The 108,583-nt window shown below is 55.9% G+C and carries 103 protein-coding genes, 4 tRNA genes and 2 riboswitches; of the genes, 45 read left to right on the top strand and 62 right to left on the bottom strand.

Features of this window, described 5'->3' with window-relative positions; translation table 11 throughout:
* The first annotated feature begins 405 nt into the window (after window positions 1–405).
* Both EYR88_RS16380 and EYR88_RS11325 read left to right on the top strand, forming a co-directional pair.
* Window positions 406–537, top strand: a complete 132-nt coding sequence (locus EYR88_RS16380; protein ID WP_262198769.1) for a hypothetical protein — start codon at window positions 406–408, stop codon at window positions 535–537.
* 22 nt (window positions 538–559) lie between these two features.
* On the top strand, window positions 560–1,306 hold the full coding sequence (locus tag EYR88_RS11325; RefSeq protein ID WP_131089737.1) for a nitronate monooxygenase: 747 nt from the start codon (window positions 560–562) through the stop codon (window positions 1,304–1,306).
* Window positions 1,307–1,324: 18 nt separating this feature from the next.
* Here EYR88_RS11325 and panC read toward each other — a convergent pair whose 3' ends face one another.
* The 13 genes from panC to dacB form a co-directional block, all read right to left on the bottom strand.
* On the bottom strand, window positions 1,325–2,182 hold the full coding sequence (gene panC / locus EYR88_RS11320; RefSeq protein WP_242632563.1) for a pantoate--beta-alanine ligase: 858 nt from the start codon (window positions 2,180–2,182) through the stop codon (window positions 1,325–1,327).
* A 19-nt stretch (window positions 2,183–2,201) separates the two neighbouring features.
* A complete protein-coding gene (locus EYR88_RS11315) occupies window positions 2,202–3,068 on the bottom strand; it encodes a DUF2520 domain-containing protein (protein WP_131089735.1) in 867 nt (288 codons plus the stop codon).
* Window positions 3,069–3,070: 2 nt separating this feature from the next.
* Window positions 3,071–4,429, bottom strand: coding sequence for a PH domain-containing protein (locus tag EYR88_RS11310; RefSeq protein ID WP_131089734.1), 1,359 nt, complete (start codon window positions 4,427–4,429; stop codon window positions 3,071–3,073).
* On the bottom strand, window positions 4,426–4,923 hold the full coding sequence (locus EYR88_RS11305) for a PH domain-containing protein (protein ID WP_131089733.1): 498 nt from the start codon (window positions 4,921–4,923) through the stop codon (window positions 4,426–4,428). Before EYR88_RS11305 ends, EYR88_RS11310 begins: the two co-directional genes overlap by 4 nt.
* On the bottom strand, window positions 4,892–5,353 hold the full coding sequence (locus EYR88_RS11300) for a DUF3180 domain-containing protein (protein WP_131089732.1): 462 nt from the start codon (window positions 5,351–5,353) through the stop codon (window positions 4,892–4,894). Before EYR88_RS11300 ends, EYR88_RS11305 begins: the two co-directional genes overlap by 32 nt.
* A complete protein-coding gene (gene folK, locus EYR88_RS11295) occupies window positions 5,350–6,183 on the bottom strand; it encodes a 2-amino-4-hydroxy-6-hydroxymethyldihydropteridine diphosphokinase (RefSeq protein WP_131089731.1) in 834 nt (277 codons plus the stop codon). The genes EYR88_RS11300 and folK overlap by 4 nt, the downstream gene beginning before the upstream one ends.
* Window positions 6,170–7,072, bottom strand: a complete 903-nt coding sequence (gene folP, locus EYR88_RS11290) for a dihydropteroate synthase (protein WP_131089730.1) — start codon at window positions 7,070–7,072, stop codon at window positions 6,170–6,172. The genes folK and folP overlap by 14 nt, the downstream gene beginning before the upstream one ends.
* 7 nt (window positions 7,073–7,079) lie before the next feature.
* Window positions 7,080–7,658 carry a GTP cyclohydrolase I FolE gene (gene folE, locus EYR88_RS11285; protein WP_131089729.1) on the bottom strand — a complete coding sequence of 193 codons (579 nt, stop codon included), beginning with the start codon at window positions 7,656–7,658 and terminating at the stop codon, window positions 7,080–7,082.
* A 9-nt stretch (window positions 7,659–7,667) separates the two neighbouring features.
* A complete protein-coding gene (ftsH, locus tag EYR88_RS11280) occupies window positions 7,668–9,593 on the bottom strand; it encodes an ATP-dependent zinc metalloprotease FtsH (protein WP_131089728.1) in 1,926 nt (641 codons plus the stop codon).
* Window positions 9,594–9,700: 107 nt separating this feature from the next.
* A complete protein-coding gene (gene hpt / locus EYR88_RS11275) occupies window positions 9,701–10,252 on the bottom strand; it encodes a hypoxanthine phosphoribosyltransferase (protein WP_131089727.1) in 552 nt (183 codons plus the stop codon).
* 49 nt (window positions 10,253–10,301) lie between these two features.
* Entirely contained in the window at window positions 10,302–11,243 is a 942-nt protein-coding gene (gene tilS / locus EYR88_RS11270; RefSeq protein ID WP_242632529.1) for a tRNA lysidine(34) synthetase TilS, read from the bottom strand.
* The gene (locus EYR88_RS11265) at window positions 11,240–12,160 is read right to left on the bottom strand and encodes a zinc-dependent metalloprotease (protein WP_131089726.1); all 921 of its coding nucleotides are present in this window, start codon (window positions 12,158–12,160) and stop codon (window positions 11,240–11,242) included. The genes tilS and EYR88_RS11265 overlap by 4 nt, the downstream gene beginning before the upstream one ends.
* 17 nt (window positions 12,161–12,177) lie before the next feature.
* Window positions 12,178–13,542, bottom strand: a complete 1,365-nt coding sequence (dacB, locus tag EYR88_RS11260; protein WP_131089725.1) for a D-alanyl-D-alanine carboxypeptidase/D-alanyl-D-alanine-endopeptidase — start codon at window positions 13,540–13,542, stop codon at window positions 12,178–12,180.
* Between the two features lie 97 nt (window positions 13,543–13,639).
* On the opposite strand from dacB, the gene EYR88_RS11255 reads away from it, so the two are divergent.
* Window positions 13,640–14,119 carry an inorganic diphosphatase gene (locus EYR88_RS11255; protein WP_131089724.1) on the top strand — a complete coding sequence of 160 codons (480 nt, stop codon included), beginning with the start codon at window positions 13,640–13,642 and terminating at the stop codon, window positions 14,117–14,119.
* A 51-nt stretch (window positions 14,120–14,170) separates the two neighbouring features.
* Here EYR88_RS11255 and EYR88_RS11250 read toward each other — a convergent pair whose 3' ends face one another.
* Window positions 14,171–14,512: a YciI family protein gene (locus tag EYR88_RS11250; protein ID WP_131089723.1), complete on the bottom strand. Its 342-nt coding sequence runs from the start codon at window positions 14,510–14,512 to the stop codon at window positions 14,171–14,173.
* Window positions 14,513–14,574: 62 nt separating this feature from the next.
* Window positions 14,575–15,783: a DNA recombination protein RmuC gene (gene rmuC / locus EYR88_RS11245; RefSeq protein WP_131089722.1), complete on the bottom strand. Its 1,209-nt coding sequence runs from the start codon at window positions 15,781–15,783 to the stop codon at window positions 14,575–14,577.
* Between the two features lie 83 nt (window positions 15,784–15,866).
* On the opposite strand from rmuC, the gene EYR88_RS11240 reads away from it, so the two are divergent.
* Together EYR88_RS11240 and EYR88_RS11235 are read left to right on the top strand one after the other, a co-directional pair.
* Window positions 15,867–16,505 carry a pyroglutamyl-peptidase I gene (locus EYR88_RS11240; RefSeq protein ID WP_131089721.1) on the top strand — a complete coding sequence of 213 codons (639 nt, stop codon included), beginning with the start codon at window positions 15,867–15,869 and terminating at the stop codon, window positions 16,503–16,505.
* A gap of 9 nt (window positions 16,506–16,514) precedes the next feature.
* A complete protein-coding gene (locus EYR88_RS11235; RefSeq protein WP_131089720.1) occupies window positions 16,515–16,724 on the top strand; it encodes a hypothetical protein in 210 nt (69 codons plus the stop codon).
* Between the two features lie 78 nt (window positions 16,725–16,802).
* On the opposite strand, the gene EYR88_RS11230 is transcribed toward EYR88_RS11235, so the two are convergent.
* Window positions 16,803–18,203: a PLP-dependent aminotransferase family protein gene (locus tag EYR88_RS11230; protein ID WP_131089719.1), complete on the bottom strand. Its 1,401-nt coding sequence runs from the start codon at window positions 18,201–18,203 to the stop codon at window positions 16,803–16,805.
* Between the two features lie 61 nt (window positions 18,204–18,264).
* On the opposite strand from EYR88_RS11230, the gene EYR88_RS11225 reads away from it, so the two are divergent.
* Together EYR88_RS11225 and EYR88_RS11220 are read left to right on the top strand one after the other, a co-directional pair.
* On the top strand, window positions 18,265–18,900 hold the full coding sequence (locus tag EYR88_RS11225) for a hypothetical protein (RefSeq protein ID WP_131089718.1): 636 nt from the start codon (window positions 18,265–18,267) through the stop codon (window positions 18,898–18,900).
* 58 nt (window positions 18,901–18,958) lie between these two features.
* Window positions 18,959–19,561, top strand: a complete 603-nt coding sequence (locus EYR88_RS11220) for a hypothetical protein (RefSeq protein ID WP_131089717.1) — start codon at window positions 18,959–18,961, stop codon at window positions 19,559–19,561.
* On the opposite strand, the gene EYR88_RS11215 is transcribed toward EYR88_RS11220, so the two are convergent.
* From EYR88_RS11215 to serS, 3 genes are all read right to left on the bottom strand, one after another.
* Complete coding sequence (locus tag EYR88_RS11215) at window positions 19,545–19,763, bottom strand: hypothetical protein (RefSeq protein ID WP_131089716.1); 219 nt, start codon at window positions 19,761–19,763, stop codon at window positions 19,545–19,547. The genes EYR88_RS11220 and EYR88_RS11215 overlap by 17 nt on opposite strands.
* 292 nt (window positions 19,764–20,055) lie before the next feature.
* Window positions 20,056–20,886 (bottom strand): HAD family hydrolase, encoded by an 831-nt coding sequence (locus EYR88_RS11210; protein ID WP_131089715.1) that lies wholly within the window; start codon window positions 20,884–20,886, stop codon window positions 20,056–20,058.
* 125 nt (window positions 20,887–21,011) lie between these two features.
* Window positions 21,012–22,289 (bottom strand): serine--tRNA ligase, encoded by a 1,278-nt coding sequence (gene serS, locus EYR88_RS11205; protein ID WP_131089714.1) that lies wholly within the window; start codon window positions 22,287–22,289, stop codon window positions 21,012–21,014.
* 38 nt (window positions 22,290–22,327) lie between these two features.
* Between serS and EYR88_RS11200 the strand changes: the two genes are divergently transcribed.
* On the top strand, window positions 22,328–23,374 hold the full coding sequence (locus tag EYR88_RS11200) for a diacylglycerol kinase family protein (RefSeq protein ID WP_131089713.1): 1,047 nt from the start codon (window positions 22,328–22,330) through the stop codon (window positions 23,372–23,374).
* Between the two features lie 85 nt (window positions 23,375–23,459).
* Here EYR88_RS11200 and pheA read toward each other — a convergent pair whose 3' ends face one another.
* Both pheA and EYR88_RS11190 read right to left on the bottom strand, forming a co-directional pair.
* On the bottom strand, window positions 23,460–24,383 hold the full coding sequence (gene pheA, locus EYR88_RS11195; RefSeq protein ID WP_131089712.1) for a prephenate dehydratase: 924 nt from the start codon (window positions 24,381–24,383) through the stop codon (window positions 23,460–23,462).
* Window positions 24,380–24,706 carry a rhodanese-like domain-containing protein gene (locus tag EYR88_RS11190; protein ID WP_131089711.1) on the bottom strand — a complete coding sequence of 109 codons (327 nt, stop codon included), beginning with the start codon at window positions 24,704–24,706 and terminating at the stop codon, window positions 24,380–24,382. The genes pheA and EYR88_RS11190 overlap by 4 nt, the downstream gene beginning before the upstream one ends.
* 67 nt (window positions 24,707–24,773) lie before the next feature.
* Between EYR88_RS11190 and EYR88_RS11185 the strand changes: the two genes are divergently transcribed.
* Window positions 24,774–26,120 carry an amidase gene (locus EYR88_RS11185; RefSeq protein ID WP_131089710.1) on the top strand — a complete coding sequence of 449 codons (1,347 nt, stop codon included), beginning with the start codon at window positions 24,774–24,776 and terminating at the stop codon, window positions 26,118–26,120.
* Between the two features lie 52 nt (window positions 26,121–26,172).
* On the top strand, window positions 26,173–27,630 hold the full coding sequence (locus EYR88_RS11180; protein WP_131089709.1) for a peptide MFS transporter: 1,458 nt from the start codon (window positions 26,173–26,175) through the stop codon (window positions 27,628–27,630).
* 51 nt (window positions 27,631–27,681) lie between these two features.
* Here EYR88_RS11180 and EYR88_RS11175 read toward each other — a convergent pair whose 3' ends face one another.
* The 3 genes from EYR88_RS11175 to EYR88_RS11165 all read right to left on the bottom strand — a co-directional run bounded on the left by EYR88_RS11175 (window position 27,682) and on the right by EYR88_RS11165 (window position 29,052).
* The gene (locus EYR88_RS11175) at window positions 27,682–27,891 is read right to left on the bottom strand and encodes a helix-turn-helix domain-containing protein (RefSeq protein WP_131089708.1); all 210 of its coding nucleotides are present in this window, start codon (window positions 27,889–27,891) and stop codon (window positions 27,682–27,684) included.
* 4 nt (window positions 27,892–27,895) lie between these two features.
* Window positions 27,896–28,645 carry a hypothetical protein gene (locus EYR88_RS11170; RefSeq protein ID WP_131089707.1) on the bottom strand — a complete coding sequence of 250 codons (750 nt, stop codon included), beginning with the start codon at window positions 28,643–28,645 and terminating at the stop codon, window positions 27,896–27,898.
* A 71-nt stretch (window positions 28,646–28,716) separates the two neighbouring features.
* Window positions 28,717–29,052, bottom strand: a complete 336-nt coding sequence (locus EYR88_RS11165) for a DUF4190 domain-containing protein (RefSeq protein WP_131089706.1) — start codon at window positions 29,050–29,052, stop codon at window positions 28,717–28,719.
* A 57-nt stretch (window positions 29,053–29,109) separates the two neighbouring features.
* On the opposite strand from EYR88_RS11165, the gene pgm reads away from it, so the two are divergent.
* Window positions 29,110–30,705 (top strand): phosphoglucomutase (alpha-D-glucose-1,6-bisphosphate-dependent), encoded by a 1,596-nt coding sequence (gene pgm / locus EYR88_RS11160; RefSeq protein WP_131089705.1) that lies wholly within the window; start codon window positions 29,110–29,112, stop codon window positions 30,703–30,705.
* A 291-nt stretch (window positions 30,706–30,996) separates the two neighbouring features.
* Here pgm and EYR88_RS11155 read toward each other — a convergent pair whose 3' ends face one another.
* The gene (locus tag EYR88_RS11155) at window positions 30,997–32,445 is read right to left on the bottom strand and encodes an amino acid permease (RefSeq protein WP_131089704.1); all 1,449 of its coding nucleotides are present in this window, start codon (window positions 32,443–32,445) and stop codon (window positions 30,997–30,999) included.
* Window positions 32,446–32,525: 80 nt separating this feature from the next.
* Window positions 32,526–33,959 carry an aldehyde dehydrogenase family protein gene (locus EYR88_RS11150; RefSeq protein ID WP_131089703.1) on the bottom strand — a complete coding sequence of 478 codons (1,434 nt, stop codon included), beginning with the start codon at window positions 33,957–33,959 and terminating at the stop codon, window positions 32,526–32,528.
* Between the two features lie 89 nt (window positions 33,960–34,048).
* Here EYR88_RS11150 and EYR88_RS11145 point away from each other — a divergent pair, with 89 nt between their 5' ends.
* From EYR88_RS11145 to EYR88_RS11115, 7 genes are all read left to right on the top strand, one after another.
* Window positions 34,049–35,584 carry a hypothetical protein gene (locus EYR88_RS11145; RefSeq protein ID WP_131089702.1) on the top strand — a complete coding sequence of 512 codons (1,536 nt, stop codon included), beginning with the start codon at window positions 34,049–34,051 and terminating at the stop codon, window positions 35,582–35,584.
* Complete coding sequence (locus EYR88_RS11140; protein ID WP_131089701.1) at window positions 35,581–35,946, top strand: GntR family transcriptional regulator; 366 nt, start codon at window positions 35,581–35,583, stop codon at window positions 35,944–35,946. Before EYR88_RS11145 ends, EYR88_RS11140 begins: the two co-directional genes overlap by 4 nt.
* A 37-nt stretch (window positions 35,947–35,983) precedes the next feature.
* Window positions 35,984–36,078: riboswitch (TPP riboswitch) on the top strand.
* Window positions 36,068–36,862, top strand: a complete 795-nt coding sequence (thiM, locus tag EYR88_RS11135) for a hydroxyethylthiazole kinase (RefSeq protein ID WP_131089700.1) — start codon at window positions 36,068–36,070, stop codon at window positions 36,860–36,862. It overlaps the preceding riboswitch by 11 nt.
* The gene (gene thiE / locus EYR88_RS11130) at window positions 36,855–37,496 is read left to right on the top strand and encodes a thiamine phosphate synthase (protein WP_131089699.1); all 642 of its coding nucleotides are present in this window, start codon (window positions 36,855–36,857) and stop codon (window positions 37,494–37,496) included. The genes thiM and thiE overlap by 8 nt, the downstream gene beginning before the upstream one ends.
* Window positions 37,493–38,920 carry a bifunctional hydroxymethylpyrimidine kinase/phosphomethylpyrimidine kinase gene (thiD, locus tag EYR88_RS11125; RefSeq protein WP_242632528.1) on the top strand — a complete coding sequence of 476 codons (1,428 nt, stop codon included), beginning with the start codon at window positions 37,493–37,495 and terminating at the stop codon, window positions 38,918–38,920. The genes thiE and thiD overlap by 4 nt, the downstream gene beginning before the upstream one ends.
* Before the next feature lie 29 nt (window positions 38,921–38,949).
* Complete coding sequence (locus tag EYR88_RS11120; RefSeq protein WP_131089698.1) at window positions 38,950–40,227, top strand: solute carrier family 23 protein; 1,278 nt, start codon at window positions 38,950–38,952, stop codon at window positions 40,225–40,227.
* Between the two features lie 222 nt (window positions 40,228–40,449).
* Window positions 40,450–41,856: a sugar porter family MFS transporter gene (locus EYR88_RS11115; RefSeq protein WP_131089697.1), complete on the top strand. Its 1,407-nt coding sequence runs from the start codon at window positions 40,450–40,452 to the stop codon at window positions 41,854–41,856.
* An 83-nt stretch (window positions 41,857–41,939) separates the two neighbouring features.
* Here EYR88_RS11115 and EYR88_RS11110 read toward each other — a convergent pair whose 3' ends face one another.
* Window positions 41,940–45,128: an HAD-IA family hydrolase gene (locus tag EYR88_RS11110; protein ID WP_131089696.1), complete on the bottom strand. Its 3,189-nt coding sequence runs from the start codon at window positions 45,126–45,128 to the stop codon at window positions 41,940–41,942.
* Between the two features lie 92 nt (window positions 45,129–45,220).
* Between EYR88_RS11110 and EYR88_RS11105 the strand changes: the two genes are divergently transcribed.
* The gene (locus tag EYR88_RS11105) at window positions 45,221–46,198 is read left to right on the top strand and encodes a hypothetical protein (protein WP_131089695.1); all 978 of its coding nucleotides are present in this window, start codon (window positions 45,221–45,223) and stop codon (window positions 46,196–46,198) included.
* 46 nt (window positions 46,199–46,244) lie between these two features.
* Here the strand turns inward: EYR88_RS11105 and EYR88_RS11100 are convergent, their stop codons facing one another.
* Together EYR88_RS11100 and EYR88_RS11095 are read right to left on the bottom strand one after the other, a co-directional pair.
* The gene (locus EYR88_RS11100) at window positions 46,245–47,561 is read right to left on the bottom strand and encodes an extracellular solute-binding protein (RefSeq protein WP_131089694.1); all 1,317 of its coding nucleotides are present in this window, start codon (window positions 47,559–47,561) and stop codon (window positions 46,245–46,247) included.
* A 171-nt stretch (window positions 47,562–47,732) separates the two neighbouring features.
* Window positions 47,733–48,755 carry a LacI family DNA-binding transcriptional regulator gene (locus EYR88_RS11095; protein ID WP_131089693.1) on the bottom strand — a complete coding sequence of 341 codons (1,023 nt, stop codon included), beginning with the start codon at window positions 48,753–48,755 and terminating at the stop codon, window positions 47,733–47,735.
* 175 nt (window positions 48,756–48,930) lie between these two features.
* Between EYR88_RS11095 and EYR88_RS11090 the strand changes: the two genes are divergently transcribed.
* Genes EYR88_RS11090 through EYR88_RS16145 form a run of 5 tightly spaced genes read left to right on the top strand, consistent with a single transcriptional unit; the run spans window position 48,931 to window position 55,479 of the window.
* The gene (locus EYR88_RS11090) at window positions 48,931–50,067 is read left to right on the top strand and encodes a Gfo/Idh/MocA family oxidoreductase (protein WP_131089876.1); all 1,137 of its coding nucleotides are present in this window, start codon (window positions 48,931–48,933) and stop codon (window positions 50,065–50,067) included.
* Window positions 50,064–51,317, top strand: coding sequence for a dihydrodipicolinate synthase family protein (locus tag EYR88_RS11085; RefSeq protein ID WP_131089692.1), 1,254 nt, complete (start codon window positions 50,064–50,066; stop codon window positions 51,315–51,317). The genes EYR88_RS11090 and EYR88_RS11085 overlap by 4 nt, the downstream gene beginning before the upstream one ends.
* The gene (locus EYR88_RS11080; RefSeq protein WP_131089691.1) at window positions 51,314–52,222 is read left to right on the top strand and encodes a sugar phosphate isomerase/epimerase family protein; all 909 of its coding nucleotides are present in this window, start codon (window positions 51,314–51,316) and stop codon (window positions 52,220–52,222) included. Before EYR88_RS11085 ends, EYR88_RS11080 begins: the two co-directional genes overlap by 4 nt.
* A 30-nt stretch (window positions 52,223–52,252) precedes the next feature.
* Entirely contained in the window at window positions 52,253–54,373 is a 2,121-nt protein-coding gene (locus tag EYR88_RS11075; protein ID WP_131089690.1) for a DUF6807 family protein, read from the top strand.
* Window positions 54,374–54,384: 11 nt separating this feature from the next.
* Entirely contained in the window at window positions 54,385–55,479 is a 1,095-nt protein-coding gene (locus EYR88_RS16145) for a M24 family metallopeptidase (RefSeq protein WP_207306492.1), read from the top strand.
* Between the two features lie 76 nt (window positions 55,480–55,555).
* Here the strand turns inward: EYR88_RS16145 and EYR88_RS11070 are convergent, their stop codons facing one another.
* From EYR88_RS11070 to EYR88_RS11055, 4 genes are all read right to left on the bottom strand, one after another.
* Window positions 55,556–56,464 carry an NAD(P)-dependent oxidoreductase gene (locus EYR88_RS11070; protein WP_207306491.1) on the bottom strand — a complete coding sequence of 303 codons (909 nt, stop codon included), beginning with the start codon at window positions 56,462–56,464 and terminating at the stop codon, window positions 55,556–55,558.
* 8 nt (window positions 56,465–56,472) lie between these two features.
* Window positions 56,473–57,828 carry a Gfo/Idh/MocA family oxidoreductase gene (locus EYR88_RS11065; protein ID WP_131089689.1) on the bottom strand — a complete coding sequence of 452 codons (1,356 nt, stop codon included), beginning with the start codon at window positions 57,826–57,828 and terminating at the stop codon, window positions 56,473–56,475.
* A 91-nt stretch (window positions 57,829–57,919) separates the two neighbouring features.
* Window positions 57,920–58,900 (bottom strand): carbohydrate ABC transporter permease, encoded by a 981-nt coding sequence (locus tag EYR88_RS11060; protein ID WP_242632527.1) that lies wholly within the window; start codon window positions 58,898–58,900, stop codon window positions 57,920–57,922.
* A complete protein-coding gene (locus tag EYR88_RS11055) occupies window positions 58,893–59,819 on the bottom strand; it encodes a sugar ABC transporter permease (RefSeq protein ID WP_131089688.1) in 927 nt (308 codons plus the stop codon). The genes EYR88_RS11060 and EYR88_RS11055 overlap by 8 nt, the downstream gene beginning before the upstream one ends.
* 270 nt (window positions 59,820–60,089) lie before the next feature.
* Here EYR88_RS11055 and EYR88_RS11050 point away from each other — a divergent pair, with 270 nt between their 5' ends.
* Window positions 60,090–61,301: a mandelate racemase/muconate lactonizing enzyme family protein gene (locus tag EYR88_RS11050; protein ID WP_131089687.1), complete on the top strand. Its 1,212-nt coding sequence runs from the start codon at window positions 60,090–60,092 to the stop codon at window positions 61,299–61,301.
* Between the two features lie 68 nt (window positions 61,302–61,369).
* Here the strand turns inward: EYR88_RS11050 and EYR88_RS11045 are convergent, their stop codons facing one another.
* The 9 genes from EYR88_RS11045 to EYR88_RS11005 form a co-directional block, all read right to left on the bottom strand.
* A complete protein-coding gene (locus tag EYR88_RS11045) occupies window positions 61,370–62,089 on the bottom strand; it encodes a glycerophosphodiester phosphodiesterase family protein (protein WP_131089686.1) in 720 nt (239 codons plus the stop codon).
* Window positions 62,086–62,880, bottom strand: a complete 795-nt coding sequence (locus tag EYR88_RS11040; protein WP_131089685.1) for an HAD family hydrolase — start codon at window positions 62,878–62,880, stop codon at window positions 62,086–62,088. Before EYR88_RS11040 ends, EYR88_RS11045 begins: the two co-directional genes overlap by 4 nt.
* A 1-nt stretch (window position 62,881) precedes the next feature.
* On the bottom strand, window positions 62,882–63,781 hold the full coding sequence (locus tag EYR88_RS11035) for a carbohydrate kinase (protein ID WP_131089684.1): 900 nt from the start codon (window positions 63,779–63,781) through the stop codon (window positions 62,882–62,884).
* Between the two features lie 9 nt (window positions 63,782–63,790).
* Entirely contained in the window at window positions 63,791–64,426 is a 636-nt protein-coding gene (locus tag EYR88_RS11030) for a hypothetical protein (protein ID WP_131089683.1), read from the bottom strand.
* Between the two features lie 34 nt (window positions 64,427–64,460).
* A complete protein-coding gene (locus tag EYR88_RS11025) occupies window positions 64,461–65,249 on the bottom strand; it encodes an enoyl-CoA hydratase-related protein (RefSeq protein ID WP_131089682.1) in 789 nt (262 codons plus the stop codon).
* A 32-nt stretch (window positions 65,250–65,281) separates the two neighbouring features.
* Entirely contained in the window at window positions 65,282–66,028 is a 747-nt protein-coding gene (locus tag EYR88_RS11020) for a LysR family transcriptional regulator substrate-binding protein (protein WP_131089681.1), read from the bottom strand.
* An 87-nt stretch (window positions 66,029–66,115) separates the two neighbouring features.
* Complete coding sequence (locus EYR88_RS11015) at window positions 66,116–66,547, bottom strand: universal stress protein (protein WP_131089680.1); 432 nt, start codon at window positions 66,545–66,547, stop codon at window positions 66,116–66,118.
* Window positions 66,548–66,604: 57 nt separating this feature from the next.
* Complete coding sequence (locus EYR88_RS11010; RefSeq protein WP_131089679.1) at window positions 66,605–67,303, bottom strand: dienelactone hydrolase family protein; 699 nt, start codon at window positions 67,301–67,303, stop codon at window positions 66,605–66,607.
* A gap of 87 nt (window positions 67,304–67,390) precedes the next feature.
* Window positions 67,391–68,362, bottom strand: coding sequence for a nucleoside hydrolase (locus EYR88_RS11005; RefSeq protein WP_131089678.1), 972 nt, complete (start codon window positions 68,360–68,362; stop codon window positions 67,391–67,393).
* Between the two features lie 177 nt (window positions 68,363–68,539).
* Here EYR88_RS11005 and EYR88_RS11000 point away from each other — a divergent pair, with 177 nt between their 5' ends.
* Complete coding sequence (locus EYR88_RS11000; protein ID WP_131089677.1) at window positions 68,540–69,589, top strand: LacI family DNA-binding transcriptional regulator; 1,050 nt, start codon at window positions 68,540–68,542, stop codon at window positions 69,587–69,589.
* Between the two features lie 11 nt (window positions 69,590–69,600).
* Here the strand turns inward: EYR88_RS11000 and EYR88_RS10995 are convergent, their stop codons facing one another.
* Complete coding sequence (locus EYR88_RS10995) at window positions 69,601–70,137, bottom strand: YdeI/OmpD-associated family protein (RefSeq protein WP_131089676.1); 537 nt, start codon at window positions 70,135–70,137, stop codon at window positions 69,601–69,603.
* Window positions 70,138–70,482: 345 nt separating this feature from the next.
* Window positions 70,483–70,566, bottom strand: a tRNA-Leu gene (locus EYR88_RS10990).
* 281 nt (window positions 70,567–70,847) lie between these two features.
* Between EYR88_RS10990 and EYR88_RS10985 the strand changes: the two genes are divergently transcribed.
* Genes EYR88_RS10985 through pknB (EYR88_RS10955) form a run of 7 tightly spaced genes read left to right on the top strand, consistent with a single transcriptional unit; the run spans window position 70,848 to window position 80,223 of the window.
* On the top strand, window positions 70,848–71,660 hold the full coding sequence (locus EYR88_RS10985) for a DUF3662 and FHA domain-containing protein (protein ID WP_131089675.1): 813 nt from the start codon (window positions 70,848–70,850) through the stop codon (window positions 71,658–71,660).
* Window positions 71,657–72,136 (top strand): FHA domain-containing protein, encoded by a 480-nt coding sequence (locus EYR88_RS10980; protein ID WP_131089674.1) that lies wholly within the window; start codon window positions 71,657–71,659, stop codon window positions 72,134–72,136. The genes EYR88_RS10985 and EYR88_RS10980 overlap by 4 nt, the downstream gene beginning before the upstream one ends.
* A gap of 3 nt (window positions 72,137–72,139) precedes the next feature.
* The gene (locus tag EYR88_RS10975) at window positions 72,140–73,537 is read left to right on the top strand and encodes a protein phosphatase 2C domain-containing protein (RefSeq protein WP_131089673.1); all 1,398 of its coding nucleotides are present in this window, start codon (window positions 72,140–72,142) and stop codon (window positions 73,535–73,537) included.
* Window positions 73,534–74,931 carry an FtsW/RodA/SpoVE family cell cycle protein gene (locus EYR88_RS10970; RefSeq protein WP_131089672.1) on the top strand — a complete coding sequence of 466 codons (1,398 nt, stop codon included), beginning with the start codon at window positions 73,534–73,536 and terminating at the stop codon, window positions 74,929–74,931. The genes EYR88_RS10975 and EYR88_RS10970 overlap by 4 nt, the downstream gene beginning before the upstream one ends.
* On the top strand, window positions 74,928–76,388 hold the full coding sequence (locus EYR88_RS10965) for a penicillin-binding transpeptidase domain-containing protein (RefSeq protein ID WP_131089671.1): 1,461 nt from the start codon (window positions 74,928–74,930) through the stop codon (window positions 76,386–76,388). Before EYR88_RS10970 ends, EYR88_RS10965 begins: the two co-directional genes overlap by 4 nt.
* Window positions 76,385–78,247, top strand: coding sequence for a Stk1 family PASTA domain-containing Ser/Thr kinase (pknB, locus tag EYR88_RS10960; RefSeq protein WP_131089670.1), 1,863 nt, complete (start codon window positions 76,385–76,387; stop codon window positions 78,245–78,247). The genes EYR88_RS10965 and pknB (EYR88_RS10960) overlap by 4 nt, the downstream gene beginning before the upstream one ends.
* Complete coding sequence (gene pknB, locus EYR88_RS10955; RefSeq protein ID WP_131089669.1) at window positions 78,244–80,223, top strand: Stk1 family PASTA domain-containing Ser/Thr kinase; 1,980 nt, start codon at window positions 78,244–78,246, stop codon at window positions 80,221–80,223. The genes pknB (EYR88_RS10960) and pknB (EYR88_RS10955) overlap by 4 nt, the downstream gene beginning before the upstream one ends.
* 3 nt (window positions 80,224–80,226) lie before the next feature.
* Here pknB (EYR88_RS10955) and EYR88_RS10950 read toward each other — a convergent pair whose 3' ends face one another.
* Together EYR88_RS10950 and EYR88_RS10945 are read right to left on the bottom strand one after the other, a co-directional pair.
* Complete coding sequence (locus EYR88_RS10950; RefSeq protein ID WP_131089668.1) at window positions 80,227–80,871, bottom strand: gamma-glutamyl-gamma-aminobutyrate hydrolase family protein; 645 nt, start codon at window positions 80,869–80,871, stop codon at window positions 80,227–80,229.
* 176 nt (window positions 80,872–81,047) lie between these two features.
* Complete coding sequence (locus tag EYR88_RS10945; RefSeq protein ID WP_131089667.1) at window positions 81,048–81,863, bottom strand: class E sortase; 816 nt, start codon at window positions 81,861–81,863, stop codon at window positions 81,048–81,050.
* 220 nt (window positions 81,864–82,083) lie between these two features.
* Here EYR88_RS10945 and EYR88_RS10940 point away from each other — a divergent pair, with 220 nt between their 5' ends.
* On the top strand, window positions 82,084–82,341 hold the full coding sequence (locus tag EYR88_RS10940; RefSeq protein WP_131089666.1) for a cell division protein CrgA: 258 nt from the start codon (window positions 82,084–82,086) through the stop codon (window positions 82,339–82,341).
* Between the two features lie 54 nt (window positions 82,342–82,395).
* Here EYR88_RS10940 and EYR88_RS10935 read toward each other — a convergent pair whose 3' ends face one another.
* Together EYR88_RS10935 and EYR88_RS10930 are read right to left on the bottom strand one after the other, a co-directional pair.
* The gene (locus tag EYR88_RS10935) at window positions 82,396–82,713 is read right to left on the bottom strand and encodes a multidrug efflux SMR transporter (protein ID WP_131089665.1); all 318 of its coding nucleotides are present in this window, start codon (window positions 82,711–82,713) and stop codon (window positions 82,396–82,398) included.
* A 13-nt stretch (window positions 82,714–82,726) separates the two neighbouring features.
* Window positions 82,727–82,793: riboswitch (guanidine-III (ykkC-III) riboswitch) on the bottom strand.
* 4 nt (window positions 82,794–82,797) lie between these two features.
* A complete protein-coding gene (locus EYR88_RS10930; RefSeq protein WP_165477328.1) occupies window positions 82,798–83,682 on the bottom strand; it encodes an ArgP/LysG family DNA-binding transcriptional regulator in 885 nt (294 codons plus the stop codon).
* 70 nt (window positions 83,683–83,752) lie between these two features.
* On the opposite strand from EYR88_RS10930, the gene EYR88_RS10925 reads away from it, so the two are divergent.
* Entirely contained in the window at window positions 83,753–84,370 is a 618-nt protein-coding gene (locus EYR88_RS10925) for a LysE/ArgO family amino acid transporter (RefSeq protein ID WP_131089663.1), read from the top strand.
* 492 nt (window positions 84,371–84,862) lie between these two features.
* Here the strand turns inward: EYR88_RS10925 and EYR88_RS10920 are convergent, their stop codons facing one another.
* Both EYR88_RS10920 and EYR88_RS10915 read right to left on the bottom strand, forming a co-directional pair.
* Window positions 84,863–85,561: a rhomboid family intramembrane serine protease gene (locus EYR88_RS10920; RefSeq protein WP_242632526.1), complete on the bottom strand. Its 699-nt coding sequence runs from the start codon at window positions 85,559–85,561 to the stop codon at window positions 84,863–84,865.
* A 242-nt stretch (window positions 85,562–85,803) separates the two neighbouring features.
* A complete protein-coding gene (locus EYR88_RS10915; RefSeq protein ID WP_131089661.1) occupies window positions 85,804–86,349 on the bottom strand; it encodes a peptidylprolyl isomerase in 546 nt (181 codons plus the stop codon).
* Window positions 86,350–86,520: 171 nt separating this feature from the next.
* Here EYR88_RS10915 and EYR88_RS10910 point away from each other — a divergent pair, with 171 nt between their 5' ends.
* Window positions 86,521–86,727 (top strand): hypothetical protein, encoded by a 207-nt coding sequence (locus EYR88_RS10910; protein WP_131089660.1) that lies wholly within the window; start codon window positions 86,521–86,523, stop codon window positions 86,725–86,727.
* Window positions 86,728–86,730: 3 nt separating this feature from the next.
* Here EYR88_RS10910 and EYR88_RS10905 read toward each other — a convergent pair whose 3' ends face one another.
* Both EYR88_RS10905 and EYR88_RS10900 read right to left on the bottom strand, forming a co-directional pair.
* Window positions 86,731–87,603 (bottom strand): DMT family transporter, encoded by an 873-nt coding sequence (locus EYR88_RS10905; RefSeq protein ID WP_131089659.1) that lies wholly within the window; start codon window positions 87,601–87,603, stop codon window positions 86,731–86,733.
* 107 nt (window positions 87,604–87,710) lie between these two features.
* The gene (locus EYR88_RS10900; RefSeq protein ID WP_131089658.1) at window positions 87,711–88,706 is read right to left on the bottom strand and encodes a bile acid:sodium symporter family protein; all 996 of its coding nucleotides are present in this window, start codon (window positions 88,704–88,706) and stop codon (window positions 87,711–87,713) included.
* A 53-nt stretch (window positions 88,707–88,759) separates the two neighbouring features.
* On the opposite strand from EYR88_RS10900, the gene EYR88_RS10895 reads away from it, so the two are divergent.
* Window positions 88,760–89,959, top strand: coding sequence for a glycosyltransferase family 1 protein (locus EYR88_RS10895; protein WP_242632525.1), 1,200 nt, complete (start codon window positions 88,760–88,762; stop codon window positions 89,957–89,959).
* 70 nt (window positions 89,960–90,029) lie between these two features.
* Here EYR88_RS10895 and EYR88_RS10890 read toward each other — a convergent pair.
* From EYR88_RS10890 to dnaA, 10 genes are all read right to left on the bottom strand, one after another.
* Window positions 90,030–90,102, bottom strand: a tRNA-Ala gene (locus EYR88_RS10890).
* A 94-nt stretch (window positions 90,103–90,196) separates the two neighbouring features.
* Window positions 90,197–90,269 (bottom strand) — tRNA-Ala (locus EYR88_RS10885).
* A gap of 158 nt (window positions 90,270–90,427) precedes the next feature.
* Window positions 90,428–90,501, bottom strand: a tRNA-Ile gene (locus EYR88_RS10880).
* 120 nt (window positions 90,502–90,621) lie between these two features.
* Entirely contained in the window at window positions 90,622–91,209 is a 588-nt protein-coding gene (locus EYR88_RS10875) for a DUF3566 domain-containing protein (RefSeq protein WP_131089656.1), read from the bottom strand.
* Entirely contained in the window at window positions 91,206–93,800 is a 2,595-nt protein-coding gene (gene gyrA / locus EYR88_RS10870; protein ID WP_242632562.1) for a DNA gyrase subunit A, read from the bottom strand. The genes EYR88_RS10875 and gyrA overlap by 4 nt, the downstream gene beginning before the upstream one ends.
* An 89-nt stretch (window positions 93,801–93,889) precedes the next feature.
* Window positions 93,890–95,893 carry a DNA topoisomerase (ATP-hydrolyzing) subunit B gene (gyrB, locus tag EYR88_RS10865; RefSeq protein ID WP_207306515.1) on the bottom strand — a complete coding sequence of 668 codons (2,004 nt, stop codon included), beginning with the start codon at window positions 95,891–95,893 and terminating at the stop codon, window positions 93,890–93,892.
* Window positions 95,894–96,235: 342 nt separating this feature from the next.
* The gene (locus EYR88_RS10860; RefSeq protein ID WP_131089653.1) at window positions 96,236–96,793 is read right to left on the bottom strand and encodes a DciA family protein; all 558 of its coding nucleotides are present in this window, start codon (window positions 96,791–96,793) and stop codon (window positions 96,236–96,238) included.
* Window positions 96,786–97,949, bottom strand: a complete 1,164-nt coding sequence (gene recF / locus EYR88_RS10855) for a DNA replication/repair protein RecF (protein WP_131089874.1) — start codon at window positions 97,947–97,949, stop codon at window positions 96,786–96,788. The genes EYR88_RS10860 and recF overlap by 8 nt, the downstream gene beginning before the upstream one ends.
* A gap of 57 nt (window positions 97,950–98,006) precedes the next feature.
* Window positions 98,007–99,134: a DNA polymerase III subunit beta gene (gene dnaN, locus EYR88_RS10850; protein ID WP_131089652.1), complete on the bottom strand. Its 1,128-nt coding sequence runs from the start codon at window positions 99,132–99,134 to the stop codon at window positions 98,007–98,009.
* Between the two features lie 468 nt (window positions 99,135–99,602).
* The gene (gene dnaA / locus EYR88_RS10845; RefSeq protein WP_131089651.1) at window positions 99,603–101,039 is read right to left on the bottom strand and encodes a chromosomal replication initiator protein DnaA; all 1,437 of its coding nucleotides are present in this window, start codon (window positions 101,037–101,039) and stop codon (window positions 99,603–99,605) included.
* A 516-nt stretch (window positions 101,040–101,555) separates the two neighbouring features.
* On the opposite strand from dnaA, the gene rpmH reads away from it, so the two are divergent.
* From rpmH to EYR88_RS10805, 8 genes are all read left to right on the top strand, one after another.
* On the top strand, window positions 101,556–101,693 hold the full coding sequence (gene rpmH, locus EYR88_RS10840) for a 50S ribosomal protein L34 (protein ID WP_075972541.1): 138 nt from the start codon (window positions 101,556–101,558) through the stop codon (window positions 101,691–101,693).
* 65 nt (window positions 101,694–101,758) lie between these two features.
* Window positions 101,759–102,112: a ribonuclease P protein component gene (rnpA, locus tag EYR88_RS10835; RefSeq protein WP_131089650.1), complete on the top strand. Its 354-nt coding sequence runs from the start codon at window positions 101,759–101,761 to the stop codon at window positions 102,110–102,112.
* Window positions 102,112–102,489, top strand: coding sequence for a membrane protein insertion efficiency factor YidD (yidD, locus tag EYR88_RS10830; RefSeq protein WP_131089649.1), 378 nt, complete (start codon window positions 102,112–102,114; stop codon window positions 102,487–102,489). The genes rnpA and yidD overlap by 1 nt, the downstream gene beginning before the upstream one ends.
* The gene (gene yidC / locus EYR88_RS10825) at window positions 102,489–103,463 is read left to right on the top strand and encodes a membrane protein insertase YidC (RefSeq protein WP_131089648.1); all 975 of its coding nucleotides are present in this window, start codon (window positions 102,489–102,491) and stop codon (window positions 103,461–103,463) included. Before yidD ends, yidC begins: the two co-directional genes overlap by 1 nt.
* A 2-nt stretch (window positions 103,464–103,465) precedes the next feature.
* Entirely contained in the window at window positions 103,466–103,993 is a 528-nt protein-coding gene (locus EYR88_RS10820) for a R3H domain-containing nucleic acid-binding protein (RefSeq protein WP_131089647.1), read from the top strand.
* 46 nt (window positions 103,994–104,039) lie between these two features.
* A complete protein-coding gene (gene rsmG, locus EYR88_RS10815) occupies window positions 104,040–104,681 on the top strand; it encodes a 16S rRNA (guanine(527)-N(7))-methyltransferase RsmG (RefSeq protein WP_131089646.1) in 642 nt (213 codons plus the stop codon).
* 175 nt (window positions 104,682–104,856) lie between these two features.
* The gene (locus tag EYR88_RS10810; RefSeq protein ID WP_278184788.1) at window positions 104,857–105,780 is read left to right on the top strand and encodes a ParA family protein; all 924 of its coding nucleotides are present in this window, start codon (window positions 104,857–104,859) and stop codon (window positions 105,778–105,780) included.
* A 194-nt stretch (window positions 105,781–105,974) separates the two neighbouring features.
* The gene (locus EYR88_RS10805; RefSeq protein WP_131089645.1) at window positions 105,975–107,174 is read left to right on the top strand and encodes a ParB/RepB/Spo0J family partition protein; all 1,200 of its coding nucleotides are present in this window, start codon (window positions 105,975–105,977) and stop codon (window positions 107,172–107,174) included.
* Window positions 107,175–108,583 lie beyond the last annotated feature (1,409 nt).

Below are 108,583 nucleotides of genomic sequence, written 5' to 3'. Positions count from 1 at the left end.
AAAAAACACTCAAGAACATCACACGGGGGTGCAATGCCTCAAGCAAATGTTATGTATTCACCAAATAAAATAAATATTCGGTATCAACAAACTTGGCACACTATTGAGTTCTCAAACAACAAACACTCTCGACACCACAACCACCATTTCTCAGTGACTGCTTCGCTCCGGAGCAACTTTTCTAGCCTACCATGTTCCGTGACCCGGTCAAAACCGGTCGAAACGCTTCAGTGAAAAGTGATTTGCCACCGGGTAAACAACTCGTATATTTCGTGTTGTTTCCGTTCCGGCAACAGATAAAAACTATACAGAGGTTTCCAAGATGTTACAAATCGAGGGGCCGCGTTCTAGGTCACATTAACCTTGCTGTCCTACTGAGGCACATGAACGAACTTCAACGCACCTATGGCAGGAGCTGCCGGTGGCGCTTTGGCAGCGGCGGTTTCCTTAGCTGGCGGAGTCGGCATGATCGGAGTATCCGGTTCCTCAAAGGAAGAGTGGATCCAGGAACAAGTTGGGCACGTTGCCTCCCCTTGATACACCCTGGGGTGTTGGCTTTATGGCGTGGTCTCTGAAAACGAATCTATCCCCGCTGGAAATCTTCCTCGAATACGGTCCGACGCTGGTGTCTCTAAGTTTTGGCGACGTCAGCCGTGGGGCGCCCCTAGCTCACGAAGCCGGAGTGCTGACCGCAATGCAGGTAGGCAACGCAGCGGAGCTTGAACGGGCCATGGACGATGACATCGACATCATCATCACCCGTGGTAGTGAAGGCGGCGGGCATGGGCGCAATGAAGCCGGAACCTTGCCACTACTACAGCTGGCCACACAGCAACAGTTGAAGCCAGTAGTTGCTGCCGGTGGTGTTGGCACGGCCAGTGGGGTTGCGGCAGTGCTGGCCGCGGGTGCCCAGGCGGCGTGGGTCGGCACCCGTTTCTTATCTGCAACACAATCGTTGGGACATGAAAACGTCAAGCAGGTAGTGCGAGCATCCGGGATGGATGACACCACCTACACCCGGGCGTTTGATATTGCCCAGCAACTTGCTTGGCCCGCGCAGTTTCGCGGTCGAGCCCTGCGCAATGAGTTCAGCGCATCCCACGAGGATTTGTCCTCTTGGGATGCGACCGAAGAACTACGCGAGAAGATGGTGACCGCTCGCGCAGAGGCTGCCGTCGATATTGACCCGGTGTATGCCGGGCAGGCGGTTGAGTTTGTTACCGCGCCGCAGTCCGCCCAAGAGATCATCGCCGAGCTGGCGGGTTTCCGCCAGGTGCTTGCCGCTGCTTCGCGGCGTTTCCGCTAAGAACGCTTCGGCTAAAAGCTAGGCAGAGATCGGCTGGTTGTCGATCAAACGCACCTTGCCAACGGTGGCTGCCACAAGGATCAGGCCTTCACCGGTGAAGGGAGTGTCCTGGCAGTTAAACGCCAGCTCTTCTAAGGTGTTGGGATCAACCACCGTGAAGTAGTCAAGCTGAACCAATGGTTCCATTTGGAACAGGCCAATGGCGTCCTCGATGTTTAGTGGCTCATGGTTGGCCGCACGATCGGCGATGAGCTGGATGGAGCGGTGCAACACCATGGCCGCTTCCTTCTCTGCCTCGCTGAGCAAGGCATTGCGGCTGGAGAGGGCCAGGCCCTTTTCACTGCGTACGATCGGCACCGAACGAAGTTCAACCGGGTAGTCCAGGTCGGCAACCATACGACGGATCAACACCACCTGCTGGGCGTCCTTCTGCCCAAAGTAGGCGCGGTACGCACCCTGGCGTGGGTCAGCTAGGTGCAAAAGCTTGGAGACCACGGCAAGCATGCCATCAAAGTGGCCCGGACGTGACGCGCCTTCATACAGCTCACCCATGCGTCCCGAGGCCAGCTTTATCAATGGCAGACCTGCGTGGTAAATCTCCTGCGCCTCGGGGGCGAAGATGATGTCCACCCCGGCCTCGGCAGCCAGTTGCACATCGGCTTGGAGCTGGCGTGGGTAGCGGGCGTAGTCGCCGGCGTCGTTGAACTGCAGCTCGTTGACAAAAATCGAGATGACAACCAGTTCATTTTCTTCACGCGCGATACGGAACAGGGAACCATGGCCCTGGTGCAAGGCGCCCATGGTGGGAACAAAGCCCAACGATCGGGGATTAGCCTCGGCGATGGCCGCCTTCAGTTCCTGGCGGGTTTTACAAATTTTGGGGGTTTTCACCCCTCTATTCTAGAACTCGCAACAGTTCTTCGAGTGTGCCTTGTGAGATAAGCCCTCGATCGGCCGCCCGCAAGGCGGTAGCCCTCGAGAGGCTGCGGTAGGAATTGTTGGTTTCCGCCGGGTCGCTGGATAGCGCGTCGAGGTGTGCGGTGACGGTGCCGATATCCCCGCGAGCCACCGGCCCGGTCAGTGCGCCGGCTCCCGAGCGCAGGGCGTTATCTAGGCTGGCGCTCATCAGTGCGCGCAAGGTATTGGCCGGATCTTCCACCCCGATGCGGCGCAGAATATCGGCGGACTGCGCGGTGATGGTGTTCAGGTGGTTGGCGGCGTGGGCCAGGGCCGCGTGGTAGCTGGCGCGATCGGCTTCTGCAATGACCACCGGTTCGGCGCGCATTTCCACTACCAGCGCTTGGGCTACCGGCAGCATCACCTCATCGGCGGTGACCGCAAAAACGCAGTCGGTGAGCCGGGCCAGATCCATGCTCATTCCGGTGAAGGTCATCGCCGGGTGGATGGCTAGACCAAAAGCGCCAACATCTAGCGCCGGTTGTAAGATGCTGGTGCCAAATCGTCCGGCGGTGTGTGCGATCAGCTGGCCGGGTTGGATATGCCCGGCGGTGGCTAGGCCGGCCACTAATTCGCCAAGCACGTCATCGGGTACCGCAAAAAGTACCAGTTCGCTGCGTCGCAGAATTTCGGGCGGGTCCAAGATTTCAACCCCGGGCAGTAGTGCGTCGGCGCGGTCCTGCGATGCTTCGGAGACCGCGTGGATCCCGGTGATTCGGTGTCCGCTGGCGGCTAAGGCGGCACCTAGTACGGTGCCAACTTTGCCGGCCGAGATGATGCCGATTCCCAATCGTGGTGCGTCCACTTCTACCTTTCGACCTGGCGTGTGGCTTGGGCCAGGGTAAATTCTGCTGCGATCTGCGCATCAACCTGATGCAGGTGGCCGATGATATTGCCGCCCGCACAAAATAGGCGGACCCCGGCTAGTTTACGCTTTTGCTCCCATGGGCCCTGGCTAAATTCCATTCCCTGCACCCGAGAGTGCGGGACAAAGGTGGCAGTGCGGGCCAGCCAACCGTAGCGGGAGATCACGGTGGTGTCGGTGACTAAAAATCCTTGGTGCTTCCACGCTCCCGGGGAGAGTGACTTGGCCCGGGAGGGGGAGCCGATGAAGCCGTGCTCATAACCTGTGCTCACCGCGGTGGCCAGCACCTCGCGCTGGTTAATGACGCCAAGATCGGGCAACAAAATACCCATGATGCGGGTGACCGATTCAAAGTCGCCCACGGGCAGGACCTGAAAATTATCTGCGTCATCGTTTTTGGTGCCCAGCACGTTGACTTCCACCTTGTACCAGCCGACCAAGCGCCAGAGCAGCGGGGCGGTGACGCAAATGGCTTGGACTCGACCGGCGGGGATGGAGTGTTGCCGGGTGTCGGCCAGCCCGTAACTGATGCGCATCCCGGTGTCCATGGCGCTGGCGGTGTAGTTCCAGCCTTGGTTCAGTTGTTTGTAGAACCAGCTGCCAAAACTGAGCAGCACCGGCAAAACACCGGCGATGATCCCTTGGACGCCGGTGAGCCACAAGATGACCATGGTCAGGCAGGCCAGCGTGCCGATGACTATCGGAAGCTGGAGGAACAAGGAAGCTAAGAGCCGGCCGATCGGGACCTTGGCCATCAGTGGCAGGGTTGCTGGGTTTGGGTCCGCTTGGTTTGGGTCTGCCGGATCGGTCAGGACCCTGGCTTCGCTCGGCGTTCCTGAGTTCGCGCGTTCGAGGATGAGCTGGCGCAGGGCGTGAGCGTCGGCCTTGGAGAGGAAGGCTAGGCGCAGTACCGATTCGGAGGAATCGGCCACGTCAAAGCGGAGCTCGGCTAGACCCAGTAGGCGGGCAACCAACGGTTGGGCAATATCGATGCCCTGCACCTTATCGATGCGCGCCTGTTTTTGGCTGCGAAACAGCGTGCCGGAATTAACGTAAACGTGGCTTTCGGTGAGCTTGTAGCGGGTGAAATACCAGGACAGGAAATAGAAGGCGAGCACCACCAGTAGGGCCGCGCCAGCTAAGCCGAGGGTCCATAGCAGCCGGTCTCCGGCGAAGCGTTCGGCGAAGGACAGCTCATCGGTGTTCTGCCAGTAGATGTAGAGCAAACCAACGATGGCCAGCCAGCCATGAACAAAGGGGCTGGCCGGGTGCACCCGTTGCCATGTGTCGTTGTTGCTCACAGCATTTTCTCTTCGCCGGCCGAGACCAGCCGTTCACGCAGGGCTTGGCCTTGCTCCGCGGGCAAGCCGTACACGTGGGCGGTGGCTCCGGCGCCTGCGGTGTTTAAGGTCAGCTGGCACAGTCCGAAACGTCGTTCCAAGGGACCGCTGTTGACCTCAACGTATTGCATCCGCCCGTAGGGAATGACCACCTGCTTGCGCCACATCACCCCGGATCGGACAATAAAGTCTTCTTCGCGCTCTAGGTAGCCAAGGGCTAACACTTGGCGGCGCAGAATCCGCAAGATCAGTAGGGCAATCACCAGTGCCAACACCGGAGCGGCGATCGCCAACCATAGGGGCGTGGAAACCCCGGCCAGTAGGAGCACCCCCGGAATCAGCGTCACCAGCAGGATTACTCCCCAGGTGATCGCCCAGGTGGTGAGCTTCACTTTGAAGTAGCTCGGGTGTGCCGGGGTGAAGCTATTCGGTGACCACGGAGTCGTTGCTGTCATCGGTATCCTCTGGGGGTAGCTTGCACAGGTGTTGGACAATGTAGCCAATAACCACCATAAGCACACCGGCCCCGGCCAGGACCAATCCGCGGCTCAGGGTGGGGCTTTGACCGCTGGCCAGCCAGAGGGTCAGGATCGATGGCAGGTGCCAGCCGGTAATCACCGCTCCGGCGTAGGCCGAGGCTTGGGCCAGCACCAGGGTGCGGGCTGCGGCGATCGGCTCAAAGTGGGATTTTCCCATCGAGGATCGTTTAACCCGGATCCCCAAAAAGAGGATCACCGCGCAGACCGCAGCCAGGGAGAACAGCGCCGAGTAATCCAGTACCGGGGCGTAGCGCCCGGCGGCGGTCAGTGCGCTCAGTGCGATCCACCCAGCCACCGCGCCAAACGCGGCGCACAACAGAACCCAACGCAGCTTCAGCTTGCTCATAACCGGATGATGTCCTTGGTATCGGCGGCGTTGGCGGCCAACCGGGAAACCAGTTGGCCCTCAAGTACCGCGTCGGGGTCCATCCAGCTCCATGGGGCCAGCACAAAACCGCGTATCGCGGCCCGTGGATGTGGCAAGGTCAGCCGTTCATCGCTCAACCGCAGGTGATCGTAGGTGATCAGGTCCAGATCCAAGGTGCGTGCTTCCCAGCGAACCTCGCGGGTGCGATGGTGCTTGGCCTCAATGCTCTGGCATAAATCCAAGAGCTGATGCGCCGACAAAGTGGTGCGAACCTGGATCACCTGATTGGTGTAATCGGGCTGATCTGGTGGGCCACCGACCGGTTTGGTGATGGCCAATGGCGAGCAGCGCAGAATTTCTAGCTCTTGCGCCAAGTCTTTCACCGCAGCCGCCAAGGTGGCCTGCGGGTCACCCAGGTTGGCACCGAGGGCAATGATGGCGGTGTGCCGCTTCTGCGTGCGGGTCAGCGAGATGGTGACGTCGGTAAAAGGCACCGGAATCGGCGCCTGCGGCTTATGAACCACCACGTCAATTTCCAGCACGCTCAGGTAGGCGGCGAGAATCGCCTCGGCAATTTCACTGCCCAGCTTCTCGATCAAATCCCACGGCCCGGCCTGAATCTGTTCAACCACCAGCTCGCTGACTTCGCCGTAGTGCACGGTGTCTAAGACGTTGTCGCTGGCGGCGGCTCGGGTGATATCAACGTGGAGCACCACGTCGATGATGAACTTCTGCCCGTCGCGCTTTTCGTGGTCAAAGACCCCGTGATAGCCGGTGGCAGAAATGCCGTAGATGCTAATGCGATCCATAAGCCTGCACGACTTCAATGGCGTCGCGGCTGCCAATTACGTCGTGAACCCGTACGGCCCAGACCTGGTCTTTGGCGGCCAGCACGGTGGTTGCCGCGGTGGCGATATCGCGTTCAAGTGGCTTGCGGCTAGTACCGGCCTCGGCGAGCAGCGAACCCAAGAATCGTTTGCGGCTGGTGCCGATCAGTACTCGGTGACCCAGCTCTTCGATGGCCGCAACGTTGGATAACAGGGCCCAGTTGTGTTCCGCATCCTTGGCGAAGCCCAGTCCTGGATCGATGATGATCTGCTCAGGCGCCACACCCTTGGCCACAAATTCGTCACGTAGGCTACGTAGTTCATCGATAACTTCGGTGACAACGTCCTGATAATTTGCTTCGGCCACCATATTCTGTGCAGTGCCGCGGCGGTGCATCAGCACATAAGGTACACCGGTTTCAGCGATCAATTCCGGCATGCCCGGCTCATAGGTCAGCCCGGACACGTCGTTGATGATGTGGGCACCGGCGTTGATGGCAACCCGCGCCGTGCTCACGTGCATGGTATCTACCGATACCACCGCTCCGGCTTTCACCAGGGCTTCGATGACCGGGATGATCCGCGACTGCTCCAGGGCAGGGTCAACATCCTTGGCGCCGGGGCGCGTGGACTCTCCGCCGACATCGATGATGTCAGCACCCGAGTACAGCAACTTCAGCCCTTGATCGATGGCGGCATCGATCGAAAGGTACTTCCCGCCGTCGGAGAAGGAATCTTCGGTGACGTTCAGGATGCCCATGACCAGGGTGCGGTCGGTGCGAAGATCAGCCATAGTCTTCTTCTTGGACTTGCGGATCACTGGCAATGGGCTGGTGTTCGGGCCGGTGCCCGGGATAGCTCCAAGGGACAAGAGGTTCCTACCTTCCGAGGATCAGGCTCATGGCTTCGGCGCGTGTGGCGGTTTCCCGCAGCTGTCCACGCACCGCACTGGTCACGGTTTTTGCTCCGGGCTTTTGCACCCCGCGCATCGACATGCACATGTGCTCACATTCGATGACTACGATCGCCCCGGCCGGGTTCAAGTGCTCCACCAGCGAATCAACGATCTGCGTGGTTAAGCGTTCTTGAACCTGCGGGCGACGGGCGTAAACCTCAACCAAGCGAGCCAGTTTGGACAGGCCGGTGACCTTGCCGCCCTTGCCCGGGATGTAACCAATATGGGCTGATCCGTAGAAGGGCACCAGGTGGTGCTCGCAGGTCGAGTAGAACGGGATGTCCTTGACCAGGACCATCTCGTCGTGCTCGATGTCGAAAGTGGTCGACAGGTGCTCTGCCGCGTTCTGGTGCAAGCCGGCGAAGAATTCCGCGTAGGCCTTAGCAACCCGGTTTGGGGTGTCTACCAGGCCGTCGCGATTAGGATCTTCACCAATGGCTTCGAGAATCTCGCGGACGGCTGCCGCGATTCGCGGCTGATCGATCTGTTGTTGTTCACTCACGCTTCGATCCTAGTCGGTCGAGGAAGCTGCGCGCTCCTTGGGGCTTAACACCGGGCCTTGTGCGTGCACTGGGCGTTCCTGATTACTCAGCCACACATCACGAATTTCGCGCTTTTGCAGATCGGTGAAGATCTCCGCGATTTCCTTCTGGTTCAGCGTCTCGTGTTCCAGCAGGGCCAGGGCCAGGCGGTCAAGCACGTGGCGGTTGATCATCAGTGCTTGGTAGGCGTCGTTGTGGGCCTGCTCGATCAGCTCGCGCACTTCCTGATCCACCAGGTGGGCCATTTCATCCGAGTACTCCCGCGAGGAAGTTCCCATCTGCTGGTCCGCGGCCGTGCCGGCCAAGCGTACTGCGCCCACCTTGCCGCTCATGCCGTATTCGGTGACCATCTTGCGTGCGGTGTCGGTTGCCTTCTCGATGTCGTTTGAGGCACCGGTGGAAGGATCGTGGAAGACGATCTCTTCAGCCACACGACCACCCATGGCGTAGGCCATCTGGTCCAGCAATTCGTTGCGCGTCACCGAATACTTATCGGACTCCGGAACCACCATGGTGTAACCCAGGGCGCGGCCACGAGGCAGGATGGTGATCTTGGTGACCGGTGCGGTCTGGTTCATCGCCGCAGCCACCAGAGCGTGTCCGCCCTCGTGGTACGCGGTGACCTTACGCTCGTGCTCGTCCATCAGTCGGGTACGCTTCTGCGGGCCGGCCATGACGCGGTCAATGGCCTCATCCAGTGCGCGGTCGTCAATCAGGTTGGCGTTCGAGCGTGCGGTGAGCAGGGCAGCTTCGTTGAGCACGTTGGCCAAATCGGCACCGGTGTAACCCGGGGTCTTCTTGGCTACAGCGTTCAAGTCCACGGTGGCATCCATTGGCTTGCCCTTAACGTGTACTGCCAGGATCTGCTCGCGGCCCTTCAGATCCGGTGCTTCCACTGGGATCTGACGGTCAAAGCGGCCTGGGCGCAGCAGGGCTGGGTCCAGAACGTCAGGACGGTTGGTGGCAGCGATCAGGATGACGTTGGTGGTGGCGTCAAAGCCGTCCATCTCCACCAGCAGCTGGTTCAGGGTCTGCTCGCGCTCATCGTTACCGCCACCGATACCGGCGCCGCGGTGGCGACCTACGGCGTCGATCTCATCAACAAAGATGATCGCTGGGGAATTGTTCTTGGCCTGTTCAAACAGGTCGCGGACGCGACTAGCACCCACACCAACAAACATTTCAACAAAGTCAGAACCGGAGATCGAGTAGAACGGTACCTGAGCTTCACCGGCGACGGCTTTAGCTAGCAGGGTTTTACCGGTACCTGGAGGGCCGTAGAGCAGCACACCCTTAGGGATCTTGGCGCCCACGGCTTGGAACTTAGCTGGTTCTTGCAGGAATTCCTTGATTTCGTGGAGTTCTTCCACGGCCTCATCGGCACCGGCAACGTCCTTGAAGGTCACCTGTGGCATGTCCTTGGTGATCAGCTTCGCCTTGGACTTACCAAACTGCATGACCTTGGAGCCGCCGCCCTGGGAGCGGGCGAGGATGAACCAGAAAATACCGGCAATCAGCAAGAACGGAACAATCAAGCCGAGCATGGAAAGCAACCAGTTGCTTTCCACCGGCTGATCGGTGAACTTATCTGGCTCGGCCTTATTGATCGCGTTAACAACCTGACCAGCACGTGCGGTGGAGTAGTAGAAGCTCACCGACTTGCCCTTGTCTACGCCATCCACCTTGAGGGGATCGCGTAGTTTCAGGTCGACTCGCTGGTCTTTGTCATACATTTTGGCGTCGGTGACGTTGCCGCTGGTTAGCTGCGACATACCCACCGAGGTGTCTACCTTGGCAGAGTTATTGCCAAAGACCATCGGCAAGAACAGCGCAACAGCGATAACGCCAAGTAAAACCCAAATGATCCAGCTGTTAAAAAGCTTCTTCGTTTTCATTGATCCGCAAGGCCCCGCGCCTCACGCATCCCCCTCACGCACTACTAAGGCGTCCGGGTCACGCCACCTTCGATACTTCTCAACGCCCTAATGGCGAAAAAAGTTCCCTACTGGTAGATATGCGGAGCCAGGGTGCCCACGCAATCTAGGTTGCGGTACTTTTCCGCGTAGTCCAGGCCGTAACCCACGACAAATTCATTAGGAATGTCCATGCCGACGTACTTAACGTCGATTTCAACCTTGGCTGCCTCTGGCTTGCGCAATAGTGCACAGATTTCTACCGAGGCTGGGCCACGGGATTCAAGGTTCGACTTCAGCCATGACAAGGTCAAGCCTGAATCGATAATGTCTTCAACGATCAAAACGTGCTTGCCCATCAAGTCCGAGTCAAGGTCCTTGAGGATACGTACAACGCCGGAGGACTGGGTGCCCGAACCGTAGGAGGATACTGCCATCCAATCCATGGTCAGGTGCGACTCGAGCGCACGGACCAGGTCAGCCATGATCATCACAGCACCCTTGAGCACACCCACTACGAGAATGTCGCGGCCCTTGTAGTCCTTGTCGATCTGCGCGGCGAGCTCTGCCACGCGTGCCTGAATTTCTTCTTTGGTGTACAGAACATGCGCCAGATCGGCTTCGACTGCAGTGGAATCCACGAGGGTTCTCCTGATTCTAGAGGTGTGGTACTTACCTAGAGTGCCACATTTAATGATGTGTTGTTGAGCCGGTACTCGTGAAAACTATCACCGAGCTTCGCCTAAAGGCGCTGATTTTGCCATCCAGTTGCACCGGACCAGCAGATTTGGACTTAGGAACGCCGATTCCGCCCAGCGCGCACAGCGCCTGTGTTCGCTCATGGCCCACATTTTTTGCGCCAGATTCGATGGCGGCTAGGCGTAACACTCGGGAAGCCACCGCCACCGGCAACCGAGCTAGTTCCTCAAGTTTGGTTCCGTGAGCTGTCTTAGCTTCCTGCGCCCAGAGATCCAGAGCCGCAGCATCAGCGGCTGCCAGCGAGGCGGTTCGAGCCAATGCTTCAGACACATGTTCGCCAAGCTGTTCGCGCAGAAATGGCAGGACGTCATGCCTGATCAGATTCCGCCGGTAACTGGTATCAGCATTGCTCGGGTCTTCCCAGTACTCCACTGCGGCATCCTGGCAGATCGCCTCGGTCTGTTCCCGGGTCAGCTCCAGTAGGGGCCGGCGGTATGGTCCACGTTCCGCTGGCATCCCGGCCAAGGACCTGGTGCCCGAACCGCGCAGCAGACCGAGTAATACCTGCTCGGCCTGATCATCACGAGTGTGGGCTAACAACAATTGTTGGGCGCCAGTCTGGGCCAGCGCCTGCTCAAACTGTTCATACCGCGCTGCACGGGCCGACGCCTCATCACTGGAGGTCGACACCCTAAACACCAGCACCGGAGCCAAGCCCAACTCTCGGCAGGTTTGCGCAGTTTGCTGCGCAACCTGGGCACTGTCAGCTTGCAAGCCGTGGTCCACGATGACCGCCCCAAAGGCGGTAGGTAGCGATGCAGCCACAATGGCTAATGCCAATGAGTCAGCTCCGCCGGAGACTCCAATCAGGCTCAGCCCCGGACCACTGACCTGGGCGACAGCGCGACGGGCATCGTGAAAGGCTTGATTCATCGGGTGCGGGCCAACCAGCGTTCTGGATGATCTAATTCGTCAGCGTTGGGGAAGAGTTCACGGGCAGCAAAGATCTCGTTGAATCCCTCGTAGCCGATTTCATCAACTATGTGCCTGACAAACTTTGCTCCGCGCTTATATTGCAAAGCCTTTTCATCCATGCCCAAGAGCTTGCCCAATAGTGTGGCCCAAGCCGAACGGTTTTCTCCGCGGGCTTCAAAGCGTCGGCGGATGGTCTTGATGCTGCGGATCGAGGTGACATCATTCATCACCACCATGGCGTGACCTTCAAGCACGGACATGATGCTGGTCAGTTCACTGACCTCAGACTTCATAGACTTCAGTCGCTCACCGAGCTGACTCATTGAGTTCTGTCCGGCCATTGGCTCAAAGGCCTGAGCAAGGATAGATTTCATCACTTCAGGAATCCATGGTGCTTGCTCAAACTGCAGGCGGTGGGTCTGCTCATGGGTAGCAATCCACAGATAGAAGTCTCTGGCATTCACATTCAAGTCGCCGCGAATCTGGGTGATAGTTGGCGCGTTGAGCAATAGTCGTGGTCCAACAAACGGGTCAAACTGGCCCAGTACTCGGGTACCTAGTACCGAGAGCACTGCACCCAGTTCGGCTCCGGCTACGGCTGGCACCATGGCTGGTACATCAAGCTCAGCCGGCAGCATCGCAGCAAAGTTCTGGCTGACGGCTTTGGCCCAACCGGCTCGATCAACCACGAGGGTCTGGGACGGCGCGGTGGAGACCAGCTTGGAGATTTTCTCCGCTTCAACTAGTCCTTCGCCGGCTGCGATGCGCAGTTCTTCAACAATGCGGGCGGCATCTTGTTTAACGATTTTTGGCCCTGCAGGCAACAGCGTTTTGGCGGCGCTGGCCGCCAGTTTCCAATCAACAAGTTGTTTCATGTGCTATTCCTGCTCCTTCAGCTCTGGCAGCCACAACCGCGGATGGCGGTTACGGCTGAGTCGATGGTCGGCTTATGAGGTGCGAGTGTTCCGTTGGGTTGGTGGGCAAAAATTGAGAAGACCAGCAATCGCCCATCTTGGGTCACGGTCATTCCAGTTAGTGTGGCCACCCCGGTCAGCGATCCGGTTTTGGCGTGTACTAATCCAAGCGTAGATTCCTGACCTAAACGCTGCATCAGAGTTCCGCTATATCCGGCAACCGGCAGCGAATAAACCAACTCACGTAGTTCTGCTTTGGGACTGGTGGCTGCTGCGCGCAGCACTGCGGTCAGGGCTGCCGGCGAAATTTTATTATCGGCCGCCAGACCGCTGGTATCTCTTAATTCTGCGCCTTGCGCTCCGTGCTCCGCAGCGACATCTGCCACTGCTTGACCACTTTGTGCTGGTTCCAAACCACCCTTGATGGCGACCAAACGCCCCATGGTTTCGGCAATATAGTTATCGGAAACCAACAGCATATGTTTAATGATCTGACGCAGTGGCGCGGATTTCACTTCCGCAATCTGCTCACCGCCGTCATAGGCTCCGCGGCCACCTTCGTTGACCTTAACCGAGGCGCCTAGTTCTTTGCTGAACACCTTGCGTACTTGTTCGGCAGCATCAGATTGGTAGGCAGTGTCGGTGCTAAATCCGGCGCGTCCTGCATAGTGCGCTATCGGGTAGACCTCGGCAATGTTGTTTGAGGTGAACAAGGACTTGTCCCACGCGGAATTATTGTGGGCGTCACCAAACAAGGAGTCGTCAACCCACAAAGAGACTTCGCTGACCCCGCGAGATTTAAGTTCTTTGGCGGTCTGTTCGGCTAAGGTCGCTAATCCGGCGTAACCCTTGGCCTGGCTAGGATCAGACTTTCCATCCCCGAGCAGTACATCTCCCCCACCACGTAAGACCAGAGTGTTTCCGTCCAACAACACGGAGGTTGATAGTTGGCTATCGCCACCCAAGGTATCGAGGGCGGCGAGGGCAGTGACTACTTTCAGGCTCGAAGCTGGCGTACCTTTTGTGTCAGCGTTTCTGTCATAAAGAACATTTTGGCTGGCAACGTCGACAACTTGAGCATTAAAAGTGGTGCCGTCTGGATTATCGGCCAAGATGGCATCCAGTTGCGCGCCTAGTGCCGCCGAGTCCGGTACCGGGGCATTCGGATCAAGATCTGCCACCGCTGCGGGGTCTTCTTTTGCCGCTTGAGCACTAGCGGGAGTGTAAAACGCTTCAGGTTCTCCGGTGAAAAATCGAGGGGCCAACATCATGGCCAAAACCATGCCAATCACGGCCAGAACGACCACCCCCAGCGTAATCGCGCGTCGGGCGGCAGTGTTCATATGGTTACATTCCTCTCGAAGTTTTATCGAAGGGGCCCCAAGGGGCGATACGCTTATTATCGGATATCCCTAAGACTAGTTTAGGAGTGTGCTTTTCATGAGCCACGACGTGACCATCGAGATCCCTTCCGGATCACGCGTCAAGTACGAAATTGACCACGAGACCCACCGCTTGCGCCTGGATCGAGTGCTCTTCACTTCCATGCAGTACCCAACGCACTACGGTTACTTTGATGACACCTTGGGCGAAGACGGCGATCCATTGGATGCCCTAGTCTTCATCCCTGGTGTTGATCTGATCCCCGGTGTCATTGTTGAATCCCGCCCAATCGGCGTATTCAACATGACCGACGACGGTGGTGGAGATGCCAAGCTGTTGTGCGTTCCAGCCGACAAGCGCTTTGACCACATCAAGGAACTTGAGGACATTGACGAATGGCTGATCAAGGAGATCGAGCACTTCTTCACCCGTTACAAGGACCTGGAACCAGGCAAGTGGGTTAAGGCTGAAGGTTGGGAAGGTCGCGAAGCTGCTGAAGCTGAGTTGGCTCGCTCCATCGAGCGTTTTAAGGCCTAGTCACTAGACTTGAGCCGTAATGGCGGTGACCTCTTGGGGTCACCGCCATTTTTAACTTTCGGGGTCATCTTGGAAGACACGAAGTTCTTGCGCGCAGCGGCAAGCGGCAGCAAACTTTGCCGCCCAGAAAACCGCCTGCTCATAGGATGGGAGCTCTAACACCGCGTACCCTCCCTCAATCTGCGCAGTCTGCGGATAGGTGCCGGGATGGATGACCCTCTGCGCATCAACCATGACTGGCGCGATGCTCTCATCAATCCCTCCGCCAAACACCCAAACCCCTGCGGCCTTCGCTTCGCGTAAGACTTCATGGGCTGCCTGCGCCACCGCCTCCAAGTCCTCCTCAGGAAATTTCATGTCCGGGCTGGGAAATGAGATGAGGTACTTGGACATGTTTTCTCCTTGGGATAACGCCGCTATTTGCGCCTAGCGTAGTCCTGAGAACACGGCTGATACTAGGCTTCGGGAAGCAATCCGGTGAGAACGTCTTCTTGAGCGGAGACTTCCATGGTTTGCACATCGCGCAGCGTCTTTTCCAGAACCCGGCTTCGCGTACCTGCTGCGCTGACGGTGTTCTGTGCCGCGGAGAGTTGCTTGCCCAATTTGTCCCAGACATCTCCGTACTTACGGAATTCTTCCTTGGCTGCCGAGAGTACCTGCCACACTTCGCTGCTGCGTTTTTCAATGGCTAGGGTCCGGAAGCCCATTTGTAGCGAGTTGAGCAGACTCATCAGGGTGGTCGGGCCGGTGACCAAAACTCGGTGCTCGGTTTGTAGCTTGCTAGCTAAGCCCGGACTGCGAACAACTTCAGCGAAGAGCCCTTCGGTGGGCAGGTACATGATGGCAAAGTCGGTGCTGTAGGGCGGGGCGATGTACTTGCTGGAGATCAGTTTCGCCTGCTCGATAATTGCCCGGTCAAGCGCCTTGGCCGCAACGTCAGTTGCCGCCTTATCTCCCGATTCTTGGGCATCAAGCAACCGCTCATAATCTTCTTGGGGCAGCTTGGAATCGATAGGTAGATAGATGGTTCCTGCCTCACGTCCAGGCAAAATCACGGCAAACTCCACCACTTCACGGCTACCCGGAACAACCACAACGTTCTGCTCATATTGGTCTGCGGTCAGAATGTCTTCAAGCTGACGTGAGAGCTGAACTTCACCCCATGAACCACGGCTCTTCACATTGGTCAGTACACGCTTTAGTCCACCGACATCTTGGGCCAGAGACTGCATTTCGCCCAAACCCTGCTGGACCATTTCCAGTCGCTTGCTGACCAGCTCGAAGGATTCGCCCAGACGCTTCTCCAAGGTTCCCTGCAGCTTTTCATCCACGGTCTCGCGCATCTTCTCCAGCTTGGCCTCGTTACCCGCGCGCAACTTCTCCATCTCTTGCTGGAGTAGATGCTGGATCTGAATATGCCGGTTGGCGTTGGATTCGCTCATGGAGCTCAGCTTCACGTCAATCTCCGTGCGCACTTCACCCATGCCCTGGCGCAGTTCATTTCGCTGGGTCCCTAGCTCTTGGCGTAGCTCAGAGTTTCCGGCCCGCACCGAGTCCCGGATCTGGACTTCATCGTTGCCTGCCGTGCGGCGAATCAGCAGCAATGCGACACATGCCGTTGCGAGAATATTGAGGATGACGAGGACTAAAACCGCGATAATCATGAGCACCTATCCAGAAGCTATTGATCTGACGTACACCCAAGCTCTACCAGCATGCACCGACAGTTTGGGGTCATAATGGGTTCATGCATTTTTTGGTGACCGGCTTTGAGCCCTTTGGCAACGACCAGTTCAACGCCAGCGGCGAAGCCGTGCAGCTGCTTCCCGAACAAGTTGCTGGTCACCAAATCAGCACTGCCATCCTGCCGGTTTCATTCAAACGTTCAGGAGAGTGTCTCAAAGCGCTCCTGGCTGAACGTCAGCCGGACGTTCTGATCTGTGTGGGTGAGGCTGGCGGCCGAGCTGAAATCAGTATTGAAGTTCTGGGATTTAATGAGGATGATGCGCGCATTCCGGACAATGATGGCGCCCACCCTTCCATGGCGCCCATCATCCGTGGTGGAGAGCAAGTTCGAAGTGCAACCCTAGATCCCCAGCTAATCCTGGATGCGTTGCAAAAATCTGACCACGGCGCCTACCTTTCCGAGGATGCCGGAAGATTCGTTTGCAACCACGTCGCTTACCTTGCCTATGGGCAGGAAGTTCCTGCACTTTTTATCCATGTACCGGCACTTCGCCCCGAAGGGCAGAAAGCCACCGTGGGTGCCGAAACTGACGCAGGAGAAACTGCTACAAACGATAAGTTAGGTCCCGGCTATACCCTCACTGGACTAAGCGCCGCACTGACCGATGCGCTGTCGGCCCTGATCAGCCAGAACAAATAGACTACTGACATGATTCTCTTCACCCTGGACCTATTTGAGGCAACAGTTCTTTTGCTGTGGATTGCAGGAGTCATCTTCGTGGGCTGGGGCTACTTCTTGCATCGCTCAGCGAACCGCCTAATAATGCTGTTGGTGTCCCTATGCATTCCCGGATTTGGTATTTGCTACGCTGCCGTTCAGGCAGTTCAAAAACTCACCCTCAAGAAGAACTTGGGCTAGATCATGAACTCACCGACGCTTCGCTGGCTGGACTGATCCGGGGCTTGCCCGTTTCACGATCAAGGGTTAGCTCGTTCGCTAAACAGCCACCTTGTGCCATGCTTCCGCGATGGCCGGAAGCGCCTGCTCCAGTTCGACTCTTTCCTGGGCGAAGGGCAAGCGCAGATAGTGCTCCAAACCGTGGCCTTCCACAGCGAACGTAGAGCCCGGGGCGAGCAACACCGACTTGAGCTGGCGCGCCAAAGCACTAGATCGCGGCTGAGGTAATTGGCACCAGAGGCTCAGACCACCGGCTGGCTTGTTTGGTCTCCACGAAGGTAGCAATCGGTCCAGTTCATCAACCATCCAGTCCCGGTTTTCCCGCAAAGAATCTCGGGTGCTTTGCGCAAGGGTTGCGCCGGAATTCAGCAAATTAGCCAGCACTAACTGCTCCAGTACTGGCGCTCCCAAATCCATGCTCATGCGCGAGCGGGCTATTGCACCAGATAGATGCCTAGGCGTGCGCAACCAGCCCAAGCGAAGCCCGCCCCAGTGCGACTTGCTGGCGCTGCCGACGGTGATCAGGTTCTTGGAGAAAGCGGCCATGGGCAGTACCTCTGGCTCAGAATCAAGCCATAGTTCGGCGCAGGTTTCATCGATGATGCCAGTGGTTCCCGCGCGGTCTAGTTCTGCAGCCCAGCGCTCACGACGGACATCATCCAACAAGGTTCCGACGGGGTTATGGAAGTCCGGAAGGCATAGCATCACAGACGGAGACACCGCCTTCAGCGCCGCGGCGATCTGTTCTATATCGGAGCCATCTGGCCCAATGGGCACCTCGGCAGTGCGGGCACCGTGGGCTTTGAGCGCAAGTAATGAATTAGGGTAGGTCGGCGATTCAGCCAGCACACTTTGTCCGCGGGACATCACCGCACGCCCAGCGGCTGCTACCGAGGAGAGCGCACCAGAGGTGACAATGATCTGATCCGGCCCGGTGGGTAGACCTTTGCGCGTGTAGTAATCGGCCAAAGCCAGTCTTAACGGCTCAATACCCAGTGGGTAGTAACCCATGGTGGCGGCATATCTTGGCAACTGCTCTAGAGCTTTTTGGAACTCTTCGAGCATTCCCGTCGGAGCGTTCGGCGCCGCGCAGGTGAGATCAATTGCGGTACTGCCCGGCATCGGCCCAAAACCGCCTAGCGGCAATGGTTCGGCTCCACCTGCCACTGGTCCTCCAGGGATTTGTGCAACAGTTCCCGAGCCTTGGCGGGAGCTAGCGTAACCACATTCGCGTAGTTCAGAGTAGGCGCGTGAGACCGTGGTGCGGCTGAGCCCAAGCCGGCTCACCGCTTCTCGTTCACTGGGCAACACAGTTCCGTGCAGGATGCGCCCGCTGGCAATCAGCGAACGCAGGGTTTCAAAAAGCCACCGGTAAGCTGGCTGGGAAGAGTCTGCTGCTCCGAGCATGCTAGCGAGCGCAGCACCTGTGACGCGTCCCATAAGACCACCTCTTCAAAATTGGCTCTTTTTTCTATGTCCAATTTACCGGAGTATTTTATTCATGACCATCACTAACCTGACTCCGCGCCAACAGCTCGCCAGCGGACGTTTGCCACTGCGATTCTTTAACCTCTTTGTAGGTCTGTCCCTCTACGCATTAGCGATGGCCATGATCATCCGAGCGCAGCTGGGTGTGGATCCATGGGATGTGCTGCATCTGGGCATCGCGAATCATGTGCCATTGTCGCTGGGCACCATCATTATCCTAGTAGGCGCGCTGGTCTTGCTGGCCTGGATCCCCTTACGCCAATGGCCAGGACTGGGAACCATCGCCAACACGCTGTATCTCGGAATAGCACTGGACTTCTTCTTGCGCTTCCTGCCTGAAATCAACGGCCTTGGCTGGCAGATCCTCACCCTGGTGGTCGCGATCCTCGTCAATGGTCTAGGCGGAGCCCTCTACATCGGAAGTCACTTCGGCCCCGGCCCGCGCGATGGGCTGATGACCGGACTGCACCTGCGCACCGGACTGTCGCTTCGGCTGATCCGCACCGCGCTAGAACTGTCGGTATTGGGCATCGGCTGGCTGCTCGGTGGCCCGGTGGGCTTGGGCACAGTGGCCTACGCGGTCCTTATCGGACCGGCGACACAACTCTTTGTTTCACGTACTAGCGTGCGCTTGCCGCAACAGCAATAAGGTCAACGTGTCGCGCTGAACTCGCGACAAACCCGCCGACACAGGCAATACTGGAAATATGTTTGTCGTTGCGCTCAGCCCCCGACCCCGCTCGGTCACCGATGTTCTCGATGCCAGTGAGCAGTTGTGGCATCAGCTGGCGCAGGTTGATACCCACGCATCCTTCACCGCACTGAGCGGTCAACTATTGTTTGGTGTGCCCAAAGATCCTGAAGCAGCAGTGGATGCACTAATGCGCGTCACGAGGCTGAACTTCTGCAATATCGGGCTAGGCATTGGCAGCTTGTACGAGCCAGTGCCTACCGACGCGGACTTGGTTGAAGGTAAGGCCGCACGTCGTGCCCTGGGCGCTTTGGAAGCGGCCAGTCACCGTGGCGAGCGGGTACCCATTTGTGTCTCCTCAGGCAGCGAGCAGATGGATGCCGAGTTGGAAGGGCTACTGCGCATGCTCGGTCAATGGATCCGCACCCGCACCGAAGCCGAATGGTCGGTGGTGGACCTTCTCACCCCGGGAGTTCGTGGCCAGCAAAAAGCCGTGGCGGAAATCCTTGGTATTACCCCGCAGGCGGTGTCCGCCGCGATTGTGCGTTCGGGCTACAACGACGAACTCGGTGCCCGGGCAGCCATCGCCCGACTGCTGGAATTCACTGACCAGCTGTAGAACCCTGCGCGTGCTTTAGTTCGCGCTCTTTCCTTTTGCGCAGCCGACGCACTTCAGACTTGATTTGTTTTATCGGGATATAAAACGCTCCGAAAATGAAGAAAATGCCCATCAGGGCAGTCAACACCTTGAGGGATCCGTCGCGACCGTGCTCATCATCCGGTGTTGTAGCCACCGGCATGTTTTTTAATAGCTGGATCAAAGTACACCTGATCACTGATCTCATAAGCCGGGCAATCCGACTCTTCGCGGTCCCATGACGTCGCCCGCGTATATTTGGGCTCACCTCCGAGATGCTCGGACAGCCCTACATGGCAGGGCGAAGGATGCGAAACAACGTATCCGCGCTCAGGGCGCTGATATTGCCCTGAATCTGGAACCCCAATAATTGTGTATCCGAGTGCACCAAAACCCATGGCCAGAAACATCAGGCCGACAATGCACATCCAAAACACGTAAGCGACAAAGCCAAAAATTGCTTTTCACGTGGTGCGTTAGTCCTGAAGCAATCTTTCGAGAACGATTGCCAAACCGTCCTCGTCCACACCTTCGGTCACCGCGTCTGCTGCGTCCTTGACCTCATCCGGGGCTTGGCCCATGGCCACACCGTGGCCGGCCCACTGAAGCATTTCGATGTCATTGCGTCCATCACCGACGGCCAGGGAATCAGCCGAATCAAATTTGAGGATCGCGCGCAGACGTTCCAAACCACTGGCCTTGGTAGTTCCGTCGGCGGCGATATCAAGCCAAGCTGTCCAACCTACCGAGTAGGTCACCCCGGATAGTCCGAGCCCTTGAACGGCCTTGCCAAAGTCCTCGGCGGTATTGTCCGTTGAGAAAACAACAACGCGCACTGCCTTGTTGCTCAGCAGTTCTTCAAAATCTACTACCTTGGTTTCGGCGCCAAAGCTGGCGTCACCAAAAGTTTGGTTGGAAAGAAATTCGCCGCGCTCATTTTCTAGCGCGTACTTGGCCTTGGGCAGCTGCTTCCACAGGGCCTTGAGCGCCACCGAAGGATCAAAGACTTCGCGGTGGATCACTTCGACCTCACCGTTGCTGACCTTGGCCAACACTCCGCCATTGCTGACCACTACGTAGCCGTGATCGATGCCCAGCTCTTCCATCACTGGAAGCGCGGCCCCGAGGGAACGGCCGGTGGAAATAACCACCTCATGGCCTTGCTCCACTACCGCTCGGGCTGCTTCGCGTACCCGCTGGCTCATCTGTCCCTGATGGTTGACGATCGTTCCGTCCACATCAAGGCAAATCATCATTTTCTGCTTATCTAGTCGGTCGTCGTTGCCGATCTTTGTCATAACTGTCATAGCTCAAGTTAACCATCACCACCATATTTTCGCGATGACCCAAGGCACAGGGGAACCTGAATAGCTGGTTAAATGCAGTTGCCGGTCACCCTGAGCGGATGGCCGGCAACTAGTTGAGCCCTGATTTACTTGAGGACTTCGAGTCCGCCAAGGTAAGGCTGCAGGGCCTTTGGTACGTTGACCGAACCGTCTGCGTTCTGGTGGTTTTCCAGAATCGCTACGATCCAGCGGGTGGTAGCCAAGGTGCCGTTCAGGGTAGCTACTGCACGGGTCTTGCCTGGCTTGCCGTCAATGATTTCACGTTCGCGAATGTTCAGGCGGCGGGCCTGGAAAGTGGTGCAATTTGAGGTGGAGGTCAGCTCGCGGTAAGCGTCCTGGGTAGGAACCCAAGCTTCACAGTCGAACTTGCGGGCAGCGCTCATGCCGAGGTCGCCAGCGGCGGTATCGATCACGCGGTAAGGAAGTTCCATGCGTCCAAGCATTTCTTCTTCCATAGCCAACAGGTTCTTGTGCTCAGCTTCAGCGTTCTCAACGCTGGTGTAAGTGAACATCTCCAACTTGTTGAACTGGTGCACTCGGATGATGCCGCGAGTGTCCTTGCCAGCCGAACCAGCTTCACGGCGGTAGCACGAGGACCAGCCAGCGTAGCGGATTGGGCCTTCGGACAGATCCAGGATCTCGTCCGAGTGGTAACCGGCCAAGGCCACCTCAGAGGTGCCAACCAGGTACATGTTGTCACGCTCGAGCTTGTAGATCTCGTCGTCGTGGGCCACGTCGAAGCCGGTGCCCTGCATGGTTTCGGGACGAACCAAGGTCGGGGTGATCATCGGAGTGAAGCCGCGCTCCAACGCCACGTCCAGGGCCATGTTCATCATCGCGATTTCCAGGCGGGCGCCGATGCCCTTGAGGAAGTAGAAACGCGAGCCAGATACCTTGGCACCACGTTCCATGTCGATGGCGCCAAGCTTCTCACCGATCTGCAGGTGGTCCAGCGGTTCAAAGCCTTCAGCCTTGAAGTCGCGGATGGTACCCACATGCTTTACGACGGTGAAGTCGTCTTCTCCGCCGGCAGGGATGCCGTCGATGATCAGGTTAGGGATCAGGCGCTGCAGTTCGGTGCACTTGGCAGATGCCTCATCAGACTGAGCCTGAGCAGACTTGACCGAAGCGGCCAGCTCTTTGACCTCGGCCAGCAGCGCAGAGCGCTCCTCGCCTTTGGCCTGGCCGACCTTCTTAGAGAACGCATTCTGCTCGGCACGCAGGCGTTCGTAGGTGGCAATGGTTTCACGACGTGCCGTGTCAGCTGACAAAAGCTGGTCAATTAACGACTCGTCGGCACCGCGCGCGCGTTGCGAGGCACGGTACAAATCCGGATTTTCGGTGAGCATTTTCAGGTCGATCACACGTTAAGCGTAGCAATCATGAGTACGATGAAAGCACTATGCAGACAAATCGTGTGATCGTTTTCTCTGCCGTGGCCGCTGCAGCTGCCGCCGCGGCAACCAGTTGGTACTCGGTGCGTAAGCTTTCGCACTACCGAAAGCCATCAACTAATCAGCCCGTTGCGGCCGAACAGGCCAGCCCCGGCAAGGTGGCACTTGTCATCAATCCATCCAAGTCAGGCGCTGAAGAAGCACAGCAGGCTGTGGAGCGTGTTTGTGCTGAAGCCGGCGTTGAAGCGCCTCTAGTTTTGCACACCACCAAGGAGAACGCAGGCCAAGATGCGGCCCGCGAAGCTTTGGATGCGCAATGCGACACAATTATTGCCGCAGGCGGTGACGGAACGATTCGTGCTGTCGCAGAAGTACTTGAAGGCACCGAAGCTACGCTTGGTGTGCTTCCGCTAGGCACCGGTAACCTGTTGGCGCGCAATGTGGATATCCCACTAGATGACCTGCACACCGCAGCCTTGGCCGCAGTGCGTGGCATGGTCCGCCGAATCGATGTGGGTCATATGAAGCTGAAGCTGCTTGATGGCACTCAAGCTGACCACGCATTCTTGGTGATTGCCGGAGTCGGCACCGACGCAGATCTTTTTGATGACACCAACGAAGAACTGAAATCCAAAGTTGGCTGGCTAGCTTACTCAGAAGCTGGCCTGCGCCAGTTGCCCGGGAAGCGCAAGAAGATCAACTTCAAACTTGATGGTGATGAAAACTGGCAGAACCGTAAGGTTCGCTCGGTGCTCTTTGCCAACTGCGGCAAGTTGCAGGGACTGGATTTTGTACCGGATGCCAAGATTGATGACGGTGTGTTGGACGCCGTGATTCTTTCACCACGTTCGGCCGCTGGCTGGATGTGGATCTTGCTCAAGACCGCATTCCGCGCCAAGAACAAGATCCCGGTCATGAGCTTCTACCAAACACCAGGTATCGCCTTGCGTTGTACTGAGCCAATGAATACTCAGATCGACGGGGATCCCACTGGCCAGGTCAACGAGCTGGAAGTAAGCATTTCGCCTAGTTCACTGCGCCTGCGCACCCCATAAGCGCGAGCCCCAAAGGGTTAAGCGAAGGACCAATCAGTTCTGAACTGATTGGTCCTTCGCTTTATTTTTTTGCAAGACGTGATGCTTAGAGTCGGTCGCGCAGCGACTGAACCCAAGCGCGAGCCTGACTAAAGGCCTCATCAGAATTGTGCGTGTCCACAAAGGGTTGTGTGCCTTCGGCCGCCGGGTAGGAACCGAGGAAGCGCATTTCTGGACACAGTCGGTGAAGCCCAGAGAAGGCCGCGGCGACTCGTTCATCCGCAACGTGCCCCTGGATATCCACGGAGAAGAAGTACTGCCCCATACCCTTGCCGGTGGGGCGCGACTCAATGCGGGAAAGGTTCACTCCGCGTGCGGTGAACTGTTCCAAGATTTCCATCAGCGCACCGGGTCGGTCTTCGGTCAGTGGCAAGATCAGCGTGGACTTATCCACGCCGGCCGGTGCGGGGATCTTTCCCGGGCGGGTGACCAGAATAAAGCGGGTGACCGCTCCAATATTGTCTTCTACCCCGCTCACCAAGACGTTCAGCCCCCGCTCTTGGGCCACCAGCGGGTTGCAGATCGCTGCATCGTGCTGCGGTTCGTCGTCTGCTAGGGCCAAGGCCGCCGCAGCGGTAGACGAGGCCGGGGTGAAGGCCGCGCCGGGGATATTGGCTTCTGCCCATAACCGGCACTGTGCCCACGCATGTCCATGGGTGGAGATGAGGCGGATTTGATCCAGCTGCGTGATGCCTGGGCGCACGGCCAGCACAAAGCTGATTGGCACCAGGACTTCGGCAATGATCTGCAATGCCTCGCCCTGAGCAATGGCGTCCAGTGTGGCTGAGACGCCACCTTCAACCGAATTTTCGATTGGCACCATCGCAGCATCAGCACTGCCATCTCGCACCATGGCTAGGGCAACATTGACATTCGCAGCGGGGAGTCGCTGTGAATCAAGTGCCCCGGGAACCTGCAGCAGCGCCGACTCGGTGAAGGTGCCGGCAGGTCCCAGATACGCGTATTTCATCGGACGGTAGGCTCCTGACCGTTCTCCGCTTCCATTGGCAGTCCAGCTTCGATCCATGCATCGGATCCACCGGCGATATTAAACGCGGTGTACCCCATACCGGTCAGCCATGCTGCGGCCTGGGCGGAACGTCCACCGGTACGGCAGATCACGTAGGTGTCTACGTCTGGGTCCAATTCGCCAACGCGCTCCGGCAGGGTGCCCAGCACAACGTGGGTGGCGCCGGTAGCGTGGCCAGCTTCCCACTCAAAGTCTTCGCGAACGTCGAGGATGAAGGCATCCTTAGGGACATCATTGACGGTAACAGTCTCAAAATCGCTCATGGCTAGCATTCCTCACTCATAGGGTGTTTGCTTATAAGACTAGTCATTTCCTGCGTCGAAAGCTGACATGTTTCCCTCCAGCGCCCTGAAATTGCGTGACGACTTGGCCCGCGGTGAGCTTTCAAGCCGTGAGCTCACCGAGCACTACCTCAATCGCATTGAACAGCAACAAGACTTGGGCGCTTTTGTACACGTTGCACAAGATGCCATGGCTCAGGCCAAGGCAGCCGACGAGGCGCAGGTGCGCGGTGAGTTGGGACACCTGCACGGCTTGCCGACCGCGTTTAAGGATCTTAATGATGTGGCGGGAATGCCCACCACTTATGGATCAGCGGCCATCGATCACCCGGTAGCCAGCAGAGATCATTCGCTAGTTGAGCGTCTGCGTGCTGAAGGTGTAGTCATTCTGGGCAAAACGCAGGTGCCCGAATTTGGGTTGAGCAGCCATTCAGAAAATTTGGTGGGTGCCCCCTCGCGTAATCCATTTGATCCACAACGCTCCTCGGGCGGTTCATCGGGCGGACAAGCTGCTGCGGTGGCTGCGGGGATGATTCCGGTAGGTGCAGGCTCCGATGGTGGAGGTTCGGTACGTATTCCCGCCGCAGCCTGCGGACTGATTGGTCTCAAGCCGTCGCTGGGTCGAGTTCCCTCGGATGTGTTGGACGGTTATGTTGATCCGCTGGGTGCTCCAAAGCTCGCAGTCTCCGGGCCGTTGGCCAACGATGCACTAGATGCTGCGCTATTGCTTGACGCGATGCGCGGCAAGGACCACTATCTGCCACTGTTGCAAGGTAGCTACCCACAGAGGCTGAACGGGCTGAACATCGGCTTCAGCACCCACTCGCCCTTTGAATCGGTGTACAACATCTCGCTCTCGCCCGAAGCGCGCACCGCCTTTGAGCAAGGGCTCAAACTGCTTGGAGAACGCCATCGAGTCCATCCAGCCCAGTTGGAATACGCCTCGGACTACCCAGAAACCTTTGCCACGGTGTGGACCAATGGGCTGAAAAACGTTCCGGTCAACAACGAGTCCATGCTGGGCGAATTGGCTCGGGACTTCCGCCGCCGGGCCGCAGCACGCTCACTGGAACAGAACTTGCAAGGCAGCTCCCGGCTCAAGGCGATCGCGGCGGACTTTGTGCGCCAGTGGTCTGCCTATGACGTCATTGCTACTCCGGCCATGGCCACCATTCCGCCGCTGATCGGGCACTATACACAGGCCGGTGCGGATCATGATTATATGTTGCAGTGCCAGTACACCCCGTACACCTCCATGGTGAACGTCGCCTCAGTTGCTGCCATCACCATTCCGGTCACCACCACCTCCGATGGGTTACCTATGAGTATTCAGCTGATTTCTCCACGTTCTGACGAAGGACTTTTGCTGGCACTGGCCGCCCAGATGCAGCTGTGAGCTTTGACATATAAGTAGGTACTCGCGTGGGCAAAAGCGAAAAATATTACGTATGTCTACTGCAACAACGAGCACTTCTAACACCGGAAGGGCCTTCTTTGGTCACCCCGGTGCGCTCGCAAGCCTATTCAGCGTGGAAATGTGGGAGCGATTCTCTTTCTACGGCATGCAGGGCTTGCTGGCTTACTACATGTACTACAAGGTCACCGACGGTGGCTTGGGAATGGATCAGGGCCTAGCCCTGTCCCTGGTCGGCGCCTACGGTGGCGCTGTTTACCTATCCACCATCTTGGGCGCATGGCTCTCTGACCGTCTTTTCGGTTCCGAGCGTGTGTTGTTCTTCTCGGCCATCGGCATCATGATCGGCCACATTGCCTTGGCACTGCTGCCCGGTTACGTGGGCCTGATCATTGGTCTGATTCTGGTTGCTATCGGTTCCGGCGGCCTAAAGGCCAACGCCGTGGCCCTGGTTGGCTCACTCTATGCCAAGGATGATCCACGCATTGATGCTGGCTTCTCCCTGTTCTACATGGGTGTGAACATCGGTGGCCTGATTGGCCCACTACTGACCGGTTGGCTCCAGGTGACCTACGGTTTCCACATCGGTTTCGGCGCAGCCGCCATCGGCATGGCCATCGGCTTGGGTATCTACGCTGCCGGACGCAAGAAGCTTCCTGCTGGCGGGAACATCCCAAATAACCCGTTGCCTGCCTCCGAGCGCAAGCGCTACGTGGTCATCTTTGCGGCCGTACTGATTCTGATCATTGCCGCATTCGTGACCAAGATTGTCACCCCAGAAAACCTGGCGAGCACCATCGCCTACGTGGTTATCGTGGCTTCGGCCGTCTACTTTGCACTGATCCTGCGTAGCAACAAGGTCAATCCGACCGAACGCAAGCAGGTCTGGGCGTTCATTCCGTTCTACATTGGTTCGGCTGCCTTCTGGGCACTGTTCCAGCAGCAGTTCACCTTTATCGCTGCGTACTCGGATCAGCGGCTTGACCGTCACTTGGGTAGCTGGGAAATGCCACCAAGCTGGGTTACTTCCATCAACCCGGTCTTCATCATCGTTTTTGCTGGCATCTTTGCAGCGCTGTGGACCAAGCTGGGTAAGCGTCAGCCACACACTGCCATCAAGTTCGGCTTGGCTTTGGTGATTGTGGGTGCTGCTTTCCTATGCTTCATCCCACTGGAATCCTTCGCTAAAACTCCACTGTTGGCCATGGTCGGAATTTTGCTGCTGTGCACCTTTGCTGAGCTCTTGCTCTCGCCAGTGGGTCAGGCAATTGCTACCAAGCTGGCTCCGGCCGCGTTTGGCACGCAGATGATCGCGTTGTTCTTCCTGTCGGTTTCGCTGGGCACCACCCTTTCGGGTGTGCTTGCCGGTTACTACACTCCGGGCAACGAGATCCCTTACTTTATCGCCATGGGCGGCACGGCCGTCGTCTTGGGCGTAGCCATGATGGCTGCGACCCCAGGGCTAAAGAAGCTGATGGGTTCAATTCACTAACCCATCGTTTCCTTGACTGCAGGCCTCCACCTTGGTGGAGGCCTGCAGTGTTTAACGCAAAACCAGCAGGTCGCCAATTTCGCAGTTCAGTGCCTGACAGATCGATATCAGGGTGGAAAATCTGATGGCCTTGGCACGATCGTTTTTAAGGATGGATAGGTTAACCGCCGACACGTCTACAAGTTCGCTGAGCTGCACTAGGGTCAGTTGTTGCTCAGCCAAAATCTCACCGAGTCTACAATGAACGCGCTTAAGCTGCATAGATCTAAACCAGTCCTTCTTGATCTTGCTGAAGCTGCCTATTTTCGTTGGTCAGCCGGATGCCCACGGCGACCAGTTCAACAACTACCAAGATCACTAGGGCCATAAAGATCTCGGAAAATTCGATGTTCAGCGCAAAGGTAGGTTCCGGCCAAGGAGCCGATACCGAGGAGATACCGTCGGTGGAGAAGCCATCCACCCGCAGTGTTTCCTCGCCGGCTCGGCTTGCGCCGATGCCGTTGAGCACCTGACCTAGGAAGCTAGCAATACCAAGGACAAACGCTACTCGATAACCCAACCGGCGCAGTGATTTCGTGAACGGTTCTGCCGAGGTGACCCGTCGGCATAATGTCGCAACGCCTAACAGCACCGCAACAGTGGCGCTGGTTTGGAACAGCACTCCGGCGGTGAGCAGAATCTTCGTTGGCCACGAGAGCGCGTCACTGAAGATCTGAACCTCGGTAATCTGCGCATCTACCGTGGCAAAATCTTTCGGCTCTACATCGGTGATTTTTGGATGCTCCGGCCAGTAGGGTTGCACCGGCACACTGACCGGAACGTTTGCCCCGCCAAGAGTCTGGATCATCAACCAGAGGCCCACACCGCTGAGGATTATCGCCATCAGCAGGGCCACAATGTGCACGACTCGTGTAACGCCAGACAGGGTTGGACTGCGACGCACAACAAGCAAAACGATCAGGGCTGCGAGCACCAGAATCAGCATTAAGACCACAAGAGAAGCAACCTGGAACATCTGAAACCTATCGATAGTCGTTAACAACGAATATCGATAGGGTAGAGCAAGGAATCAGCTAAGGCAATGGCTTACGCGTAGTCGAGAAGTGGGGAAAAGTCCGCGTTCTGGTTAATAGTGTTGTAACTATCCACCGAAAACCAGATGACCCAGATGATCAATGCGTAGAGCAAAACCGCGAGAACAAGCCCAATCCATGACAAAATCAGCCCTGCAAGGGCCAGTGCGCGACTTGCGGGTTCACGACGATAACCCAGATGACCGGTGATGACACCGGCGAGTGGAACTAGGATGAGAGTACAGAAGCCAAGCATCGAAAGGATGCCCAGCACCAAAGAGGCCACGGACAAACCGCTGGACTCACGCGGGGCCTGGTATGGATTCTGTGGATACGGGTAATAGCTCATCGTTTTCCATTGTTCTACGAACCCATACGAATTGCACAAATGAATGAGGGGACTCCCATGGCTCACGAACGCGCCGGACAGCCGGCCATCGAAGCAGACCTAATTGATCTGGCGGCCGTACTCGACGCGTACAGCGCGATCGTTCCTTCCAGCGATAACCCTGACCAGGCAGTCATCTTCGGTACCTCAGGACACCGCGGTACCTCGCTGAACGGTACCTTCAACGAAGCACACATCGCAGCCATCACGCAGGCTGTTGTGGACTACCGAGTGGGCGCAGGGATCACCGGGCCAATGTACGTGGGCAAGGACAGCCACGCGCTCTCTGAGCCTGCCTACCAGACCGTCTTGGAGGTCTTGGCTGGGAACAACGTTGAGGTATTGGCCGAAGCTGGTCTGACCCCGACCCCGGCTGTCAGCCACGCAATCCTCGTACACAATGCCGAGGGTAAGGATCAGTCCGATGGCCTGATCATCACGCCATCGCACAACCCACCCAACGACGGTGGCATCAAGTACAACCCACCTCACGGCGGTCCGGCAGAATCCGAAATCACCGGACCAATCGCTGCACGCGCCAATGAGCTGTTGGCCAGCGGCGAGATCAAGCGAGGCGAAGCGGCAGCGAAGCCTTTTGACTTCCGCGAAATGTACATCACGGATCTGGCTGAGGTCATCGACTTTAAGATCATCGCAGACTCAGGAATCTCCATCGGCGCTGACCCACTCGGTGGTGCTTCGGTGCACTACTGGGGTGAAATTGGACGCCGTTACGGCCTGAACTTGGAAGTAGTCAACGAAGGTGTTGACCCTCGTTTTGGCTTCATGACCCTGGATAAAGATGGCAAGATCCGCATGGACTGCTCTTCGCCACATGCCATGGCCTCCTTGGTAGCCAACCGCGAGAAGTACGACATCGCTACCGGCAATGATGCGGACGCAGACCGCCACGGCATCGTCACCCCGGACGCAGGGTTGATGAACCCGAACCATTTCTTGGCCGTAGCCATCGACTACCTACTGACCCACCGTAAAAACTGGCCAGCAGACGCCGAGATCGGAAAGACCTTGGTCTCGTCGGTACTCATCGACAAGGTAGTGGCCTCCCATGGTCGAACCCTGCGCGAAGTACCGGTTGGATTTAAGTACTTTGTTGAACCATTAGCCTCAGGCAAGGTGGCCTTCTGTGGCGAGGAGTCCGCTGGTGCGAGCTTCTTGGATCTCTCGGGCAAGGCATTTAGCACCGACAAGGATGGGCTGATGCTCGCCTTGCTGGCTAGCGAGATGCGCGCCGTCACCGGCAAGAGCCCTAGCCAGTTGCACGCGCAGCTGGTGGAACGCCACGGCGGAAGCTTCTACGACCGCTTTGATGCCCCGGCTACCCGCGCGCAGAAAGCCGTGCTGTCCAAGCTGGATCCGTCGATGGTCTCTGCCACCGAATTGGCTGGCGACGCGATCACCTCCAAGGTGACCGAAGCTGCCGGTTTTGCCATTGGTGGACTGAAGGTTTCCAGCGAGCACGCATGGTTCGCGGCACGCCCCTCGGGCACCGAAGACATCTACAAGATTTATGCAGAATCAACTAAGTCAGCAGATCACCTGCAGCAAGTGCTTGCAGAAGCTCGAGTGATTGTTGATGCTGCTCTAGCGTAAACCAAAGAGTAGTTACCCTAGTGGTGGCCCGGTCGCGGAGAATTCCGATGCGACCGGGCCACTGCTAGTTTGGGGTGATTGATCATTAGAACGGTGAGACAGCGCCAGTAGTACGGCTTCACCATCTGAGCAGTGAACCCTAAAACGCACTGGCCATCTAGGTGGCGCTTCTCAGCAATCCGCAGCACCTCGGTTGGTTCCGCCCGCATGATCGGCGAGGCCGGACACAACAAAGCCGACAGCACCCACGGTCAACGTGGGTTCTGTCGGCTTTGTAGGTTTAAAGAAACGCTAGTTCAGCTTTGCTGTCCAAGGGTCAATGACCTCAGCTGGCTGCTTCCGGGTAATTAGCCAGTGGCCCAGCCACAGCAGGAGGAAGATCGGCAGACCGACGTAGCTTGATGCCATCTGCAAGAGGTTGCCATCGACAACAGCCTGATAATTCTGTCCGGCAATGACAACCAGCAGGATGACAAAGGCGAGGATTGGACCCAAGGGGAACAGTGGCGCCTTGTAGGGAAGGTCTGCCAAGCTCTGCCCGCTGGCCAGGTACGCCTTGCGGAATTGATAGTGGCTCACCGCAATACCAACCCAAGCGATAAACCCGGAAAGTCCCGAAACGTTTAGTAGCCAGGTGTACGCCTCGCCCTGACCAATAATGGCCGTCAAGAATCCGAAAAGTCCTACCGAAGCGGTCAAAAGCATGGCCGGTACAGGCACGCCACGCTTGTTCAGACGAGCAAAGATCTTTGGCGCTTTGCCATCTTTGGCCATGGAGTAAAGCATGCGCGCTGAAGCATATAGGCCCGAGTTACCAGCCGAAAGAATAGCTGAGAGGATCACTGCGTTCATCAAGGCGGCAGCAAAGGCGATGCCAGCTCGCTGGAAGACCAAGGTGAATGGCGAGGTGGCGATATCCGAAGCTTCAGCAGAAAGCAGGGACGGATCCAAGTATGGGATCAGCATGCCGATAACAAAGATGGCGCCGATGTAGAAAAGCATGATGCGCCAGAAGATTGTTTTGATGGCCTTCGGAACATCGCGCTGAGGGTTTTCTGCTTCACCGGCAGCAACACCGACTAGCTCAGTACCCTGGAACGAGAATCCAGCGATCATGAATACCGAGACGATGGAGAGCCAGCCGCCAACAAATGGGGCGTCACCGTCGGTCCAGTTACTGAAGCCAGGAGAGGTTCCGCCGATGATGCCGAAGATCATGGCGAAGCCACAAATCAGGAAGACGATAACGGTGATGACCTTGATGGCCGAAAGCCAGTACTCGCCTTCACCGAAGGCCTTGGCTGACAGTGAATTGAGTCCAGTAAGCAACACCAGGAAGATAGCAGCCCAGATCCATCCTGGGGCATCTGGGAACCAGTAGGACATCACGATGCCCGCGGCGACTAGCTCAGCGGCGACGGTGATGGCCCAGTTGAACCAGTAGTTCCAGCCAATCGCGAAGCCGAAGTGTCGGTTGACGAAGACCGTGGCGTAGGTCTGGAATGAACCTGCAACCGGAAGTCGCGCGCTCATCTCACCAAGCGACTGCATCAGCAGCAGTACCATGATGCCAATCAGTGCGTAGGCTACCAGTGCACCGCCGGGACCAGCCTCAGAGATGGTGCCGCCGGACGCGACGAATAGTCCGGTACCAATTGAGCCGCCGATAGCAATCATCTGCATGTGGCGAGCTTTGAGGCCACGCTTCAGGCCGTCCTGGGACGGTGCGGGCTCAGTCATGCGTTACATCTCCTGATGCTTAGAAAAAATCCAACCTTTCCATCCAAGCACTCTGACCAGTCTCAAAGCTATGAACCGCGCTACAGTAAGCGATCAATAATCTTTCGCTTAGCCCACGAATACGGAGGATAAATTGCGCTCAGCGTATCCACCACCGTGGTTTTGTTGAGTTCCGGGCGCATTTGTGAAAGCCGGTCAAATCCGTGCTTGCCATGATATGAACCCATGCCGCTGGCTCCCACCCCGCCAAATGGCAAAGTTGGAATGACCATTTGGGTCAGTGGAGCGTTGTGCACAATGGAGCCAGCGCGCACACGATCCGAGAAGATCGACTGCAACCGTGGACTCTCGCTCATCAGGTATGCGGCCAGTGGCGACGGGCGTCGGGCAATGAACTCTAACGCTTCTTCGAAGCTCTGCACCTCAATCACCGGAAGAATCGGACCGAAGATTTCTTCGGTCATCACGGTGGCTTCAAGATCCACATTGCGCATGATGGTCGGTGCGATGCGTAGAGTCTCTTCGTCGTACTCGCCGCCGAACACTACCTCACCCTGTTCCAGCATCGCTAACAAGCGGTCAAAGTGCTGTCGGCTAGCGATGCGTCCGAAGTCAGGATGCGTCAACGGCTCTTTGCCGTAGAAGCTGTTGATGGCTTGGCCAAGGCGACCAACCAGGGCGGAAGCATCACCGATGCAGAGGATGTAGTCCGGAGCAACGCAGGTCTGTCCCGCGTTCATGAACTTGGCGTAGACCAAACGTTTGGCGGTAGCCAGCGAGTGATTATCCACCACCACTGGGGACTTGCCGCCCAGTTCCAAAGTGGTTGGGGTCAGATGTTGAGCCGCTGCCATGGCGATGATCTTCGCAACCCGTTCACCGCCGGTGTAGAAGATGTGGTCCCAGCGTGCCACCAGCAATTCCGTAGCCGTATCTACTCCACCCTCAATGACAGCAAATACTCGCTCATCGAGGTAGAGCGGAAGGAATTTGGCTAGGGCACCTGAAGTGGCCGGAGCAAGCTCTGAGGGTTTAACAACTGCCGCATTTCCTGCGGCAATGGCGGCCACTAGGGGTGCGAGCACAAGTTGCAATGGGTAGTTCCAGGCACCAACGATCAAGACAACACCCAGGGGGCGTGGCTCGATCTTGGCCATTGCCGGCTGAAGCGCCAGTGGCACCTTAACTGTGGTGCTGTCCATCCATTCGGCCAGATGCCTCAGCGCAAAATCAATCTCTGCGCGCACCACATCAACTTCAGCGAATTTGGCTTCGGTGGCACTCTTACCCAGGTCATCGTTTAATGCCTGCAGGAAGTCATCAAGATGCTCTTCAAGCATCTTCTCCAGCGCGCGTAGCTGTTGGATTCGGAAGCGACGCGGGTGGGTGATTCGAGTCTCAGCTGAACGGCGCAGATGACTTAGTACCGAAGCGATACGTGAAGGATGCTCGTCCACCGGAGGAGCGGAATCGCCGACCGGTTCTGGCAACGGAGTGGAAGTAAACAGACCCATGATCTGAGCGTACGTTACTTGGCAGATTTTCTACCGATTAATTCTCAAGGAGATTCATTATGTATCAAGTGTTTGATACATTAAAACCTATGGATCAGATCTCGGCGAGCGCCTTATCGATAGCTATTGCGTCATCAGTAATCTACCTATGGTTACGCTCAGTAGCTGCACGCCGCGGATCCTCAGCGTTACTCAGGGCTCAATCACATTCATTCTGGTGTGCCCTGATTGCGTTTTTTGCCTCGACTTCTGGCGACCTATCTCGGGTTTGGTCCATTCAAGCACCATCAGAGTCACCGACAACGCGCGTCATCATTGCACTGGGTGCCGCCGGTTGGCTGACTTTGGTCTACGTCATCGGGTTGTTTACTTGGCCTGGAGAACTGCGCTCAGTTCGCGTCGCATCTTTGGAACCACGCACGTTGACCACGCCCTTTCCACGTAAGCTAGGTGCCCTAGTTGGCTCACTGGCAATCTTTGCATGTTGCATGTTGTGGCCGATATCCCGGGTCGCCGGCCACATCCCTGAAGGCAAAAGTACTGAATCCTCAGCGGCTGACTTCGAAGACGCAGTTGCGCCTACATGGGACAGCACATCCGGGTGGATTTCAGGCGCTGAAGTAGCTCCACTGTTTGCGCTGTGTATTTTCGCGGTTTTACTGGCCACTGCCGTGATCAGTGCAATCATCCTCAAACGCAGGCCCTTAGCCGGGATCTCCGCAACCCAAAACCAAGAACTACGCTCAATTTGGCTCAACCGGTTGCTACGAAATTGTGGTTGGCTGCTGACCAACATCATCGGTGCCGCAATCACCTACGCCGATCCGGTTCTGAGTTCCGGGTGGAACAAGGTGTCCATGTTTGCCGTCTTGGCTTTGGGCTTCGTGCTATTCGTCTGGGCTCCAAAGCATGCCGCACCGGAGGCCAATAGCCTGCCTAGCACCGCCTTCGCCCGGATGCGCAGCCACACGCTATCCGTTTCCTATTTTGCGAATACGTTCTTGATTATCGCCACGTTGATTATCTGGCTTGCGGCCAGTGAACTCGTTGACCAAACGCCAGAGCCATTCGGTGAAGCCGGGGCCCGTGCTGTTGGCGCTTCCTTTGCGCTGCCATGGTCAGCGGCGGCGGTAGTCCTGTACCTAGTAATCTCTGCCGGCTTCGCGCTCTATGCACATTCACGAGCAAAGCTGGGGGCACTTTCTGAACCGAAGAGCCAAAATCTTCCGGTTTGGGTGTACACGATTGCAGCGCTGTTCATCCTCAGCGGGAGCATCTTGCTTTACGCCCCACAAACACTGAGCCCAGGGGCACAACAGCTACTCTCGCCATGGGTCACCTCGGCAATAATCGTGGGAACGTTGGTAGCCGCGGCCGGTTACTTCTGGTGGATCCGCCATTGCGCAGTCCCCTGGGACCTCACGGACGAACAGGAAATCTGGTATCGGCAAATCTTGGAGTTCCGAGCCTTACGAGTGCTCTGCAGTGCGTATTTCCTCTTGCCGGGCTTGGTCTCTTCCGATGAGCCAGCGGTGCTAGCCATAGGCATTGGGCTCTTCTGCATCCCAGCCTTACTCGTGGTCAATCGCCCGAAGGCGCGCCTGACCACGAGCGTGCGCGCATGAGCACCCAGATCACGGTAGATCTTGAGGCGGCTACCGCTCCTTATGAGCAGATCCGTTCACAGATCGCGTCGCTGATTAACCTCGGCGAATTAGTGGCAGGTAGCAAGCTACCCACGGTCAGGGCGTTGGCCACAGATCTTGGGGTAGCTGCCGGAACAGTCGCTCGTGCCTACAAAGAGCTGGAAGCCGAAGGGCTCATTTCTTCAAGACGCAGGGCCGGCACGATAGTTAATGAACGCGCTACCCCCATCGAAGAGCATGAAGATCTGGTGGCGGCCGTAGACCACCTTTGGAAGCTAGCAGCAGCGCAACATGTCGATGCGGCGACACTTAAAGCGTTAGTGGCGAGACGTGAACGTTAAGAATTTGTTCTAGGCATTGCCACTGCGTACGCTCTAGATCAGTGACACGGGGTGTCGGAGAAGCCGACTGAGATGAAACCCGTCGAACCTGATCTAGTTCACGCTAGCGGAGGGATGTCGCATGACTCTGCCTACCGTTGCCCAAAAATACCGGCAACACTCCCCTTTAGTTTTTTGCCTGACGAATACCGTCGTCACCAATTTCACCGCCAATGTCCTACTGGCTTCCGGCGCTTCACCAGCCATGACTAATCTGCCTGGCGAAGCTGGCGGGTTTGCTGCCTTGGCTTCTGCAGTGCTGGTGAATCTAGGCACGCCAAGCACCGAGCAAATGGTGGCCATGGAGGAAGCGGTGCTCTCGGCGAGCGCAGCAGGCACCCCGTGGGTATTGGATCCTGTGGCTGTCGGCGCCCTGTCGGTACGCACCGACTTCGCCCGACGCATAGTTCAAGAACATCCCACCTTGATCCGTGGAAACGCTTCGGAAATCCTCGCCTTGGCGGGCAAGGATTCCAGTGGCCGTGGTGTTGATGCGGCAGATACCGTGCAGGCTGCCCTCGATGCAGGACGCGAACTGGCGCAAGAACACGGCTGCGTTGTTGCTATCTCCGGCGAAGCCGATGCGATCATCGACGCTACCCGTACCGTACTGGTACACACCAACGGTATCGGGCTGACCAGAATCACCGGTGGCGGATGCGCGCTAGGTGCCTTTAACGCTGGAATGCTCGCGGTGCACGAGGACCCCTTTGAAGCATCCATCGCCGCCCACGGTTTTTACGGTCTGGCCGCCGAAAAGGCACTGGCCGCAAGCACCGGACCGGGAAGCTTTGCGGTGGCGTTCCTTGATGCGCTGGCCGCCACGGAACCTGAAGAATTACAGACTTTGAAGTACGAGGAACTGAACCATGGATAATATCGGCGCCTACCTAGTAGCCAACACCGCCAGCTGCACTCCACGCACCACCTTGGAAGTTATCCAAGGAGCAGTAGCCGGCGGCATCGAATGGATTCAGCTGCGGGCCAAAGATGAGACTGCCCGCGAATTCTTTGAACTGTCCTGCGCTGCAGCCCAACTAACCAAAGGCAAAGCCAAACTATTGATCAATGACCGGATTGACGTGTTCTTAGCTGCTCGCGCGGCCGGAGCTGCGGTCAACGGTATCCATATCGGGCAAAAAGACATTCCGGTGCGACTTGCCCGTGAGATTATCGGCGAAGGCATCATCGGTTTGAGCGCTTCCACCGATGAACAACTGGCCCAGGCGAGTCTCGACGCGGAGGTCATCGACTATCTGGGTGTTGGTGCAGTGCGTGCCACTCCTACCAAAAAGGATCACCCAACCCCGTTGGGTCTTGACGGTTTTATCCGTGCAGCATCCTTGACCGAACTACCGTGTGTAGCCATCGGCGCCATTACCGCTCAGGACGCAGCTGCGATTCGCGCTGGCGGAGGGTCGGGCCTAGCGGTGGTTCGTGCCATCTGTAATGCCGAGGATCCGCAAACGGCCAGCGAGCTGCTCGTTTCAGCTTGGACGGTGGCACAGTGAAAAATATTCTCTCTATCGCCGGCTCTGATCCTTCCGGTGGTGCCGGTATCCAGGCGGATCTAAAAGCCATTGCCGCTAACGGTGGTTATGGCATGTGCGTGATTACGGCATTAACCGCGCAGAACACCCAAGGGGTCAGCGCAGTACAAGCCATTGATGGTGACTTTGTCCTAGCCCAGTTGGAATCCATTAGCGCTGATATACAGATTGACGCCATCAAGATTGGCATGCTGGCCAATGCTGAAGTAATCCGCGCGGTCAGTAGTTGGCTGAATACCGTAGATGCACCGGTCGTTCTAGATCCGGTGATGGTAGCCACGAGCGGAGACCGATTACTAGAAGATGAGTCGGCACTCGATTCACTGCTGGACCGCGCCTGCGTCATCACCCCTAACCTGCTCGAGCTCGCAAGCTTGCTACGCGAGGCTGCTGCCACACAATGGCCACAAGTCCTAGAGCAGGCACAGCGACTGGCCGCCAAGCACGACGTTCTGGTTTTGGCCAAGGGCGGGCACCTGGCTGGAGACTTCTGCCCTGATGCGCTAGTTAGTTCCACTGGAGTGCTGGCCGAGTTCAGCAGTCCAAGACACCAGACCAAAAACACCCACGGCACCGGCTGCACCCTCTCCAGCGCCTTGGCCACTATCTACGCCACAGACGGTGACTGGATACAGGCTCTTGAGAAGTCCAAGGCTTATCTGGTGCGCGCTATCGGCGCAGCCGACCAACTCACTGTGGGTAGCGGGCATGGCCCGGTGAACCACTTTGTGGACTTCTTCAGCGAAGCTGATCCCATGCAAGAGTGGTGGCAGCAAATTGATGGACTGCGCGGGTCCATCGATGGGTTGGAATTCATTACCCAGTTATCCGATGGCACACTGCCTTCAGCTGACTTTGAGTACTACCTGTCCCAAGATGCCTTCTACCTTCAGCGTTACGCTCAGGTATTGGCCGAGGCCAGTGTCTTGGCCCCAGATCTCGAAGCGCAACGCTTCTGGGCTAGCTCAGCCAGTGCAATCTTGGAAGGTGAATTGCAGCTGCATCGCAGTTACCTCGCTGAAGGTACCGCGAACCCCAGTGCGATCACGCTGAACTATGTGAACCACCTGGCGGCGTCCAAACAAAGCTACGGGGAACTGATTGCCGCAATCCTCCCCTGCTACTGGCTATATCAAGACATTGGCAAGCGCCTAGCCGCAGCCAATCACGATCAACACCCCTTTGAAAAGTGGTTGAGCACCTACGCATCAGAAGAATTCGACCTAGCTACCGAGCAGGCCATCAACATGGTGCGCATGGCGTGGAAGCAGTCTGATGGTGCTCTGCGTGAGCGGATGAGGGTGGCATTTGTGCGATCTTCAGAACATGAGTTGGCCTTCTTCGATCAAGCACGACAGAACCGAGTAGAATTTTCTACGGTCTGAAACGCGCGGGCCACGATCTGGAGGATTGTATGAGCTGGAGCATTCACGGCAACGGAAAGACCATCAACCCGGGCGAAGTTGTCGCCCCGGAAGAACGGTTGCACTGGCCACAAACCATTTCCATTGGTGCCCAGCACATCCTGGCGATGTTTGGCTCCAGCATTCTGGTGCCAACCCTCACCGGCTTCCCGGTCACCACTACCTTGCTGTTTACCGGCTTGGCCACCATCATCTTCTTGCTGATGACCAAGAACAAGGTACCTAGCTACCTTGGCTCATCCTTCGCGATGATCGCTCCGGTCATTTCCACCACCCAGTCGCACAGCATGGCTGGTGCCCTTGGCGGCATCGTCATGACTGGCGCGTTGCTCTTTGTGGTGGGCCTGATTGTGCAGGCTACTGGTACCGGGTGGATCCACGCTTTGATGCCACCGGTAGTTATGGGCACCATCGTTGCGCTGATTGGCTTGAACCTCGCCAGCGCTACCTTGGCACCGATGACCGATTTCCCGCTGACTACATTCTTGACGGTGATTTTCACGGTACTCGCTACCGTGGCCTTCAAGGGTCTACTTGGACGCCTGTCGATTCTGGTTGGTTTGGTTCTTGGCTACCTGTTGGCATTGGTCCAGGGCCAGGTTGATTTCAGTGCCGTGGGTGAGGCGAGCTGGGTTGGTCTGCCACAGTTCACGACCCCAACTTTCCATCTTGATACCGCATTGATGTTCCTGCCGGCTGTTTTTGTGCTGATTGCCGAGAACATCGGGCACGTACGCACCGTGGGTGTGATGACCGGACGAGATCTCTCGAAGTTCAACGGTCGCGCACTGATGGCTGATGGTGCGGCCAGCGTTGTTGCCGGACTCGGTGGCGGTTCTGCCACCACCACCTATGCCGAGAACATCGGCGTAATGGCTGCATCTCGCGTGTACTCCACTGCCGCCTACTGGGTAGCGGCCATTGTGGCCATGGCGTTGGCCTTCCTGCCGAAGTTTGGCGCACTAGTGGGCACCATTCCGGTCGGAGTTATCGGCGGCTTGGGCATCGTGTTGTACGGCATGATCGGTATTGTTGGCGCGCGCCTTTGGATCGAGGCGAAGGTTGATTTTGGTAATCCGATCAACCTGATGACTGCTGGCACCGGACTGATCATCGCTATTGCTGTGACCAGTGATATTGCCTTTGGACAGTTCCAGCTTGGTGGTATCGCCTTGGGTTCCATCGCTACCTTGGTGGTCTTCCACTTGATGCGCACGGTGGCGAAGCTGCGTGGCAATGACCTCGCTGACACTTCGAAGGAATCCTGAGAGTTTAAAAATATTTTTCAGCCGGCCGGTGTTGCGAGTTTGCTCGTGACACCGGCCGGCTTTTCTTTGCAATCTCCCTACTGGTTAGGCACGAGAGGTGAGTAGGGGAGGTCAATTCTGAGTGGCACATGTAAGGACTCCTTCCAAAATGTGATGGTTATCCCATCAAAAACTGAAAATTACGGATTTTGACCCCGTCTAAATCAGATAGCATGGCTCATTGTGACTGCGACAACATCAGACGGAAAACTCTCCGCGCGACTCATCTTCATCGCCCTTGGGGCGGCATTAGGTGGGTTCGTTTTTGGATATGACTCATCAATCGTTAACGGCACCGTGGACGCTGTCGAGCACGAATTCGGGCTCAACGCGGTAACCATCGGTTTCACTGTTTCCTGCGCCTTACTCGGCGCAGCTCTAGGCGCATGGATTGCAGGTGTGGTCTCCGAACGTGTAGGCCGCGTTCGCACCATGGTCTTTGCCTCCGTCCTTTTAATCATTTCAGCCATCGGCTGTGGCCTCTGCTTCAGCGCAGCTGACCTCATCGTATGGCGCATCGTCGGCGGTATCGGCGTGGGCTTCGCTTCGGTGATCGCTCCGGCCTACATCGCCGAAATCTCCCCAGCAGCCCACCGTGGCCGCTTGGGCACCATGCAGCAGATGGCCATCGTGCTTGGCATCTTCGTAGCCTTCCTGATCAGCGCCCTGCTGGTCTTCGTTATGGGCTCGGCAGACGCTACCGGCTGGTTCGGTCTGGCTGCTTGGCGCTGGATGTACCTCTCGCTGGTAGTCCCAGCGGTGATCTACGGTGCGCTGGCTTTGCGACTTCCAGAATCCCCTCGCTACCTTGTTGAGCGTGGACGCTTGGTTGAGGCCGCTGCGGTTCTGACCCGCGACATGGGCATGAACCCAGGGGTAGAAACCGAAAAGAAGATCGAAGAGATCCGTTCCACCGTGCACGTGGAGCGTCGCCAGAAGTTCAGCGACCTGCTGGGCCGCTTTGGCTTCCACCCACTGGTGTGGGTTGGCATCTTGCTCTCGGTCTTCCAGCAGTTTGTTGGTATCAACGTGATCTTCTACTACTCCACTACGCTGTGGAAGTCCGTAGGCTTCGCCGAATCGGATTCATTCACGATTTCGCTGATCACCTCGATCACCAACGTGGTGGCCACCGTCGTGGCAGTGCTGCTGATCGACGTTCTAGGACGCAAGCTGTTGCTGACTATTGGTTCGGCAATCATGACCCTGTCATTGGGCATGATGGCTATTGCCTTCGCTCAGTCGGTCACCATCGACGGCGCAGTGTCCCTGCCAGGTAGCTGGGGCATCATCGCCTTGGTTTCGGCAAACCTGTTTGTGGTCGGCTTTGGTGCCACTTGGGGTCCAGCCGTATGGGTATTGCTCGGGGAAATCTTCCCGAACTCCATCCGTGCAATGGCTCTGGGTGTGGCTGCTGCTGCACAGTGGATCGCCAACTTCATCGTTTCCACCACCTTCCCGGCACTTGCCGATGCTGGTCTGGCTCTGGCCTACGGCATCTACGCGGTCTTTGCCTTGCTCTCCTTGATCTTCGTGATCTTCATGGTCAAGGAAACCAAGGGACGCACCCTGGAAGACATGAAGCTGTAAAACAACAACGCTCAAAGCTGAGTACAAAAAATGTGGCTAGAACCTAACGGTTCTAGCCACATTTTTTTACCTAAAGAGAGGTGCTACCAAGCCTTGCGTGGCACATCGACTCCGGCCTCGCTTTGGACTTCAAGTACCTTTTCCAAGGTCGGACGTCCCTGACGTACCGGGCCTTGGTCAGCTAGCGCAATGGTGATCGACTCGCCAGGAATCAGGTCTATCTGCTGACCGCGGACCCAGATGGGACGTGAATGAGCCCCATCTAGCGTGAACTCGATAGATTCACTTTCCAAGCGCACCGCAATGCGCATGCCGTGCCAAGCCAGTGAGAAACTGATTGAACGCCAGCTTTCTGGCAGACGCGGGTCAAAGCAGAGCCGGTCATCGTCATCACGAAGTCCAGCAAAACCATAAATCAGCGCGGACCACACACCACCGGTGGAGGCCACGTGCACCCCGTCTCCAGTATTGCCGTGCAGATTCTCAAGATCCACATTCAGTGCATGCTCAAAGTACTCCCACGACAGTTCTCGGTAACCCACCTCGGCAGCCAGAATCGACTGCACCGTGGCCGAGAGCGTGGAGTCACCGGTAGTCAGTGGGTCATAGTAATTAAAGTCGGCAAGCTTTTGCTCAGCGGTGAAATCACTAGAACGCAACCACAGTGCCAACACCGCATCGGCCTGCTTGATTACCTGGAAGCGGTAGATCACCAGCGGGTGATAGTGCAGCAATAGTGGACGCTTATCCGGGCCGGTGTTTTCCAGATCCCACACTTCACGGTTTAAGAAGTGCTCGTCCTGCGGGTGAATGCCTACCGATTCCGAATACGGAATATGCATGCAATACGCGGCCTTGAGCCACAGGCTAATCTCGTCCGCTTCTAGACCCAATTGCTCAGCGAGCTTGGCGTAGTGCGCCGGACGTCGCTGGGAGAGCTCGGTCAGCAGCTGGGCGCTGCGGCGAAGGTTAAAGCGGGCCATGACATTGGTGTACAGGTTGTTATTAACTACCGCGGTGTACTCATCCGGGCCGGTCACACCGTGGATGTGGAATCGTTCGTTGCCTTCGTGGCCACGCCAGAAACCAAGTGAGGCCCACATGCGAGCGGTGCCGACCAAGATCTCGGCGCCGCCGGCAAGTAGGAACTCGTCGTCCTCCATCACGCTCAAATAGCGATTCAGTGAATATACGACGTCCGCATTGATGTGATACTGCGCGGTGCCCGCAGGATAGTAGGCACTGGCCTCTTCACCATTGATGGTGCGCCATGGGAAGAGCAGACCGGCTTCATTCATGATGCTGGCTCTGCGTGTGGCGGCCGGAATCATCGCGACCCTGGCACGCAGTGTATTACGAGCCCACTGTTGGTTGGTGTAGGTCAAGAACGGCATTACATAGATTTCGGTATCCCAGAAATAGTGCCCGGAATAACCGTTACCGCTCACGCCCTTGGCGCTGATGCCCAAACCGTCAGCACGCCCGGCAGCTTGCGCCAGCTGGAATAAGTTCCAGCGGATCTTGCGCTGCATGCTGGTGTCATCACAATCCACCAGCACATCACTGCGTTCCCAGTAGTCCGCCATAAACGCACGCTGGGTGCGTAGGTGCTCGTCCATGCCCTGGGCTACCAGGTGGTCCAAGGCTCGATCCGAACGTAGCAACATTTCTTGTGCCGGGTGGCGGCGCGAACAGTTGTACACCGCAAACTTCGAGACGCGGATTCCTTGTCCTGCTTCCAGACGGGCGCTGATGACCTCATCAGCACGCTCGTCGGCGCTGCTGCGGGTGATGAGCAGTTCTTGCTCTGCGCCGCCTGTGGTGCTCACCTGGTGCTCAACGACCGCCGCCACCGACATCCCGGAACCAGGAACCTGGTATGAGACTCCAAGCCTGGAGCCATGCACCGAGTGTCCGGCCGGGTGTAGCGCGTTGACGCTAGCCTCCTCGCTCTTGCGCGGATCGGGCACGCCAGCCTTGGAGGCATCGGTCTCTTCAGGGGAGGCTACGGTCCGCTGGGAGCTATAACCAATCACCGAAGACTGCACCAGTACTCGTGCTGGAGCATCAAGCAGGCGTACGTGGACATCCTGAAGGGCTAGGTGCCTGTCGGTAAAGGAAATCATGCTGCGAGCCATCACAGCCACCCGGTGACCTTCTGCAGTGCGCCACAGTGTGCGTGCGCACAGGGTGCCGTCGCGGAAGTCCAGGCGCAGCTCATCGTTCAGCATTTCGGTACGCCCTACTTCAAGGGCCTCATCGTTAATAAAAACGCGAAGAGTCCTGAAGTCCGGGGCGCTGATCATGGTCTGCCCGGTTTCGGCTAGGCCGAAGGCACTTTCTGCGTGCCGGATCTCCCATGCCTCATGCAGTCCATTGATGAACGTGCCCCCGGATTGGTCCCCCAGCCCCAGCTGGGCTGCACGCGCACCGAGGAATCCGTTGCCTAGGGAGAAAACGGTGTCCTGAGCCCCATCGGAGTCGCGCTGCTCATCGCGTAGCAGCGACCAGGAATCGGTATCCCAGGCTTGCGCCGAATCTTCGGTAGTCAGCTCGGCGAGGTCTTCAATCACAAAGTGCGCGCCGGCAGCGAGCAGCTCTTCTTCGTTATCTTCACGGGCTACGCCGATGACCCCAAAGCCTCCGGCGCGTGCCGCGGTCACACCACTGGTGGCATCTTCAATGACCACGCACTCTTCGGGACGCCAGCCTAAATCAGCGGCGGCAGCCAAGAAAGTATCCGGAGCTGGTTTGCCGGCCAACGAGCGGGCTGCGGCTTCTTGTCCGCCCATCACCAACGGGAAGTGCTCATCAAGGCCCGCGGCGGTAAGCACCATCCGAGCATTTCGTGAAGAGGACACGACGGCCACATCTAGCCCGGCGTCGAGCACCTGGCGTAAGAAGGCTACGGAACCTGCATAGGGTTCGATACCGTCGCGCACCAGCACTTCGGTGAACTTGTCGTTTTTCATATTGCCCAAGGCGCAGACCGTATCTTGACCGGCAGGATCATCCACGGTGCCCCAGGGCAGTTCTATTCCGCGAGAAGCAAGGGTGGCTTGGACCGCGTCATAGCGCGGGCGTCCGTCGAGCAAGCTGAAATAGTCTTGGTCGGTGTAGCTGGCCACGCCCGGAAATTTGTCAAAAAAGGCAGTGAAAAGTTCATGCCACGCCTTGCGGTGAAGCAAGGCCGTCGGGGTGATTACACCATCCAGATCAAAGAGGACGGCTTTGTAATCACGGTGTCGGTACTCAGGTCGATAAGCGTTCACGATCGAAATCCTTCGAAAGAGGAGCAAATTACTAGCCGTAGTCCATACGGTAGCAAGTGAACGCGTTTGCATCGACATACTACGATAAGAACGTGGCACAGTGGATAGATTTGTTCAACAGCGATACCTGGCGTGAGTCGACCGCCGCATGGATCGACTCGGCCTGCGAGTCCTACGGGATTAAGCGCACCGCTCCCCCGGAATTCTGGCCTGCCCAATTGCACCAGATTCAGGCCTCGGTGAAGACCGACGCCGCCGATCTGATTTTCAGCGCCAACGCGCCCGGGCTGGCCGCTGAGCCAGCGATCACCGTGGCGGCCGGCCAGTTTTTGCCCGACCGCGTGGTGATGCCGTTGGCCGTTGACCGTAGCGCCGGCTACATGCTCTGCCCCGACTTTGGCCACTGCCTTGCTGATCTGGGTGACTCGGTGGAGCACTGGGAGATGGCTTTGTCCTCCTTGGGTTCCTTCCAAGTAGCCCTTATGGGTCGCGAAGACGAATTTTTTGACTCCGGTGTGACCGTAGTTGATCCTCAGTTCCTGCCAGAGCAGTTTGAACAAGCGCTCATGATGCATGTTTCCTTGCCAGTAGATCACCCACTGCACATTGATGGGGCCCACGCGGATCGCTTGGCTGGACACATTGATCAGCTCACCAGCGCCTGCGCCACACTCCACGAGGGACCGGTACCGCTGAGCCTTGAGCACGGAAACTTTGATCTGACCCAGGTAGTAGTTCCCGGTGAAGCTGGGGAACACGGTCGCATCTTGAATTTGTCATCAGCGCACTGGGCCCACCCATTCTCCTCGCTGAAGACTGCGCTTGAAGCAATGACCGAGGCGTGGAATTGTGACACGGGTGATGAGCGGGTCATGCAGGCCTTGTTCGCCTACCTGGATCAGTTTGCCGCCTATGGCACTGCCGATGAGCTTTACGATCTGATCGATCCAGCGTGCCTGGTTGCTCCGCTGTCTCAGCACGAGACCTGGCTACGCCTACTGCTGGATGCCGACGATGAAAAGTTGCGCGAAAACGCTCCAGCCGTTTTGGCAACGCTGGATCTTCAATAGATTAAACGACTAATGGGCCCTCTTTCGGGGCCCATTAGTCGTTTAATTACTGGGATACTGCGGTTTCGATTTCCTTGAATGCGTTTTGTGCTGCATCGGCAACACTCTGTCGCTCGAAGAACACTTCCATCTCGTAGCGATAGAGGATGTCCTGAACGGCACTGAAGCCCATCGGTGGAATCGACTCTGTACCCTTCAGCTCTGGCTTTAGGCTCGTGACGAACTTCGCGGAGGCCGTTTCGACTGAGTCCAAATCGGCAACTACCTTTTTACGAACGTCGAGATTCGCTGGCAATCCGCGGTCCATTTGATTAAGCGCACCGGCTTCTTGCGAGTTGACCATAAAGTCAATGAACTTCTTGGTCTCCTCCGGGTGCTTGGTGCGCGCGAAGCCTGACATCATCATCGATGATTTGTACCAGAGCCCGTTGTCTTCGGCTTTGCCCGTGCTGCTAGGCAAACGCAACGGGACAAGATCCGAGCCAACCGCGGCCGACAAGCCACCTAGCTGGTTGCTCCACCACATGCCAAAAGCTGCGGTTCCGGTACCAGTCATCGAGCGGTCAGGCCCGGCATTCTGGTTTTCTGCCAATACCGAGGCTTTAGGGTAAGAGCCGGCGTCCAACAGGTCTCGATGGTGCTGGAAGTAAGTTGTGAGATCCTCTGCGCTGAATCCGAGCTTGCCGTCAGAGCCGGTGAGATGCTTGCCGTCTTGGCGCAGCCAGGTCTGCAGTCCAGCCGGTTCGTTGGGAGCTTCGGCGCCGTACTTTCCTTCTGCTTTCTCGCTGACGGTTTCGGTGATCTTCCGGTAGTCGTCCCAGGTCCAGGTCTTATCGTCGGGGATTTCTAGACCAGCTTCTTTCAGAACTTTAGGATTGGCCGTCAGGGTGAAGGAATTGATGCCGGTAGTAATGCCGACCAGACCATCGTCAGTGGTTCCGTTTTGAATGGAAACCTCTTCAAACTTGGAGACATCAACCCCGGTCAGATCCAGTAGAGCGCCGCGGTCCGCGTATTCGCGAAGATACTTGTCGTCCATCTGGATGATGTCAGGAGCATCGTTGGAAGCAACCTGGGTAGCCAGTTTGTCCCAGTAACCGCTCCAGTCCGAATATTCTCCCTGGACATCAATATCGGGATTCTCTGCTTCGAAAGCTTCGATGATCTTGTTCGTGGCTTGGGCTCTCGTATCGGATCCCCACCAAGAAAAGCGGAGAATCTTCTTGCCGTCCGCGCTTTCAGCACCACTGCTGCCACCGCAACCAGTTAGCGCCAGAGCGGCAACGGCGGCAATGGCTACGGACTTGCTCAGACGTGCACCGAACTTCTGCCGACTTTTTCTTGAGTTGTCCTGCTGGTCCATGGGTCTCCTCCTTGAGTGGGCCGATAAGAGCGAAGTTTCAACAATTGACCCTGCCGATCAACATTGCGGAAAGCGCTTCCCAAACAATCTAATTGTGACCCCAGTCACGAGTCAAGAGCAGAGGTCGAATCCATCAATTACATTTGAACATCGCATCATGCAGGTTCGGTATTACCGATTTTCCGCGCGGAGTTCCGATGATTCACGCAACACCGGAGTGCCAGTAACAACCATTTTGCGCGCGTCCCCGTGGCTTAACACCATCTCACCGGCCCATCGGCCAATTTCCTCCAGCGGCAATCGCGCGGTGCTAATCGAGGGGGTGACGTCCACCAGGGTGGGAATGTCGTCAAACCCCACCACGGCAATATCCTGCGGTACCCGAAGTCCGCTTTCTCGAATGGCGCGAATAGCGCCCAGTGCCATCACGTCGGAAACGCAAAAAACGCAGACCTGCTCCCGCGGCTCCGTTGCCTCGCACCCTTTCAGGTAATCACTCATGGCCATATAGGCGCCCTCGCGGGAGAATGCCCCGTGAATCACGTCTACCGCAACAAGTCCCGTCCGCTTCAGCTTCGCCATGAAACCCTGAGCACGGCCCCGAGAAGTCAGTAGATTTTCATCGCCTGCAAGCACAACAAACTTGCGGTGACCTGCGCGGATAAGTTCACCGGCGAGGTTCTCAGACGTGGTCTCGTTATCCACATGAATTCCACCGGTGCTAGCGAGTGGCTGACCGATAACAACAATTTGGCCACCGTTGTCCTGGTAGCTCTCGATCAAGCGCAACAGTCCATCATCTTCGGATAATGCCCTTGATCCGGAAAGAATGATTGCGTCGGTGCGCTGAGACATAAATGCCTTCACCGCCTCGATCTCTCGCTCGGGATCAGAATCGGTGCTGGCCAACAGCAGCTGGGTGCCACTATCCCCCAAGCCTCGCTGGACGCCTCGGGCAATAGTTGAGAAATAGGGGTCTGCGATATCACGGACCACCAGCCCGATCAGCTTTGTTGAGGCTCGGGCAAGCGCTTGCGCTTGCGCGTTAGGAAAATACCCAAGTTTCTCCGCCGCAGCACGGACCCTATCCGAGATTTCGGCCGCCGGTTTGCGGGCTGATCCATTGAGTACACGCGAAGCAGTCGCCAATGAAACTCCCGCCTCATTAGCGACATCAGTCAGTCGAATAGCCATCTGAAATCCTTTTCGTCCACGACAAGCTGGGACAAGCTTATCCCTCAAAGCCCGTGATGGTTGACACCCTAAATTTGCATCACTATCGTGGAAAGCGCATTCCCGAAATTGTTTCCCCTCTCATTTTTTAGCCGAGGAGTATCTCGTGACAAATACCAAAGTTCTCCGAATTGCCATGAACGGCATCACCGGTCGCATGGGCTATCGACAGCACCTGCTGCGTTCCATCTTGCCCATCCGCGACCAAGGCGGCATCACGCTAGCTGACGGTTCCAAACTCACCGTTGAACCGATACTCGTCGGTCGAAATGAAGACAAACTACGCGAGCTGGCAAACAGACATCAGGTGGAGCACTACACCACCGACCTCGATTCGCTGATTGATGATCCCACTGTCGACATCATCTTTGACGCATCGATGACCTCGCTGAGATACGACACCCTGTCCAAGGCCATCGCAGCGGGCAAGCACATCTTCACCGAGAAGCCCACAGCGGAAACCCTGAGTGATGCGGTGGATCTAGCCCGTCAGGCCAAAGCCAAAGGAATTACCGCAGGCGTAGTTCATGACAAGCTCTATCTGCCAGGGCTGGTCAAGCTACGACGCCTTGTGGACGAAGGATTCTTCGGAAGAATCTTGTCCCTGCGTGGCGAGTTCGGCTACTGGGTCTTCGAAGGAGAAATCCAAGAAGCCCAGCGCCCATCGTGGAACTACCGGCTGGCCGATGGCGGGTCCATGACCACCGACATGTACTGCCACTGGAACTACGTACTGGAAGGAATCATCGGCCGCGTCAAGACGGTGACCTCCACGACCGCCACCCACATCCCAACCCGCTGGGACGAGCAGGGCGAGCCCTACACTGCTACCGCAGACGATGCCGCCTACGGAATATTCGAACTTGAGACACCGGCAGGTGACCCGGTCATCGCTCAGATCAATTCTTCCTGGGCTGTGCGTGTGTACCGCGACGAACTTGTCGAATTCCAGATTGACGGAACCCACGGTTCCGCTGTTGCAGGATTGAACAAGTGTGTGGCCCAGCAACGAGCCCACACACCTAAGCCCGTATGGAATCCAGATCTGCCTGTCACTGAATCCTTCCGCGACCAATGGCTCGAAGTTCCAGCCAACGCGGACTTGGATAACGGATTTAAGCTGCAGTGGGAAGACTTCCTCGGTGACGTTGCTGCCGGTCGAGAGCACCAATTCGGTTTGCTCTCCGCAGCCCGCGGCGTGCAACTGGCCAGCTTGGGCCTGCAGTCCGCAGCCGAGCGACGCACGCTGGACATTCCGGAGATCACGCTATGAACGAGAACAATCTTCCGGAACTCGGATTGATCGATGAACATGGCCAGTCGTTCACCTACACCCTCAAAGGTCCAGGGGACTTCACACGCCCGCTCGCCCCCTTTGTCTCCCGCAAGGTCTACGCCGCGGCCCACGTCATCCCGCAGATGGGGGCAAATAACACCCCCGGAGCGCCGGCGATTATCGATTGGGATGCCACCTTGGCCTACCGCCACGAGCTCTGGTCCTACGGACTAGGCGTCGCGGATGCAATGGATACCGCACAACGTGGCATGGGCTTGGACTATGCAGCCACCTGCGAGCTGATCACGCGTTCAGCCCACGAGGCTGCCACGGTCATCGCAGAAAACCGCTACCCAGCACTGGGCGGCCTGACGGTTCGTGATATCCTCGCCTGCGGCGTAGGAACGGATCAGCTAACGGTTAACTCCATTAAGCCCGGACAGTTGCAGTTGGTCACCGATGCCTACCTGGAAATGCTGCGCTTAGTAGAAGGCTCCGGATCAAAATCTATTGTGATGTGCTCACGCGCCCTCGCTAAGGCAGCGCGCAACTCACACGATTACCTCCAGGTCTATTCAACTGTGCTGGAAGCTGCTCAAGAACCGGTCATCTTGCACTGGCTCGGTGAAATGTTCGATCCAGAACTGGCCGGGTACTGGGGCACCACCGATCTGGCCGAAGCCACCTCAATCTTCCAATCAATCTTGGACAAGTACGCCCACAAGATTGATGGCGTGAAGGTTTCACTGCTCGATGCCGAGCATGAGAAACAACTTCGTGCTGCACTTCCTGCAGGGGTCAGGCTCTACACCGGGGACGACTTCAACTACCCGGAGCTGATCGAGGGTGACGGCGAACTACATTCAGATGCCTTGCTAGGAATATTTGCGGCCATCTACCCCGCAGCCTCAACGGCTATGCAGGCTTTTGACGCAGAAGATTCGCAACGCGGACGCGCAATTTTGGATTCCACTAGGGAACTAGGACTGCATATTTTTAGCGCACCCACGCTCTACTACAAAACAGGAATTGCCTTCCTTTCATGGCTCAACGGCCACCAAGCCGGATTCCAGATGATTGGCGGCCTTCAGGCAGGACGTTCGCTCCCGCATCTGATCCGTACCTTCGTGCTCGCCGATACCGCCGGACTGCTACTGAACCCACACCTGGCAGCCGAACGCATGGAACAGCTCCTAGCTGTCTACGGCGTCAACGTAACCACCCAAACGCTGACTGGAGTCTCATGAGCTTCGAATTATCGCTGAACACCGGAACCACCCCCAAACTAAACCTGCATCAGGCGGTGGAGGCAGCTGCCCGTGCGGGTCTGACGCACATCGGTCCATGGCGACACTTGATTGAAGAAGTTGGCGGTGCGCAACGTGCAGCAACCATCATCAGAGAAGGCGGGCTTCAGGCCAGTACCCTGTGCCGCGGCGGCTTTCTCACCGGGGCTTCGCCACGGACTAAGCAAGAGGCGCTTGAATCCAACCAGAAAGCTATCGAAGAGGCCGCCACGATCGGCGCGCGCAACCTAATTATGGTTGTTGGCGGCTTGCCCTCGGCGGCGCACATTCTCGGGGGCTCTGGCGATCCTGCCGACAAAGACATCGTCGCCGCTCGCGACCGAGTTGCGCGCAGCTTGGATCAGTTGGTTCCGCTGGCGCTAGAACACGGCGTCTGCCTCGTGCTCGAAGCACTACACCCCATGTATGCGGTGGACCGGGCTGTGCTCTCGACCCTAGGCCAAGCTCTCGACTTGGCCACCGCTCACCCGGCCGAAGCCGTAGGAGTTGTTGTTGATACCTTCCATGTCTTCTGGGATCCGCAGTTGCAGCAGCAAATTCAGCGGGCTGGTCTCGAACGCCGTTTGGTTAGCTACCAGGTTTGCGACTTCAACTTGCCTATCGCCAGCAATGCACTGCAATCACGCGGAATGATGGGCGATGGACATATTGATTTCGCAACGATCTCCCGCTGGGTTGCCCGGGCCGGCTATCGGGGACCAGTGGAAGTGGAGATCTTTAACGATGAGATCAATTCACAAGATCCTCACCTGACTCTTGCCACCATGTCTCAACGTTATGAGTCGCTAGTTTTGCCCCATCTTGAGCAAGCTGCAGGCATCCATCCGGCGAGCGCCATAAACTGATCTGACTTCGACGATTCCAAGAAGGGCACCATGAACCAGCAAACCACCGTAGCGGCTGTCACCGGCACCAATTCCGCTTTGCCGTCAACCACACCAGCGGTGGTGCTGGTCGGCCTTAATGGTTTCGGACGCCAGCATCTGACAAACATTCATCGTCTTGTCGAGGAGGAAAAGATTTCCTTTCTTGCCGGCGTTGACCCCAAGGATCCTGGCAGCCTTGTTCGCGGAGAAAAGACGCAAATTTTCAGTACCTTTGATGATTTTCTGAAAACAGGTCTAAAGCCGGACATCGTCATCATTTCAACACCGATCAACACCCATGCCGACTTGGCCATGAAAGCTTTAGAAACCGGTGCGGACTTGTACCTTGAAAAGCCGCCCACGGCGACACTAGAGCAGTACGAAACACTGTTCTATGCCGCACATGAGGCCAATATCAACGTCCAGGTAGGTTTCCAAGCTTTAGGTTCTCGCGCGTTAAAAGCCGTGGAAGAGTTTTTCGAGGACAACAACAAAAATTCGCCTATTGGTGCACTTCGCGCGGTAGGCGCCAGCGGAAATTGGGTGCGCACCACCGGCTACTACAACCGCTCACCGTGGGCTGGGCACCGAGTACTGAACGGAATCGAAATCGCTGACGGTGTGGTGACCAATCCTCTGGCTCATGCTGTCGCCAGCGCACTGCGGATTGCTGGTGCGAAGAGATCTGAGGATGTTGTCTCGGTTGCCACCGATTTGTACCATGCTCATCAAATCGAAGCAGATGACACTTCTGTTGTTCGGCTGGAGACGCGCACCGGAATCCCGGTAGTCGCTGCGTTGACGGTCTGCGCCAAGGAGCAACAAGATCCATGGATCACCGTCTACGGGACCGAAGGCTCTGCAATCTTGTACTACACGCGCGATGAACTGGTCATCCGCCCCAACACGGAGTCCGGGCGCCCGGAGACTACTGAAGTTTTTGAGCGCACCAACCTCTTAGAAAATCTCGTGAACGTGCGCCGCGGAACAGAAGCGACACTGCTGAGCTCACTGGAATCTGCTGGCGCCTTCATGCGGGTGCTTGAGCAGATACGCATTTCTCCCACCCCCACTACTATCCGCGCAGAACACGTTATACCTACTGGTGCTGACGAAGAATTTCACCCTGTCATTCCAGATATCGAGCATTTCATCAACCGTGCCGTCGCTGCCCAATCAGACTTTGCCTCACTCGGTGCTCCCTGGGCAGCCGATGCCTCGATCAGCGGCCAACTGACCCTTGAGAATCCTGCGACTGCGCAGAAGCTGACCGTTGCAAAGCTGCGCACGGGCGAGGATATTTCCCGGAGCAATTCACCGCGTCCTTTCTTAGATGAGTTGAAAACATTTGGTGGGGTGCACATCAGCGACCAGCAGCCTCTGGATCACTCGTGGCACCTCGGTGTCGGGGTGGCGCTGCAGGACGTTAACGGAAATAACTTTTGGGGTGGCCGAACCTATACACGAGCTGACTCGCGTTATGTGTGGCGACAAGACCATGGGCATATTCGAACCGTTTCAAATTCATTTGCCCCCAGCGGAAATTCTCACTCTTCGCACCTGGAGTGGGTTGGCCATGATCAGCAAATATTGCTCGACGAAAAACGCGCTGTGAACGTGCGCGCCTTTAACCACGAGCCCACCGGAATCTCGGGTTGGATCATGGATTTCACTTTTAGTCTCTGCGCACGAGACCAAACGGTTTCTCTGGGCTCTCCCGGTTCCAACGGGCGGGTTAATGGCGGATACGGCGGCTTCTTCTGGAGGCTACCAAAAGCTGATAGCCCAGCAATTTTTACCCAAGACGCAACAGGTGAGGATCAGGTCCATGGCTCACTGAGCCCATGGTTAGCCTTCAGTGCCGAATTCTCCTCAGAATCGGTCAGTTTGGCGCAACGCGGAGTTGAGCACGGTGCAGCAACTCTCGTTTTCTGCAGCAACGACGGTGACCCGTGGTTTGTTCGTAGCTCCAGTTATCCCGGTGTGGGAAGTTCTCTGGCTTGGAATTCGCCGGTGGTTCTGGAACCCGGAGACTCCGCGACTCGTCGAGTTCGAATTTTGGTCACTGATGGTCGCGTAGAGGCAGCGGACGTCGCTGCGCTGTACCAAGAAATCGGTTCAGAAAAATAGGAGGATCGAATATGCGTACAGCGGTAGCCGGTAGGTACACGAAAAAACATGCTCAGCTGATGGAAATCATCCATAATCAGGGTGCGCAAGCATTGTTGCTGTCCACTCCCGCATCGCTTGCGTGGTTCCTTGACGGTGCGCGCACGCATGTTTCGCTGGCCGCTCCCCCGATCCTCACGGTTCTGGTTCATGCACGCGGATGCGAACTTGCTACATCAATCAGTGAAGCTCAGCGAATCCAAGATGAAGAAGTCACGGGTCAGAACCAGCTGACGATCCATGTCACCAAGTGGTATGAGCCGCTGGATAACATCAGTTCGTGGTTCCCCGAGGCCAGTGACTGGAATATTCTTGCCGAGGCCCAGATCGATCAGGAGCTTCGTGCCCTGCGCTCGGCTTTGTCCCTAGCAGAAGTAGACCGCTACCGCCGGCTGTGCCAAGACACCGCTTCGGTGATGACTAAGGTTCTAGCTGAAACTTCCAGTGACGATTCCGAATATGCCGTCGCAGCCCACCTTTCAGCCGGTGCAATTGCGCTGGGTGGAGATGTGCTCGTGGCACTGGTCAGTGGCTCCACTCGTGTCCAGTATCGACACCCATTGCCGACAATGGCCCCGTTGGGCCGAAAGGCGATGGCTGTACTGTGCGTCAGGCGCCACGGCCTGATTGCTAATCTCACGCGCTGGGTCCGCTATGCCCCGCCAACGGCGCAGGAGCTTGCTGGTGAAGCTGACATTCTTAAGGTTGAGGCAGAGATCATTCGCGGTATTGCACACGGCAAAGCACTGGGCGAACTACTACCCGCCATTGAGCAGGCATACCCGGCCCACGGATTTGATGAGGATGAATGGACACGACATCATCAAGGAGGAATAGCCGGATATAACGGACGGGATCCCCGATTCTCACCTGAGTCTGTCGACGTCTTTCAGCCGAATCAAGCGTTCGCATTTAATCCGAGTGCAGAACGCGATGGCCTCATGTTCAAGGTTGAGGACACCATGCTGCTCACGGATTCGGGTGACATTGAAGTGCTGAGCGTCGATCCACAGTGGCCAGCAACAATAATCAATGGATTGCCCAGGCCCCAAGTACTGCAACGATAACGTCGCGAAGAAGAAAACCAGTGAGTACGAGGAGAGAAAATCCTCGTACTCACCGGTTTGTCTTTACTCAAATTTCCTAGACTTTGATCTTGAGTTCAGTTCGCCAGCTTCGCTTTGGTTCCCAACCGATCACCTCGCGTGCTTTCTGGATACTGAAGGCCGGGCTCTGCCCAGTCAGTTCTTGTGCCAACTCTGCGAGTTCCGGATAGATCTCTGGAATGATTTCCGCCAGTGGACGTGTAGCCATGGCATCCTGGGCACCGACGAAGAAAACATCGCCACTGTTGACGCGATCAAATCGCTGAATAAGTAGCAGCAAGAAGTCCGAAACGTCGCGGGCATCGACATAATTGAACAGCGCCGGCGCCGATAGCGTTGGATCCGCCAAACGCTCGGCCACGGTGTGGCCTTGTTGGGTCAGCGCTCCCTCCCACTCTTCTTTTGCGATCACAAAGCACGGGCGGAACGACACAAATTTCACCGGGCTCTCGGGACCCAACTTGGCCGCGAACATTGCCGCGATCTGTTCTGCCACAAACTTGGATAGTCCATAAGCATGCCAGGGTCTCGGCGTTTCATTTTCGTCCAGTGGAAGCTTTTCAGGGACCCACCCACCGGGAGATCCGTAGCCCATAATCGAAGGGCTGGAGGCCAAGACCACCCGCGTCGCACCTGACTCTACGGCTGCAGAGGTGACGTTGTGCGCAATCGTAGCGTTGGTCTGCAAAAGCACCTCTTCAGGGGCCATGAACGGAACGGCCATGGCCGCCAACGAGACGACTGCCTGGGGGTTGATTTCTTTGAATAGTGTCTGTGTTGCTTCGGCGTCTTGTAGATCAATACTGCGGTAGTCAACGCCGGCCACTGGTTCCTCGGGCAATCCCCGATCCAGTGAAATAACTTCATGGCCTGCGGCTGCAAAACCATCGACAACCGACCGCCCGAGGCGACCTGAACCGCCGGTAATAATTACCTTTTCACGCATGGATTCAATTACACCTGAGCCTTGTCGACAGCTGAGAAATTAACGCCCAGTCCAGCAAAACGCACGTTCACTAGCTCGCCTGTTTCCAAAGAAGTGTTCCCGCAGATTCCCACCGCAATCGCTCGTACGCCATCAAGGAATCCGGCCTGCCGCGAATATCCGTCAACTTGCTGGCCCTGGAAGAGTTCTTGAAGCAGAAGCTTATCGCCTCCACCGTGCGAACCTTCGGAATTGATAATGGGAATTTCTTCCGCTTCTTGCCAATGGCGTTGAAGTATGAGCCGTTCCCCCTTGGAACGCACTTTGCTGCTCTGACCATCGTCGTTGTAAGAGGGATCAACTGGACGGCCGCCGGAGGCCGGTAGGACCGCCGCCCGCTCAACTACATCAAGTTCCAGACGCCCTTCGGTTCCGTTGATCGCAACTCGGTATCCTTCCCACGGACTGTGCGCATTAAGCGAATAGGAAAGAATGGTGCCTTTGTCGTATTGAACGGTCAGGCTCAGATTGTCTTCAATGGAAATTTGCCCATTAAAAACGCCTTGATCGCGGCGGTAACCATCCAAATGTTCATTAGCCAAGTACAACTTCTCTAAGCGTTCGTCACTACGCAAGTCCAGATCAAAGGGCTCTTGATCGCTTAGCTCATGCGTGCCGCGTTCGTGGGTCTGCAGTCCTCGCGCAGCGGCGTTTTTTGGGCCATAAAATTTGAGGCCGCCGGCAGCAAAAACGCTCTGAGGCGAATCATCAAGCCACCAGTTGACGAGGTCAAAATGATGACTAGATTTGTGGATCAGTAACCCGCCGGAATTCTCCTTGAGTCGATGCCAGCGACGGAAGTAGTCAGCTCCGTGAACGGTGTCGAGCATCCAGCTGAAATCTATCGACGTCACCTGACCGATCAGTCCATCATCAATGGCCTTTTTCAACGCCGTATTTCGCGGTGAGTAACGATAGTTAAAAGCGACGATCACCTCGCGACCGGTATCGTCTACGGCTTGCGCTATGCGCGCGGTACTCGCCGCATCGATGGTCAGCGGCTTCTCTACAATGACATCGGCCCCCGCATACATGGCGGTGCAAATCAGGGCGGCGTGGGTATAGTCCGGCGTCGTGATGATGACCCGATCAATGGAATTTTCGCGGATGAATGAATCCAGCTCGTCGGGGTCGAAGGAGCCCAAGCGTTCCCCAAAGCTCTGCTCGACAACGTCTTGGTAGTACTCGACCCGGCCTGGGTTTGTATCCGTTAAGGCAACCAATTCAGCTACGTTGCTGTGGTCGCCAAGGATTGAGGTGATGTACATTTCGCATCTGTTCCCGGCCCCGATCAGCACGTAGCGCTTACGTGTTGTTGTTCCCATCAGTTTTCTCCTTAGCTAGGTGCTGCAGTATTTGCCGAGATGACAAGATGCGATTGGCCCGGAGTCTGAAACGCCGGGCCAATCTCTTTCCTTATTTGATGCCGGTAGTAGCAATGCCTTTGACCAGATATTTTTGACCGAAGAGGAATGCTAGGAAGACCGGGACGAGCGTAACGATCGACATGGCGAACAGGGCTCCCCAGTTCGATTCACCCGTTGAATCAATGAAGGCGTTCAATGCCACCTGCACCGTGTAATTGCTTGGATTGGTCAGGTAGATCAAGGAAGTGAAGAAGTCGCTCCAGGTCCAGATGAAGGTGAAAATCGCTGTGGTCGCTAACGCTGGAACCATCAGCGGCAAGATGACCTGCAGGAAGATCCGGGGGTGTCCGGCACCGTCGATACGGGCAGCTTCGTCCATATCTTTAGGGATACCTCGAATGAACTGGATCATGAGGAAGATGAAGAAACCGTCGGTTGCCAGCAGCTTCGGGACGATAATCGGCCAGAAGGTGTTGACCCATCCGATCTGAGAAAACATGACGTACTGCGGCACGATGATCACGTGAATCGGAAGCATGATGGTCATCAGCATGAGCACAAACATGATCTTCTTGAATTTGAACTCAAGTCGGGCAAAGGCATAAGCGGCCATTGAACACGAAACAAGATTTCCGACGATGCATCCAATGACCAGGACGGCCGAGTTCAGCAGGTACTTGCTGAACGGCTCAGAAAGGGCGTCCCAACCATTGGGGTAGTTGTTCCAATCTACCTGCGAAATGACGAGGCCAGCTTCGCGGAAAATCAGATCATTAGGCCTGAAAGAACTGGCTACCATCCACAACAGCGGGTAAATCATTACCCCTGCGGCCAGCAGCAACAGTGTGTGTTTTACGACGGAACGAAGCGGTGTGCGCGCCTTTGGCCGATGGCCTTTAACCCTGCGCCCGGTGGCATCAGTTCCGCCGACCGGCAGGTTCTGGCCCATCATCTTTTCCTCGTCGAGAGCATGATCTTGCGGAGTTTGTTCAAGATCTTCTGACTGCGGTACCGAAGTTTGATTAGTCATCGTAGAACACCCAATACTTTGAAACTAAGAAGTTCACGGCGGTAAAAGCGCCGACGATGAGGACCAAGAGCCAGGCCATGGCCGATGCGTATCCCATGTCGAATTGCTTGAAGCCTTGCTGATACAGATACAGAGTGAAGAACATCGTGGAGTCGGCCGGTCCGCCCGAACCGTTGGAAACAATGAAGGCTTGGGTGAAGTTCTGGAAAGCTCCGATGATCTGCAAAACGAGGTTGAAGAAGATAATCGGGCTAATCATCGGGAGCGTAATGCTCCGGAACTGACGCCACTTGGATGCGCCGTCAATGGACGCGGCTTCGTAGTACATGGCAGGAACTTGGCGCAATCCAGCCAAGAAGATCACCATGGGTGATCCGAAGGTCCAGACGTTCAGCAGGATCAGGCTTCCAAGCGATGTGTTCGGATCCGAAATCCAGCCAATACCTTGGATCCCTACAAGTTCGAGCATCTGGTTGACCAGGCCGGTCGTTCCAAAGATCTGCTTCCACAACACTGCGATGGCTACTGACGAGCCGAGCATTGATGGGAGGTAGAAAACGGATCGGTAGAACGATAGTCCGCGCATTCCCCGGTCCAGCAAGATTGCAACAGCGAGGGCAACTGCAAGTTGCAGCGGGACACCGATAAGAACGTAGGTAAAGGTCACACGCAGCGAATTATGCAGTCGTTGGTCGTCCAACATCCGCTCGATGTTTGCAAACCCGGTAAATTCCGGTGACTGCAACAGGTTGTAGTCCGTAAAAGCGAGATATAAGGACATCGCCATCGGTCCCAAAGTGACCAGGAAGAGCCCTATCGTCCATGGAATCAGGAAGATATGGGCGGCCTTGTTATCTTTTGCAGGAGCCTTCTTACCTTTACTCTTACTCAGGCTTTGCAACTCGGCAATGGCGCTCACTGGCCATCACCTCCTTTCATCAGAACGCTAGGGTGCCCCTTGCGAATCGGGACCGACATGACTGACTCCTTGCTTTAAGAAATGCTTCGCCAACACACGTTGGAATGCGCTTTCCAATCTCTGTTCCATAACGCTAAACTAAAGACCAACGTGAGGTCAACCACATTCGTAAGATGAGTTGCAGTAGTGGCGCTTACATCCTCAATGCCAACTCTCGGGCCTCAAGGGTGCCCTCCAGAAAAATCAGTGATTCAATGAAGGATTCATAAATTGTCTCAGGTCAGAAGCGAATTTAAGGACATTGTTGAGTCCATAGAACTCTATCTAATTTCGCTGCCATTTGACGCGATGCGTCGCAAAACAGAAGATTCCAATGCGGAATCAATCGATACTTTCAATGCATCATCGCGGGCTTTCACCCAGATGGAATCCTTGATCGTAAAAATCACGACCGTCCAGGGACTTGTCGGTTGGGGTGAAGGCTTTGGGCACAAGGCGAATCCAGCTACGTGGGCAGCACTTGAGCATATTGTGGCGCCCTTCTTCTTGGGGCGAAGCACTGAGTTGGACGAGTGTCTTCCCGCCGCGGAATACGCCTTTCATGCATTCGGGCGTAGTGGTCCTGTTGAATATGCGCTGTCTGCTATCGACATCGCGCTATGGGATATTGCGTCGAAGCGGGCCGGCAAAACCCTGCGTGAGTACATTAATGCCAATTCTCGCCACGAGATCAACGCCTATGCATCGCTGGTTCATTACGCCGAGGACCCGGGAGAGGTTTCCTTCCACCTTTCCCGCGCTATGTCCCGTGGATTCAAGGCATTCAAATTACACGAATCCTCGAGACCAGCAATTCAGGCAGCACGGCAGGCCGTCGGAGACTACCCGTTGATGGTCGATGTGAACTGCAAATGGAAATTGTCGGAGGCCCGTGCGGCTTTTGAACAGCTTTCCGACATGAACCTCTTGTGGATCGAGGAACCAGTTTTCCCACCAGATGATTCGCAGTCACTGCAAGCACTGAATTCCGAATTCAGCAATGTTTCCGCAGGTGAGAATCACTCAGGTACCAATGGCCTCATCAATGACATGGCGCGCGGTGCCCTAGAGTTTGCCCAGCCAAGCATCGGCAAGATCGGTGGAGTCAGTGCAATGTTGCAGGTGCGCGAAGCCGGTAGAAGACTCAACGTGCACGTCATTCCCCATTGCTTCTACTTCGGACCAGCACTTCTAGCCAGCGCGCAGATCATTGCTCTGGATCCACCAGTGCGTCTTGAAGACGGGCACATTCGACCAGAGCTGGAAATTCCATTCCTCGATTGGGAAGTGCAACTGCATTCATGGCATGCGCCGCATCAAGCTCTGCTTAGCTCCGAGGGCACCTTGCCTCTTCCAACAGCGCCAGGAATAGGTTTTGAGCCAGAAACGGAAATAATGAATCAACATACGCTCAAGCACTGCACCCTCGGGGCAGGCAAGTAGATCCGCCTAGCAAATAGGCCGGTGAACTCTCGTGCGGATTTCTACCTAAACCTTTTTTGCTGACTGCTTTAGGCTTCCAGAACCTTCATCAGCAGCTCAGCCTCATCGGAAATAATCGCGTCAACTTCGCGTTCAACCAATAACCTCATGATTGGTTCGTCGTTGACGGTCCACACGTGCACCTGCGCTCCGGCGCGCTGTATGGCCTTGGTGAAGCGGTTGGTAGCCACCGGCAGTCCGTGTAGCTTAAATGGAATCTGAACGGCCCAGTACCCCTTGACCAGCTTCTTAGGTACCCAGCCTAAAAGATGGGCGCTGATCCACATCACTGTGATTTCCCGGCGTCCCGGCGAGCGCTTGATGGGTGCTGAGAGCAGATGTTGCACCGCGTGGGTGCGCGCACTTTGGAATGCGGCAATCGCGATTTGTTCGTGCGCCCCACGGCGTTCAATCAATTCCGCCAGTGGTCCAATGACCAGATCATCTTTGACATCCAAGTTGAAGATAGCTTCAGGGAAAGCATCCAGCACCTCATCCAGGGTGCATAACGGCTGACCACCAGCAAGGACTTCAGCCAATTCTGCGTCGGTGCGCTCAACAAATTTTCCGCTGGCATTGGTGACCCGATCCAAGGTCTCATCGTGGAACAGGAACACGGTGCCATCGGCTGAGGCATGCAGGTCTGATTCCAAATGGGTCACGCCCAAGGCAGTTGCACGCTGGAAAGCGATGAGCGTATTTTCTTCATCCCCGGTGCGGACACCACGGTGTGCAAAAGCGAAAGTCATTTCAGTAGTCCCTCAATGATTTGGGCGACGCCATCCTCGGCAAAGGATGGTGCTTGGTAGCGGGCACAAGCCAACGTGGTCGGGTGCCCCGAAGCCATGGCGTAGCCATGTTGGGCAAATTCGAGCATCTGAATATCGTTGGGCATATCCCCAAACGCCATAACCTCATCAGGGGTGATACCCAAGCGTTGGCAATACTCGTTCAACGTCTTGGCTTTGTTGATATCCACGTGGGCCATCTCTAAAAGGGAAACGTCAAAAGCCGAATGAGTGATTGATACTAGTTGATGTAATTCAGGCTGCACCGCAGCATAAAAATCATCCATCGTCAGTTTTCTTGAGCGAGCTAGGAACTTAACGATGCCTTCTTGATCAATTTCATCCGACGTTAGATCCAATTCCGCACAGTCATCAAGTCGATGATGGGGTTCGGCAAAACCGTCCGAGAGGTGCAAGCCCTTGGTGGTTTCGGCGGCAAAGCTAGCTTCCGGGTCCACCTGCAAAATGATTTCTGCAGCTTTACGTGCCAAAGCAGCGCTGAGCGTGCGTGACCAGATCACTTCGTCTTGTTCTAAGTCGTAGAGCACCGCGCCGTTGGAACAGATCACCGTGCCTAAGCCACCAAAGGCTTGGATGATCGGACTTAGCCAGCGAAAGGGTCTGCCGGTGACAAATACGATCTGGATTCCGGCTTCTCGAGCGTCTAAGAATGCGCGTCGAGTACGCTCGGAAATGGTCCCGTCCGGGGAAACGATAGTCCCGTCCAGGTCCGAGGCGATCAGCTTGATCACCCTAGAGCTCCTCGCGTCGTGGCGGGTTAGCGCCAGCTCGTTGCACCGTGACCGCCGATGCTTTGGCCGCAAATTCTAGGGCCTGCGAGAGTTCGTTGATCTGCAGTTTGGCCAGTTTTTCGCGGTTGGATGCACCGATCATGCCGTGCTCGGCAAGCCAGCACAGCAACGCCGCGGTGAAGGTATCGCCAGCGCCCACGGTGTCGGTGACTTCCACAGGTTCCGCGGTAAATTCTGCATCTCCGGCCCGGACGATGCCCCAAGACCCACGTGATCCTGCGGTGGACACAACGATGGCCGGGCCCATGTCTAGCCAGGCTCGCGCAGATTCCTTAACCGAACGCATCGGGTACATCCACTTTAGATCGATGCCTGAAACACGCACCACGTCTGCTTGCGCGACAAAGCGTTCCACCTCGGCCACGGTCTGGGAATGGTTGGTCACCAACGAGGGGCGCAGGTTCGGGTCATAGCTGATGGTCGCGTGAGTGCGGGCCGCCGAGAGCAACGGCAACAGCTCTTCTGGGCTAAAGAGGGTAGCGATGGAACCGGTGTGCACCAGCTCAACATCTTGAGGCAACTCAGGGCCGATGGTTGGCATCTGCCAGTAAGCGTTAAACGCGAACGCCGCACCGCCGGCCGGGTCCAAGATACCGTGGGCAATGACGGTGGCCTCGTCATCGGCGCCACCGATGTACTTCACGTTGTTTTCTTCGAGATAGACCTCGATCTTGCGGCCCTTATCGTCAGCACCCCAACGGGAGATCAGCGTTCCGGGATAACCCAAACGAGCCAGTGATACCGCGACGTTCAGTGGGCTTCCGCCCACAAATTCTTGGGCGGGGGTAATGCCGGAGGCCAAGACGTCGACCAGTGCTTCACCGATCACGGTCGGGTTCATGCTGCTCCTTCAATAGTGCAGGGGTGACAAGGCGGCCACGCAGGCAGCCCATTGGCTACTGTGCGGATCAATCCAAGTGTAATGATCTGAGGCAAACAGTGCGAAGCGATACTCCTGCCCCACTGCCGCTGCTTTGTCGGCAGCCAGTCGAGCAATTTTCACTGGAACATCTTGATCGTCTCGCCCATGAAAGATTACGACACGGGCAGTACTTGGCCATAATTCCACCGGACTGTACATAGCCATAGGTGCATCGGCCAACAGTTCATCCACTGCCCCGTCGCTGAGCTTTAGCCGGCGCGCCCACTCTAGGTCCAGCACTCCTGCCTGACTGATCACCTGCGACACCCGAGGATCACTCGCAGCCAATACGCAAGCCAGCTGGGCTCCAGCGGAGTGGCCGATCAAGGTGATCGGCCCTTCCTCTTTAATCAGCCCCAGCGCCAACCTGGCATCGGCCAACATCTTTGCCGCACTTCCCGGACCACGCCGGTACTCCAAGTTATAGGCGGGGATCCCACGCTGCGCTAAGTCTTGAGCCAGTGGCAGTCCTAGATCTGCACGGTACTTTTCACGCCAATAGCCACCATGGATGATCATCACCGCCCCCTGGGCCGTGGTGTGCTCTGGTTGGCAAAACTGCAAGTATTGATCCGGGTGCGGCCCGTAGTGCATCACACTAGTTGCCCGGGAAATTCGGCGAGCGCTTTTCCACAAATGCTGAGCGGCCTTCAACCGAGTCATTGGTAGCAAAGGCACGCTGGAAGGATTCGCCTTCCACCACGAGTGCGTCATGAGTGTTCAGTGCATCCATGGCTACCAACGCGGACTTGGCATTGGCTACGGCAGTGGGTGCGACAGCGGCAATTTCCTCGATGGTAGCCACCGCCTGATCGATCAGTTCCTCGGCCGGGACAACACGGTTAGCTAGTCCGATGCGCAACGCTTCCTCGGCCTTGATCCGTCGGCCGGTGAAGATTAGTTCGCGGGCCAGCGCGTTGCCAACTCGACGTGGCAGGCGTACCGATCCACCAAAGCCGGGCACCAAACCTAGGGTGACCTCTGGCTGGCCAAAGCTTGCCTTCTCGGAGGCGTAAATGAAGTCACAGGCCAGTGCTAACTCGCAGCCGCCGCCTAAGGCAAAGCCGTTGACCGCTGCAATCACCGGGACCTGCAAGGCTTCTAGACGTTCGGTCACAGCGTGCATTTGGCGTCCGTACGCCAAGGCGCCCTGGGCGTCCATCGCATTCATCTGCACGATATTGGCGCCGGCAACAAAGGACTTCTCGCCAGCTCCGGTGATGATCACACCACGGTATTCAAAACCGGTGGTTTCAAACCAGTCAACAAAGGCTTCGAGGTCATTAACCACCTCTTGGGCCAGTGCGTTCAGCGATTTGGGCTGGTCGATGGTCAGGATCAGTGCTGGGCCACGCGCAGACAGCGCGAGCGTATCAAATTGCTTCATGACTTCACTCTACCCATGCACCCGAGAGGTTCCTAGCGTTTTTTGCGACCCTTGGATCCGCCTGAGCGCCCCGGCTTGCCACCATTGCTTCGCGCCTGCTTCTTGGCCAGTTCCTTTTGCCGTTTGGCAGCGGCCAGGGATTTGACCTTGGCGTCCAGCTTCGCCTTGTCGTTAATGCGCTTGGCTTTTTGTTCTTCGTTGCGCACCGAGGCTTGGCGGGAGGAGTTAGCGCGGCGTCCGCGGACAATCCCAATAAATTCTTCTAAGAGTACGGTGTCTTCCACCGATGATGGCCAGGCGATGCCTACCTGGGTCGGGGAACCGTCTTCGATGAAGCGGCTGACTACGTCCTTGCGGGCAAAGAGTCGCGCGATGCTCTGCGGAACGCGCAAAACTTGGGCGCCGGAGGCCACTACTTCCATGGCGGTGGGGATGCCACCCACGGCTTCTGGGTAGTCTGCGAGGTCTAACTGCGCAAAGCCTTCCACCACACTGGCAGGGATGGATTCCTCGTAGTATTCAACCTCGTGGTCTTTAGCTGCACAGACCACTTCGAGTTCTTCATACAGCGGGATCACATGGCGGGTTTCGTCTTTTGGGGACTCGCCGCGGTAGCGCACGAAGACCGCGTCGGCCTCGTCGTTGGCCAAAAGGTCAAGAATCGATCCTTCGTCCTGGCGCCAGGCTTTAAGTTCCATGTCCGGGTAGCGCTCCTGGAAGCGATCCATCCATTTGCCGGGGGTGACGCCGGCGGCGTAGGCGATTCGAAGTTTTTGCACCCCTTAAGCCTACGCTGTAGCGGGTTAAATACCGCAGGCGGGCACCGAAGAATCGGTACCCGCCTGATAAGTAGGCCAGAAGTGGACTTACTTGTCGGTCTTTACAACCAAAACGTCGCACGGTGCGGAGTGAGCAACCGAGGAAGCAACGGAACCAAGCACTCGGCCCAGACCCTTCATGCCAACGTTACCGACAACGATCATCGAAGCCTTGCGGTCTTCAGCGTCGGAGATCAGAACGTCGCCTGGCTTGCCGTGACCGGCAGCAGCGGTGATCTTCACGCCTGGAACGGCGTTCTTCACGTCGTTAGCTACACGCTGTGCGAGCTTGCGAGCCTGCTCTGCGTCATCCAGGATCCAGGTATCGGAGCCGATGGAAACAACTTCGGTATTATCCGATGCGTGGGCGGTGATGACCACCAATTCGGCGTCGAGCTTCAATGCCAATTCAGCAGCACGACGTGCTGCGCGCTGAGCGGTTTCCGAACCGTCGACACCTACGATGATGGTTTCTGACATATTGTGCTCCTTTATTGTGAGTGATGCTGTTAAGTGATGGATAACACTTTATGGCCTTTAGGCCACTTTATCCTGTAAAAAGCCGACGGCGCGTTCCCAAGCTATAACTGCCTGCTCAGGGTCGTAATTTCCCGCGGTGTTTTCGTCATTGTGGAAAGCATGCTTGGCGTCGTAATAGAAGTACTTCACCTGAGCGCCCGACTGCTCACGGATCTGTTCTTCTTGAACTCGCGCCTGTTCTGGCGGGTACATTTCGTCAAAGTTGGCGTAGTGCCCCTGGATCGCGGCGCGTACGCCGGAGAAATCGTTGGGCACACCTTGACCTACCCCGTAGAACGGGACGGCGGCCGCAATTTTTTCTCCCTGCTGCGCGGCGAGCTGCAGAACAAAGCCGCCACCCATGCAGAAACCGATAGCGCCAAGCTTCTTGCTGGTGACATGTTCGCTGGCCAGCAGGTAATCCACCGCTCCGGCCAGTAGCTTTGCACCCTTGTCTTCGGGAAGTTCGGACATCATTTGCCCGGCTTCTTCCCCGTCATGGGTGATTGATCCGCCGTAAAGATCTGGTGCCAGCGCAACAAAGCCGAGCGCTGCCAGACGGTCTGCCACGTCGCGAATGTGGTCCGTTAGTCCCCACCATTCCTGAATGACAATGACCCCTGGGCCCTTGCCTGAAACAGGTACTGCGAGGTAGCCGTGTGCCTGCGCACCCGAGGATGGGAACGTCACGTTCTGGTGTGGTGTTTTTCCTGCCATTACGCCTCCTGATCTTCGTGTGACACCAGTTTATGCAGGTCTTGCCCCAAATAGCATTGACTTGCCCCACATTAGAGCCAAGTTGTTCTACTTTCCGGGTGTGACCTCGCCGATGCGCACCAATGCGTCGGTGACCAGGTTCCAGAATCCGTCATGGTCCAGATCTACCGCAACCGAAGTATTGCAGTTCTCATCGGCTGGGGCGCGGAAGTCGGTAACGGTCATACCTAAGGTCAGATCTCCGCGCAGTTCCACGTTCACCGGTGCCTTGACGGTCCGCACGATCCGCGGGTCAATGACATAGGCGACGGCGCAGGGGTCGTGGACCGGCGGAGCGTCGAAGCCCTGGTGATCACGGTAGGCCTGAGCGAAGAAGTCCATCAGTTCGCGGACAAACTTTGCCGGGGCGGTGCCGATGTTTTCAATGCTCGCCACGACCTCGGCAGTGGCCAGCGCCTGATGGGTCAGGTCCAAGCCCACCATCACTACCGGCCATTTCTCGTTAAAGACGATGTGGGCCGCTTCCGGATCAACCTTGATGTTAAATTCTGCAACCGCACTCCAGTTACCGGTGTGGTAGCCGCCGCCCATCAGCACCACTTCGCGAACACGAGAAACGATGCGTGGTTCTTTGCGTACAGCTAAGGCGATATTGGTCAGTGCGCCGGTGGGCACTAGGGTGATTTCTCCAGGTTCGTGGCTCATCACCAGATCGATAATGACATCTACCGCATGGCGCGAGTCCAACTCGATGGTGGATTCGGGCTGTTCTGGTCCGTCCATGCCCGAGTCACCGTGAACGTCGGCTGCGGTTTCAACTTCGCGCACCAACGGCCGGGAGCAACCGGCGGCAAATGGAATCCCGGTGATACCTGCGATAGTTCCCACGGCCAGCGCGTTGGCGGTGACCTTATCTAGGGTCTGGTTTCCAGCCACGGTGGTTACTGCCAATAGGTCAATGGCTGGGCTGCCGTGGGCAAGGATCATGGCTACCGCGTCATCATGGCCTGGATCGCAATCCAGAATGATCTTTCGGGGCGTAATGCTGTCCTGAGCCATGGTGCCATCCTCATATCTACCAGCAGGGGGCCGGTTACAGTGTGCGGTGCGGAGATGATTGTGAACGGAGACTTGTTGCAGACAAGTTCGCTCGAGCTAATTCTTTCCTGTTAGCTCGTTTACGTCAAGCGCTTAACTATGGGAGTGCTCGGGGAACTAAGCGACTACGATGGTGCCATGACCTATGGCGAAAAGACCGGCAATTCCCGCGAACCGCGACGCGTCACCGCGGCTATGGTTGCATCGCATGCCGGCGTTTCTACTGCAACGGTCTCGCTGGTTGCCAATGGAAAGTCTGCCGGGCGGGTCTCGGCTGTTAATGAACAGCGTGTGCGCGAAGCCATCCGCGAGTTGGGCTACTTTGTTGATAGCATCGGCAGCTCACTAGCCAAGGGTGTCAGTTCTCTGGTCATCATGGTGGCCCCAGATATTTCCAACCCCTTTTTCGCCAAGGTGATTGCCGGCGTTCGCTCGGTACTGGCCAACGACTACCAACTCATGCTCTCGGTCACCGATGCCGGCGTCTCCCCCAGCGCCAGTGAAACCCGAAAGATCATGGGCCTGCGCCCTGCCGGTTTGCTCGTTCACGCGCCTAGCCAAGAATTTCTTGATGAGATCTCCGGCAATCTACCTATGGTGGCCCTCGACGCCCCGGGCATTAGCGAGCAATTCCCCGCGGTGAACATGGACGTGGCCCAAGGCGCCCGCGATGTTGTTGCTCATTTTGCCGCGCTGGGACATCGCAAGGCCGCCTATTTGGACGCAAGCACCGGAACCGAAACCCTCTCCGTACGTCGCGAAGCATTTTTGGCAGCCGCAGCTGAATACGGCATTGAAGTCTTACCCGGCTCGGTAGCCAGCTCGAAGATCGATGTCACCGCAGCCTCCCAGGTCTTCAGTGAGAACTGGGAAGCATGGGAAAAAGCTGGTGTCACCGCACTGGGCTGCGCCACCGATAATCACGCCTTTGGCGTGCTTCATGCAACCCGTGCGTTAGACATCCGTATTCCTCAGCAGCTCGCGGTGGCAGGTTTTGATGACCTTCCGTATTCCGCAACATCTAATCCGGCCATTACCTCGGTGCAGCTCAACGCGCAGGAGGGTGGGCGACAAGCCGCGCTCAAATTGCTGGGTTTGATCAACGGCCAGAGCCCCGAGCCATTGCAAAGCATGCTCCCCAGTTCCCTGATTGTCCGCGGATCAACCCAACCTGAAGAGCAAAGCTAGCTCAAGGCTCACTATTCGATGAGCTTGCCGCTCTTTGCCAGTTCCGGATTGGTGCACGAGGACAGGTCAAAGCAGCAAGGCCGACGCTTTCCATCGCGCAGCTTGGAAATGCTCACTTCTACCCGGCGTTGACGAGTTGTTGGAGCCTTGGTGGATCCAACCCATCGGACCCACTCCCAGCGGGCCATCGGAGTCAAACTAGTCCAGGTCGATTCCAGATCGGTAGCCTCATCCAAGGCCTGCGCCAAGTCATCAGGAATTGCGGTCTCAGGCCATACCGAACTTGGCTGCATCTCCAGGTGAACGCGCTCCCCTAGCGCAGCATCAATGTCCGGCGCGTGTTCGTTCGCGAGATCAATCCAATGGCCACGTCGCCCATCGGGGTCGATAACGATCGTGCGGCCCGCAAACTCTCCGAGCAGATCAACCGCCACCTGGCCGCGGCTTGAGAGCAGGTCGCTCGATTCTTGGTCCAAGCGCAGGATCCGATGTTCATTAATGGAGTCAATCGTTCCGTGCACTTCAAATGGTTCTTTAGACGCCGCCATAATGTTCTGCCTTTCGAATTCTCAAAGGAAGTCTAATGCAGTAATGGATCCACGCTGCCGAACGAGGTGCGAATTCAACACGCGGTAACTAGGTATAGTCACGGCATTCTCGTGAATGCGCAGTGTGATTTAGGACAGCACGCAGACCGGACGCGTAGTAAAGGGCAAAGACGTTGCTGCCGATTTGTTCAACGCTGCCAGCGTTTAGTCACGAGTTACGGCTTCATCATCTGGTGTTGCACCGAGACCGTGTGCAGGCGCGGGCTGCCCGATGGCGGCCGCCGTAGAAAACAAAATAACCCCTGACATGAACTTTAATTCATTGTCAGAGGTTATTTTCATATGTGCGCGAGGGGGGACTTGAACCCCCACGACCTTGCGATCACTGGCACCTGAAGCCAGCGCGTCTACCAATTCCGCCACTCGCGCATATGTAATTTTTGTTGCCACGTGCTTTTGCAACAAGAAATAGCTTACACACAGATTTTGTGTTCGCCTAATCGAAACCTTTGGCTGTGGTCAGAGACACACGGTCTAGCCTCTGACTACTACGTCATTAAGCGGTCCATACTTCTATCACTCACGTATTTTTCGGCATTTCCACAGCTGAAAACAGTAAGATCAATAATGAAGTTCTGTGTTCACTGCTTTTGAGCTTGAATGCGAGACACTTAGATAAGCAATGGACCATCAAGGAAGGGGCACGAATAATGGGCTTTCTCGACAATGTCGAACGCGGCTTAGAGAAGGTCGTCACAAGCTTCTTTCGTGGAACCAGCACCGCAGACCTGAAGCCAGTTGAACTGACCAGCGCCCTGCGTAACGAAATGGACCGCGGAATCCTTCCAATCAGTGAAGGACGCAGCCTTGCTCCGAACGACTTTGTCATTTCGTTGAGCAGCAAAGACTTCTCGACCGCAAAAACCTGGGGACGTGCCGTAGTCAACGAGATGGCTAAGGTCACCGCGGAACACGCAACCGTCCAGGACTACACCGTTCACGGTGACATCATGATCCACTTTGTCTCCAAAGATGATTTTAAGCCTGGTGAGATGGAAATCAGCGGATCCGTCAAGGAATCCAGCTCCAATGTAGCGGCTTCCGCTCCGGTAAAGATGCCAATTGGCAAGCCGTCTTCCTCAGCTTCTTCAAGCGCCAATGGGCAGTCGCGTCCAACCGTGCGCCCGATTGAAGAGATCCCCAAAGTTCCAACGCAGAAGCAGGCAATCCTCGAGGTTGCCGGCCAGCGTTATGCACTACACCATCACTCCATCGTGCTGGGACGTTCGGCTAGCACCGACATCCCAGTTGATGACACCGGAGTTTCACGTCAGCACATCCGCGTGGAAACCCGGGGCAAGACTAGCTTTGTCGTCACTGATTTGGGTTCCACCAACGGAACCTACGTCGACGGCAAGAAGATTTCAGCCGAAACTCGTATTTTTGATGGCTCGATCATTACTATCGGTCAGACAAAAATCGTCTTCCGACTAATTACCTCGAATAATGGAGGTCGCGCGTGAACGATCTGGTTCTAAGCCTGTTCCGACTAGGCTTTCTGGTACTCATCTGGCTGCTCGTTTTGAGCGTTGTCGGATCGATGCGCCGTGATTTGGCCGTCGGAAAACGAGATCGCACCGGCAAGCCAAGCGCCCGTCAGCTCAAGAAGCACCCCGAGCTGGCTGAACCGGAAGCTCCAGCACGTAAGCCGGCTACCACCTTGGCCATCGTTGAAGGTCCGCTGGCTGGCAACAGCATCCCACTAAACGGTCAGCCGATCATGTTCGGCCGTGCTCAGGATGCCACCGTTGTCTTGGATGACGATTACGCTTCTGGTCGCCACGCACGCCTTTTCCCCCAGGGATCTCGTTGGTTCATTGAAGACCTGGGCTCCACCAACGGAACTTTTGTCGGTGAAACCCAGCTTTCACGCGCCCAAGCAGTAGAACTAGGACAGCGGATCCGCATTGGAAAGACTGTCTTGGAATTGAAGGCCTAGCCTATGGCCCTCAAACTCAAATTTGCCGCAAAGTCTGATGTTGGGCGGATTCGTAAGAAAAACGATGACTCCGCCTATGTCGGTGAATACCTTGCGGTACTCGCCGATGGCATGGGCGGCCATGTCGGTGGCGACGTCGCCTCGGCATCTACCGTCCTAGATTTAGTGCACCTAGATCATTCAGACATTGCAGATCCCCAAAACGCGTTGCCTGATGAAATTCAGGCCGCCAATCTGGTCTTGAACGAACTTGTTGGTTCCAATCCGAAGCTTTCGGGCATGGGAACCACGGTCACTTCATTGCTGCTTTCTGGCACCACTTTGCAGATGGCCCACATTGGTGACTCGCGAGCCTACCGGCTGAAGCACGGCACTTTTGAGCAGATCAGTCGCGACCACACTTTTGTGCAGCGACTTGTTGACGAAGGTCGGATCAAGCCGGCCGAGGCTGAGGTCCACCCCCATAAGAACGTTCTTTTGCGCGTTCTTGGTGACTCGGATGCCTCACCAGAACTTGATGTTCAGCAAATCGAAGCTGAGCCCGGCGAACGCTGGATGCTCTGCTCCGACGGTCTGACCGACGCGGTGTCACTGCCGGTGATTGAACAGATCATTCGCAATACCGCAAATATGGATGAAGCCGTCAACGATCTGGTGGCCATCACCCTGAAAAACGGTGCCCCGGATAACGTCACCGTCGTAATGTTTGAGGTCATTGAAGACACCGCCACTGACCACAGCGAACCAGCTGTCTTTGAGCCTGCGCCAGACACCGCCCAGCTAGCTATTGCTGCTGAGGGCGATGTTGAGGCTAGCGCTTCACTGCTTCGCCACGAGATTTCCCAGCGCCCACACTTGCTTGTGGGAGCGGCTCAGTTGGCCACGCAGACCGGGCAGATTCCGGTGGTCACCCAGTACACCGGTGAACGTCGTGCCGCGGCACTGCTCACTCACCGTTCACCAGCCGCAGGCCAGGTGCTCGATCCACTGGAGAGCCCAACTGCTCACCGTCGTTGGATGATGCCGATCCTGCTGACACTGGCTGCTTGCCTCGCGGTGGCCCTGGTCGTCTGGGGTTACATGTGGACGCAGACCCAATACTTTGTTGGCACCGTGGATAACAAGGTCGCCATTTACAAGGGTGTTCCGCAAGAGCTCGGACCGATTTCACTTTCGGAAGTCGACACCGTCTCCCAGGTTCCTGTTGAATCTCTGCCTGAGTATTCGCGCCAGCGAGTTGAAGCCAATATTTCGGCCGATAACCGTGAGCACGCGCAGATGATCATTCAAGAACTGTTGGTCACTGCCAAACAAAACTGTCCGGTGCAAGCCCCCGGAAATTCCGAATCATCAAGCAACCAAGCCAAGTTGCCCGCCTACTGTCTGGAGATCATGCAGTGAACGAAGTGCAGACCGCCCCGGTACCACGGCGCAATCTTGAGCTAGTCCTGCTCATCCTGGCTCTCGGCGTCGGTGCCGCGGCCTTCTACTTGGTCGGTAGTACCACCGAAGGTGTCGACAACTCCGACTTCTACGTACAGATGAGCATCATGGCCGCACTAGCTCTGGTTGTTCACGTATTGCTACGCATCTTTGCTAAATATGCCGATCCGGTAATACTTCCAATTACCATTGCTTTGAATTCTCTTGGCCTAGCCATGATTCACCGTATTGACTTGGCTAAAGGCACTTCTCAGTCGGCCCGACAGCTGCTCTGGACCGCTATTGCAATCGTCATTGCGGCCGCCGTTCTGTGGGCCGTAAAGGACCACCGCCTCCTGCGCCGCTTTACCTATATTGCATTGCTGGTATCCATCCTGTTGCTCTTGTTGCCTTTGATCCCTGGATTGGGCGTCACCATCAACGGTGCGCGAATCTGGATCCGCATGGGCAGCTTCTCGCTGCAGCCTGGCGAATTGGCAAAAATCACCCTGTCGATCTTCTTCGCAGGATATTTGTCCTCAAACCGCGACTTGATTCTGATGGCCGGCCACAAATTTGGCCCACTGCAGCTTCCCCGTTTGCGCGATATGGCGCCAATGTTGATCGCTTGGTTGCTGTCCATCGGCGTGCTGGTGGTCCAGCGTGACCTAGGTTCGGCCATCTTGTTCTTCGGCCTGTTTATCGTCATGGTCTACGTTGCTACCGCACGTATTTCTTGGGTACTGATTGGCCTGCTGATGGTCGCTGTTGGCGGTATAGTCGCCGGGCTAACCATGAGCCACGTGACCCGCCGTCTTGATGTTTGGCTTAATGCTTTTGACCCAGCGATCTACCAAGCCACTGGTGGCAGCATGCAGATTGTTGAAGGCCTGTTCGGTATGGCCGATGGTGGACTCTTTGGCACCGGCCTTGGCGCTGGTTCCCCTTACCGGGTTCCACTAGCAAACTCGGACATGATCATCGCTTCCTTCGGTGAAGAAATCGGTCTGGTTGGCGTCACTGCCATTGTGCTGCTGTACATGCTGCTGGTATCCCGCGGTCTGCGCGCAGCCTTGGGCTCGCGTGACACCTTCGGCAAGCTACTGGCGGCCGGCCTGTCATTCACCTTGGGCCTGCAGGCCGTGGTCATCATCGGTGGTGTCACCCGATTGATTCCACTGACCGGTTTGGCCACACCATTTATGGCTGCAGGTGGTTCATCATTGCTGGCGAACTGGATCATCATCGCGCTGCTGCTCTTGATTTCCCACAATTCACGGCGCCCAACGTCAGGCGTCTCAGGACCCACCGATGAAATTGCAACGCCCACAAAACCTAAAACTTCAATCACTAAGGCGGTGAAGAGCAAGTGAATCAGGCTATTAAGCGAGTATGGATCGCACTGACCATGCTCTTTATCGTTTGCCTTGGCGGGCTGAGCTACATCCAGTTCTTCGATGCTGACAAACTCACCGACAATGCGCTGAATAAGCGCCAGCTGTTCCGTGAATTTGATCTTCCCCGTGGCGCCATTTTGGTTGATGGCAAGCCAATTGCCGAGTCGGTCCCAACCGACGACGGACAGTTTGAGTACCAGCGTGAGTACACCAATGCTGAGATGTATGCACACCTCACCGGCTACTACTCGCTGGCTAACGGCACCACCCAGCTGGAGTCCTCGCTCAACGATTGGCTCACCGGCAGCAGCTCGGATCTGCTTTACGATCGTTTGCTGGCAATGTTCACCGGCAAGAAGACCGAAGGTGCTTCCGTCGAGCTCACTCTGGACGGCGATCTGCAGAAGACAGCTTTCAACGCCATCCCTGACGGCGTGAGGGGAACTGTCATTGTCACCGATCCAAAAACCGGCGACATTCTGGCCATGGCTTCCAAGCCGACCTATGACACCAACGATCTTGCGGTGCACTCCACTAGCAAAGCTGCCGAGAACTTGAAGAAAGTCAGCAAGATTGATGGCCTGAGCCCTTACCTGAATCCTGCGATTAGCAACTTGGAATATCCAGGTTCCTCTTTCAAGATCTTGAGTACTGTTGCTGCGTTAGAGTCCGGAAAGTACGATCTGGACACCTCGATCAACAACCCAACTTCGGTGCGATACAAGAATTCAACGAGGTCGATGAACAACTTCGGTGAAGGTGTTTGTGCCCGTGAGCCTCGCGCAAAGTTGGCATTCATCTTTGCCCAGAGTTGCAACACTCCGTTCTACGAGATCAGTAAGACCGTAGGTAATAAAGCCTTTGGTGATGTTGCAGAGCGCTTTGGCTTCGGCCAACAACTGAACATTCCGCAGCGCGTGACGCCAAGCCAGTTCCCTGCTCAAGATGCTGACGAATCCGAATTGGCCCGTATGGCCATCGGTCAGGGCAGCAACAAGGTCACCGCCCTGCAGATGAACATGGCCGCCATGGCCATCGCCAACAATGGTGTGATCATGAAGCCAAACATGATCGATAAGGTCATTGCCCCGGATCTTCGAGTCGTCGAAGAACCAAAGCCTGAGAAGTTCTCCACGGCCACCTCCAAGGAAGTTGCTTCGCAGCTCAAGGAGCTCATGGCAGGGCCCGTCACGCGCGGTACCGCCATGAATGCGGCTGTTGAAGGTGTGGACTTCCGTGCCAAGACCGGTACCGCTCAGTTGCGAACCGAAAATGGCGTCGCCTACGTGAACTCGTGGATGACCGGTTTCGCTCCAGCGGATGATCCTCAGGTCGCCATCACGGTCACCTTGCAAGACGTAGATTACGACACTGGTCACAACACGACCGGTGCAATCATGAAGAAGATGTTAAAGGCGGTGTTCAACAAGTGAGGCCAATAACCGGCACCACCTTGGGCGGTCGTTACAAGCTCACCGATCGCATTGCAATCGGTGGCATGGGCGAAGTTTGGAAAGCTCGTGACCAGGTACTTGGACGCCTCGTGGCGATCAAGATCCTCAAAGAGGAATACACCGACAACGAAAGCTTCCTGACGCGTTTCCGTGTTGAAGCCCGACACACCGCACTGCTGAACCACCCTGGCATCGCCGGCGTCTTTGACTACGGCGAGGAGCAGGGCTCGGCATACCTAGTCATGGAACTCGTTCCTGGCCCGCCGCTGTCCACCATCATCGAGCGCGAACGCAAGCTCGAGGTAGATCGCACCCTCTCACTGATTGCGCAGACCGCTCGCGCGTTAGCTGCCGCTCACGAGCACGGTCTAGTACACCGCGACGTGAAGCCGGGCAACATCTTGGTCATGCCTTCTGGCGTTGTGAAGATTACCGACTTTGGTATCGCACGCCTGGCCGACCAGGTGCCGTTGACCGCCACCGGTCAGGTGATGGGCACCGCCCAGTACCTCGCTCCAGAGCAGGCCACTGGACAGAACGCTACCGGCAGCTCCGATATCTATGCCTTGGGTGTCATCGGTTACGAATTGCTGGCTGGGCGTCGTCCGTTCACCGGCGAATCGCAGATCGCCATCGCACTGGCACAGGTCAATGATGCTCCCCCGGCATTGCCGGAAACCATCCCTGCTCCGGTTCGTCAGCTGATCATGTCGATGTTGGCCAAGAACCCATCGGATCGTCCAAAGAACGCCACCTCGCTGGCCAAGGCTGCCGACGCATTGCGCGCTGGCGATACCAACACCGCCACCATGGCGGTTCCTGGCATGCTGGCCACCGGCATTTCTGAGGACGCCACCCAGGCTTTGAACCTGGACGCTGACGCTACCCGCGCAATGAATCGCGCGGACCCTGCACCAACGATGACTAACTCCATGCCTACCGTGGCTGAACCTGTGCGTACCGCCAGTGGCTTCACTGCGGCCGCACCTCTGGGTGCCAGCGGTTTTGATGACGAAGATGCTGACGCTCAAGATCCTGCACCGCAGGAATCAAAGCGCAGTCCTTGGTTGATCCCACTGATCGTAGTTATTGTTCTGGCTGTAGTCATCGGTCTTTTGGCGTGGCTAATCCCTGCCATGAGCAGCAACAATGACCCTGCCGCGTCTTCCTCGACGGAAAGCTCTGAATCAATTTCTGAGTCTGCCAGCGAGAGTGAAAGCGAAAGCCCTGAAACTGTTCAGGTATCCTCGTCGCTGGTGGGCAAGGACATTGACGAGGTCACCGCGCAGCTCGAAGGCCAAGGCCTGAAGGTAAACGCAGTTGCCGAGGAATCTTCCGATACTGATCCGCGCAAGGTTATTAAGCTGAACCCCACCGGAAACGTAGAAGTTGGCGAGACTATCACTGTCACCTACGCCAAGGCCCCAGAGACCGTTGAAGTGCCATCTGTTGTTGGCATGAGCTACTCCGCTGCCCAGACGCAGATTCAGAACGCTGGATTGGCTGTATCCAAGGGTGAAGAACGCAGCGATTCTTCGGTGGCTGGCACCGTGCTGAGCCAGAGTGAGGCCGCAGGCAGCCAAGCTGAGCCAGGAACCACCGTGACCTTGGATGTATCCAGTGGTCCGAAGGAAACTGAATCGACTACTCCAACTCCATCGGAAACCCCGTCAGAGACTCCTTCAGAGACTCCGTCTGAATCGGCTACTCCAACCCCATCGGAGACGCCTTCAGAGACCCCGTCTGCTTCGGCTACTCCGACCCCGTCGGAGACCCGATCTGCAACCCCGTCCGCTTCGGCAACTCCGAGTGAATCGGCTCAAAGCGAAGCGCCATGAGCGAAGTTGACGCACTGCCGCCAGGTCTGCCGCGACTAATCAATGAACGATACGAGATCGAATCGCTCATTGGTCGTGGTGGCATGGCGGATGTCTACCTCGCCACGGACCACGTACTCTCTCGCAAGGTTGCCGTTAAGGTCTTGCGCCCTGATACCGCCAGCAATCCTATGGTGGTCAACCGTTTCCGTCGTGAAGCCAAGGCAGTCGCGGCGCTCGGTCATCCCAACATTGTCGCCGTATATGACACCGGCGAATTACCTGCCACAGACCAGCAGCGTGAACGCTTGCCGTTCATGGTCATGGAATATGTCACCGGCAAAACACTCAAGCAGGTTATTGCCCAAGGTGGCATCCAGCCAGAGTTTGCTGTCCGCATCACCCGTGGTGTTGCTGAAGCCCTAGGCCATTCGCACGCCAACAATGTGGTGCACCGCGATGTTAAGCCGGCCAACGTCATGGTCAGCGATGCCGGGCACGTCAAACTCATGGACTTCGGCATCGCACGTGCGACCGATAATTCGGCCACCATGACCCAGACTGCTGCAGTAGTGGGCACCGCCCAGTACTTCTCCCCTGAACAGGCTCGAGGCGAGCAGGTAGATTTCCGCTCCGATATCTATTCGACCGGTTGCCTATTTTATGAACTGATGACCGGACGCCCACCCTTCACCGGAGACTCCCCGGTTTCGGTGGCGTACCAGCACGTTGGTGAGATCGCTACGGCACCCAGCGACGTCAATCAGGATCTAGATCCCATCTATGATCCGATTGTCGCCAAAGTTCTTGCCAAAGATCGGGCTGACCGTTTCCAGTCTGTTGATGCGTTCGCAACGGCCTTGGAAAACGCCTTGCACGGGATCGAATTCCACGAAGATCAGGCTCAAGCAACCCCATATACTTTGCCTATTTATGGCATCCACGACAATACCGAAGCTGGTTTTGCTGCTGCGTCAGCTCCGATGACCAATGAGCACCCGGTATTCACGAGCGAACATGAGCCGGTACAAACTACACGGCACAAGTCGAACCGCGCTTTGATTATCTTGCTTTCGCTCATCGCTTTGTTGGCGGTAGCCGTTGCCAGTTTCTTGGTTGTCCGTTCGATTCAGGCGGATCAAGAGAAAAACGCTCCGGTAGCGGTCCCTGACGTAAAAAATATGTCAGAAGATGATGCCAGCAGCTTGTTGCGTGACGCCACCTTCAACGTCAAAGTGGAACACGAATTCGACGAAGATGTAGATACCAATAAGGCCACTCGTACCGACCCCACGTCGGGTACCGAGGTAGCCAAGGAATCTACGATTACTCTTTACCTTTCCAAGGGTTCAGAGCAGCGCGAAATCCCTGACAACCTGGCCAACCAGTCTGAGGCCACCGCTCGAGACGCTCTGAGCGAGGCTGGTCTGGAAGTTGGGAAGATTACCCGAGAGAACTCAGCGACCGTGGACACTGACCGGATTATTGAAACCAATCCAGAGCTTGGCTCCAAGGTTAAGGCCGGTTCAAAGGTTGATCTGATTCTGTCGACCGGACAGGTAGAAGTCCCCGACCTCGTTGGCATGACTCTAGACGAAGCCGAGCGGGAGTTAGATGACAAGGGGCTAGTTGAGCTGTCCATAGATTCTAGTGCCCCGGCTGTGGAAACTGACGAAGTCAGCCCTGACGAGATCGCTATACAGACTCCGGATGAATCTGCCACCATCGATCAAAGTGGAAGCATTTCCGTAATTCTGGCTAAGGCACCGGCCGAGCCGAGCCCATCGGAATCCGAGACTCCGAGCCCTTCCGACAGTGAAGAACCTTCTGAATCGGACAGTGAGGATCCTTCTGAGGATCCGACTGAAACGCCTTCTGAAACGCCATCCGAGTCTGCGAGTGAATCCCCTAGCGACTCGCCTAAATCAACCAAGGGTCCTAAGCAGGGCAAGCCGTTACCCTCACCAGGAAAGCCCGGTGAGGGCAATAGGTTCTAGCGGTTATTCACCACTGAACAATGGACTCAGGGTGGAGGCCTTCTCGGCCGCTCCCTGCAGCCCTAAGAATTCCAGCCAGTTACCAAGCATTTGGTAGCCCTGCTCAGTCAGAACAGACTCAGGATGGTACTGCAGACCCCATAGAGGCGCTTCTCGGTGCGCCAGAGCCATGATGACTCCCCCAGCGGTCTGCGCAATGATTTCCAGCTCTTCTGGGATGCTCTCGCGTACTGCAGCCAGCGAGTGGTAACGGGTAGCGGTGAATGGGTTGGCCACATTCTTGAAGACCGGGTGGTTCTCATGGTGGACGAGCGAGGTCTTGCCATGCATCAGTTCTTCGGCATGGGTTACCGTTCCACCGTAGGCTTCGGTCAGTGCCTGATGACCAAGGCAGACGCCCAACATCGGCTTATTCTGCTGCCCGCACCACTTGATCAAATCGATGCTCACCCCGGCACCAGCTGGATCACCGGGACCTGGAGAGATCAGTACACCGTCGTATTCAGAAGCTAATTCGATTGCTTCTTGCACACTGAGATCGTCATTGCGATGCACCGTGGTCTGCGCGCCAAGCTCCTGCAAATAGCCCACGAGGGTGTAGACAAAACTGTCGTAATTATCGATCACTAGGATCTTGGTGCTGCTCACGGGGTACTCTGGCCAATCGTTGAATCGGTAAAGGGGCTGATGTATTGATTCAGCCACGGAAAAACGTACACCATCAGTAATAGCACGATGGCGGCAATGACAATCAATGCTTCAAAAATGCGAAGCCATAGTGGACCGGGTAAGTTCCGAAAAATCCAGGCGTACATTTGTTCCTCCTAGCTCGTTGCTTCGATAACCATGTCGCGGATTTCCTTGGGTGGACCAGCGTCAAGGGGCTGCCAATCGGTCAATTCCGAATACGCAATCATTCGCTGTTGCGTCGTATATTTCGGATGGCAGGTAGTCATCGTCAAGATCGACTTGGTTGGCTCCACTCCCCATTTGTGCGGGGTAGGCAGAAGTACGTCGCCGTTGGATGGAGCAACCACTTCCGTGGCGTACCAGGTATAGGTGTAATAGCCTTCTGCTGTCTGCAGGTAGATCTTGTCGCCCTCTTGCAGCTTGTCTATGTCCCAGAAAACCTGACCGTGAGTTTGACGGTGCGCGGCAACGGCAAAGTTGCCTTTCTCCCCCGGTTGTTGGGTCGACGGGTAATGGCCGATACCCAGATTATCGATGACGTAGTCTTCGACTCCGGAGGTCACCGGGTGATGAGATCCATGGCTACCAAAACGTGGGAAATACATGATTCCGAAAGTGCTACCCGGAGCTATTTTGGTCACCGGCGCCGGCCCGTAGTCCTTGGTCTCTTCCTTTTCCTTCTCGGAAGAGTTTTCAGACGAATTCTCTGAGGAATCCTCTGGTTCATCCGGAATGACCACGTCGCCAAATTCTTGGATGAGTCCCTGAGTTACTTCTTTCTGAGCCTGCGCGGAATCAATATTTGTCCACCACAGTTCCCACGCGACATAGAGCATGAGCAAAATTCCTATAGTAATGAAGAGTTCACCGAGGAATCCTACGATGACATTTCCCGCAGACCGAGGGCGGCGCTCTGCGCGGCGGCCTTGTGCTGTGGCAACTCGATTCACTGCTCTGCGACTCCTCTGGGAATTCCTTTATCAGGATATGTCAATCTACATGGGGCCTCACAGGCCAAAACCCGGTAGTTCTCATGGGTTACGGCTAGTATGGAAGCTACGTAGGAATGCAACAAGCAGTTCTCAGCATCCTTGTGCCCAAGCCTACCGGGAAGACCTAACGTCTCCCACATTTACTACATTAAGCAGATGAAGCCGAGGGAGCATTCGAGTGCCGGAGTCAAAACCACGACGCAAGAACAAAACACAGGCCGAAACCGAGCGCCAGCGCACCCACTCCATTGATGCGCCAATGCCAGGTTGGTACAAACCTGTCATGTTTGGTTTGATGCTCCTTGGCCTGGTGTGGATCATCGTCTACTACATTTCTCAGACCCTGTTCCCAATCCCCAACATTGGTGGATGGAACATTGTTGTTGGATTCGGCATCGCGATGGTCGGATTCTTTATGACAACAGGCTGGAAATAGCACTTACGCCGATCCCTATGGGGATCGGCGTAGTTCGTTGAATCGATCAGTTCTTTAGTGGCTTACGGCCTTGAGTCCGATAACGCATCCGACCAGACCAATGATGAACACCACCTTGAGCACCGAAAACGCTTCTTGTCCGGTGGCCATTGAGTAGATCACCGCGAGTGATGCTCCGACACCTACCCAGATTGCGTAGGCGGTGCCAACAGGAATCTCTTTCATGGCATAGGCAAGGCCAGCCATGGAAACTAGTAAGCCAGCAAAGAAGACGATGCTTGGAAGAAGTTTCGACAAGCCTTCACTCATGCCCAAGGCAATGGCCCAAACGGCTTCGAAGACACCAGAAATAATAAGAACGGCCCAATACATGCCGGAATCCTTTTCTGGCCGTCTTGTCGATTTCCGGGTACGGCTCCCTCGTCCGGGTACAGACATTGATTGCCTGCAACGAGCTCAGGCTATCAAATGCAGTCCGAATTGGCGGGCGGCTGTGACTAATATGCCATCCATCTTGCTTAGCAGTTCTGAATCCACGGCCCATCGCTGCAGGTAGAGCGGAACATCGGCGAACCAATCCTCGTGAAGTACCTTCAGCCCCGTGGCTTCAGCGAGTTGTAGTTCGGGGATCATCCCCCAGCCCATCCCTGCTTCAACCGCACAGAGGTATCGCAGCGAGTCAGGGACGTGGTGCACTTGGGCTTCGGGCCGTCGGTCCTGGCCAGCAAGCCGTGCGACCATGCTGTATTGCAATGGATCCTCGCGATCAAAAACGACCATTGGTGTTTTAACTAGGGCTTCTGGATCCACGCGGGGCAGGTACCGTTCAACGATGCGTGGTGCTGCAGCTGCGCGATATCTCATGGCTCCAAGCTTTTTACTGACGCATCCTTGAAGTGCTTGGGAAGTCGTAGTGACTACGGCGCTGACTCGTCCGCTACGAAGTAGCTCCAATCCCCTGTTTTCATCGGTACGCAGAATCTCAACAGACAGATTCTCGATGTCTGCCAACTGTTCAAAGACCGGCGAGAACCACGTGGACAAGGAATCAGCGTTAACTCCGATGGCTACGTTCAAGGGTGCGTCGGCAGAAATTTCCCGGGTGAATTCCGCGCTGAGCAACGCCATCTGCCGCGCATACCTGAGCACCCTATATCCCTGTTCGGTAGGAATGACCGGACGACTCCTGATTACAAGGATCGCCCCGATTCGATTCTCCAAAGCCTTGATTCGCTGGCTGACGGCAGAGGCCGTAACGCCTAAGTCGATGGATGCATCATCAAAGCTTCCGGCATCCACCACAGCCAGCAGGGTCTCGAGGTGCTCAACGTCGATATTCACATTAGGAACTCTAATCTAGATGCAGAAAGTTAAGTTCGACTTAGCCTGTAGATTTTCATACGGTTTTCTCATGACTCCTGCACCATTTTTCTTCGGTATGACCACTGGACTATCGCTGATCGTGGCCATCGGCGCCCAGAACGCCTTCGTGCTCCGTCAAGGAATCAGAAAAGAGCACGTCTTCACCACCGCGCTAGTCTGCGCCCTGTCTGACGCCGTCCTCATTTGTGCTGGAGTCAGCGGAATGGGCGTCTTAGTTGAGCGACTCCCCTGGCTACTGGTCATCGCGCGCTTGGGTGGCTTCCTATTCCTTGCAACGTATGCGGCGTTCGCCTTTCGCCGGTCGTTCAAACCAGAGTCGCTGAAAATTAGCGATTCAACTCGTTCGGTGACGACCCTGTCAATAATCGGAACTACGCTGGCGCTAACTTGGCTCAATCCCCACGTATATATCGACACGGTTCTACTACTCGGATCGGTTGCCGTAGCCCAAGGCGACGGTGCTCCATGGTTTGCGTTCGGAGCCATCACTGCGAGCTTCATCTGGTTTTTTGTTCTTGCCTACGCAGCGCGCCTGCTCGCCCCACTGTTTGCAAAACCCAAGGCCTGGCAGATCCTCGACTTCATCATCGGCATCCTTATGCTTTTGTTCGCAACCTTCTTGATCTGGCCCCTTTTCACCAACTAATCCACAAGTTATCAACGTTATCCACATGCAATGTGCACAACTTTTACCAACAGTTGTTCACAAACTTATCCACAGCTGGGGACAATGTGTCGATTCTTGAATGGATATGCGCGTTATAACTTGTCAAGTGTACTTTTCGTTAAACAAATGACATGCTTGTAAGTTATTAACACTGTGGATTTCGACTGTGGATAGCGCTCGATTTTCGCTTATTCACAGCCACTCGCGCTAATCGGTTAAACTTTCGAACCTAAAGTTATTAACAGTTCGCTGGTTCGTATATGCGCTATCTACAGGGGTTGTTAAAAAGTTATCCACAACTGGGGACAAGGTTGTGAGTATTGCTTAGCGTCCTCGAAATATCCTTGAATACAAAGGTATCCACGCCTGTTAATATCTCCGAAGCTCCGGAAGTTACACGGATGTAAGTTATTAACAGTGTGGATAATCTGTGTGGATAACGAATACTGGGGTTTTCGAACTATGCTCCGGTCACTTTGCACCCTGGGCTGCAAGGTACACAGCGACAAGCAGAAGTATCGATAATGCGCTGAGCAGTACTAGCTGGATTCGCGAACGCTGTGGATTACTTCTAGGGATCAGCACGATACATGCTGAAGCAATAATGCCGGTTACGGCGCCACCCAAGTGTCCTTGCCAAGAAATTCCGGAAACGACGAAGCCAAGCACGATGTTTAGCACCAGAATGATGCCCATCTGGCGCAAGGCTTGCTTGTTGGAGCGGAAGACAACAAAGGTTGCTAGGAAGAGGCCTGCCAATGCGCCTGAGGCACCGAGCGTGGCACTCATCGGAGCGCTGAGCAATAAGATGCCCAAGGATCCGCCGATGGCGCTGAGCAGATAAAGCCAAGCGAAACGCAGCCTGCCTAGTCGGGGCTCGAGCAATGTGCCGAAGATGTAGATGCCGTACATGTTCATGGCCAGGTGCAGGATTGACCCGGTGGAGTGAGCGAAGGCGCTGGTGATCAAACGCCATGGTTCATAAGCGGCGATCACGGGCGCTAGGACCAATGAATTGGTCAGCCCCGGGATGATCCACTGGAATAGGTATACAAGGACGTTCAGTGCGATCACGGCGTAGGTAATCACCGGAGCACCGGAGCGTAAGCGCCCACCAAACTGTGTTTGCTGTTGCGGCAGGCGCCTGCTGGCCTCCGCGACACATTCCACACACTGCACGCCCACTGGGGCAGAGACCTGGCATTGAGGACAGATCGGGCGTTCGCACCGATTGCAAGAAACGTAAGCTACCGTGTCCGGGTGTCGATAGCATGTCGGAGCTGCTTGGCCCTGAGGGTTAATTTGCCCGTAGGACATCGGTACCTGCCTTGTATAGGGTTGGGTGCTTAAACTTCAGGCCCCGACAACACCACATGGTGGATCGTCGGGGCCTGCGGTTTTGGAGTCGGTTGTTACAGGGTCTCGATATCGACCGAGTTGATAACAACGTCTTCCAGTGGCTTGTCGCGGCCGTCGGTTGCAACAGCGTTCAGCGCGTCAACGATCTTGCGTGAATCTGCGTCATTAACTTCACCGAAGATGGTGTGCTTGCCCTGCAACCAAGTGGTTGGCACGGTGGTGATGAAGAACTGCGAACCGTTGGTTCCGCGGCCCATACGGATACCCGCATTAGCCATGGCCAGCTTGTAAGGCTCGTTGAAGTTCAGTTCTGGGTGGATCTCATCATCAAACTGGTAGCCTGGGCCGCCGAAGCCCTGACCCAGTGGGTCGCCACCCTGAATCATGAAGTCAGAAATGATGCGGTGGAAGATGGTTCCGCTGTACAGCGGGGTGTTGGTCTTCGTGTCACCGGACTCTGGGTGTACCCACTCCTGCTCACCGGTCGACAGGCCAACGAAGTTCTTTACGGTCTTAGGTGCGTGGTTGCCGAAGAGATCGACAACGATATCGCCCAAGGTAGTGTGAATCGTGGCTTTATGAGTTGCGTTTGCGGTCATGCCTACATTGTTCCATGATCAGGGCGTGACCCACTAAAAACTGACGTACGCGTTGAGTGAAAATTTAGAACAATCTCTGATGGCATCACAGCTAACACTGGCTTGCAAGACCGTATCTGCATAGTCTTGAACTGTCGGAGACCGAGATCGACTTTGAGTCTGGAGCAATGCATGAGCAAGAAGAGCAAAGTAGGAAAAGTACTAGCCGTTGGCTTGATTGCCGGAGTCGTCGCCATTTTGGTTGCCGTATGGAAAGCCTCGAAACCAATCGAAGATCCATGGGAAAACGAACCTACAACGGCCCTTCCACAACAGCCCATTGATTCACGAGAAGCCAGTGTGGAAGAAATCCGCGAAATCATCGAAGATGACAAATAAAAACTAACTACGCTTCACTTTTGGTTGGGCTTGCCCTCGTATGACGAGGGCAAGCCCAACGAGTATCACCACTAGGCCGGCATAGGTTGCCGGCGATACAACCTGCCCCAAGAAAATTGCTGCCAGTAATGCAGCACCTGGAATCTCGAGCAAGATCAGCATTGAAACCGTCAGGGCTCCCAATATATTGAGCAGATGGTTCATTGCGGTGTGGCCAAGAATCTGCGCGCAAACCGTCAGCAGAACAATGCCCCACCAACCATGAGCATCAAAACCCCACACAGGCATGCCGGTGGCAAAGCAGAGCACCAATAGAGCCAGTGCGGTAATTGCGTAACAGCTCGAGGTGTAGCTCACGGTGCTCATTGTTTGTCGAGCGACGGATCCTGCAAGGGTGTAAACAGCCGCCAAGACGCCACCTGCTAAGGCCAAAAAGTCACCGAGCAGAGCCTGCGAACCCAAGCTCATGTCGAACCCGGTGATCACAATCGCGCCACCTAGGGCAACCGCCATTCCGACAAAAACCTGTGTTCGATACTGAACCTTGCGCATTACTTGGAAGACCGCAATCCACACACCTTGGATGCAGACCAAAGCAGTACCGGCAGCCACGCTAGTGAGTCGCATCGAGTACATAAAGCAGACGAAGTGAAGAGCCAGTGCTGTTCCCGCAAGACCGGTGAACGTCCACTCACGAGCTGTCATACTCAGATACACCCGAGGGTTTTTTCGCAACGCCGGCACACTCAAAATTGCCGCTGCTGCACCATTGCGCCAGAAGGCCATGGACAGAACCGGGACACCCGGGAAAGCAGCAATAATGGGTCCGGAGGCAGAGACTCCGAGGATGCCGACCAAGGCGAGAAGGAACGTCACGAGCTAAAAACACCTTCGTTTCTTGTAGCTGTTTTCAGCTGGGACAAATCACGTTTTTTGCCCGTGGTTACGTATCAATATCCTACATTCCTCAATGGGAATATATCTTATTTGTCGGCCAAATTCCCCGTGTTTACGGTCTTTTTGCGTCGCCAGTAAGCAGCGATCATCGCTCCGGACAAGTTATGCCATACGGAGAATACAGCAGCGGGCAGAGCTGCTTCTGGGGTAAAATATTGCTTTGCTAGTCCACCTGCCAACCCTGAATTCTGCATTCCTACTTCGATAGCCATCGTTCGGCGGGCATCGGCAGGCACGCGCATCAGCACGCCGGCTCCGTAGCCCAGCAGGAGCCCCAATCCGTTGTGCAAGATGACGGCAACTAGTACCAGCAGTCCTGCATTCATGATGGCTTGCGAGCTGCCGGCCACAATAATTGTCACCACAACGGTGATGGCGAGAACTGAGATCCATGGAAGAACTCCGGTGACCTTAGTGACCAATCGGTTAAGGACCATCCGGATCGCAATTCCGAGCACCACTGGAATCAGAACAATCTGAACAACACTTAGCGCCATCGATCCGGCATCAACAGGCATGTACTGGCCAGCCAGCCACAGAGCCAACAGGGGAGTTAGCGCAGGGGCAATCAAGGTCGATACAGAGGTCATGGCTACCGACAGGGCAACGTTGCCTCGAGCCAGGTAGGAAACGACGTTTGACGCTGTTCCACCCGGAGCGCAGCCAACCAAGATGAGGCCGGCCGCCAGTGCTGGATCTAGGTGAAGCACGGTGGCCACCAACCAGCCTGCGCTAGGCATCACGACAAACTGGGCAACCACACCGCCAAGGACTGGCAGCGGGTTTTTCACCACCAAGGCGAAGTCAGGCAAGGTCAACGTCAAACCCATGCAGAACATGATGATCATCAATAAAGGATTGATCCACCCAGCCAAGCCAACAAAAGCTTGGGGGAGCAGCATGCCACACAGTCCACCCAGCAGAATCAATACAGGAAAGAAGAGGACCGCTATGCGCGAATCTTTGTCGATCTTTTCGCTCTGAACTGCGCCGTCGACGTCGCCGGAATTTTCGTTTACCACTTACGGTATCTTGCCACCAATGGCCTAAAACCAACAATAAACAACAGAAGTTAATGAACTGCCCCAGTCGTATTTACTTTGATGTCACCGTGGATCGCCATCCTGAAAGTGTGAAGGTCGCAATCGTCGCTGAATCGTTCCTGCCCCACTTCAACGGGGTTACCAACTCTATTCTGAAGACCCTGGATCATCTGGCTCTGACCGGACATGATGCAGTGGTCATCACGCCAGCTGGCTCATTGACCGGCGAACTGACGGGCCATGGGGTGCCGAAGCACTACCGCGGTTTCCGTATCCACACCGTGCCCTCAATGCCGTTGGCTAGCTACCCTGAGGTCAGGGTGGCTACTACCAGTGTGGGTCGGCTTCGTAAGATCCTGGCGTGTGAGCGTGTAGACGTAGTCCATCTGGCTAGCCCATTCATCTTGGGATGGCAGGGGCTACGTGCAGCTCAAGAAATGAATCTACCTACGGTGGCCCTCTACCAAACCGAGGTTCCCAACTATGCAAGCCGCTATAAGATGCCGTGGTTAACCCAGCGTCTGTGGGAGCATGTCCAAGCCATCCACACGGCTGCTGATCTATCGCTAGTTCCCAGCACCTTTTCTTTCCAACAGCTCAAGAACTTGGGGATCGACAGGCTCAAGATTTCGGGCAGAGGAGTCGACACCGTCCAATTCACCCCACAACGACGCAGCGAGCACTTCAGGCAAGCTGTAGCGCCGAATGGGGAAGTCATTATCGGATATGTTGGGCGTCTGGCCGCAGAGAAGCAGGTAGCTGATCTAAAGGCTTTAGCTGACCTGAAGAACACCAGACTCGTCATCGTAGGTTCTGGCCCGTTAGAGGCCGAATTACGGGCCTTACTGCCTACCGCACACTTCACCGGCTTCCTCTCGGGTGAACGATTGGCAGAGGTCATGGCTTCTATGGATGTATTTGTTCATCCCGGCTCCTCTGAAACCTTCTGCCAGACCATTCAAGAGGCTATGGCCTGTGGTGTCCCGGTGGTGGCTGTGGGCCGTGGAGGGCCGCTAGATCTCGTGGATTCCTCGCACACGGGCTGGTTGTATCAGCCGGGGAATCTTTCTGAGTTACGAAGCCGGGTCAGTGACCTTGTTTATGATGATGCCAAACGCTTGGCGTTTGCTAGTGCGGCGTTAGCCAGCGTTCAGGGTCGTTCCTGGTTCAACATTGGCGAACAGCTCGTCGACCATTATCAATTTGTCCGAATGGCTCGAATCAGCCGCTGATGTTCTGCGGCTTGGTTGCCTTGGAAATGGCGAAGGACGGAAAGCGAATGCTTTCCGTCCTTCAATACTGTGGAGCCTAGGAGAATCGAACTCCTGACATTCTGCTTGCAAAGCAGACGCTCTACCAACTGAGCTAAGGCCCCTTATACAGTTTTTGGTGTTCCACACCGATCAATCCGAAGCGGATCAATCAAAAAGAATTAGCGGAAAGCTGATGCTTTCCGCCAGTCTTTTTTGTGGAGCCTAGGAGAATCGAACTCCTGACATTCTGCTTGCAAAGCAGACGCTCTACCAACTGAGCTAAGGCCCCAAAAGCTTTAGGAAACTTTATCGGCTACCTGATGCCAGGTTTCCTTTGTTTCCGAAGAAGCCTTTACTTTCTTGACCAAGACTACCGTAGCAGTCGCAATCGTTGCGAGAACCAGGAACTTTTTCATTACTTCCTCTTTCTCTCTAGCAAGGTTTCCGTGGGCGTACCAAGACTTGAACTTGGGACCTCTTCGTTATCAGCGAAGCGCTCTAACCGCCTGAGCTATACGCCCTTGCTTTTGTTTGTTCCCTTTGGAACGAAATAAAACTCTACCGGGGATTTCCAGAACTTACAAATCGAGCCCGGGTGTCATGCATCACAACATGAATCCCGGGCTCGACTAGGGGTGTTTCTAGTCGTCGGTGAGGGTTACTCCGATGCCGCCAACCAATGAAGCAGCGATGTTGTACAGCACCGCTCCAAGGGTGGAAACCACCGAAATAACTACAACATTCACCACGGCGATAATCGTTGCGTAGGAAGCAACCTGACCCAGCGACATGGTCTGTCGTAGGTCGAAGCTGCCCTGAGCAATCGCATCACGGATCAGCTGGTTGAACGCATCGAAGGTTCCCATCAGGTCAAGCAGGGCCCAAATACCTACGGAAGCAACTACGGTGATCACACCGAAAGCTACCGCGAGCAAGAACGCGAGCTTCAGAACCGAGAACGGTTCAACCTTGGAGACCAGCAAGCGTGCCTTACGCACCTTGGCCTGAGGCGCCGGGCGAACCAGACGCTCCTGGGTGGTAGCCGGGCGCTGCTGGCCACCGGTAGGCCGTTGACCTGTTGGGCGGCTCTGGCCGCCTGCTGGTCGGGCACCGCCGGCCGCTGGGCGGCTACCGGTGTTGCTAGTTGCCGGACGCTTTACCTGGGCAGGTCGCGGCGCTTCGCTCTTCGGGGCACTGCCGTTGGGGCGTGGCGTCGAGGGCGTGCTCATGCGTTACCTCCGTTAGTGGTGTCATCGTCCTGTACGTCAGTTTCGGTTTCTGGCGCAGGTGATGACTGATCGATCGTGTTTTCTGCGTCCAACGTTACGGCATCTTCCTCCAAGTTCTCTTCGAGCTGGGTCTCGGAGTTCTTGGCTACCGCAATAATGCTGTCCTTCTTGTCCGGCTTTGCGAAGATCACACCCATGGTGTCTCGACCCTTGGCAGGAACCTGCGATGCGGCTGAGCGCACCACCTTGCCACCGCTCATGACAACCAAAACTTCGTCGGTTTCATCAACGATCAACGCACCAACCAATTCGCCGCGTTCCTCGTTCAGCTTGGCAACCTTAATGCCCAAGCCACCACGGGATTGAACGCGGTATTCAGCAACATCGGTGCGCTTGGCGTAACCTTCGTTGGTCACCGTGAAGACGAAGGAATCTTCGCGGACCACATCGGCGGCCAACAACTCATCACCTTCACGGAACTTCATGCCGGTCACACCAGAAGTTGCACGACCCATTGGACGCAGTGCGGTATCGGTCGCGGTGAAGCGGACCGACTGACCCTTGCGCGAGACCAGCATCACATCATCGGATTCGCTAACCAGCTGTGCGGAGACAAGCTCATCATCGTCGCGCAGGTTGATAGCGATCACGCCGGCGGTGCGGTTGGTGTCGTAGTCTTCCAGACGGGTCTTCTTCACCAAACCATTGCGGGTAGCCAACATTAGGTAGGCAGCATCCTGGTAGGTGCGTAGATCCAAGACCTGGGCGATGTGCTCGTCGGGCTGGAATGCCATGACATTTGCCACGTGCTGACCCTTGGCGTCACGACCGGCCTCGGCCAGTTCGTAGCACTTGGTGCGGTACACACGGCCGTGGTTGGTGAAGAACAGCAACCAGTTGTGGGTTGAGGTGACGAAGAAGTGCTCCACCACGTCGTCCCCGCGCAGGTTAGCGCCCTTGATGCCCTTGCCGCCGCGAGCCTGCGAGCGGTAGTTATCAATGCGGGTGCGCTTAACGTACCCACCGCGGGTGATGGTGACGACCATTTCCTCTTCAGGGATCAGGTCTTCAACGCTCATGTCGCCGTCGTAGCCCATAAGGATCTTGGTGCGACGATCATCGCCGTGTTTGTTCACGATCTCGCCAAGTTCTTCGGCGACGATTTCTCGCTGACGTTCAGGCGAAGCGATGATGGCCTGGAATTCGGCAATCATGCGCTCGAGTTCAGCGTGACGATCCTGAATCTTCTGGCGCTCCAGAGCGGCCAGACGACGCAGCTGCATATCAAGGATGGCGCGGGCCTGATCCTCATCGATGCTCAGCAGTTCCATCAGTCCGTCGCGCGCTGCCTCGGTGGTTGCCGAACGGCGAATCAGCGCGATGACCTCGTCCAAAGCATCCAGTGCCTTGAGCAGGCCACGCAAAATGTGTGCCTCTTCTTCGGCCTTCTTCAGGCGGAACTGGGTGCGGCGTACGATGACTTCGATCTGGTGGGTGACCCAGTGACGGATGAACCCATCCAGTGGCAGGGTGCGTGGCACCCCGTCAACGATGGCCAGCATATTGGCCGAGAAGTTGGTCTGTAGCTCGGTGTGCTTGTACAGGTTGTTAAGCACAACCTTGGCCACGGCGTCGCGCTTGAGCACGATGACCAGGCGCTGGCCGGTACGGCCCGAGGTTTCATCGCGCATGTCGGCGATGCCGGCGATCTTGCCGTCACGCACTAGCTCGGCGATCTTCACCGCGAGGTTATCCGGGTTGGCCATATATGGCAGTTCGGTAACTACCAAGCAGGTGCGACCCTGGATTTCTTCCACGTTGACTACCGCGCGCATAGTGATGGAACCACGGCCGGTGCGGTAAGCATCGGCGATGCCCTTGGTGCCAAGGATCATCGCGCCGGATGGGAAGTCCGGGCCCTTGACGCGCAGCATCAGCTCGGCGAGCAGCTCTTCACGGGTAGCTTCCGGGTTCTTCAGGTACCACTGCACACCCTCGGCAACTTCGCGCAGGTTATGTGGCGGAATGTTGGTCGCCATACCCACGGCGATGCCCGAGGAACCGTTCACCAACAGGTTAGGGAAGCGGGCTGGAAGAACCGTAGGTTCCTGGTTCTTACCGTCGTAGTTGTCCTGGAAATCAACGGTGTTCTCGTTGATGTCGCGGACCATTTCCATGGCCAGTGGGGCCATTTTGGTTTCCGTGTAACGCTGGGCAGCAGCACCATCGTTACCCGGGGAGCCGAAGTTACCCTGGCCCAGGGCCAGTGGGTAACGCATAACCCAGTCCTGGATCAGGCGAACCAGGGCATCGTAAATCGCAGTATCACCGTGCGGGTGGTACTGACCCATCACTTCGCCGACAACGCGGGCGCACTTGTTGTAGGCGCGCTCCGGACGGTAGCCGCCGTCGTACATCGCGTACAGCACGCGGCGGTGCACAGGCTTCAGGCCATCGCGCACATCCGGTAGGGCACGGCCAACAATAACGGCCATGGCGTAGTCCAGGTAGGACCGCTGCATTTCGGTCTGCAGGTCGATCTGGTCAACCCGGCCGCCTTCATGGATTGGCTCGATGACTTCGCCGTCCATGGGTTCATTCTCAGGGGTTTGCTCGTCGCTCAATGTGTTCCCTTATAAGTCAAAAAGTCTTCAGTGGATTTCGTCTTGGCCTAGGCCGATCAGATATCCAGGAAGCGCACGTCCTTGGCGTTCTGCTGGATGAAGTTACGGCGGGACTCCACGTCCTCGCCCATCAGCACGGAGAAAACTTCGTCCGCGGCTGCGGCGTCATCCATGGTGACCTGGCGCAGCGTACGGAATTCCGGATCCATGGTGGTGTCCCACAATTCCGAGTAGTCCATCTCGCCCAGACCCTTGTAGCGCTGGATTCCGTTGTCCTTTGGCAGGCGCTTGTTGGAAGTCTGTCCAGCTAGCAGTGCATCATCGCGTTCCTTATCGGAGAACACGTAGTCGTGCGGCGCATTGGACCACTTGATGCGGTACAGCGGGGGAGCAGCGAGGTAAACGTAGCCGTGCTCGATCAGCGGACGCATAAAGCGGAAGATCAAGGTCAGCAGCAAGGTGGTGATGTGCTGGCCGTCGACGTCAGCATCGGCCATCAGCACAATCTTGTGATAACGCAGCTTGGCCATGTCGAACTCTTCGCCGATACCGGTACCAAAAGCGGTGATCATTGCCTGAACTTCGGCATTGCCCAACGCACGGTCCAGACGAGCACGCTCCACGTTCAGGATCTTGCCACGCAACGGCAGGATGGCCTGGGTGTGTGGGTCACGTCCGCGCTTGGCCGAGCCGCCTGCGGAGTCACCCTCCACGATGAACACTTCGCACTCGGAAGGATTCTTCGAGGAGCAGTCCGAGAGCTTACCGGGCATACCGAAGGATTCCATCGGCGACTTACGTCGGGCATTATCGCGCGCCTTGCGGGCGGCCATACGCGCCTGGGAAGCGAGCTGTGCCTTGCGGATAATGTCGCGGGCAACGTTGGGATTGCGCTCGAACCAGTCGCTGAGTTCCTCGTTGACTACACCCTGGACAAAGCCGCGGGCCATCGAGTTGCCCAGCTTGGTTTTGGTCTGGCCTTCGAACTGTGGTTCGGAAAGCTTCACCGAAATCACCGCGGTCAAACCTTCACGGGCATCTTCACCGGTGAGGTTGTCATCCTTTTCGCGCAGGATTTTGTTATCCCGGGCGTAACGGTTCAGCAGACCGGTCAGCGCAGCACGGAAGCCTTCTTCGTGGGTACCACCCTCATGGGTGTTGATGGTGTTCGCGTAGGTGTGCACGGACTCGGCGTAGGCGTTGGTCCACTGCATCGCAATTTCCAGGCTGATGCCTCGAGCAGCGTCTTCAGATTCGAAGGCGATGACCTCGTCGTGAACCAGTTCTACCTTTTTGGCGGCGTTCAGGTGCTTGACGTAGTCCAGCAGGCCGTCCTTGTAGAGGTAGTCCACAGTTTTTGGCTTAACTACCTGGTTTTCGATCTCTTCGGCGACTTCGGCTTCTGGTTCAGCGTTGACTGGGGTGCGCTCATCGGTCAAGGTGATGCGCAGGCCCTTGTTCAAGAAGGCCATCTGCTGGAAGCGAGCACGCAGCGTCTCAAAATCGAATTCGGTGGTCTCGAAGATTTCCGGATCCGGGTAGAAAGTCTGGGTGGTGCCGGTCTTATCGGTCTCTTCACCCTTTTCCAGCGGGCTGGTGGTCACACCACCATTGCTGAAGCCGATACGCCATGCGTTGCCCTGGCGGCGAACGACGGTATCCACCTTGCGCGATAGCGCGTTAACCACGGAAATACCCACACCGTGCAGGCCACCGGAAACAGCGTAACCGCCGCCACCGAACTTGCCGCCGGCGTGCAGGATGGTCATAACTACCTCAACGGTAGGCTTGCCCTCGGTGGGGTGGACATCCACGGGGATGCCTCGACCATTGTCGACACAACGCACGCCACCATCGGCTTGCAAGGTGACGTTGATGGTGTCGCAGTATCCAGCCAAGGCTTCATCGACGGAGTTGTCCACGACTTCGTAAACCAAGTGGTGTAGGCCGCGAGGGCCGGTGGAACCGATGTACATGCCCGGGCGTTTACGTACCGCTTCGAGTCCTTCGAGGACGGTAATATCCTGGGCGCCATAGGTATGTTCGACTTTGGAAGTCATCGATTCCGCGGGAACCTGGCTTTCTGCCGGATCCTGCGGTGAAGCATTTTCAGTAGACACGGGTGCTACGAACTCCTCGAATTAAGCGCGCGATCACCGTTGCGCCGCAAAGTGCGTCTCGGGTGATCATGGTCTGGAGGGACATCGCCGCGGGGTTGACCCACAGCAAAATCATTTCACTGCTTCTAATTCTACCGCGCTGAGCAAAATAATCGGTGCTTCTGTGGCCTAAATCGGCCACATAAAGCTAGCAATTGACCTTCTGAGGCAGTTGCGGAGCATAAGTGAGGGGGGATCCACCCTCCGGGTGCGTTAGCGCGCCATATGCCGTGCCAGCTATTTTTATCCGTAGGTGTCTCTTGGACCGCGTCCAGCGACCGAACGCATGCCGTGACGCCACGACGGAGCATTGGGTCCTAAGACCTTGAGCACGGTAACAATTCCGGGGCCCAACTCTGCATCAAATTTTTTCAGAATATCGTGGCTCATTAGGCGCATCTGTGCCGCACGTGCGGTCGTATCACAACGCATCACCACCACCGTATCTTCAAAAGATTCGGGTTTACAGTGCTCTGCATTTTCCGCACCAATGATGTCAGCCCAGCGCCCCAGCACCGAGCCCACGGCAACTTGGGTGTTCCAGCCGCGAGCCTTGGATAGCCGCGAGACAACTTCACCAATAGCTCGAGGGTCGCGCACCACTCCAGGTTCGGAGGTTCCCTTTTGGTCCATGAAGCCGCGACGGGCGGACTGACGTTTGCGAACTTTTTCCATTCGCGCTGCATCTACGCGGCGTTCGCCGCGCTCTTCCGCGAGCCTACGCATTCGGTTCAGCAAGGCCTTCGCTGAGTCGATTTCTGGATCAAAGCGGTGTTCGTCCCGCTCTTCAGGCTCACGCATCGACAACCTGGCCAGGGGATACCTGGAAGAAATGTCCCTTCAGTGCTTCGGGAACATCTTCCACTACGGCCGCCGTGACCAAAACTTGCTCTGCGCCGGCAACAATATGAGCCAGCCGATCTCGACGAGTGGTGTCTAGTTCGGCAAAGACATCATCCAAAATCAAAATTGGTCCCGAACCCGCTCGAGGATCATCATCACCAAAAACTCTGTAGGCTGCCAGACGCAGAGCCAAGGCAAAGGACCAGGTTTCACCGTGGGAGGCGTAGCCCTTGGCGGGAGTTGGGCCTAGGATCAGCGCAAGGTCATCACGGTGGGGGCCGAATAGCGAGATGCCGCGGTCTAGTTCACGGCTGCGGTTCGATTCGATGGCACCAAGAAGAAGATCTTGGATCTCTTCTTGGTTCAGCTCCTCCAACGACGTCACCGGAAGGCTGTTCTCGTCGGTTTCGCCTTCCAACGAGGAACGGTAGATCGCCTGTGCCGCTTTGCCGCCATCAGCAAGATCCGCGTAGGCAGCCTGCATATATGGCCTGATGAGCATAAGAACATCAAGGCGGCCTCGGATGAGTCGAGCCCCGCAGGTGGCCAGTTGCAGATCCCATGCTTGCAAGGTGTTCTCTTGCGAAGCGGTGAGTTTGGATTTTCCACGAATGGATTTCAGCAATGCATTGCGCTGCTTGACGATTCGTTCGTAGTCATTTTTGGTGCCGGCTTCTATCGGCCGCAAGGCAATGAGTAGTTCGTCAAGGAACTTGCGGCGATTTGATGGATCGCCCTTAACCAAAGCCAAATCTTCAGGGGCGAACAACACCGTTCGCACCATGCCCAAGATTTCTCGAGCACGTATCGGGTTAGCTCGATTGATCCTTGCTCGGTTCAGTTTCCCGCTAGTGATCTCCACCTCGAGCGTGGTCTTTTGGCTTCCGCGGTGCAAAGTACCGCGAATCAAAGCTCGTTCTGCACCAAAATTCAGCAACGGAGCATCGTTGCTGACGCGATGAGACGCCAAATTAGCTAGGTAACCAATGGACTCAACGATGTTGGTCTTGCCCACCCCATTGGGGCCGATTAAAACGTTGATGCCAGGAGCTAGGTGCACGTCAGCCTGCGCATACGAGCGGAAGCTCGTGAGGGAAAGCTGCGAAATATACACCGAAGTCCTGACAACGTCGTGGTGGCGGATGAAATGTTCATCCGCCACTTTGCGGGTTTAGTTCGAGTTTGGCAAACGTACTGGCATCACAAGGTAGCGGTACTGATCCTGATCAGCTTCGTCCAGCTTCTTCTGACCGGTCAGCATCGCCGGCTTTGGAGCACTGGTGAACGAGAAACGAACAAAGTCAGTGGTGAACGAGTTCAAACCTTCAGACAGGAAGGTTGGGTTGAACGCCACAACAATATCTTCGCCGCGTAAGGAAGCAACGATTGCTTCTTCAGCCTGTGCGTCTTCGCCGGTACCAGCATCCAAGGTCAGCTGTCCATCGGTGAAGGCCATGCGAACTGGGGTATTTCGTTCTGCAACGACCGATACACGACGTACCGCTTCCATCAGTTCGCTCGTGCGAACCGTTGCATGGATCGGGGTGTCGCTTGGGAACAGCGATCGAATCTTTGGGTACTCGCCATTAATCAACAACGAGGTGGTGCGACGGTTGGAGCTTTCGAAGCCAACCATGTCACCGTTTTCGCTGATTGCAAGCTTCAGTTCGCCTGCACCCGAAAGAGTCTTAGCAACTTCGCTCAAGGTCTTGGCCTTGATCAAGAACGAAGTGGAAATCTCCGAAGTGTTTGGAGTCCAATTCAGTTCGCGCAGTGCCAAACGGTAACGGTCAGTTGCCAGGAAGGTGATCAGGTCGTTTTCAATTTCAACCTTGATGCCGGTGAGCACTGGGAGAGTGTCATCCTTCGAAGCAGCAACGATGACCTGAGAAACAGCAGCAGAGAAAGCCTGACCATCGATGGTGCCGGCAATTGCTGGAAGTTCTGGAAGCGTTGGGTATTCATCAACTGGCATGGTGGCCAGGTGGAAGCGTGAGCGACCACAAGTCAAAGAGATCTTGGTGCCATCGGTTTCAAGAGTCACCGTTGAGTTTGGCAATGAACGAGTGATCTCAGCCAAGAGCTTGCCTGATACCAGGATCGAGCCTTGCTCTGAGATGTCCGCAGGGATCTCAATGTGTGAGGAAATCTCATAATCAAATCCCTCGAGGCGAACTAAGCCGTCATGGGTAGTGATCAAGATGCCAGCCAGTACTGGTGAGGGTGGGCGTTGTGCCAAGGACCGAGCGGTCCAGGATACGGCGTCTGCCAATACATCCTTTTCAACGCTGAACTTCACGAAAAATCCGCCTTTCGGAACCCTTTGAAACTTAAGTCAGGCCAAGAAGGTTTTTCCCTCGCCAAGTTCTTAAGCATAGAGCAGGTAGTTGCACGTTCTCTCCATCTTAATCTTGCCACGTCTTGTTGATGCAAAGTCATCGCTCGGTCTCGGTTGTTGATGAGAGCTGCGAGAAAAAGATTTGAACAGGTTTGGCTCGAGGTTCAGGAGTGGACTCGTTATTTGGATGAATAAGTGTTTAAAGGAGAAGTGTTAATAACCCCTGTGGATACTGTGGACAACCCCCATCCACCGTGAAATGACGGCGATTGTGCATGTGAACAATCTGTGGTTGAAACTGACACTCAGTTCCAGCACCCTGTTGAAACTCAGTTCCACGATTTTTAACGTCCACATGGGTACCTATGTTTATCCGCAGGTAGTCACCAGATCATCCACAGTTTTATCCACACCTGTGATTTCTTGGGATTAATGCTCCCGCTGGCTCTGCTTAATGCGGTTAGTTAGCTCTGTGACTTGGTTAAAGATGGCTCGACGTTCCGCCATGAGCTCACGAATCTTACGATCCGCGTGAATCACGGTGGTGTGGTCGCGTCCACCAAGTTCGGCACCAATTTTTGGCAGCGACATGTCAGTAAGCTCACGCAAAAGGTACATAGCGATCTGACGGGCGGTGACCAAAGTACGGGTTCGGGACTTGCTGTTGAGCTCATCAATAGACAGCCCGAAGTATTCGGCGGTCTGCTTGATAATCGTTGACGGCGTGATTTCTTGGGCACCGTCTTCGCTGATCAGGTCCTTGAGTACGGTTTCTGCCAAGGCCAGATCAACGGACTGGTTATTGAGCGAAGCGAAAGCGGTGACTCGAATCAACGCACCCTCAAGTTCACGGATGTTGGTGGAGATGCGTGAAGCGATGTACTCCATGACGTCTCCTGGAGCCGAAAGGTTCTCAGCATCGGCCTTCTTACGCAGAATCGCGATACGAGTTTCCAACTCAGGTGGCTGGATATCGGTAAGTAGGCCCCACTCGAAGCGTGAACGCATACGATCTTCGAACCCTTGCAGCTGCTTGGGAGGTAGATCAGAAGTGATCACAACTTGCTTGTTGTGGTTGTGCAGCGCATTAAACGTATGGAAGAACTCTTCCTGCGTTGCGTCCTTATTGGCCAAGAACTGAATATCGTCAATGAGCAGGATGTCTACGTTGCGGTAGGTCTGCTTGAAGCTGGCGCCTTCGTCATCACGGATGGAGTTGATGAAGTCATTGGTGAACTCTTCTGAATTCACGTAGCGAACGCGAATACCTTTGTACAGGTGACGAGCGTAGTGGCCAATGGCGTGCAGAAGGTGAGTTTTTCCTAGCCCGGAATCGCCATAGATGAATAGCGGGTTATAAGCCTTGGCTGGTGCTTCGGCTACTGCCACTGCTGCAGCGTGGGCGAAGCGGTTCGAGGAACCAATGACAAAGGTGTCAAAAATGTACTTGGGGTTCAGCCGGCCGAATTCTTGCGAGTTCGATGGGGGCGTTGGCTGTGGTGCTGGCTGCGGCCGCGGACCTGGGGTCTCAGTAACGGCTGGTGCCGCGGGAGCTGGAGCAGTTGTTTCTGGAATTTCTTCTTCCAACTCGTCCGAAAGAGACAGATCAACGCTGACGGCACAGCGGATATCGTCTTGGAATACTTCGCGTAGGGCCTCATCTAGAGGTTCACGAAGTTGAGTCTGCAGGATGTCTCGCGTCAGGTCATTGGGAACTGCCACTAGCAACGTAGTTCCGATCAATCCTTGCGGCTTAGCCAACGATACGAAGGCACGGTAGCGGGCTTTGACGCGATCGTCGTCCTCGATCTTGCGAATGACCTGGCGCCAGGAGCTACCAATGCTATTGGTTTCGTCGCTGCTCACTAAGGGCGCCCCACTCTCGATAAAAATGCAATCTTGGTCACACGAATCTTGTTTCCAAGGCTCGAAAACGCCGTTTTTTGGACGACGTCTCCATTGATTCTATCCACCATCCACACAGTTATGCACAGCTAGGTGGAAAAAGTTGGCCACTAAACTGTGGAAAAGAGGTTTTCCCTTGAGAATAAGCGTTTTAAGCTTGGAGATGACCTGCGGTTTCGTGGCTAAATGTGAACTTTCTTTCGTTATGCACAGTAGTAATCCACAAGTTTGGGGTAGATTATTCACAGGCTAACCGCCTGCCGGGCGAAGTTGGTGGAACTGTCGCGCCAATTTGACCTATGGCGAACATTTTTCTATTGTTATTCAGTCCTGTGTGCTTCATTTGCGACTTGCTCATTTTTTAGAAGAGCCCGCGAAATACGCACACTTTTTATAAGTTACGAGCGTCATCCTGTTGTTCACTGCTAAATAGTCAACGGGAAGAACGCATCATCTAGATCGTCTTGGAGTGTCACCGTGAGCAAGCGGACTTTTCAGCCAAACAACCGTCGTCGTTCGAAGAAGCACGGTTTCCGTCTTCGTATGCGTACCCGTGCAGGTCGTGCCATCCTTTCGGCACGTCGTGGCAAGGGCCGCACCGAACTCTCAGCATAAATTTGCGACTCAGCTGTTGGCTTCATGATTTCAACGAGCTCAACTAAAGAGCTGGTTGAACCATCATGTTGCCAAAGAATCAGCGACTGCGCTTAGCGCAGGACCTAACAGTCACAGTACGTTCCGGCGTCCGAAGCGGACGCCGGAACGTCGTGCTATATGCACGCCGCCGCGAAACTGAAGAGTTTGCGGGGGACCGGTTTGGATTCATAGTTTCCAAGGCTGTTGGTATTGCCGTTAAAAGGAACCTCGCTAAACGACGAATGCGAGAAATCGCCCACGAGCTTCGGCGCGTAGAGGGCGATGTTGACTTTGTCGTACGTGCGCTTCCTGGCGCCTCGGAACTTTCTTGGGATGAACTTCGTTCCCAGATCAACGCATCATTTTCCGCTGCGTTAAGGAAGCTCGAGGATCGCTGATGCGTAAGGATTCTGCCCCCCGCACTGGGTTGCTGTGGATCATCATTGATATTCCACGCAACACCGTCATCGGGTTGCTAAAGATTTACCGAAAAATCATCTCGCCACTATATGGCGATGTATGCCGATACTTTCCTAGCTGTTCTGCCTATGGGCTCGAAGCGGTGACTCAGCACGGCGTTGTTAAAGGTGCCGGACTGACCACTTGGCGAATCCTTCGGTGCAATCCGTGGTCTCACGGGGGCGTCGATCATGTTCCTGAGGGACCAAGGATTTGGCCAGAAGGCAAACTGCCGAGGATCATAGTTCTGAATCATCCTGTGATTCCCGACGATGAAGACGCCGCGGATAGCGGCCGCAAGGAGCTCGACCACTGATGAACAACTTTCTAGACACCATATTGACTCCGTTTACTTATGCGGTGTCGTGGGTTTTGTGGGCATTCCACGAACTGTTCACTCGGATTGGCATGAACGAAGGTTCAGGCGTTACCTGGACCCTCTCGATCATCTTCCTTGTGCTGCTGATCCGTACGTTGCTGATTCCAGTATTCGTCAAGCAGATCAAATCGCAGCGCGCTATGCAGGCCTTGCAGCCTGACCTTCGCAAGCTTCAGGCGAAGTACAAGGGCAAGACCGACCAGATGTCGCGTCAGGCTATGGTTCAGGAGCAGCAAGAGCTGTTCAAGAAGCACAAGACTAACCCGCTGTCTTCCTGCTTGCCTCTGTTGATTCAGATGCCGTTCTTCTTCGCACTGTTCCGCGTACTGAACAATGCCTCGCACGCCAGCGAGAACCACCAGTCCGTTGGCGCCCTCTCTGTTGAGAACATCCGTAGTTTTGATAGCGCCGAGATCTTTGGTGCTCCGCTATCGGAAACTTTCTTGGGAACCTTCAACTCGGGCCATACCAACTGGGCCGTCGTAGTTGTTGCCGTCATCATGATCCTCGCGATGATCGCATCGCAGTTCTTCACCCAGCGCCAGCTGATGACCAAGAACATGAGCAAGGAGGCCCTCGAAGGCCCGTTCATGCAGCAGCAGAAGATGATGATGTACATCCTGCCGTTGGTCTTCGGTATCGGTGGTATCAACTTCCCAATTGGTGTTCTGATTTACTGGACCGCTACCAACCTTTGGACCCTGGGTCAGCAGTACTGGGTTATCCGTAACAACCCAACTCCAGGCTCCCAGGCAGAGCGTGAACTTAACGCTCGCCGCGCAACTAAGGGTTTGCCTCCAGTAGGTGTTAAGAAGGAAGACGCAGCTGCAGCCGCCGAAGAGGCAGCACTCCAGCAGGCTAAGGGCCAGCGTGACCAGCCAAAGCGAAATAACCGCCGGAAGAAGAAGTAGCGATGACTGCAACTGAGAATATTGACGCTCCAACCGTGGAGCCTCAAATCGTGGCACCACAAGACGCCCTCGACGAGGGTGAGGTTGCTGCAGACTACCTTGAAGAACTTCTGGATATTGCTGATCTTGATGGCGACATCGACATCGAAATCCGTGGCGGACGTACCTACATTTCGATCCTCACCGATGAGGACGATGACTCGCTCAATAGCCTCATTGGCGATAAGGGCGAGGTCTTAGACTCTCTGCAGGAACTGACCCGACTGGCAGTTCTTACCGCTACCGGTGAGCGTTCCCGTTTGATCCTGGACATTGCAGGGTATCGTACGGACCGTGCTGGGCAGCTGAAGAAGTTGGCTGAAGAAGCCATTGAGTCTGCTCGTTCAACGGGTGAAAAGGTCCACCTGGATCCAATGAGCGCCTACGAACGTAAGCTCGTGCACGACGTGATTGCCGATGCAGGATTGCACTCGGAATCCGAGGGTGAATCAACTCGACGCCATATCGTTATCTCGGTACTGGACAACTAAGCAACATCGCGCGCAAGCGTGCTGATCGACCTAAAGGACCAAGACCATGACTGAGGATCTCAGCCTTACTGCAGAAGAGACCCTGGCCGCTGAAAAGATCTTCGGCGACCGCCTGGATTTAGCTAAGCGCTATGTCCAGCACCTGGCTACCTCAGGCATTGAGCGTGGACTGCTTGGCCCTCGTGAGGTACCGCGCCTGTGGTCCCGTCACGTACTCAACTGTGCCGTGATTGAATCGGTCATCGAGCGCGACGTCGAAGTTGCTGACGTAGGCTCCGGAGCGGGCCTTCCAGGCCTCTGCTTGGCCATTGCCCGCCCTGACCTCAAGCTGACTCTCATTGAGCCACTAGAGCGTCGTTGCATCTGGCTTTCGGAAGTCATCGAAGACCTTGGCTTGGATAACGTGACGGTTATGCGTGGACGTGCTGAGCAGATGGTTGATGCCGTTAACGCTAGCTATGTCACTGCACGTGCCGTCTCCGCACTGACCAACCTCGCTGGCCTGACGATCCCCCTGCTCCACGGCAAGGGCCAACTTATTGCTATCAAGGGTCGCTCAGCCGCCGAAGAAATCGACAAGGCTTCCAAGGCCATCCGCAAGCTCGGAGGCAAGGAAACAGAAGTCCTCACCATCGGTGGAGAATTCCTCGCAGAGCCAACTACGGTGGTTCGCATTAAGGTTGGCTAGCCCAACGCGATAGTCTGTTTAATAGTTCTTGGGACGCTAACGGCAAATTTCGCGCGAGCTGTAGGCCTGAAGTTGTTTAGCAATTCCAATAACTTGTTTTGAATGTTTCACGTGAAACATTGTCGGTGTTGCCTTGAATATGGGTTGCATCAATTCACGAGGAGGAGTTTTACCTGTGTCCAAGACTAAGAGCTCATCGAGCAGCGCTTTTGACTTCAGTGACTCGTCCTCGCCACTGGCTACACAGATAGCTAGCGAACTTCGTCGTCGCGAAGCTTTGGAGGCCACCACGGTGCCAGCGCCTGATAAGACCCGCTATTTCACGATCTCAAACCAAAAGGGTGGGGTCGGTAAAACGACGACCACTGTTAACCTTGCTGCTGCTCTAGCGCAGGGCGGAATGAACGTTTTGGTGATCGACATTGATCCGCAGGGCAACGCCTCAACCGCTCTCGGAATTGAGCACCATGCCGAGGTCGACAGCATCTACGATGTGCTTATCAATGATCTTCCGTTGGCTGACGTTGTTGCAACCTGCCCAGAGCTTCCTAGCTTGCAGGTAGCTCCTGCGACGATCCACCTCGCTGGTGCTGAAATCGAGCTTGTATCCCTCGTGGCGCGCGAGCAGCGCCTACAGCGAGCCTTAGATGACTACGCACGTACGCGTCAGCGAGAGGGTCTCCCACGACTCGACTACGTGTTCATTGACTGCCCACCTAGCCTGGGCCTTCTGACCGTCAACGCTTTTGTTGCTGCACGCGAAGTTTTGATTCCTATCCAGTGCGAGTACTACGCATTGGAAGGACTGAGCCAGTTGCTGAAGAACATTGAGATGATTCAGAAGCACTTGAACTCCAAGCTGACCGTCTCCACGATTCTTTTGACCATGTATGACGGTCGTACCAAGTTGGCCGCGCAGGTTGCTAATGAAGTTCGCGAGCATTTCCCTGAGCAGGTTCTTGAAGCAGTAATTCCTCGGTCCGTTCGTATCTCCGAGGCACCTAGTTACCAGCAGACCGTCATTACGTACGATCCCAACTCAACTGGCGCACTTTCGTACAAGGAAGCAGCCCAAGAGATGGCCGAGCGCGGCGCTTAGTCTGCCTCAAGCCGTTCCACGTAAATAGATCGATATTTACGTATTTTTTTGTTTGTTTTTCGTGTTCACTTTAAGCGGTTTGAAGCGAAGTCAACACTGGAGCTAGGCTTTTGCGCGCGCATCCCCGTATGAAAGTTTAAAAACAGTAAACTAGTCTCGGGCTGAATGTTCGGACGAAAGGGCGTGCAATTAACATGGCAGAGAAGAAGCGTGGATTGGGTAGGGGACTAGGTGCTCTTATCTCGAGCTCGCCTGTCACGGAGATTGCCGAGGAGAAAGTCGATGTTTCACGTGAAACATCTTCGACTGAGACTAAAGCTGATTCCGCAAAAAGTAAGGCAGCACGTCCTGTAGACATGTTCTTTGAACCGGGTCGCAAGTCCTCGGCACCAAAGTCTGCTGCGCCAGCTGCAAGCAAGACTACGAAGCGACCACGCGCGACGATGCCAGGGTTGAATAGCTCGTTGTCCGCCAAGCCAGTGGTTGAACCCACCGAAGCTGAAAAGCCAGCTAAAAAGACTGCACCAAAGATCGAAGCACCTTCGGTGACAACCGATGAGACGTCCGATCTTGTTGAGGTGCCGGGCGCTAAATTTGCGGAACTTGATGTAACGCAGATTCATCCTAACCGTAAGCAGCCAAGAACCAATTTCGACCAGGAACACATGGATGAACTCATCCATTCCATCCGCGAAATTGGGCTTCTTCAGCCCATCGTTGTTCGTCCCTCACGCGAAGCTGATGACGCACCGTATGAGCTTGTCATGGGTGAACGCCGTTGGCGCGCGACGCAGGCGGCCGGCCTGGAAACCATCCCAGCAATCATCCGCGACACACAAGATAATGATCTTCTTCGCGACGCATTGCTTGAAAACCTGCATCGTTCGCAGCTGAATCCGCTTGAAGAAGCGGCTGCATATCAGCAACTATTAGAAGAATTCGACTGTACTCAAGAAGTACTTTCGGATCGTATTGGACGTTCGCGTTCGCAGATCTCCAATACAATTCGTCTCATGAAGCTGCCTCCACTGGTTCAGCGCCGGGTGGCAGCGGGAGTACTCTCCGCTGGACACGCGAGGGCATTACTTGGGCTTTCGAACAACGAAGCCATTGAGCAACTAGCCCAGCGAATCATCAACGAAGGCCTTTCCGTACGAGCTACGGAAGAAGCGGTAGCGCTCAGTGACGACAAGCCTAAGAAGACTGCAAAGAAAACCAAAGAGACTCAGCGTAACGAACGCCTAGACTTCCTCGCTACGTCGCTTGCGGACCGCCTGGACACGAATGTGAAGATCCAACTTGGCTCGCGCAAGGGTAAGGTCAGTATTGAATTCGCCTCCGTCGATGACCTCAACCGCATCATGCAGGTCATTGACCCTGAGATGAAGCAATAATTTAGCAGAAAAGGCGCATGTTTCACGTGAAACATGCGCCTTTTGCATTTAACGACGCGTTTCACGTGAAACATCATGGAGAGGAAGACGAACGGATGTTCTCGTCCTCAGTAATCCACAGACTCCAAGGGCATCGATAACTGGTGGAATCGACCGAGCCGAAGGAAATCCTATTCAGTCCTACCAGTGGTACCTGACGGGGCTGACGAATGCACACACCTGGGGTACAGGCCTCGCCAGTCTTGCGATCGAGGGGACAGACGATTGATAGGGTGATTAGCCGTGAAGTTTCACGTGAAACATTACGATTTCAACGTTTGACGACGCAGGACTACAGATTTATGCGACCGCAATCGGCGAAAGTTCGGTTGTAGGGGATCCGGGCTTAGAGCGAGTCTAGGAACGACAGAAGGATCCAGTCCGTCAGCCGCAAATTTGCCTCCAAGATGTAGCTCCAATATTGGGATGAAGAGGTCTCTGGAGGAATCACGGTGGAGATGTCAGATTCAAATGGGTCGGCGTTGAACTGCGAGTGTGTAGCTACAACGTCGGATGCAGCGTCGCAAACCACTAATGATCTTGCTGGCCGACTCAGTGTAGCTACCTGGCTTCTGCATACGTGGAGATATGCTTTCGCTCGGACTGCAACAACAGCATTGGGGAAGTGTCCCTGGGGTTGGAAAGATTGTCTGTCGCGAGGAATTGAACCACGGGCCTCAACTGAAGTACCGTAGCTATCTTCTAGAAACGGCGTTCCTGATTCGCTGTCACGAGTCTCCAAGGAACTACATAACTGTTCCACCTCTTCGAGATTGCAATACACGATGATCAGGGTTCATTAGATTAGAGATCGTTTTGGCTTCTCCACGGAGGTTCCGAGAGACTAGCGCGTCATCAGATGTAAGAGCGCTGATGCTACAAACATGAAACGCGATCACTGAGACGGATAGGGGATAGGAGCATCTGACATGATTCGCGGATGGACAGTTGCGGCGAGTAGGAATTGAAGCAATCAGTTGCGACTAGGCACGGGTTTCTGATCAGGATCGCCTGCGCTGAGTTACTGGTCTGTAGATTCAGCAGAGACGCACCATAAGTGTGCTCTCGACCTTCGCGACGAATACTGACGGTTTCTTCAAGCACCTGATGAGCTTCAGCTGGAGGGACTATGTGTCTACGGATCTGAATCAGTTCACCGAGGGGGAGTGGTTCTTGATCTACGTAGTGAGTTCATGCCTGTGTCTGGCGTCAGGCTTGAATGATTTCTCCGTGGGCGTGCCCCCGACTGCGGACACGTAGTTCGGTCCAGGTTCTGACGTTTCACGTGAAACATCCGTGTTCGGATGGCTTTCATAGGACTTTCTGAGACCTGCGGGGCGACGGGGCAGTTCAGGCCTTCCCATAAATAA

The sequence above is a fragment of the Arthrobacter sp. S41 genome (assembly GCF_004320535.1).
Classification (GTDB): Bacteria; Actinomycetota; Actinomycetes; order Actinomycetales; family Micrococcaceae; genus Glutamicibacter.
This window is presented reverse-complemented; position numbering and strand designations above follow the sequence as displayed.

Bases quoted from the DNA above. Each gene is read 5' to 3' on its own strand.
- EYR88_RS16380 (WP_262198769.1), top strand. From the start codon at position 406: ATGGCAGGAGCTGCCGGTGGCGCTTTGGCAGCGGCGGTTTCCTTAGCT.
- EYR88_RS11325 (WP_131089737.1), top strand. From the start codon at position 560: ATGGCGTGGTCTCTGAAAACGAATCTATCCCCGCTGGAAATCTTCCTC.
- EYR88_RS11305 (WP_131089733.1), bottom strand. From the start codon at position 4,923: ATGACAGCAACGACTCCGTGGTCACCGAATAGCTTCACCCCGGCACAC.
- EYR88_RS11300 (WP_131089732.1), bottom strand. From the start codon at position 5,353: ATGAGCAAGCTGAAGCTGCGTTGGGTTCTGTTGTGCGCCGCGTTTGGC.
- folK (WP_131089731.1), bottom strand. From the start codon at position 6,183: ATGGATCGCATTAGCATCTACGGCATTTCTGCCACCGGCTATCACGGG.
- ftsH (WP_131089728.1), bottom strand. From the start codon at position 9,593: ATGAAAACGAAGAAGCTTTTTAACAGCTGGATCATTTGGGTTTTACTT.
- tilS (WP_242632529.1), bottom strand. From the start codon at position 11,243: ATGAATCAAGCCTTTCACGATGCCCGTCGCGCTGTCGCCCAGGTCAGT.
- EYR88_RS11265 (WP_131089726.1), bottom strand. From the start codon at position 12,160: ATGAAACAACTTGTTGATTGGAAACTGGCGGCCAGCGCCGCCAAAACG.
- dacB (WP_131089725.1), bottom strand. From the start codon at position 13,542: ATGAACACTGCCGCCCGACGCGCGATTACGCTGGGGGTGGTCGTTCTG.
- EYR88_RS11255 (WP_131089724.1), top strand. From the start codon at position 13,640: ATGAGCCACGACGTGACCATCGAGATCCCTTCCGGATCACGCGTCAAG.
- EYR88_RS11250 (WP_131089723.1), bottom strand. From the start codon at position 14,512: ATGTCCAAGTACCTCATCTCATTTCCCAGCCCGGACATGAAATTTCCT.
- rmuC (WP_131089722.1), bottom strand. From the start codon at position 15,783: ATGATTATCGCGGTTTTAGTCCTCGTCATCCTCAATATTCTCGCAACG.
- EYR88_RS11240 (WP_131089721.1), top strand. From the start codon at position 15,867: ATGCATTTTTTGGTGACCGGCTTTGAGCCCTTTGGCAACGACCAGTTC.
- EYR88_RS11235 (WP_131089720.1), top strand. From the start codon at position 16,515: ATGATTCTCTTCACCCTGGACCTATTTGAGGCAACAGTTCTTTTGCTG.
- EYR88_RS11230 (WP_131089719.1), bottom strand. From the start codon at position 18,203: ATGGGACGCGTCACAGGTGCTGCGCTCGCTAGCATGCTCGGAGCAGCA.
- EYR88_RS11225 (WP_131089718.1), top strand. From the start codon at position 18,265: ATGACCATCACTAACCTGACTCCGCGCCAACAGCTCGCCAGCGGACGT.
- EYR88_RS11220 (WP_131089717.1), top strand. From the start codon at position 18,959: ATGTTTGTCGTTGCGCTCAGCCCCCGACCCCGCTCGGTCACCGATGTT.
- EYR88_RS11210 (WP_131089715.1), bottom strand. From the start codon at position 20,886: ATGACAGTTATGACAAAGATCGGCAACGACGACCGACTAGATAAGCAG.
- EYR88_RS11200 (WP_131089713.1), top strand. From the start codon at position 22,328: ATGCAGACAAATCGTGTGATCGTTTTCTCTGCCGTGGCCGCTGCAGCT.
- pheA (WP_131089712.1), bottom strand. From the start codon at position 24,383: ATGAAATACGCGTATCTGGGACCTGCCGGCACCTTCACCGAGTCGGCG.
- EYR88_RS11190 (WP_131089711.1), bottom strand. From the start codon at position 24,706: ATGAGCGATTTTGAGACTGTTACCGTCAATGATGTCCCTAAGGATGCC.
- EYR88_RS11185 (WP_131089710.1), top strand. From the start codon at position 24,774: ATGTTTCCCTCCAGCGCCCTGAAATTGCGTGACGACTTGGCCCGCGGT.
- EYR88_RS11180 (WP_131089709.1), top strand. From the start codon at position 26,173: ATGTCTACTGCAACAACGAGCACTTCTAACACCGGAAGGGCCTTCTTT.
- EYR88_RS11175 (WP_131089708.1), bottom strand. From the start codon at position 27,891: ATGCAGCTTAAGCGCGTTCATTGTAGACTCGGTGAGATTTTGGCTGAG.
- EYR88_RS11170 (WP_131089707.1), bottom strand. From the start codon at position 28,645: ATGTTCCAGGTTGCTTCTCTTGTGGTCTTAATGCTGATTCTGGTGCTC.
- EYR88_RS11165 (WP_131089706.1), bottom strand. From the start codon at position 29,052: ATGAGCTATTACCCGTATCCACAGAATCCATACCAGGCCCCGCGTGAG.
- pgm (WP_131089705.1), top strand. From the start codon at position 29,110: ATGGCTCACGAACGCGCCGGACAGCCGGCCATCGAAGCAGACCTAATT.
- EYR88_RS11155 (WP_131089704.1), bottom strand. From the start codon at position 32,445: ATGACTGAGCCCGCACCGTCCCAGGACGGCCTGAAGCGTGGCCTCAAA.
- EYR88_RS11150 (WP_131089703.1), bottom strand. From the start codon at position 33,959: ATGGGTCTGTTTACTTCCACTCCGTTGCCAGAACCGGTCGGCGATTCC.
- EYR88_RS11145 (WP_131089702.1), top strand. From the start codon at position 34,049: ATGGATCAGATCTCGGCGAGCGCCTTATCGATAGCTATTGCGTCATCA.
- EYR88_RS11140 (WP_131089701.1), top strand. From the start codon at position 35,581: ATGAGCACCCAGATCACGGTAGATCTTGAGGCGGCTACCGCTCCTTAT.
- thiM (WP_131089700.1), top strand. From the start codon at position 36,068: ATGACTCTGCCTACCGTTGCCCAAAAATACCGGCAACACTCCCCTTTA.
- thiE (WP_131089699.1), top strand. From the start codon at position 36,855: ATGGATAATATCGGCGCCTACCTAGTAGCCAACACCGCCAGCTGCACT.
- EYR88_RS11120 (WP_131089698.1), top strand. From the start codon at position 38,950: ATGAGCTGGAGCATTCACGGCAACGGAAAGACCATCAACCCGGGCGAA.
- EYR88_RS11100 (WP_131089694.1), bottom strand. From the start codon at position 47,561: ATGGACCAGCAGGACAACTCAAGAAAAAGTCGGCAGAAGTTCGGTGCA.
- EYR88_RS11095 (WP_131089693.1), bottom strand. From the start codon at position 48,755: ATGGCTATTCGACTGACTGATGTCGCTAATGAGGCGGGAGTTTCATTG.
- EYR88_RS11090 (WP_131089876.1), top strand. From the start codon at position 48,931: ATGAACGGCATCACCGGTCGCATGGGCTATCGACAGCACCTGCTGCGT.
- EYR88_RS11085 (WP_131089692.1), top strand. From the start codon at position 50,064: ATGAACGAGAACAATCTTCCGGAACTCGGATTGATCGATGAACATGGC.
- EYR88_RS11080 (WP_131089691.1), top strand. From the start codon at position 51,314: ATGAGCTTCGAATTATCGCTGAACACCGGAACCACCCCCAAACTAAAC.
- EYR88_RS11075 (WP_131089690.1), top strand. From the start codon at position 52,253: ATGAACCAGCAAACCACCGTAGCGGCTGTCACCGGCACCAATTCCGCT.
- EYR88_RS16145 (WP_207306492.1), top strand. From the start codon at position 54,385: ATGCGTACAGCGGTAGCCGGTAGGTACACGAAAAAACATGCTCAGCTG.
- EYR88_RS11070 (WP_207306491.1), bottom strand. From the start codon at position 56,464: ATGCGTGAAAAGGTAATTATTACCGGCGGTTCAGGTCGCCTCGGGCGG.
- EYR88_RS11065 (WP_131089689.1), bottom strand. From the start codon at position 57,828: ATGGGAACAACAACACGTAAGCGCTACGTGCTGATCGGGGCCGGGAAC.
- EYR88_RS11060 (WP_242632527.1), bottom strand. From the start codon at position 58,900: ATGACTAATCAAACTTCGGTACCGCAGTCAGAAGATCTTGAACAAACT.
- EYR88_RS11045 (WP_131089686.1), bottom strand. From the start codon at position 62,089: ATGACTTTCGCTTTTGCACACCGTGGTGTCCGCACCGGGGATGAAGAA.
- EYR88_RS11035 (WP_131089684.1), bottom strand. From the start codon at position 63,781: ATGAACCCGACCGTGATCGGTGAAGCACTGGTCGACGTCTTGGCCTCC.
- EYR88_RS11025 (WP_131089682.1), bottom strand. From the start codon at position 65,249: ATGAAGCAATTTGATACGCTCGCGCTGTCTGCGCGTGGCCCAGCACTG.
- EYR88_RS11015 (WP_131089680.1), bottom strand. From the start codon at position 66,547: ATGTCAGAAACCATCATCGTAGGTGTCGACGGTTCGGAAACCGCTCAG.
- EYR88_RS11010 (WP_131089679.1), bottom strand. From the start codon at position 67,303: ATGGCAGGAAAAACACCACACCAGAACGTGACGTTCCCATCCTCGGGT.
- EYR88_RS11005 (WP_131089678.1), bottom strand. From the start codon at position 68,362: ATGGCTCAGGACAGCATTACGCCCCGAAAGATCATTCTGGATTGCGAT.
- EYR88_RS11000 (WP_131089677.1), top strand. From the start codon at position 68,540: ATGACCTATGGCGAAAAGACCGGCAATTCCCGCGAACCGCGACGCGTC.
- EYR88_RS10995 (WP_131089676.1), bottom strand. From the start codon at position 70,137: ATGGCGGCGTCTAAAGAACCATTTGAAGTGCACGGAACGATTGACTCC.
- EYR88_RS10985 (WP_131089675.1), top strand. From the start codon at position 70,848: ATGGGCTTTCTCGACAATGTCGAACGCGGCTTAGAGAAGGTCGTCACA.
- EYR88_RS10975 (WP_131089673.1), top strand. From the start codon at position 72,140: ATGGCCCTCAAACTCAAATTTGCCGCAAAGTCTGATGTTGGGCGGATT.
- pknB (WP_131089669.1), top strand. From the start codon at position 78,244: ATGAGCGAAGTTGACGCACTGCCGCCAGGTCTGCCGCGACTAATCAAT.
- EYR88_RS10935 (WP_131089665.1), bottom strand. From the start codon at position 82,713: ATGTATTGGGCCGTTCTTATTATTTCTGGTGTCTTCGAAGCCGTTTGG.
- EYR88_RS10925 (WP_131089663.1), top strand. From the start codon at position 83,753: ATGACTCCTGCACCATTTTTCTTCGGTATGACCACTGGACTATCGCTG.
- EYR88_RS10915 (WP_131089661.1), bottom strand. From the start codon at position 86,349: ATGACCGCAAACGCAACTCATAAAGCCACGATTCACACTACCTTGGGC.
- EYR88_RS10910 (WP_131089660.1), top strand. From the start codon at position 86,521: ATGAGCAAGAAGAGCAAAGTAGGAAAAGTACTAGCCGTTGGCTTGATT.
- EYR88_RS10895 (WP_242632525.1), top strand. From the start codon at position 88,760: ATGAACTGCCCCAGTCGTATTTACTTTGATGTCACCGTGGATCGCCAT.
- EYR88_RS10875 (WP_131089656.1), bottom strand. From the start codon at position 91,209: ATGAGCACGCCCTCGACGCCACGCCCCAACGGCAGTGCCCCGAAGAGC.
- gyrA (WP_242632562.1), bottom strand. From the start codon at position 93,800: ATGGACGGCGAAGTCATCGAGCCAATCCATGAAGGCGGCCGGGTTGAC.
- gyrB (WP_207306515.1), bottom strand. From the start codon at position 95,893: ATGACTTCCAAAGTCGAACATACCTATGGCGCCCAGGATATTACCGTC.
- EYR88_RS10860 (WP_131089653.1), bottom strand. From the start codon at position 96,793: ATGCGTGAGCCTGAAGAGCGGGACGAACACCGCTTTGATCCAGAAATC.
- rnpA (WP_131089650.1), top strand. From the start codon at position 101,759: ATGTTGCCAAAGAATCAGCGACTGCGCTTAGCGCAGGACCTAACAGTC.
- yidD (WP_131089649.1), top strand. From the start codon at position 102,112: ATGCGTAAGGATTCTGCCCCCCGCACTGGGTTGCTGTGGATCATCATT.
- yidC (WP_131089648.1), top strand. From the start codon at position 102,489: ATGAACAACTTTCTAGACACCATATTGACTCCGTTTACTTATGCGGTG.
- EYR88_RS10820 (WP_131089647.1), top strand. From the start codon at position 103,466: ATGACTGCAACTGAGAATATTGACGCTCCAACCGTGGAGCCTCAAATC.
- rsmG (WP_131089646.1), top strand. From the start codon at position 104,040: ATGACTGAGGATCTCAGCCTTACTGCAGAAGAGACCCTGGCCGCTGAA.
- EYR88_RS10805 (WP_131089645.1), top strand. From the start codon at position 105,975: ATGGCAGAGAAGAAGCGTGGATTGGGTAGGGGACTAGGTGCTCTTATC.